The organism is Peribacillus sp. FSL R5-0717 (assembly GCF_038002945.1).
GTDB lineage: Bacteria > Bacillota > Bacilli > Bacillales > DSM-1321 > Peribacillus > Peribacillus frigoritolerans.
This window is the reverse complement of sequence record NZ_JBBOOF010000001.1, coordinates 2,306,858-2,422,200: the sequence shown is the minus strand read 5'-3', so window position 1 is coordinate 2,422,200 and position 115,343 is coordinate 2,306,858. Positions and strand designations below refer to the sequence as shown.

Sequence of the window (115,343 nt, the reverse complement as noted above, 5' to 3'; positions counted from 1 at the left end):
CGATTTCCGGTTTCATCGGGAATCAATCCCCGTTGGATGCGTAAATCAATATGTACGTCAGCCAACTCCAAAAGAGAATCTTCTTCGGAAGGGACGGATGTAGAAACCGCAACAAATGGGATATCTTTTTCCTTGAGTTGTTTTGCCAGCATCAATGCTTCTGAATCGTCCGAATGGCGGCTGAATATAAGAAATCGATCTTCCTTGGAAATTGTTTCACTTAAATCATAGCTTTTTGCCTTAGGAAAGGGTTCTTCCCCATGCAATGCCTCGGCAGTGACGCCCTGCATTTCACCAAAACCGTGAATGAACACAGAACCGTCCCCAACCACAGCCTGAGCCAGCAGGCGTCCGGCATCCTCCATTTCAAAGGCTTCATTTTCAATCATTTTTTTAAATAAACCGCTTATCTGTGTCGAGAAAATTTTTAACATGATCAGGGACTCCTTTAAAAAATAATATACTTATTATAAAGGACTTTCCTTTGCATTGACAGGTTTCAGGGTTTTTGGTCCAAAGGGCAGAATTAACTAAATCGGTCGAAAAAACAAAAAAATTAAAATTCCTTTTAGCCATACAGCAGGAATTTTGTTACAATTATCGAATATGAACATAGATGTCATGAATGAATAAATGCGTTGCTCAAGTAATTTGACGCAATCTATGTAACTACCCTTTTTCGGGTAATAGGCCGAATAGGCTAATATATTTAATGGATGAATCGGGAAGGGGAGAGGTGATAAAATGCCAGGGAAAATATTGATTGTTGATGATCAATTCGGGATTCGTATTTTATTGAACGAGGTGTTACATAAAGAAGGGTATGAAACATTTCAAGCAGCTAATGGCATTCAAGCCTTGGAAGTGCTAAATAACCATTCACCCGATCTTGTATTGCTGGATATGAAGATTCCGGGAATGGATGGCATTGAGATCTTGAAAAGGATGAAAGTCGTCGATCCGGACATCCGGGTCATAATCATGACGGCATATGGTGAACTTGATATGATTCAAGAAGCAAAGGATTTAGGTGCAATGACACACTTTGCAAAGCCGTTTGATATTGATGATATTAGAAAAGCCGTTCGTGAATACTTACCGATTCAATCGAGTTAACGGTCTTGAAAGTTTAATATTATTGACGGGGAAATTACCGCGGCTATCTTTTTTTAGATGGGCCGTGTTTTTTTGGAATAAAATTTGAGACATGGTGCAGTTGTAATTGTTGCTGTTTTTTTGATGTATTGATATGCTAAAAGAGGAGAGATATTCTGATTTATAAAGCGTATGCTACTTTAGTTTTAGGGAATATCTAGAAAGAATTAACTTTAAAAATAAACATCCACTAGTAGGAGGAAATCAAATGCCTTTAGTTTCTATGAAAGATATGCTGAATAAAGCCCTTGATGAAAAATATGCAGTAGGTCAATTCAATATCAATAACCTTGAATGGACTCAAGCTATCCTAGCTGCTGCTGAACAAGAAAAATCTCCAGTCATCCTTGGTGTTTCCGAAGGCGCTGCCCGTCATATGGGTGGTTTTAAAACGACTGTCATGATGGTTCAAGGTTTGTTGGAAGACATGAAAATCACTGTTCCTGTGGCCATTCACCTTGACCATGGTTCAAGTTATGATAAATGTAAGGAAGCCATCGAAGCGGGATTCACTTCAGTAATGATCGATGCTTCACATCATCCAATTGAAGAAAATATCGAAACAACCAAGAAGGTTGTCGAATTCGCTCACGCACGGAATGTTTCGGTTGAAGCGGAAGTGGGCACGGTTGGCGGACAAGAAGATGATATAATCGCTGATGGAGTCGTATATGCAGACCCTCAAGAATGTGAACAGTTGGTTAAAGAAACGAATGTCGACTGTTTTGCTCCAGCTTTGGGATCCGTTCACGGACCATACAAAGGTGAACCTAACCTAGGCTATAAAGAAATGGAAGAAGTACGGGATTTAACGAACAAACCTCTTGTTCTTCATGGCGGTACAGGCATCCCTACGAAAGATATCCAAAAAGCGATTTCTCTTGGAACATCAAAAATCAATGTGAATACGGAAAATCAAATTGTGTTCACTAAAGCGGTTCGTGAAATCCTGAATAACGATTCTGAAGTGTACGATCCTCGTAAATACATGGTTCCTGGCCGTGAAGCTATTAAAGAAACGGTCATCGGCAAAATTCGTGAATTCGGTTCAAACGGCAAAGCATAATTTCAAAAGGGTTCCATCCCTTTAAACGTAAGGCAATATTCCCATTGGGGGACTCCCCCCTAATGGTTTCTTTTAGATGCAGGCTTAATCCGATCTCTATTTTTTGAACAATTAGAATTCAATAGAGAAATAAAAAATCGATTACATACGGAGGATATTTTATGAAATTCTTTATAGATACAGCAAATATGGAAGAAATCAAACAAGCGCACGAACTTGGCGTACTAGCAGGTGTTACGACTAACCCATCACTTGTTGCAAGGGAAAAGGGAGTTTCTTTCCATGATCGGCTAAAAGAAATCACAAGCCTTGTTAAGGAATCCGTTTCTGCTGAAGTCATTGCGCTTGATTTTGAAGGAATGATGGCAGAAGCCAAGGAGCTTGTTGCGATTGCACCTAATATCACGATCAAAGTGCCAATGACTCCAGACGGCTTGAAGGCTGTTTCAGCACTTACAAAACAAGGTGTCAAAACAAATGTCACGCTTATTTTCAGTGCTAACCAAGCATTATTGGCAGCTAGGGCGGGAGCAACTTATGTATCGCCATTTTTAGGACGCTTGGACGATATCGGCCAAAATGGTTTGGATTTAATTTCGGATATTGCTGACATATTTGCAATTCATGATATCAATGCTGAGATCATTGCAGCTTCCATCCGCCATCCGATGCATATTACAGAAGCGGCTCTTAAAGGAGCACATATTGCAACGATCCCTTATAAAGTTTTAATGCAATTATTCCACCACCCATTAACGGATAAAGGGATTGAAGCTTTCTTGAATGATTGGAATTCACGTACAGAAGCATAATGCCTTGCCGCTAAGTCGCTATAGATTGCACTGTTTTAATAAAATTAACATAAATTAGAAATTTTTATCTTTTTTTTACATGAATTTTCTACTTTTGTGTAAACTAAAGAACTAGATAGTAAATGTTGTCGGATTATGCAATTTTCTTGTGGTAAAATATTACTTTTTGGAAGTAGCTTCTAAGTGCTTAGCGTGGAAGGGAGTATATTATGGAAAAACTTAAAATTGCCGGTGGCTATCCTCTAAAGGGAAGCATTCGTGTCAGCGGAGCAAAAAATAGCGCGGTTGCCCTTATTCCGGCAACAATTTTAGCGGATTCTCCCGTAACGATTGAAGGCCTGCCGGATATCTCGGATGTACAGATGCTGAAAGAGTTAATGGAGGAAATCGGCGGTGAGGTGTCCTTTGATGAAGGACAGATGACAGTCAACCCCAGCAGGATGATTTCAATGCCTCTACCGAATGGCAGGGTCAAGAAGTTACGTGCTTCGTATTATTTAATGGGGGCAATGCTTGGTAAATTTAAAAAGGCAGTGATCGGCTTGCCAGGAGGCTGCCATTTGGGACCCCGTCCGATAGATCAGCATATTAAGGGGTTCGAAGCACTTGGCGCACAAGTGACGAATGAACAAGGAGCCATTTACCTTAGGGCGGACGAGCTCCGGGGAGCACGCATATATTTGGATGTCGTTAGTGTAGGGGCAACGATCAACATCATGCTTGCCGCCGTTTTGGCCAAAGGCCGCACTGTGATTGAAAACGCTGCGAAAGAACCTGAAATCATCGATGTCGCCACATTGTTGACCAATATGGGAGCAAAAATTAAGGGTGCTGGAACGGATATCATCCGTATTGATGGTGTGGAAAGTTTGCATGGTTGCAAGCATACAATCATACCGGATCGGATTGAAGCCGGTACTTTCATGATTTTAGCCGCTGCTGTCGGTGAAGGGATTCTGATCGATAATGTCATTCCCCAGCATTTGGAGTCATTGACTTCCAAATTGAGGGAAATGGGGATCAATATTGAAGCGGGAGATGACCAGATATTTGTCTCACCGGGGGAAAATTATAAATCCGTTGATATCAAGACGTTGGTTTACCCTGGATTCCCAACAGATCTTCAGCAACCTTTCACTTCCCTTTTAACAAAAGCAAGCGGTTCTAGCATGGTGACCGATACGATATACGGGGCACGATTTAAGCATATTGATGAACTGCGACGCATGAATGCGAAGATCAAAGTCGAGGGCAGAGCGGGCATCGTTGATGGTCCTGTCCAACTTCATGGGGCAAAAGTGAAGGCAAGCGATTTACGTGCCGGAGCAGCTCTGGTAATTGCCGGTTTAATGGCAGAAGGAATTACAGAAGTGACAGGGCTTGAACATATAGATCGCGGATATAGCCATCTTGTTGAAAAACTTTCAGGTTTGGGAGCGACGATTTGGCGTGAAGAAATGACGCAAGAAGAAGTGGAGCAGCTTAAAAGCTGATCCCTTTTCTTGTTACCTCATTGTGTTACTATATATGATATAATGTGTTATACTAATATATAAATAAATCATGCTAGTGTACATGAGGGGGAACCGGAAATGGAAAGAAGTTTATCGATGGAGCTAGTCCGCGTAACAGAGGCGGCGGCACTAAATTCAGCTCGTTGGATGGGAAGAGGAAAGAAAGACGAAGCGGATGATGCAGCAACAACTGCGATGCGGGACGTTTTCAATACTATTCCCATGCAAGGAACGGTTGTAATCGGTGAAGGGGAAATGGATGAGGCGCCAATGCTTTATATTGGCGAAAAACTTGGCACTGGTCTTGGGCCACTAGTGGATGTTGCGGTTGATCCATTAGAAGGAACGAACATCGTTGCATCTGGCGGCTGGAATGCATTGGCTGTATTGGCGATAGCCGATAAGGGGAACTTGCTTCATGCCCCGGATATGTATATGGATAAAATAGCAGTCGGACCCGAGGCGGTTGGTCAGATTGATATCAATGCTTCCGTGTTGGACAACCTGAAAGCGGTAGCCAAGGCAAAAAATAAAGATATCCAAGACGTGGTTGCAACAGTATTGAACCGCGATCGTCATTCGAAGATCATTCATGAACTTCGTGAGGCAGGGGCACGTATCAAGCTGATCAATGATGGAGATGTCGCAGGAGCGATAAATACGGCCTTCGATCTTACCGGTGTTGACATCTTATTCGGATCTGGCGGAGCTCCAGAGGGAGTCATTGCAGCCGTTGCCTTGAAATGCCTTGGAGGGGAAATTCAAGGTAAGCTCGTTCCACATACTGATGAAGAAGTGGAACGCTGTGGGAAAATGGGCCTTGAATTAGGAAAAGTCCTCAGAATGGAAGATCTTGTTCGCGGAGATGACGCAATTTTTGCTGCAACAGGTGTGACTGACGGAGAACTTTTACGCGGTGTACAATTTAAAGGGCATTACGGCGAAACGCAATCCGTAGTCATGCGTGCTAAATCTGGTACCGTTCGATTCATTGATGGGCGTCACAGTCTTAAGATTAAACCGAATGGTTTGATTGACTGATAGCGTTTTTTAGAAAAATCACTTTTAAAAAGCGAGCGGTTTCATCGCTCGCTTTCTCTTTAAAAAAATTTAAGTTGAATAATTAAAATAAAAAAAGTAAAATAAAGCTTGGTCTACTATTAATAATTTAAAATCTGCCCTTTCACTCCAAACTTCAAGAAGCCTTCAAATAATTTTCTTCTTTACATGTAAAAATGTATCATCCTTTCTAAGAAAACTCTGGTCGGGTACATGGATTGTGGTTTTTCTTCCATCTAACAAACCAATTCTTTTTCAGTATGGGTGAAAACGTTTAATTAATAAAAGTGTGGTGTCATAATGAATTTAACTATTTCTAATTTAGAAAACATGAAACTTAAGGATCTCTATGAGCACGCTCGTGAATATAAAGTTTCCTATTACAGCAAACTTTCCAAAAAGGAACTTATTTTCGCTATCCTGAAAGCGCAAGCTGAGCAGGACGGTCTCCTATTCATGGAGGGCGTTTTAGAGATCATCCCTTCAGAGGGCTTCGGTTTCCTGCGTCCAATTAATTATTCTCCAAGCTCGGAGGATATTTATATTTCGGCTTCACAGATCCGCAGATTCGATTTGCGAAATGGAGATAAAGTGTCCGGTAAGGTAAGGCCTCCAAAAGAAAACGAGCGCTATTATGGATTGCTGCATGTTGAAGCGGTCAATGGCGATAATCCGGAATCAGCTAAAGAGCGTGTCCACTTTCCAGGTTTAACACCGCTGTATCCTAACAGGCAAATTAAACTGGAAACGACACCGAAGAACTTATCGACCAGGATTATGGATGTCCTGGCACCGGTCGGTTTTGGACAGCGTGGTCTGATTGTTGCACCGCCAAAAGCCGGTAAAACGATGCTCATCAAGGAAATTGCCAATGCGATAACCACAAACCATCCCGAATCGGAATTGATTGTGCTGTTGATCGATGAACGCCCGGAAGAAGTGACAGACATTGAACGTTCCGTCGCAGGAGACGTGGTAAGTTCAACTTTCGATGAAGTGCCGGAAAACCATATCAAGGTGGCTGAGCTGGTGTTGGAACGAGCCATGCGCCTTGTGGAGCATAAACGGGATGTCATCATTTTAATGGACAGCATCACTCGCCTAGCCCGTGCTTACAACCTTGTCATTCCGCCGAGCGGACGTACACTGTCAGGGGGTATTGACCCTGCTGCATTCCATCGTCCGAAACGCTTTTTCGGTGCGGCGAGGAATATCGAGGAAGGCGGCAGCCTGACGATCCTTGCTACAGCATTGGTAGATACGGGTTCAAGAATGGATGATGTCATTTATGAAGAATTTAAAGGTACGGGCAATATGGAGCTGCATCTAGATCGTGCCCTTGCCGAAAGGCGGATCTTCCCGGCAATCGATATTCGTCGCTCAGGCACGCGTAAAGAAGAATTGCTAATTCCGAAAGATCGCCTGGATAAACTATGGGCCATTAGGAAAACGATGTCAGATTCGCCTGATTTCTCGGAGAAATTCCTTCGCCGTCTAAAACAGACAAAAGGCAATGAAGAATTTTTCAGTAAGCTGGATGAAGAGATGTCAGAAATGAAAAAGGGTCCAGCGAGCGTAAAACGTTCTTAAACCCTGCAAGAAACAAACAGTTGCACAACTAGTCTTAAGTTGTTATAATGAGTTCATGTGTTTTTACAATAAATGTGAGGGTGCTTTTCCCTCAACTTGAAGTATATAACTCTGTTTCGAATGATTCAGGGCATAAGGAGATGAAAAGAATGAAAACTGGAATTCATCCAAATTATAAGCTTTCAAAAGTAATTTGCTCTTGCGGAAACACTTTTGAAACTGGTTCAGTTAAAGAAGAGATCAAAGTTGAGACTTGTTCAGAGTGCCATCCATTCTATACTGGTCGTCAAAAATTCGCTGAAGCTGGCGGACGTGTTGATCGTTTCAACAAAAAATACGGTATTAAATAAGCCGGACTTTTTAAAAAACAGGCAAGTATTTTTCTTGCCTGTTTTTTCTTTTCCATAAACAAGTAAGAATTTATACAAAGCCAGGTCGACTTCAATTATGGCCAAGGATCGACAGGTGGAAGGGAGTAGCTGTTTCCATGTATGTAATGAAACAAACAGGCTGGATCGAGCTTATTTGCGGAAGCATGTTTTCAGGTAAATCTGAAGAATTGATTAAACGAGTCAGCCGTGCTCAATTTGCTAAAGAGCAGATAGCTGTATTTAAACCAGCTATTGATAATCGCTATGCGGAAGAGGCTGTCGTATCACACAATGGCTCTTCTGTGATGGCAAAACCGATTGCCCATTCAACGGATATTTTTAAGTATTTGGACAAGCCCTTGGATATCATTGCAATAGATGAAGTGCAATTTTTTGATCATGAAATTATCGGGGTTGCCCAGCATCTTGCGGACAGCGGTTATCGAGTGATTATGGCTGGACTCGATCAAGATTTCAGAGGTGAACCATTCGGCCCTATGCCTGTTCTATTATCGCTTGCAGAATCGGTGACTAAGCTGCAGGCAGTGTGTGAAGTATGCGGATCACCTGCGAGCAGGACACAGCGCCTGATAGATGGGGAGCCGGCCTCCTATGATGAGCCGATCATCCTTGTGGGTGCATCGGAATCGTACGAGCCCCGCTGCCGCCATCATCACGAAGTTCCGGGTAAGCAGGCTGTTGGGATTAAAGAACATATTTGAATGATGGTGCCCTATGATCCAATGAGATCACAGGGTGCTTTTTTTTATGCGGAAAAATGGAAAAACTGTCGAGTTATTCAGGTGGCCTGACCAATACATGGAAGGGAAATAAAAGATAAATATTGCCCCATTTTGGGTAGGCTAACGAGGAAATGTTCTTCTTAACCAGTCAAAATGGAGGGAAAAAATATGAAATCAAAACTGCTTATCATGACGGCCTTTCTGCTTGCTGCACTAACGGCATGCGGTCAAAATGACAATGCAATAAATAATGATTCGGAATATGGAGATCAATCCCGGGATGGCAGGGTTGGCAATGGTTTAAATCAAGTATCCAATAAAGATTGGGATAATGAAGCGGAACGACCATCAGATCAGGTCCTCAACACACCGCATCATACATCCAATAATTCTCCATCCATGGGTCAGCAAATTGATGAAATCCGCGGGGTGATCGAATCGGAAACTAATTATGAGGCCGGTTCCGTTTGGTTTAATGGAAATACCATACACGTTACGGTCCATGATAAAGGCAAAATCAAGACCGAAAAAGAAAGAAAAAAGGAAATGCAGCGAATACAAGGCATGATAAACAGAGTTGTGCCTCAATATAATGTAGATGTCAAATTAAATAAGTAACGGCACGACATTTTTGAATCTCTTTGACGTTGATTATTCACCTATACTATAATTAACCTAGAAGTGAACTGCGCTGGGGCACTGAGCTACTTATTTATAGTAATAAGAGATGGATTACTTCCAAATCGTTTAAGATGTTTTGGAAAATTTATGAGGTGAATAATTTGTTTGATCGTTTGCAAGCAGTAGAAGATAGATATGAAAGATTGAATGAACTATTAAGTGACCCGGAGATCATTAATGACTCCAAGAAGCTAAGGGAATATTCCAAGGAGCAATCCAGCATTCAAGAGACCGCGTCGACTTATAAAGAATATAAAGCGGTTCGTGAGCAACTTCAGGAAGCGAAGGCGATGCTGGAGGAGAAACTTGATGCGGAAATGCGTGAAATGGTAAAAGAAGAGATCAATGAACTTGATGAGACCATACAAGGCCTTGAGGATAAGCTGAAAATATTGCTTATTCCGAAAGACCCCAACGATGATAAAAACGTAATCATGGAGATCCGCGGTGCGGCTGGCGGAGATGAGGCGGCCTTATTTGCAGGCAGTCTATACCGGATGTATAGCCGTTTTGCCGAGGTGCAGGGCTGGCGGACTGAAGTCATTGAAGCAAATCCTACTGGGCTTGGCGGCTACAAGGAAATCATATTCATGATTAATGGCAATGGTGCTTATTCAAAGTTGAAATTCGAAAATGGAGCCCATCGCGTTCAGCGAGTACCTGAAACGGAATCAGGCGGTCGGATTCATACATCTACAGCCACGGTTGCCGTTTTACCTGAAGCTGAGGAAGTGGAAGTTGAAATCCATGATAAGGATATTCGTGTCGATACCTTTGCATCAAGCGGTCCTGGGGGGCAAAGTGTCAATACGACAATGTCAGCGGTGCGCTTGACTCATATTCCGACTAATACGGTTGTATCCTGTCAAGATGAAAAATCACAAATCAAGAACAAAGAAAAGGCAATGAAGGTTTTGCGTGCCAGGGTGTTCGATAAAATCAATCGCGAAATACAGGCGGAATATGATCAAAACAGGAAGCTGGCCGTTGGAACGGGCGATCGATCTGAAAGGATACGGACTTATAACTTCCCGCAAAACCGTGTTACCGACCACCGCATTGGTTTAACGATTCAAAAACTGGATCAAATCATGGAAGGTAAACTGGATGAAGTCGTTGATGCATTAATCATGGAAGACCAATCTTCAAGGCTGGAAAATGCAGATGAGTAATTCTGCCGTGAAAGTTTTTGAAGCCCTTAAATGGGCTTCTTCTTTTTTAAAGGAAAATGATCGTGATGCCAATGCTGGGGAAATCCTGTTACAGCACTTTTTAAAACAAACTCGCTCCCAAATGCTGGCCAACCTTCATGATGAGCTTAGTGAAGCGGATTTTGGGCAATTTAAGGACGCTATTGCGCTGCATGCCGAGGGGACGCCCATCCAATATATAATCGGCAGTGAAGAGTTTTATGGACGGACCTTTTTTGTGAATGAAGAAGTGCTCATACCGAGACCGGAAACAGAAGAATTGATTTATTATACATTACGTAAACTCCCGGCCATTTTTATTGAGGGACAGAAGCTCCGTTTAGCTGATATTGGGACTGGCAGCGGCGCAATTGCCATAACGATGAAACTTGAAAAATCAAACCTGATGGTGACGGCCACGGACATAGCGGAACCATCGCTTGAGGTGGCGAGGAAAAATGCCGAATCACTTGGTGCCGAAGTGGAGTTCATGCTAGGTGATTTGCTTTCGCCTTTCATGAATATGAACGAGAAGGTGGACATTCTTTTATCGAATCCGCCATATATACCAGAAGATGATCATAAATCCATGTCAGTGGTCGTGACTGGTCATGAACCACATCGTGCGTTGTTTGCCGGTATCGATGGGCTGGATTTTTACCGCCGCTTTATGGAACAGTTACCTTTGGTCATGAAGGTGCCTGGACTGATCGGTTTTGAAGTGGGTGCAGGACAGGGGGCTGCGGTTGCCGATTTATTGAAGCGAACCTTTCCTGCCGCGGAAGTATCCATCATAAATGACATTAATGAAAAAGATCGAATGGTCTTTGCTGAATTAAAATGATCCGTCTCCCTTATGTGAGACGGTTTTTTTAGGGACAGCACCCTCATTATCCTTTGGAATCTATATTTTCTCAGCTATCAAATTTTTTTGTTTTTACTAGTTTAAGATAGCTGGAAAATGGTGAGACTAATTCATGTGAGGGGGCGAAGGCGATGAAAACTAAACATTTAGCCATTATTTATCTATTAATCTTAACTATAGGAACGATCGTAAGTATATATATGCCTAAAGCGGAGATGGTCGGTGCAGAAGATACGAAGGTAATCCCGGATGAGGCGATTCGGTTGCGGATACTCGCCAATAGTGATGCAGAAGAGGATCAAGCGGTTAAACGGCTAATTAGGGATAAGGTAAATGAAGATATCACAAAGTGGGTCGCGGAGCTTACTTCTTTGGATGAAGCGAGGGATGTGATCACCTCGCATCTGCCGGATATCCAGGCGACGGCTGAGGCTGTTATAAAGGAACAAGGTTTGGAGCAGTCGGTGAAAGTGGATTTTGGACAAGCTGAATTTCCGACAAAACTGTACGGACAGTATTTATATCCGGCAGGGGAATATGAAGCAGTGATTATCACGCTTGGTGAAGGGGACGGCGCTAATTGGTGGTGTGTGTTATTTCCCCCATTGTGTTTCTTGGATTTTTCAAATGGGACGGCTGTAAGTCAAAGTCCGATTGTCGAGGATGAAGAGGAAGGTTCCTTGACTTCGGAGGGAACGGCGTATGCTGCAACGAATGAAGAAAGTGAACCTGTTGCGGAGGAAGTGGTTGAAGAAGAAGTGCTGGCTGAAAAGGAAAAAAGGCCGGAGGAAGTAGTTGAAGAAGAGGTAATCGAGGAGAGTGTAAAAGAGGAAGCACCGAAAGTAACGGTAAAAGAAGAGGTTGTAGAGCCAGAGGTAAAAGAAGAAGTGGCAGTAGTGAAAGATAAGGAACAGGTGACAGAGGAAGTCATTGAAGGGAAAGTTGAAGAAAACAAGGTTGAACTTGCGGCATCCAATGAAAAAGGTCAACAATTATATGAAGGGGAAAAGGAGCCCGAGGTGGAAGTGAGATCCTTGTTTGCAGAAATCTTCAATGATCTATTTTAAGAAAGGGGCAGAGTCCCTCTTCTTTAAATTCAGATAATTTTAAAAACATATCCACAGGGTTATTAACAAAAAATCAAAAAAGTCTGTCATTAATCATTAATATCCACAAACTTATCCACGGATTCGATGTAGTTATCCCCAATTTGTGGATAACACTTGAATTATGTGTATACTTCTTTTATACTTTCAAAGTATCTTTTAAGCGGAATTCGTACGTTAAGTTGAAAATACCGTTCATATTAAAGCGATTATATAAAATAAGAAATGTTAAAAGGCGATGGTGTTCAAGATGAAAACGAAAATTTGGTCAGTGGATAAAAATGTGGATAATTTACAAAGTTATCCCCAGATTACACAATCAGCTGAATTATTAAAGGCTAATCAAGTGGTTGCTTTTCCTACAGAGACCGTTTATGGACTCGGCGCGAATGCCAAAAATGACGAAGCGGTCAAAAAAGTGTTCGAAGCAAAGGGGCGTCCGAGTGATAATCCTTTAATCGTTCATATAGCCTCCGATGACCAGTTGTCAGGTATTGTAGAAGAGATTCCTGAACAGGCCCGGAGGCTAATGGCAGAATTTTGGCCAGGTCCTTTGACTTTGATCATGAAACGGAAACCGGGCCAGCTCTCGAATCTTGTGACAGCTGGATTGGACACGGTGGCTGTCAGGATGCCAGATCATCAGGTTGCCCTTGGCCTTATTCGTGCGAGTGATTTGCCCATTGCGGCTCCAAGTGCAAATACTTCCGGTAAACCGAGCCCCACTTCAGCAAAACATGTTGAAGATGACTTGATGGGCCGGATTGCAGGTATAGTCGATGGCGGGAATACAGGTGTGGGCGTAGAATCCACAGTACTGGATTGCACTGTGGAAGTCCCTGTTATTTTAAGACCTGGCGGGGTGACCCTGGAACAGCTGGAAGCGGTAATAGGAGAAGTCAGGCAAGATGTCGCTTTGAAGAATCAGGAAGCGGCGCCAAAGGCCCCGGGCATGAAATATACCCACTATGCACCGAAGGCCCCTCTATTTTTAGTCAAGGGTAATCAAGCTTTCCTTCAGAAGCTTGTGGATGAAAAAAGAAGTGACGGGTTAAAGGTGGGCATCATTACGGCCTATGAACATCAACAGGATTATAAGGCGGATTATGTGGTTGTCCCAGGTTCATTAGCCGATTTACATACAGTTGCGACAGGCTTATATGATGCCTTAAGACAGTTTGACGAGCTGGAGGTCGATGTCATTTTTAGTGAAATGTTTCCTGACCATGGAATAGGGGCTGCGGTCATGAACCGGCTTGAGAAGGCTGCAGGTCATCAAATCATCAAGGAACATGTGTAATAAGGACTGATTTATCCTTCTATTTCTTTTCGGACATGCATAACATGTAGTAGGCACGTCCGAGGGGGATTGGAATGAATACATTTGCTGGAGAAATCATCACCTTATTGCTAATGGCCTTCGCTTTGGGAATGGATGCCTTTTCAGTGGGCCTTGGAATGGGAATGTTTAAGCTAAGGTTGAGGCAGATTCTGTTTATAGGTTTGACAGTCGGCATTTTTCATATTTGGATGCCCTTGCTTGGAATGGGGGCAGGCCGTTTCATTTCAGAAAAATTCGGGACCTTCGCTACATACGCCGGCGGTCTATTGTTGATCATTCTTGGTATACAGATGTTTATTCCTGGTAAAAAGGATGGAGCTGGTGCCATGCAAAATAAGATGCTGGCTCCTGTCGGGAAAGGTTTAATCATTTTTGCTTTAGGGGTAAGCCTGGATAGCTTCTCTGTAGGGTTGACTCTGGGGATTTACGGTGCCAAAACGATTTTAACGGTTCTTTGTTTTGGGTTTGCCGCCACTCTATTAACGTGGGCGGGGCTTTTACTGGGTAGAAAAATGCAGGGTTTGCTTGGCGTGTATAGTGAGATTCTTGGCGGAAGCATTCTGTGTGCGTTTGGATTGAAATTATTGTTCTCTTTTTAATCAGCCTGAATTCATATCATTCCTACCTCAACTGTTCCGATTAACGGAGCGGTTTTTATTTTTCTTCGGACACAATGACAGTGATTTTTTGACTATAATAAACGGGCGATAGCTTATAATGAATAAAAAAGGAGGCGTTAAAATGATCCGAGTATTATTTGTATGTACAGGTAACACATGCCGAAGCCCGATGGCAGAAGCGATATTGAAAAACAAGAATATTGCGGGTGTTGAAGTGAAGTCCGCAGGCGTGTATGCTTCGACAGGTCAGGATGCTTCAATGCATGCTAAAAATGTATTGGTTGAAAATGACATAGTGCATAATCATCATTCAACGCCTTTATCCGCGAAGGAAATGGAGTGGGCGACTCATATCTTCACCATGACGGAAGGGCATAAATCGGCCATTACCCGTTCATACCCCCAAATGATCGATAAGACCTTTACTTTAAAAGAATTCATTCTCGGAGATAAATATGATAGAGATATAATGGATCCGTTCGGCGGTTCTGAAGGCATTTATCGGGAAACGTTCAGAGAGCTGCAGGAATTGATAGATGAATTAGTCAAAAGGCTTAAAAATTGAACTGGCGTACATAATGTGGCCGCTGGGGTAAAAGATACTACTAAGCTTGGTATAGGATCAAGGCAGCATTGGTTGCCATTGCAGAATAAGCATCTGCTGGAGCGGAAGAAGTGACGGCTGTCACAAGCGAACAAGGGGCAGTCATGGAAAATGTCGAAAAATCGGCAATGGAACTTAAAGCGAAAGCGGAAAAGTTGAACAGGAACATTACCCGCTAGCAGGAAACCGGAGTTGGTTTCCTGCTTCTTTGTGGGGAAAAGGATGGACATCCTTTATCTTTTCATAATTTTGTGACACAATAAAATCAAATGAAAAAGCTAGAGGAGGATTATGATGAAAGTTGCGATTGCTTCGGATCATGGTGGTATACATATCCGTGAAGAAATAAAGAATTTATTGAATGAGTTACAGATTCCATTTGAGGACTTTGGCTGTGAATGCAGTACGTCGGTGGATTATCCTGATTATGCCTTGCCGGTTGCTGAAAAAGTGGCACGGGGTGAGTTCGATCGGGGCATTTTAATCTGTGGAACTGGAATCGGAATGAGCATTGCTGCCAATAAGGTCAAAGGAATACGATGTGCATTGGTTCATGATGTCTATAGTGCGAAATTGACCCGTCAGCATAATGATACCAATATGTTAGCGATGGGGGAACGTGTCATTGGCCCGGGTCTAGCCAGGGAAATTGCCCAAACGTGGCTGACTTCGGAATTTGAGGGCGGGCGCCATCAAAACAGGATTGGTAAGATTGCGGAGTACGAAGGTAAGCACAGCTAATTCTTTTGGTTTTTGGAGAGTTTCGATAGCAAGTTTTCTTATTGAAAGGATGCGTTTTCATGACAAGTGATGCTACATTTTCAAATGAGCTTGAGATATGGGAAAATCAGTTTCGGGAACTTTTATACGAGTTCCAAGAACAGACGGCTTTAAAAGAGAAACAGCTACTGATTATCGGCTGCAGTACAAGTGAAGTGATCGGGAAAAGGATCGGTACTGAAGGGACACTCGATGTTGCTGGGATGATTTTTTCCGTAGTGAGGGATTTTCAAGGAAAAACGGGTGTTCAGGTTGCATATCAATGTTGTGAGCATCTAAACAGGGCCTTGGTTTTACAAAGTGAAACCGCGGTTCGGTATGGTTATGAAGAAGTTTCGGTCGTACCTGTAAGAACAGCTGGGGGATCGATGGCGACGTACGCCTATCAGCAATGGAAAGATGCAGTCGTCGTTGAACATATCAAAGCGGATGCGGGGATAGATATTGGAGACACATTCATTGGTATGCATCTGAAGCATGTTGCAGTTCCGATTCGCTCTGCCATTAAAGAAATAGGACATGCACATGTGACCATGGCAAAAACCCGCCCGAAACTGATTGGCGGGGAGCGTGCAGTTTATCGGGACCTCTCTGAAAACAAAAGTTGTACTTAATGGGTAAGTAAGACAGCATTTCTCGGATAGGGAATGCTGTTTTTTAATTGAGGCGGGCAAAATCGTAACGCTCAAGGTAAAGGATCAAAAGAAAAAACTTTCCTTTATAGTGCTAATAGAATGGTGATTTCGCTCTTGTAATATAAGGTGAAAGAGCTATTTACCATAATTCTGATGTTAAATACGAACATTTTTAAATAAAAAAACATTTAATGTTCGATAAAATTAGACTATCACTTCTAAATTAGACATGTTAAAATGGAGTAGAATTTTCTAATAACTATTGATATGGCTTTTTCATGCTTTTTGAAGGCATGTTGCACATAAATACTAAAAAGCGAATCACGCACAATTTAAGGAGGAATTACGGAATGAATCGTTTAGCAAAGCAAGATGAGCAAGTGTTTAACGCAATTCAACTGGAATTAGGGCGTCAAAGAAGTAAAATTGAGCTTATTGCTTCTGAAAACTTCGTGAGTGAAGCTGTCATGGAAGCGCAAGGATCGGTCTTGACTAATAAGTATGCAGAAGGATACCCTGGAAAACGTTACTATGGCGGATGTGAGTATGTAGACATCGTTGAAGATCTAGCACGTGAGCGTGCGAAAGAAATTTTCGGAGGAGAGTATGTGAACGTACAGCCTCACTCTGGAGCTCAAGCCAATATGGCCGTTTACTTTACAGTGCTTCAAACTGGCGACACAGTGCTTGGAATGAACCTTTCGCATGGTGGTCACTTAACACATGGAAGTCCAGTAAACTTCAGTGGTGTTAACTACAATTTTGTTGAATATGGTGTAGACGAAAAAGATCACCGTATCGATTACAATGATGTATTGGAAAAAGCGCGTCAACACAAACCTAAATTGATCGTAGCGGGTGCAAGTGCATATCCACGGGAAATCGACTTCAAGCGATTCCGTGAAATTGCGGATGAAGTCGGGGCATATTTAATGGTCGACATGGCGCATATTGCAGGTTTAGTTGCGGCTGGATTACATCAAAGTCCAATTCCTTATGCTGACTTTGTAACGACAACTACTCATAAAACACTTCGCGGACCACGCGGCGGGATGATCATCTGTAAAGAAGAATTCGGTAAGAAGATCGATAAATCCATCTTCCCTGGAATTCAAGGCGGTCCTTTGATGCATGTTATATCAGCTAAGGCTGTTGCATTCGGCGAAGCGCTTCAAGATGATTTTAAAGTATATGCTCAACAAATCATCGACAATGCTAAACGTTTGGGTGAAGGTTTGAAGAAAGAAGGGTTCACTCTTGTTTCTGATGGAACGGACAATCACTTGATTCTTCTTGATGTGCGCTCTACAGGGTTAACGGGAAAAATCGCAGAGCATGTTTTGGATGAAATCGGTATTACCGTGAACAAAAATGCGATTCCTTATGACCCGGAAAAACCATTCGTTACCAGCGGTATACGTATTGGGACTGCGGCAGTGACATCACGTGGCTTCGGATTGGAAGACATGGATGAAATAGCTGCTATCATCGGACTTGTATTGAAAAATAATGAAGACGCAGCTAAGCTTGAAGAAGCAAAACAGCGTGTTGAATCATTAGCGAACAAATTTGAATTATATCCTTCATTGTAATATCGGGCCGCTCTCTTTAAAGGGAGCGGTTTTTTCATTTATGGAAGTCGGTGTGTTAGAAGAATCCGAATAGTGAAAATAGGTCTGACAACTAAACCTTTATTGAAGATTGAAACATTTTTCTGTAAAATAGGTTGAAGTGAAATTTAAAAGACACGAAAATTTTTCTATTCGATTAGGGAAATCATAAAAAAGCGCAAAACTAAGCAATGGAATTGGAGAGATGCCAAATGGGAAAAGTTTATGTTTTCGATCACCCGTTAATTCAACACAAATTAGCCTATATACGTGATATAAATACAGGAACAAAAGAATTCCGTGAACTAGTGGATGAAGTTGCATCATTGATGGCATTTGAAATCACGAGGGATATGCCGCTGGAAGAAGTGGAAATCCAAACGCCTGTAAGCACAGCGAAAGTGAAAATGCTTTCTGGTAAAAAAGTGGGGATCGTCCCGATTTTACGTGCGGGCATAGGGATGGTGGACGGAATCATTAAGCTGATTCCTGCTGCAAAGGTCGGACATGTTGGACTTTACCGTGATCCTGAAACATTGAAACCGGTTGAATATTATGCGAAGATGCCAAGTGACTTGGCAGAAAGGGAATGCATTGTCGTTGACCCGATGCTAGCCACTGGCGGATCAGCCATCGAAGCGATCCATTCCATTAAAAAACGCGGTGCAGTCAATATTAAATTCATGTGTTTGATTGCAGCTCCAGAGGGTGTGGAAGCTTTAAAAGAAGCTCATCCTGATGTTGATATTTATATTGCGGGTCTTGACGAAAAACTGAATGAACATGGTTATATCGTTCCGGGTCTTGGAGACGCAGGAGATCGTTTATTCGGCACAAAATAAGGAAAGAAACTGAGGTGTCACGAATGAACAAACCGATTAAAGTCATGACCATTTTCGGGACGAGACCAGAAGCTGTCAAAATGGCTCCCTTAGTACTCGAATTTCAAAAACACCCAGAATATTTCAAGCCGATCGTTGCTGTTACGGCTCAGCATCGCCAAATGTTAGATCAAGTTCTCGAACTATTTTCCATACAGCCGGACTATGACTTGGACATAATGAAGGAAAGGCAAACGCTTGCTGACATTACAACAAGAGCATTGAATGGTCTTGATTCCGTAATGAAGGAAGCTAAACCAGATATTGTTCTCGTTCATGGTGATACAACCACAACGTTTGTTGCCAGTCTGGCAGCTTTTTATAATCAAATTGTCATTGGGCATGTAGAAGCGGGGCTGCGCACATGGAATAAGTATTCCCCCTATCCGGAAGAGATGAATCGACAGCTTACGGGTACGATGGCGGATTTGCATTTTGCGCCGACTTCGAAAGCCGAGGAGAATCTGCTGAACGAGAACAAGAAGGATAATATCTTCGTGACGGGAAATACGGCAACGGATGCTTTAAAAACGACTGTAAGGTCGACATATTCCCATCCGGTTTTAAATGGACTTGGAGAAGACAGGCTCATTTTGCTTACCGCCCATCGCAGGGAAAATCTAGGGGAACCCATGAGGAATATCTTCAGGGCCGTTAAGAGAATCATTGTTGAGCATGATGATGTTCAAGTGGTATATCCTGTCCATTTAAATCCGCTTGTTCAAGAATTGGCAAACGAAGTTCTCGGGGACGATCCGCGGGTTCACTTGATCGAACCGCTGGATGTATTGGATTTCCATAACTTCGCTTCTAGAGCCTTTCTGATTTTGACTGATTCTGGAGGAATCCAGGAAGAGGCACCGTCACTTGGTGTACCCGTCCTGGTTTTAAGGGATACGACCGAACGTCCTGAGGGGATTACGGCTGGAACCTTAAGGTTGGCTGGTACTGATGAACAAACCATATATGATTTGGCACATGAATTGCTCACTGATCAAGAGGTGCACGAAAAAATGTCCAAAGCTTCAAATCCATATGGGGACGGAAATGCTTCGGTCCGCATAGCTGAAGCCATCCGTTACTATTTTAAGCAAGTGAATATGCCGCCAACTAGATTTGAACCATAAAAGAGGAAAAGCCATGCGCTTTTCCTTTTTTTATTTGCATACTCCAAGGTTGTTGAGAAAAGATAACTGCTAAGGGGATGATTATGTTGGGAAAGAAAACGTTCATAGTGTTTGTTTTCCTTTTTATATTTATTTATCAATATGAAAAGGGCTTTGCAAAAGTCATTCTGCCGCCTTTACCAAAACTATCTGAATCTAAGGAAGTAACGGTTGTTGTCACGATGGATAAGGCGTTTAATCGAAAAAAGATCGAAAAACTGCTTGAAAAATATCCATCTCTTCAATTACGGAATGTTTATTCGGTTGCCCTGGATGGATTTTCCCTTCATGGGAAAATGAATGAAATAGAACAACTTAAAAAGGAGGGTGGAATTCAGGCAGTAACGGAAGTATCCGTTTATCAAGCCGTGTTGGATAAAAGTGTCCCATACATAGGAGGAGACAGGGTCAGGGGTTTCTTTGATAAGGAGAATCATCGGATCACCGGGAAAGGGATAAAGGTAGGGATAATCGATACTGGCATCGATTATACACATCCAGATTTGCAACGAGCTTATAAAGGAGGTAAGGATCTGGTTGATGGTGATGCAGATCCGATGGAAACCAAAAATCAAGGCGATCTGGATACATTGCATGGCACTCATGTGGCGGGCATCATTGCAGCCAATGGAAAAATGAAAGGCGTCGCACCTGAAGCGGAGATTTACGCATATCGAGCATTGGGGCCAGGCGGTTCTGGAGATACAGATCAAGTGTTGACGGCCATTGAGTCAGCCATGAAGGATAAGGTGGATGTATTGAACCTCTCTCTAGGTAATAACGTCAATGGTCCTGATTTACCTATCTCCCTTGCGTTGAATAAAGCTGTGGAAAGCGGCATTGTTGCCGTGACATCAAACGGGAATTCCGGTCCGGCTGTATGGACCGTCGGTTCACCCGGTACAGCGGAAAAAGCGATTTCCGTTGGGGCTTCGACTCCGCCCTTAAGGGTGCCGTATATGATTTACGGACTTGGATCAAAAAAGCATCAATCGCATTTAACCTTGTTTCAAGGCTCTAAAAAATGGAACCTGACGTTTTCCGAGGATGTCATATATGGGGGACTGGGTAATGAAAAGGACCTGAAAAATGTTCGGGATAAGATTGTGTTGTTGGAACGTGGCACACTTACCTTCCAGCAGAAAGTATCCAATGCAGAAAAGGCGGGTGCGAAGGGGGTAATTGTTTTTAATAATACGAGCGGGACCTTTACTGGAAGCTTGGAAAAAGAAATGAACATCCCGGCTTCTTCTATTAATAGAAGAGATGGATTGCAGCTCAAGCAAATCATGGAGCAAGGGCAGAGCAAAACCGTTCAATTTGTTTATAAGAACGAGCAGGATAGGCTCGCGGATTTCAGCTCCAGGGGACCGGTAACCGTATCATGGGGAATAAAGCCTGACGTATTGGCACCGGGAGTGGAAATTGAAAGCACCATTCCTAAAGGATATATGTCCCTGGATGGAACAAGTATGTCCGCACCGCATGTTGCAGGAGCATGCGCCTTAATCCTGCAAAAACACCCGGAGTGGACTCCTGATCAAGTCAAATCTGCATTGATGAGCACTTCCAAGCCATTGAGGAAAACAGCAAATCAATTGTATCACACATATGAACAGGGAGCTGGGCGCATCCAGGTCGACGAAGCGTTAAAAGCGGACACGCTCTTGAACCCAAGCTCATTGTCATTTGGGATGTATACAAAAAAAGAAGGAATTGAAGAGCATCATGAAACCATAGTCATAGAAAATACCGGTACGGAAATGAGGAAGTACTCATTCATGGTCCCATTAAAAGAGACGGGACTCACTTGGGAATTGCCGAAATCCCTTACTTTGAAACCGAAGGAAAAGAAACGGATAAAAGTCGGATTGCAGGTCAACCCAGCCAAGCTTAAAAAGGGAGTCTTTGATGGATACCTCATTATAATGGAAGGAACCAAAAGAATATCCCTTCCTTATTTATATGTAAAAGAAGAGCCTGATTATCCAAGGATAATGGGGTTTGATTTTGGTCAAGGGGACCAGGAAGGTACATATCGATACGAAATGTATCTTCCGCGCGGGGCTGAAGAATTCGGTATTGCCCTTTATGAGGAAGATAGCTTGAAATTCGCTGGATATTTGGATTGGTCCAGATCGGCTCCTTCCGGTTTGATCAAAAAAGATGTATTGAAAAAGGACTTGCCTCCTAAAGGAGTGTATAAAGCGATTATCTTTGCAAGAAGAGGCGGAAGGGAGGATCGGATAGAAAAGACGTTACTTATTGAGTGAACAGAGGTTAATAAGTAAAATAAAACGGATGTCAATAGAAGAAAAAAGATAATTTGTGAACAATTCGTTAATAATTACAAACCTGTGACAAATTTCACTAACCACTCATTGACAATGATTCTAGCCTATTGTATGCTAACTAAGGATGTAAAATGAGAGGGGTTTCATACGTTAATAACGTGTCAAATAGAAGTAAGTTTTTGACCTTCTATTTGGACTTGTTACGGGCAAATTCTCCTAAGCTAAACAAGATACTACAATATTTCTAGGGAGATTACATGACAAAATGCTAGAATTGGAAAAGATGTTCAATAGGCAGCTAAAATACATGTTGTATTTAATGGGTATTTATCTACTTGGAGTGGTTTTCACTTCCCATGATTCAGTCTTCCAAGGATTATTGCTTGGAACTGCCTTCAGCCTATTTATATTCTGGTCAATGGTCAAAAAGAACAAGAAGTTCGCCCAAGAGGTTGCCGAAGGAAAGAAAACGCGCTCCCTTGGTAGTTTAACTAGAATGTCTGTAGCGGGTTTAGCTGCAATTATTGCATTGAGATATCCTGGTGAATTTCAGGTTGTCTGCGTGGTTGTGGGATTAATGACAGTTTACTTTGTCATTATGATAGATTATTTTATGCAAAACATACGTAGGTAGTAAAGAAGAGAGGTGAATACTGTTGAATCATGAAGCTCCTATGTGGGAATTTATGAATACCGGAATACATTTCAACTTGGCTAATGTTCTTATGATGACCATCGCAAGTCTCATTGTCTTCATTATTGCTGTAGCAGCAACTCGAAAACTTGCGATGAAGCCAACAGGTATCCAAAACTTTATCGAATGGGTTATGGATTTTGTGAAAAATATCATCAACAGCAATATGGATTGGCGTACGGGTGGTCAGTTCCTAATGTTGGGAATGACGTTAATATTGTACGTATTTGTTTCAAACATGTTAGGGTTGCCGTTCTCGATTGTAATAGGACATGAACTTTGGTGGAAATCACCTACATCTGATCCGGCAATAACTTTAACTTTGGCAGTTATGGTAATGGGTTTAACTCATTATTATGGTATCAAGATGAGAGGCATGAAAAATTATGCCAAAACTTATGTTCAGCCAATGGGTTTCTTGTTTCCGTTAAAGATTATTGAGGAGTTCGCTAATACGTTAACTCTAGGATTGCGGCTTTACGGGAATATTTATGCGGGTGAGTTATTATTAACTTTACTTGCTGGACTAGGAACAAGTGGTGTTGTGGGTGCAGCCACTGCTGCATTACCGATGTTAGCTTGGGAAGGGTTTAGTATCTTTGTCGGCTCCATTCAAGCTTTTATCTTTACTATGTTAACGATGGTTTATCTTTCCCATAAAGTAAGTGACGACCATTAATTATAAATATTGTTCATTTAGAACATTATATTGATGAAAAAATAAAACAACATTTCAAGGAGGAAATTTATCATGACAGGTTCTTTAGGTCTTATAGCTGCTGCTATCGCAGTTGGATTAGGTGCACTAGGTGCGGGTATTGGTAACGGTCTTATCGTTGGGCGTACAATTGAAGGAATGGCTCGTCAGCCAGAAGCTCGTGGTATGCTTCAAACTACAATGTTCGTTGGTATTGCATTAGTTGAGGCACTTCCAATCATCGCTGTAGTTATCGCGTTTATTGTAATGGGTAAATAAGATAACTTGAAAAAGTTCAATAATGGCGAAGATGATCCAAGGAGACCCTTCGCCATTACTCTGTGTTAAAGTGAACATTTATGGCAGTGATACTGTCAATCGAAAATACAGAACTTCAATAGTGAATCTCATGAAGGGAGTGAACCGAGCGTGTTAACAAGCAATTTTGTTCTTGGTCAAGCAGTCCACTTTAATGGTGGGGATATCATATACCAGCTTGTAATCTTTATTATTTTGTTAGCGTTGCTTAAGAAGTTTGCATGGGGTCCGCTAATGGGCATCATGAAAGAACGTGAAGAGCATGTTGCGAATGAAATTGAAGCAGCTGAAGTTAGCCGAAAAGAAGCACTGAAATATTTAGAAGAACAGCGTGAAATCGTAAAACAATCTCGCACTGAAGCGGGACAACTTATAGAGAATGCTAAGCAGCAAGGCGAAGCACAACGCGAAGATATTATTAATCAAGCGCGTGCAGAGGCTGAACGTGTTAAAGAATCAGCAAAACGTGAAATCGTTCAAGAGAGAGAAAAAGCAGTTGCCGCCTTACGCGAGCAAGTAGCTTCATTATCTGTCATGATCGCCTCTAAGGTGATTGAGAAAGAACTTTCATCAGCTGATCAAGAAAAACTAATCAATGAATATATTCAAGAGGCAGGAGAAGGTAAATGAGCGATATAACTGTAGCAGGACGTTATGCTGTAGCTCTTTTCCAAATTGCGAAAGAGCAAAATCTCATTAACCAACTTGAAGAAGAGCTTCGCATAGTGAATGAAGTTTTCACAAATGATAAAGATCTATTAAGCTTCTTGGCTCATCCTAAAATGACTAGAGATGCAAAAAATACAATGCTTGCAAATGCATTTGCAAGTCTTTCGTCTTCCGTTCGAAACACTGTAATGTTAATGGTGGAGCGTCATCGTACAGATGAAGTGATTCCTATGGCACAAGAGTTCATTGAACTTGCGAATGAAGAAAATTCAGTTGCGGATGCGACTGTTTATACAGTAAATCCATTAACTGAAGCTGAAGCGGAGGCTGTGTCTTCAGCTTTTGCTGCAAAGATCGGCAAACGTAATTTGCGTATCACTAATGTTACGGATAGCAATATTCTTGGCGGTATCAAACTTCAAATCGGTAACCGTATTTATGACGGAACGATACGTGGGAAGCTTGATCGCCTTAGCAAACAACTATTAGGTTAATATTCACAGATAGGGGTGAAATTCATGAGCATCAAAGCTGAAGAAATCAGTGCGCTGATTAAAAAGCAGATTGAAAACTATCAGTCGGAAATTAAAGTAAGCGATGTAGGTACAGTAATCACTGTTGGTGATGGTATCGCTCGCGTTCATGGTTTAGACAATGCAATGGCTGGGGAGCTCTTAGAATTTTCTAATGGTTCAATGGGATTGGCACAAAACCTTGAGCAAAATAACGTAGGTGTTGTTATTCTTGGACCATTCAGAGACATTCAAGAAGGCAGTGAAGTACGCCGTACTGGCCGTATCATGGAAGTACCAGTTGGAGAAGAATTAATCGGGCGTGTCGTGAATCCGTTAGGACAACCATTAGATGGTCTTGGTCCAATCGCTACAACAAAAACTCGTCCAATCGAAAGCCCTGCTACAGGTGTTATGGACCGTAAATCTGTTCATGAACCATTACAAACAGGAATTAAAGCAATCGATGCGCTAGTACCTATCGGACGTGGACAACGTGAGTTAATCATCGGTGACCGTCAAACTGGTAAAACATCAGTTGCGATCGATACAATCCTTAACCAAGCTGACCAAGATATGATCTGTATCTATGTGGCTATCGGTCAAAAAGAATCAACTGTTCGTGGAACTGTTGAAACACTGCGTAAAAATGGTGCATTGGATTACACAATCGTTGTATCTGCATCAGCTTCTCAACCAGCACCACTTTTATACCTAGCGCCATATGCTGGTGTGACTATGGGTGAAGAGTTCATGTTCGCTGGTAAGCACGTTCTTGTGGTTTATGATGATCTTTCTAAACAAGCATCTGCATACCGTGAACTTTCCTTGCTACTTCGCCGTCCTCCAGGTCGTGAAGCATTCCCAGGGGATGTATTCTACTTGCACTCCCGTTTACTTGAGCGTGCAGCTAAATTGAATGACACTTTAGGTGCCGGTTCAATCACTGCGCTTCCATTTGTTGAAACACAAGCAGGCGACATCTCTGCTTACATTCCAACAAACGTAATTTCCATCACTGATGGACAAATCTTCTTGCAATCCGATTTGTTCTTCTCGGGTGTACGTCCTGCGATTAACGCTGGTCTATCCGTATCCCGTGTTGGTGGATCTGCACAAATTAAAGCGATGAAGAAAGTTGCTGGTACTTTACGTCTAGACTTGGCTTCTTATCGTGAATTGGAAGCATTCTCTCAATTCGGTTCTGATCTTGATGCTGCAACTCAAGCAAAACTTAACCGTGGTGCTCGTACAGTTGAAGTTCTAAAACAAGATCTAAACAAACCGATCAAAGTTGAAAAACAAGTCATGATTTTCTATGCATTGACTAAAGGTCATTTAGATGATATTCCAGTATCGGATATCCTTCGTTTTGAAGAAGAATACTATGTATTCCTAGATCGTTCTCATCCGGAATTATTAGATCACATTCGCACAACGAAAGGTCTTCCTGAAGATGCTGCTATCGTTGCTGCAATTAACGAGTTCAAAAAGAACTTCGTTATTTCTGAATAATAAGGTCTAACTAATTTATAAAGGGTGGTGAGAATGAATGGCCTCTTTACGCGATATTAAGTCTCGGATTACTTCAACGAAAAAGACGAGTCAAATTACAAAAGCGATGCAGATGGTATCTGCTTCTAAAATGAACCGTGCTGAAGCTAATGCTAAAGCATATGTTCCATATATGGATAAAATTCAAGAAGTAGTATCAAGTATTGCGAACGGAAGTACGGGTGCATCTCATCCAATGCTTGTCTCGCGTCCAGTTAAGAAAACCGGTTACCTGGTAATCACATCGGACCGCGGATTGGCAGGAGCATACAATAGTAGTATCCTTCGCCACGTTCATAAAACCATTCTTGAACGCCATAAATCCAATGATGAGTTCGTCATTATCGCAATCGGAAGGGTTGGCCGTGATTTCTTTGTCAGCCGTAACATGCACGTAGAGCTTGAAGTAACTGGAGTTCCTGATCAGCCTTCTTTCGCTGACATTAGCTCCCTTGCAAAATCAACAGTGAATTTGTATCTAAATGAACTGTGTGATGAGCTTTACATGTACTATAACCATTATGTCAGCCCAATCCAGCAGGATATAACGGAAACGCAAGTCCTTCCGTTAGCTGACTTTAATACTTCCAATGCAGCAATGACTTCTTATGAATTTGAACCGAATGCAGAAGAAATCCTTGAGGTATTACTGCCTCAGTACGCAGAAAGTTTAATTTATGGTGCTTTGCTAGATGGTAAAGCAAGTGAGCACTCTGCACGTATGACTGCAATGAAAAATGCGACCGATAATGCTAAAGAATTGATTGATTCACTTTCATTGCAATATAACCGTGCACGTCAGGCCGCGATTACTCAAGAAATAACGGAAATTGTCGGCGGTGCAGCAGCTTTAGAATAAAAATTATTAAAGGGACGGTCGGACCGGACGATGCTTGGCCGTTCCATAAACTAGATTGTCGTTATAAGCAACGTTAGGAGGGAAAACGATGAATATAGGACGCGTTACTCAAGTTATGGGTCCGGTTGTTGACGTGAAATTCGAAGACGGACAACTTCCTAAGATCTATAACGCGTTAAGAATCGAAAATACAGCGTCTGGTACAGGACTAACTCTTGAAGTAGCCCTTCAACTAGGTGATAATACAGTTCGTACTGTAGCAATGTCTTCCACTGATGGTTTAACCCGTGGTGCAGAGACTGTTGATACAGGAGCTCCAATTTCCGTTCCTGTAGGTGAAGTAACACTAGGCCGCGTTTTCAACGTATTAGGGGAAAACATTGACCTATTCGAACCACTTACAGCAGAGGTGCGCCGTGATCCAATTCACAGACAAGCACCAACTTTTGAGGACTTATCAACAACAGTTGAAATTCTTGAAACTGGTATTAAAGTAGTAGATTTACTTGCTCCTTACATCAAAGGTGGTAAAATCGGTCTCTTCGGTGGAGCCGGTGTTGGTAAAACTGTACTTATCCAAGAACTTATCAATAACATCGCACAAGAGCACGGCGGTATCTCGGTATTCGCTGGTGTAGGTGAGCGTACTCGTGAAGGTAATGACCTTTTCTACGAGATGACTGATTCCGGTGTTATCAAGAAAACGGCAATGGTATTCGGACAAATGAACGAGCCGCCAGGTGCACGTATGCGTGTAGCTCTTAGCGGTTTGACAATGGCTGAATATTTCCGTGACGAACAAGGACAAGACGTTCTATTCTTCATCGATAACATTTTCCGTTTCACACAAGCAGGTTCTGAGGTTTCCGCCCTACTAGGACGTATGCCTTCAGCGGTTGGTTACCAACCAACTCTTGCTACTGAAATGGGCCAATTGCAAGAACGTATCACTTCAACAAATAAAGGTTCAGTTACATCCATTCAAGCGATCTATGTACCTGCCGATGACTATACGGATCCGGCTCCAGCTACAACTTTCGCTCACTTGGATGCAACAACTAACCTTGAGCGTAAACTTTCTGAAATGGGTATCTACCCTGCAGTTGATCCATTGGCGTCTTCTTCTCGTGCCCTTAGCCCAGAAATCGTTGGGGCTGAGCACTATAAAGTGGCTCGTCAAGTGCAATCGACTTTACAGAAATATAAAGAACTTCAAGATATTATTGCCATCTTAGGTATGGACGAATTAAGCGAAGACGAAAAAGTAATCGTTCAACGTGCTCGTAGAATTCAAAACTTCTTGTCACAAAACTTCCACGTGGCTGAACAATTCACTGGTCAAAAGGGATCTTATGTACCAGTTAAAGAAACAGTCCAAGGATTCAAAGATATCCTAGCTGGAAAATATGACGAACTTCCAGAAGATGCTTTCCGTCTAGTTGGCCGCATCGAAGAAGTTGTTGCTAAAGCAAAAGAAATGGCTTAATTAAAGGGACCTAGGAGGGAATGAAATGAAGACCATTAAAGTCAATGTTGTTACTCCCGATGGCCCAGTATATGATGCAGAAGTTGAAATGGTAAGCACTAAAGCTAAAAGCGGTGAGCTGGGAATCATGGCTGGACACGTTCCAACTGTAGCCCCGCTTACCATTGGTGCTGTCCGTCTTAAAAATGGAAGCAACACAGACTATGTAGCTGTAAATGGTGGCTTCTTAGAAGTTCGCCCTGATGTGGTAACCATTTTAGCTCAATCTGCTGAAAGAGCTGAAACTATCGATCTTGCACGTGCTCAAGCAGCAAAAGCCCGTGCTGAACAAAGATTGCAGAACAATGATGGATCAAATGATGCCAAAAGAGCTGATTTAGCGCTTAAACGTGCAATCAACCGAATCCAAATTGCAGAAATGCGATAACTTTAATTGATGAAAACACCTGATCAAACCATTCGTGGTAAGATCAGGTGTTTTTTTATCCAGATGGTTTTTGAAGATTATTGACATGGAATATCAGAATTAGTAGTAAAATGTCGAATTATAGAGTAAAGTATTTTCCATTTTAAACCTTAACTCGTCGACATGCTTTTATCCTAATGTTATAATGTATACGCTTACATTTATTGCTTCAATACCCCTCCTTTCACGTTGCTTCTAAAAGAATGTTACCCTGCATAATATTTATAACGTATCCAAAATGAAGACAAGCAAACTTAAATTGTAGCCATTTAACATGATATATCCATAAAGGGAGATGAACATGGGACAGCTGCATATTTACCAAAATAATTATTTAATTGTATTTGTTTTCCTTTGTCTCGGAATTTTATTACCTGTGATCGCTTTATTTCTTGGTAGACTGCTAAGGCCTTATAAACCGACAGATATGAAGTATACGACTTATGAAAGCGGAATCGAACCTTTTCAGGATTCAAGGGTTCAATTCAATGTCAGGTATTATCTATTTGGATTGATGTTCGTCATATTTGATGTAGAAACGGTTTTTCTTTACCCATGGGCGGTTGCCTATGATGAACTCGGACTGTTTGCATTGATTGAAATGCTGTTTTTTGTCGTGATCCTTATGCTAGGGCTAATCTATGCTTGGAAAAAGAAGGTGTTAAAGTGGAATTGAAGTTGGATGAACTTACCCCTAAAGAAATGGAAGAAATGCGCCACAGTATTTTCTTATCCACACTTGAACAAATAAAAGGCTGGGCTAGAAGTAACTCACTCTGGCCAATGACTTTCGGTTTGGCATGTTGTGCAATTGAAATGATGGGTGTCGGCTCCTCTCATTATGATTTGGACCGATTTGGTTCTTTTTTTCGGACATCCCCCAGACAATCGGATGTCATGATTGTTTCAGGAACAGTAACGAAAAAAATGGCTCCAATAATAAGTAGATTATACGAACAAATGCCAGAACCGAAATGGGTTATTGCAATGGGCTCCTGTGCAACTGCTGGCGGGCCTTATGTTCACTCTTACTCAGTGGTCAAAGGGGTAGATCAAATTGTACCTGTCGATGTATATATACCGGGTTGTCCCCCAAACCCAGCTGCACTTATTTACGGGATCAATAAATTAAAAGAAAAAATCCGTTATGAGGCGAAAACCGGAAAGCGGGTGATATAGATGAGTGAAAAGGAAGACTTAGCGAAACAAAAGGCAGAGGCCGCGGCCAGGGCGAAGGCTGTAGCATTGGCCCGAAAAGAGGCGAAAGCAGCGGCAGAAAAGCCGGAAGTCGAAATGGATATAGCGAAGCAAAAGGCGGCGGCAGCGGCCAAGGCGAAAGCAGCCGCGCTGGCCAAAAAACAGGCGAAAGAAGAAGCGGCAGAAAAGCCGGAAGTCGACATGGATATAGCGAAGCAAAAGGCGGCGGCAGCGGCCAAGGCAAAGGCAGCAGCACTGGCCAAAAAACAGGCTAAAGAAGAAGCGGGAGAAAAGCCGGAAGTCGAAATGGATATAGCGAAGCAAAAGGCGGCGGCAGCGGCCAAGGCAAAGGCAGCAGCACTGGCCAAAAAACAGGCTAAAGAAGAAGCGGGAGAAAAGCCGGAAGTCGAAATGGATATAGCGAAGCAAAAGGCGGCGGCAGCGGCCAAGGCAAAGGCAGCAGCACTGGCCAAAAAACAGGCTAAAGAAGAAGCGGGAGAAAAGCCGGAAGTCGAAATGGATATAGCGAAGCAAAAGGCGGCGGCAGCGGCTAAGGCAAAGGCAGCGGCACTGGCCAAAAAAAAGGCGAAAGAAGCGACAGAAAAGCCGGAAGTCGAAATGGATATAGCGAAGCAAAAGGCGGCGGCAGCGGCTAAGGCAAAGGCAGCCGCGCTGGCCAAAAAACAGGCGAAAGAAGAAGCGGCAGAAAAGCCGGAAGTCGAAATGGATATAGCGAAGCAAAAGGCGGCGGCAGCGGCCAAGGCGAAGGCAGCAGCCGCTTCCAAAGCGAAAGCGGCTGCTGCTGCGAAGAACAGGACTGCTGCACAGGAAAGCGAGGAAGCTGACACCCCTAGCGAAATTTCCCCAAATCAGTCGAAACTCGATCAAATTGTTTCTGCTATTGAAAGCCATGTAGGACATGGGGCATTATTAGAGAACTATATTAATAGACTATCAAAAGATGTACCCACTTTAGTGGCTAATCCGGATACATATTTCTCAATAGCCAAATTTCTGCGGTATGATGAACAGCTTGACTTTTCGTATTTATCGGAACTTCATGGTACGGATTTTGAATCCCATATGGAAATCTATGTACATTTACACTCATTCAAAATGAACCAATCAGTTGCCTTGAAGGTGAAGCTTGATAGGGATACTCCCGTTATCCCATCATTGGTCCCATTATGGTCAGGTGCAAATTGGCCAGAATGTGAGGCGTATGATTTATTGGGCATTAACTTTTATGAACACCCTGATTTAAAGCGGATTTTACTTGGGGAAGATTGGAAAGGGTATCCCCTTAGAAAAGATTATGAGCCTTATGATGTGGAGGTGTAAGCCCTATGTTAAGGACGGAAGAAATGCTTCTCAATGTCGGGCCGCAGCATCCGAGTACACATGGTGTTTTTCGGCTTGTCATCAAGATTGACGGTGAGATTATCAAAGAGGCTACACCTGTCATCGGGTATCTGCATCGCGGTACGGAAAAACTAGCGGAAAATCTGCAATATACACAAATAATCCCATATACTGACCGGCTCGATTATCTGGCGGCAATGACAAATAATTATGTACTTTGCCATGCTGTTGAGACAATGATGGGGGTTGAGATCCCTGAAAGGGCAGAATATTTGCGGGTCATCGCAATGGAATTGGGCAGAGTTGCAAGCCACCTCGTCTGGTGGGGCACATACTTGCTGGATATAGGTGCGACGAGTCCTTTCCTTTACGCATTCCGAGAACGTGAAATGATCGTTAATTTATTGACTGAATTGTCAGGGGCACGCCTAACATTCAATTATATGCGTGTCGGAGGTGTGAAATGGGATGCTCCTGAAGACTGGATTGCGAAGGTTGCCGAGTTTGTCCCTTATATGAGGGAGCAGCTTGTCGGTTACCATGAGCTTGTGACAGGGAATGAAATCTTTGTTAATCGGGTTAAAGGGGTGGGCATCTATTCGAAGGAAGAAGCCTTGCAGTATTCGCTTAGCGGTGCCAACTTAAGGTGTACAGGTGTGAAGTGGGATTTACGAAAAAATGAACCATATTCCATTTATGACAGGTTCACATTCGATGTTCCTACAAGGGAAGAGGGTGATGCCTTTTCACGCTATCATTGTAGAATGGAAGAAATCGAAGAGTCACTGAAAATCATCGAGCAGGCGGTTGAGCAATTTCCAGAAGGGCCGGTCCTTGCTAAGGTCCCTAAAATAATAAAGGTTCCTAAGGGTGAGGCATTTGTCCGAATTGAATCACCAAGAGGGGAAATAGGCTGTTATATCGCGAGTGAAGGGAAAAAGGAGCCATACCGCTTGAAATTCCGCAGACCTTCGTTTTATAATCTGCAAATTCTTCCGAAATTATTGGAGGGGGAAAATATGGCGAACTTGATAACGATTTTAGGTGCAATCGATATCGTGTTAGGGGAGGTGGATGGATAAATGATCAAGGATCTTCTCCACTCCGCTCCAAGCCTGCTGAATTTTGGCATTTTTTTCGGTTTGGCAGTCCTGCTCCTGTTTGTCGTATTAGGGTTTGTAACCTATGGAATCCTTTCAGAGCGTAAAATCATGGGATTCATGCAGATGCGTGTCGGCCCAAACCAAGTTGGAGGGAAATGGGGTCTTTTACAGACCGTTGCTGATGTTTTGAAACTTTTGATCAAGGAAGATACGATACCCAAGAAAGCTGATAAGCCGTTATATATTTTAGCTCCGGTAATTGCTTTTGCTCCCGCTTTCATGGTCCTTGCCACCTTGCCGTTCACCGATGCCTTCCAATTTGCTGATATAGGTGTCGGACTGCTTTATTATATGGCGATTTCCGGCATATCGACCATCGGCATCGTCACTGCAGGTTGGGCATCCAATAATAAGTATTCTTTGATTGGCGGAATGAGGGCAGCCGCGCAAATGATATCTTATGAGATCCCTTTGGTGATGTCGCTAGTGGGCATCGTCCTCATAACAGGCAGTTTAAACTTGAATGATATAGTTGCAGCCCAGGAAAAGGTTTGGTTCATTTTTCTTCAGCCGGTTGCATTCATCGTGTTTTTCATTGCATCGGTTGCCGAGTTGAACAGGGTTCCTTTTGATCTTCCGGAAGCGGAATCCGAACTTGTAGCAGGCTATCATGTTGAATACTCTGGATTTCGCTGGGCCTTCTTTATGTTATCCGAATATGTGTATATGTTTGCAATGGCAACGCTAACCACTGTATTATTTTTAGGGGGATGGAATTCTATTCCGTTTTTGGATTTTATTCCGGCGGCCATCTGGTTCGGTCTGAAGTTCAGTGCCGTATTCTATATATTGGTCTGGATCCGTGTAACCTTTCCTCGGATAAGGGCTGATCAATTGATGGAATTCGGATGGAAAGTGCTGCTTCCGGTTGCATTGGCAAATATATTTTTGACGGCAGTAATAAAAGAATTGCTTAACCTTTTTTAGAAACTTAAGCTGGTCGGAAAGCGAGGGATTTATATGCTTGGTTTAGCAAAAGGTTTAACCTATACATTAAAGAACTTGACGAGGAAAAAAGTGACTTATGGCTACCCGAATGAGCCGCTTCCGCTCCCTGACCGATTTCGCGGAATCCAAAAATTCTATCCTGAAAAGTGTATCGTATGCAATCAATGCGTGACGATTTGTCCAACGGATTGTATTCAATTAACTGGTAAGAAACATCCGGACCCGTCGAAAAAAGGGAAAATCATCGAGACGTATGACATCAATTTCGAGATTTGCATTTTATGTGATTTATGTACGGAGGTCTGCCCTACAGAAGCGATCGTGATGACGAATCAATTCGAGCTTGCCGAGTATAGCCGTGATCATCTATTTAAAAACCTGGAGTGGCTGGATGAAAATGATGAAAATATCCGGAAGGTGAATAAAGTATGAGTTTGTCGGGTGAATTAATTGCCTTTATTGGTTTGGCACTTGTCGCGATAGTAGGCGGGGTGTTGCTGATTACCTTAACAAAAGTGGTGCACATGGTTATCGCACTTGTTTTTACTTTCTTGGGCATTGCAGGCATTTATATGTTGCTCTCGGCAGAGTTTGTCGCCATTGTCCAAATCCTTATTTATTCAGGGGCAATTACGATCGTGATGCTATTCGGGATTATGCTGACAAAACACCAGGAAAATGATGCACCGGCTAAAGGGGGCTGGGGGAATTTCTCCTTGCTGGCAGCGATTGCCGGATTTGCCGTAGCGGTGTATCTGGGGATTTATAATCTAAATATACCTGTACAGCCAACGGCGTTGCATGAGGAAAATACAAAGCAAATAGGAATCGAAATTTTTTCAAAATATGTAATTCCATTTGAAGTGATGTCGGTACTCCTGCTTGTTGCTTTAGTCGGTGCCATCGTATTGGCTAAAAAAGATGATGAGGAGGGAGATCGATCATGACGGGAGTTCCTTTGTCGGCTTATCTTGTATTGGCTCTCGTTTTATTTTGTATAGGGCTGTATGGTGCCTTGACGAAAAGAAATGCGGTCATTGTTTTGATTTCAATCGAGCTGATGCTGAACGCTGCAAATATCAATTTAGTGGCCTTCAGTAAATTCGGGGTAACGCCATCCATTACGGGTCAAGTTTTTTCCTTATTCACGATTACGATTGCTGCAGCTGAGGCAGCTGTAGGGCTGGCCATACTAATGTCCCTTTATCGCAATCGTAAGACGGTCAATGTCGATGAAATGGAAATGATGAAGAATTGAAGGTTTATATAATTGAAGAAGGGGATTTGATACGATGATGGAGCACGCATGGCTCATACCGATCTTTCCACTCGTCACGTTTCTGGTTCTGCTTCTATCAGGCGGGCGGTTGCGGGAACGAGGCGCTTTTATAGGAATAATATGTACAGTGGCTTCGTTCGTTTTATCGTTGCTTGTCCTGATCGAGCGATTTAAAGAACCTACTTATAATATATCGATAGATTGGCTTTCCTTCGGAGGGACGCAACTTTCAGCTGGATTCGAAATCAATCAGCTCAATGCCTTGATGCTTGTGGTCGTTTCCCTTGTCAGCCTGCTTGTCCAGATATATTCGAAGGGGTATATGAAGGGTGAAGTGCGATTCTCCATTTTTTATGCTTATCTGGGCTTCTTCACCTTTGCCATGCTTGGACTAGTCATGGCACCCAATTTATTACAACTTTATATCTTCTGGGAATTGGTCGGGGTGGGGTCTTTCCTGCTCATTGGTTTTTACTTTTATAAACTGGAAGCTAAGGCTGCGGCGAAGAAGGCATTCATCATGACCAGGATTGGGGATGTAGGGCTATTAATCGGCATCATTCTACTATTCTGGGAAACAGGCAGCTTTGAATATGGAGAGATCTTTCAAGCCGTTCAGTCGGGCATGATATCAAGTGAAAAACTGACATTAATTGCTATTTTGATTTTTATCGGTGCGGTTGGGAAGTCTGGACAATTTCCACTTCATACATGGCTTCCGGACGCAATGGAAGGCCCGACTCCGGTTTCCGCATTGATACACGCAGCAACCATGGTTGCTGCAGGGGTATACCTGGTGGCGGCCATGTTTCCGTTATTCATGGCTAGTTCTGCTGCGATGCAGGTAGTGGCCATAACAGGTGGGATTACAGCCATACTTGCCGCAAGTATTGCCATAGTGCAAAAGGATGTTAAGCGTGTATTGGCCTATTCGACCATCTCTCAGCTTGGTTTTATGATGCTTGCTTTGGGTACTTCGGGATATGTGGCCGGGGTGTTTCATTTAATGACCCATGCCTTTTTTAAAGCTTTGCTGTTTTTGGCAGCAGGCAGTGTTATTCATGCTATACATACACAGGATATGGAAAAAATGGGCGGCTTATGGCGTAAGTTGAATTGGACCGGTCCGCTGTTCTTGACTGGCACGTTGGCGATATCGGGGTTTCCGTTGCTCTCGGGCTTTTTCAGTAAAGATGAAATTCTAATGGCAGCTTGGGAGAATGGTAGTTATATATTGTTTGGTCTAGCGGTGGTTACCTCCTTTTTAACTGCGTTTTATATGTTCCGGCTGTTTTTCATGATGTTTGCAGGCGATTCACGCAGTCAGGCAGAACAGGTCAAGGAATCACCTTTCATCATGCTAATTCCCATGCTCGCATTGGCTTTGCTTGCTGTAATCGGTGGGTATATCCAAACACCGTGGTTTGGAGCTTTTCTTGGGGAATGGCTTGTGGAGGGAAATGAAGCTCTTTTAGGCGCCAGCCATAGTGAGGGGCCCGTTTGGATAATGTTGATGGCCGTGCTTGTGTCGCTGGCCGGGATTTACCTTGCTTATATGATATACGTTAAAAAGAAGTTATCTCGGGAATGGCTTGTCAAAGAAAACTCCGAGGTATATAGGATTTTGGAAAATAAGTATTACATTGATGAGATTTATCATTTTACTGCAGGCTATGCAATCAAAGGCTTTAGTATATTCCTATCTTATATTGAAAAATTCATTGTCGGTGGCCTTGTTTCCACTGTAACAAGTTCAATAGAAGGATTGGGGAAAATAGGGTCTAAACTGCAAACGGGACAGGTACAGCAATATGGCATGATAGCCTTTCTGGGACTTGCGGTACTGTTGGTGATTTTTGCAGTAACTGGGGGGTATCTAAGATGAATGTCTATTTGCTCTCGCTTTTAGTGTTTTCACCGCTGCTGGGCATCGTGATGGTTGCCCTCATGCCGAAAAAAGAGGAAAGGACGATTAAACAATTTGGTTTTTTCGGAACACTGCCTCCCCTTTTCCTATCATTCTTTCTTTGCAGCCAATATTATACGGGTGTGGCCCTATCCATATTTGACATTAAGTTGAATTGGATCAGGTTTGGAAATTTGGAGATGTATGATCCCAAGCTCTTCACGGTTGATTTTGAGTTGGGGCTGGATGGCTTAAGTCTCATCTTCATATTACTGACAACAATCATTTCATCACTGGCCGCAATCGCATCCATTTATATAAAAAAAGAATGGAAAGGGTATTATTTATTATTTTTGATCCTGGAGATTGGAATGCTCGGTGTCTTCACGGCAGAAAATTTGATCCTTTTTTTCATCTTTTTCGAAATGACTTTGATTCCTGCTTTCTTTTTGATTGGCAGATGGGGCTTTCTGGAGAGGGAGAAAGCTTCTTATAGTTTTCTGATCTATAATGGCATTGGTTCGGCTGTTTTATTGGTGGCCATTTTGATTTTGTTTGCCAGGACAGGTACGACCAACATTACAGCATTGACACAGATGATGACAATGGGCGGCGTTTCGCTTTTTGCACCCATATCCGGTTCGATGAAATATGGTTTATGTCTTGCATTTCTCGTGGCATTTGCGATAAAGCTGCCGGTCTTTCCCTTTCATAGCTGGATGGTGCGGGTCCATGCAGAAGCACCTCCATCCATAGTCATGATACATGCCGGTGTCTTATTGAAAATTGGGGCGTACGGAATCATCCGGTTTGGAATGGGGATATTTCCTGAACAATATAAAAGCTTGGCCTTTACCATAGTCCTATTTGGGGTCCTCAGTTTTTTATATGGTGCTTTTCTGGCATTGGTACAAACGGATTTCAAGCTCGTTTTAGCCTACTCATCAATCTCGCATATGGGTATCGTCATGATGGGGCTGGGAGCCTTGAATGAAGCGGGCATTCAGGGAGCTATTTTTCAAGTCATCTCACACGGGCTAATTGCTGCTTTGTTGTTTTTCTTGGTGGGTGCGTTGTATGAGCGTACAGGGACCACGATGCTTCCTAAGCTTGGAGGGCTGGCCAAGTCGATGCCGATTTTTTCAGGGTTTATGTTAGCTGGCGGGATGGCTTCACTCGGATTGCCTGGCATGTCCGGTTTCATCAGTGAATTCATGGTATTTCTTGGCTTATTCAAGAGTCAGCCGTTGCTTGCGGCAGTAGGGGTGATCGGGCTGGTATTAACCGCTGTTTATGTACTGAGGGCGGTCATGCTTATGACTTTCGGGAAAAATGATAGCTTGATAGAAAAAGAGAATTGGGACCTAAGGGGCTGGGAGTTTTTTCCGGCGTTGGTTCTTCTCGGTTTGATAATATCTGTTGGGGTATACCCAAATTTGTTAGGCGGGCCTCTTCAAGGAACGATTGAAGCCATGATGCTTGCTCTAGGGGGGCGATGAAGGATGGATTGGAACACGATGCTTTCTTATGATTGGGGAGCGATGATGCCGGAATTCATCATTCTTGGAACGACCATGATTCTTTCGATACTGGATTTATTCTGGCCGAAGCACTTTAATCGGAGAAAACTGGCATGGCTCGCGCTAACTGGAATCATTTTGGCATGTTTGTCACTGATTAGCCTGCTGTCCTTTGAGACAGTCAGTATCTTATCCGATACGTTTCGTTTAGATTCATTTGCAAAAGCTTTTAAGCTGCTACTATTATTCGGAGCTGCCCTGATCATCCTTCTGGCTGAAGGATATGAACCGCAAGAGGGGCTGCGGGAGCACCGGGGGGAATTTTATTATCTGTTCCTGACCGCTTTGCTTGGAGCGATGGTCATGTCCTCAAGCGGTGATTTGATCACGCTGTTCGTTGGACTGGAACTTCTTTCACTTTCATCTTATATATTAGTCGGAATGCGCAAGCATGATCGGAAGTCCAACGAAGCGTCCATGAAGTATGTGATAAACGGAGGCATTTCCACAGCAATCACTTTATTCGGGATGAGCTATTTATATGGAGTGACCGGTTCCGTCAATCTAGGCGAAATGAGCAGGACGATGGCTGCGATGACGGACGGGCAGCTGCAATACATCATGGGGCTCGCTTTCTTCATGGTATTTGTCGGTGTATCCTTCAAGATAGCTGCCGCACCGTTTCATATGTGGGCGCCGGATGTCTATGAAGGGGCACCGACACCGGTCGCAGCCTTCTTGAGTGTAATTTCGAAAATGGCGGGTTTCGTCATCATCCTGCGCCTTTTTCTTTCGTTGTACCTAACGGCTTCCGGTGATACGTTCGGGGCGCTAGATTTTTTGGATAAAAATAATATTTATATAGCTTCATTGGCGGGGCTGACGATCATCATTGGAAATGTGGTTGCGTTAAGGCAGCAAAATTTAAAACGAATGTTTGCCTATTCAAGCATCGCTCATGCGGGTTACCTGCTTGTGGCGGTGGCAACATTGGGCGGGGGATATTTCCTGCTTGATACTGTCTGGTTTTACCTAATGGCTTATGTATTAATGAATATCGGTGTATTTGCAGTCATTCAGCTGCTCTCCAGTCAAAGTGGGTCCGAAGATATCAGCATTCTTGCAGGAATGGGGAGGAAATCCCCGTATCTTGCCATGGCATTCACCGTATTCATCCTGTCGCTTGCTGGAATTCCCGGGACGACAGGTTTCATAGGCAAACTCAATATTTTTCTTGGGACATTCATAACGGAGCCTGGACATTTCGTCCTTGCGGGAATCATGATTGCAGGTACCATTGTGTCCTATGTGTATTATTTCGGATTATTGGTGCAGGTCTTTTTCCGACCGATTCATTCAGAGAAGGTCATTAAAATTCGTCCGGGTCTTCACATTGTATTGATCATATGCGTAATAGGCACCATACTTTTCGGGGTGGCGCCAAATATTGCCTTTGATTTTATTCATGATCAATTTGGTGATTTTACAGACTTTATTTCGAGTAAATGATATAATGCCTGTATCAGAGGCTTGTTCCATTGGATCAAGCCTCTATTTACAGTTTTAAAAAGATATTTTGCAATTCTTCCTTTTTAATTCCAAATATGAAGGGGTTTTGTGTTAGAATAGAACTCGGGTGTCTTTTAGGAGGTATGTACATGTTTTCAGCAATGGGACAGCAGGCTTTGACAGGAATAATTGCACACTTGTTTTTCATTGCAGTTACCTGGTGGGCTTTACAGGCATTACATTTTGATAAAATGTTAAGATCCAATTCGGTAATCAAGGCCAGGGTATTATATATTTTATTAACGGTTGCCATCGGTTCAGTTGTAAGTAATTTCTTCCTCGACTACCTGGGATTTGCAAACCAACTTCCGTATATGTTTAGTAATGACTGATAAGCTGTAAGAATATTCTTATAGCAAAATATGATTCTACTCTTGTATTCGCTATTGCTTCCTGCAAGTTTAATGGGAAGGTGTCACCAATTGTCGGAAAACTCGAAGTATGATCTCTCTCCTTATGGAAAGAATGTGTAAAAGGGGAGGGATTTAACATGTATTTTTTAAATAAAAAAATGTTAACATACATAGTATTTCTCGGTTTGACGGTGATTTTAATTGGGAATAGTACGATTGTGGCAGAAAGTAAACCAGATATAGTTAAAATGGTGGGACTGTTACAGGAAGATAAAGATTTAGACATAGGGGATTGGTCTGTACTCACTAGAGAAATAAATAAAGAGATTACAACTAAACAAGAGTTTGAAAGCGAAGTTACAGCTTTAAAACGAAAATACCCTCAATTTCAATGGCATCGGAAAGATGATGCTTCCGGCTGGAAGGCTGAGGCGTTAACTTACAATGTCGATTCAGGTCTGACCGAGTCTATCAAAATAATGACAACGGAAGAGAAATTTGATAAAGTTACCTATGTTATTTACGAAGTGAAGGGGAAAAAGTGGAAGAAAGCCAATAATGCCTTTTTTTCCGCTACGTTCCAAAACAGGGTGAATGACCTATTTATAGGAACTCCTTCAATTTTTTCTTGTATTAAAGGGTCTATCAATGATAATATGGATTCGGTTTTAAACTCTAAAACTGAAGACCTGTTAGATATGTTCCAAGCAAGGGAAATTGAGAGTGTGCACGAAACAAACTTTACATCTATATCTGCACATTCAACTTTGTTTAAACAACCTTTGACAAAAGAAAAATTAAATTTGCAGTTTGGGCTACGGACAGAAGGATTGGGTGACCGAACGAACTTTGTAGTTGGCACACCAATCATAACGTTTGAATATTAATATAGAGAAAATGGACGCGGAGGGGAATACTTTTGGAAAAAATCATCGTCCGCGGCGGAAAAAGGCTTAGCGGGACAGTTAAAGTAGAAGGTGCTAAAAACGCCGTTTTGCCAGTTATCGCTGCAACATTATTAGCAAGTGATGGGAAAAGTATCATTAAAGATGTTCCTACGCTCTCCGATGTATATACAATCAATGAAGTATTGCGCAACTTAAATGCAGATGTTGCCTTTCATGACAATCAAGTAACTGTAGATGCATCAAGAGAGTTATTAGAAGAAGCACCATTTGAATATGTACGTAAAATGAGAGCTTCCGTTTTAGTGATGGGCTCATTACTGGCAAGGAATGGCCGGGCCCGCGTTGCTCTTCCTGGTGGCTGTGCCATCGGATCACGTCCTATCGACCAGCATTTAAAGGGCTTTGAAGCGATGGGAGCAAAAGTGAAGGTCGGCAATGGTTTCATTGATGCCGAGGTAGAAGGCAGACTTAAGGGTGCAAGAGTGTATCTTGACTTCCCAAGTGTTGGTGCCACCGAAAACATCATGATGGCTGCTACGCTTGCTGAAGGTATTACGATTCTTGAAAATGTGGCCAAAGAGCCTGAAATTGTAGATCTTGCGAATCTCCTTAATAAAATGGGTGCCAAAGTCAGAGGTGCCGGTACTGGTACGATGAGAATCGAAGGTGTCGATAAATTATATGGCACTGAACATACGATTATACCTGACCGTATCGAAGCTGGTACATTCATGACAGCGGCCGCTCTTACTGGCGGCAATGTTCTTGTTCAAGGAGCTGTACCTGAACACCTTACTTCCCTTATTGCTAAAATGGAGGAAATGGGCGTTAAAATTCTTGAAGAAGAAGATGGATTACGCGTTATCGGTCCAAAAACCTTGAAGGCCATTGACATCAAAACAATGCCGCATCCTGGTTTCCCGACTGATATGCAATCGCAAATGATGGCATTATTACTGCGTGCTGAAGGAACAAGTATGATTACGGAGACCGTTTTCGAAAACCGTTTCATGCATGTTGAAGAATTCCGTCGCATGAATGCCAATATTAAAATAGAAGGCCGTTCCGTTATCGTTAATGGTCCAACTAACATTCAAGGTGCTGAAGTAGCTGCAACAGATTTACGTGCCGCTGCAGCGCTCATCCTGACTGGATTGGTTGCAGATGGCATTACACGTGTTACAGAATTAAAGCATCTTGACAGAGGATACGTGAATTTCCATGGTAAATTGGCATCTCTAGGTGCTGATGTGGAACGTATTAACGAAGATGTGCCTGCTGAAACAAAAAAAATTGCAGATTTAAACGCATAAGTAGCTTATAAAACCATTCACGTTCGAGTCTCCGAACCGTGAATGGTTTTTTTATCATGTTTCGGATTCTTGACCGACAGTTAAATAGTTGTCGTTTTTCTATTCATAAATGCTTGTCCTTCGACATACATTTGTTATGTAAAGATACCTGCTGGATACGATAATACGGCAGAGAACAAGTGTAGGGAGGCTCAGGAATTTGAAAGCAATCAAACCGATGGTCGTACTATTCATAGCAGTAGCATTCGTAATTATCATGATTCCGGCAGTGCTTGTGCTTCCATTTTCAAATGATAAGACAAGTGGGCAGTTAACCGAGCAATTGGAAAAGAAAGGGAAGAGTGAGGGCAAAGAGGTAGCGGCAAATGAAATGAGTTCCGTAGAAGTTGCCGTTTACCGCACATCAGCAAAAAGGATTGAAAAACTGCCGATTGAATCGTACTTGAGTGGTGTGGTTGCGGCTGAAATGCCAGCAGATTTTGAAGAAGAAGCGCTGAAAGCACAAGCGTTGACGGCGAGAACCTATATTGTCAATCAGCTCATAAGCGAAAGTCGATTAGGCTTGCCCGATGGTGCCGATGTAAGCGATACGGTCATGCACCAAGTTTATAAGAATAATGATGAGCTGAAGAAACAGTGGGGCTCTGATTATAAATGGAAAATGCAAAAAATTAACAAGGCCATAAAAGAAACGGCGGGTCAAATCTTAACCTATGAAGGAAAACCGATTACTGCCACTTTTTTTTCGACAAGCAATGGCTATACGGAGAATTCAGAGGACTATTGGCAAGCTGAATTCCCCTATTTAAAAAGTGTATCCAGTCCATGGGATAAAGAAGAATCACCAAAGTTTTATAATAAAGTAGTAGTCGCTACTGCAGATTTTGAAAGAAAACTGGGTGTAAGTCTTTCTTCGGGAACATCCATAGGAACTGTCATTGAAAGAACATCGGGTAATCGCGTAGGTGTAGTGGATATCGGAGGAAAGAAAATGACAGGAAAACAGATTCGTGAGAAGCTCGGGCTGACATCTTCCGATTTTGACTGGGAGCGTCAAGGCAACCGGATTGTGATCACGACAAAAGGATCTGGACACGGAGTTGGAATGAGCCAATACGGTGCTAATGGCATGGCCAGGGAAGGGAAAACCTATGAAGACATCGTGAAATATTATTATAAAGGCGTCAAAGTTCAGTCTTCAAGTAAGTGGCTGAATACGATGACGGCAAAAAAATGAGAGATGGGAATTCCCATCTCTCATTTCTTTTCGTTTAATTTTTCTATAAAGGTCAAAAAGCCCCGTTTACGCTTGAAATAATGATATTGGACATGAAAATAAACTGCAGCTACCCCAATGATATCTTTAATGACATCTATTATGCTAGAGGAGCGGTACGGGACGAAAGATTGATGGTATTCATCGATCACTCCATAAAGGCAAGCTACAAGGGCAGCCAACAGGCTTAAACCAGGTCTCAGTTTTTGGTGTGCAGCAAGTGCCGAAACAAATAATATATACAAAAGGGCAAATTCGACCAAATGAAGTGCCTCTTTGATAAATCGGTCAAATGACGATGAGGGAAGATCAAGAATCATATCATCGGGGTTGCTCGACATTATCCAAATGGCAATCATATATAGAAAGGGCAATAACGTTAACACAAGTTTAAAAGCTTTTTTCATGATTTAAACATCCTTCAACAGTAAGATACCAAACATTTTACCATTCTACGAATAAAATCGGTTTCATTTCCACAAAATAAATCCAAAAAAATTTTTTTCCTGAATGTATATAATTTTAACAAAATGTTCAGAATGATTGCTGAGGTGATTAATATGAGAGAGGAAGAAAAGAAACCAACTTCCACAATCCGACGTATACTAAAACAACGTTGGGCATTATCAGCAATCTATATCGCAAGTGCAGCCATAATCTTAGCCGCGGCCTTCTTATTACAAAATAGTTTTAATGATTCAGCTAAAGATGGCAAAGAGGAATCGGCTGAAACAGGAAAAAACTATGGTGAGCCTTCTGTAGAGGTTAATAGCAATCTTGAGACAATCAAGATGCCTGTGGCCGATGCAGACAAATCGGTTATCAAGAAACAGTTTTATGATGTGAATGCGGATGAAAAGGCACAAGAAGAAGCATTGGTTTTCTACAACAATAGATATGAGCAAAACAAAGGTATAGACATTGCAATGGAAGATGGAAAGTCTTTCGATGTAAAAGCTTCTTTAAGTGGAAATGTAACGAAAGTTCAAGACGATGCGTTACTTGGAAATTTAGTTGAAGTAGAGCATGAAGATGGTGTTGTTACTCGTTATCAATCTGTTAAAGACATTAAGGTTGCAGTCGGTGACAAAGTGAAACAAGGACAAGCAATTGCTACAGCCGGAAAAAGCCAAATCAATGAAGAGGCTGGCGTACATGTCCACTTCGAAATCAGAAAAGATAACATTGCGTTAAACCCACTTGATTTTGTTGATAAACAAGCTTCTGCGATTCAATCTGCAACTGAAGCTGAAGCTGACAAAGAAGAAACGCCTGCAGTCGAAGGATCAGAAGCTGACAAAGAAACACCTGCAGTCGAAGGATCAGAAACTGACAAAGAAACACCTGCAGTGGAAGGGTCTGAAGCTGACAAAGAAGAAACACCTGCAGTCGAAGGATCTGAAGCTGACAAAGAAGAAACGCCTGCAGTTGACGAAACTGACGAGAGCACTGATTTAGAGAGTGGCACTGATGAGGAAGGCTCTGTCCCTGGTGAAGATACAACTGAAGAAAGCGATTCCTTAAAAGATTCGTTAAATCAATCTAATTAAGATTAAGATTTTTAATAAAATCAAAACAAAAACCTAGAGCGTTACGAATGACAACAACTGAAAATTTGGTAAAAGGAGGCCGTTCACTTTGAACGGCTTCTTTTTTTCTTTCGGGGAAATATTGGCCAATATGCTGAAACCTTTGAATTTCTGACAAATTTCTCGGGAAATAATTTACGTTTAATAAAATAAACAGATGAAATTCAGAAATAAATCCAAACCTCCTGTCCCATTAGGCATATATTCTTAACCAAGCTAATAAGATGTTATAAACCATGCAAAGAGAGTGTTTGAGGTGAGGAATCGTTTATTACAAATTATCTAATAGGTGAATAATTCTATCTTTCATTGTTTATAGGGCAGCGGTATTCGATTCGAAAAATACGAATCTCATTTCACACTTCTCACATCCAATTTGGGGAGGTCGAGTGGTGTGCACGATTACATCAAAGAAAGAACTATCAAGATAGGAAAGTATATCGTGGAAACTAGAAAAACAGTCCGCGTCATTGCAAAAGAGTTCGGAGTCTCTAAAAGCACAGTGCATAAAGACTTAACTGAGAGGCTGCCAGAAATTAATCCTGATTTGGCTAACGAAGTGAAGGATATATTGGATTATCATAAATCCATTCGTCACCTTAGAGGTGGAGAAGCGACAAAATTAAAATACAAACGTTCTGAAAGAGAAGAAGAAATCGTTAAATGATACTTGAATCATTCCGGCAATTGGAAGTGAATCGGGCTATCGGGGAATGAATAAGGGGACATGAAAGTGAGTGTCAGCTTTTTCTTAACCTTGATGCGGTTCCATGCCGGATTTTTTTAATGGTAAAATGCGGTAAGGTAGTACATAAGGCATTGATTTTTTTTACATATTGTCAAAATAGGAAATAATAGTCTGTATTAGTGTTTATTTATAATTCATACTTACTTGTGTCAATGCAATATGGTAAAATAAACAATTAGGACAGAAGTAGGTTATATGTGAGGATATTCAAGGAGGATTTAAGAAATGTTTGCTAGAGATATTGGGATAGATCTTGGAACAGCCAATGTTCTTATACATGTCAAAGGTAAAGGAATTGTGTTAAATGAGCCTTCGGTAGTCGCGATTGATAAGAATACGAACCGTGTTCTTGCCGTCGGGGAAGAAGCTCGAAAAATGGTAGGCCGTACTCCAGGAAACATCATCGCAATCCGTCCTTTAAAAGACGGTGTCATTGCAGATTTCGATGTAACAGAATCGATGCTTAAGCATTTTATCAATACATTGAATGTGAAAGGCTTTCTTTCAAAGCCTAGAATTTTAATTTGCTGCCCGACCAACATAACAAGTGTCGAACAAAAGGCGATTAAAGAAGCTGCCGAAAAAAGCGGCGGGAAGAAAGTATACCTTGAAGAAGAGCCGAAAGTGGCCGCAATCGGTGCCGGTATGGATATTTTTCAACCAAGCGGCAATATGGTCGTAGACATTGGCGGGGGTACAACGGATATTGCCGTTCTTTCAATGGGGGATATCGTTACATCTTCATCCATTAAAATGGCCGGTGACAAATTCGATAATGAAATATTACATTATATCAAGCGGAAGTATAAGCTCCTGATTGGTGAACGTACAGCGGAGAACATTAAAATCCAGGTTGCAACCGTCTTCCCTGGATCTCGTAATGAAGTCATCGATATCCGTGGGCGTGATATGGTATCGGGATTGCCTAGAACCATTTCGGTCAATTCTGAAGAAATTGAGGAGGCACTTCGCGAGCAGGTTTCCATCATTGTACAAGCTGCAAAAAGCGTACTTGAGCGGACGCCGCCAGAGCTTTCTGCTGATATCATCGACCGCGGCGTCATTTTAACAGGCGGGGGAGCCTTGCTTCACGGGATTGATTTACTTCTTGCTGAAGAACTTAAGGTCCCAGTACTCGTTGCCGAGCAGCCAATGGATTGTGTAGCAATCGGAACCGGTATCATGCTTGATAATATGGATAAATTGCCACGGCACAAATTCAACTAAAAAGCGGGTGGAAATCCGCATCATAAGATAGGGGTCTAAGGTTCAGACAAACGTGAGGCATAGTGAAAGTGCGTGCAGTTCCAGTACTGATGAGCAATAGGCCCTCTTCTTTTAGTCGAGAATTTAACACCATTCCTTTAAATTTGACCTAACCTACGATATGACAAATTCTTCTGCCTAATGCTTCTCCTTTTCCTTAAGATATTGATGTTCATGACCGATAAGATAGATATGAGATATTGAACGGATAAGTTATGTAGATTGGGGAGTGAAGAAAAGATGTTAAGAGGTTTTTATACGGCTGCTTCCGGGATGCTTGCACAGCAAAGGCGCACGGAATTACTCACAAACAATATGTCCAATTCGAATACAACAGGGTATAAAGCGGATCAATTGAGTGTAAGGTCTTTTCCGGAAATGCTCATAAGCAGCATGGGTGGTGAAACGGTTCCCACGGAGAGCAAATTGGGCGGTCCAGCTTTTCCCAGGTTAAGGGGCTAAGTACGGGTGTTTACGTACAGGAGGCGAATCCTTTATTTACCCAGGGAACATTGGAGGAAACCCAGCTTGATACGGATATTTCCCTTGTTGATGAAAACCTACCGATCAATGAGGAAACGGGTCGGAAAGGCTCGGTGTTTTTTACTGTCCAGGATGGCGATAGTACTATCCGTTATACGCGTAACGGCAGTTTCACCCTGGATGGGCAAGGTTATCTGACTACGCCGTCCGGTCATTATGTATTGAACGAAAATAATGAAAAGATCCAGCTTGATAGCGATCGATTCACAGTAGCGGAAAACGGTGTTATTTTAGAAGGAAATGTTCAAATCGCACGTTTGGAGATCTGTTATTCGGATGATCCGTCATTACAGCTCATGAAAGATGGCGAAGGTCTATATAAGGCTGTGAATGATGGGGATTTACCTAGCGCATACGCGGCTGCGGATGTCGGTTTTTCTACTAAGCAGGGCTTTCTTGAAGGCTCCAATGTTGACCAATCGAGAACGATGACAGAAATGATGTCGGCATACCGCTCTTTTGAAGCAAGTCAAAAGGTGCTTCAAGCCTATGATAAAAGTTTGGATAAAGCGGTCAATGAAGTTGGCAGGCTTTAATTGAGCAGTAGGTTAAATTCGGAAATTTGAACTGTAAGGGGAAAAACCATGAACCGGACGATGATGACGGCGACGAATACGCTGAACCAACTTCAAAGTAAAATCGATCAAATAAGTAATAATATCGCGAATGTGGACACGACAGCCTTCAAAAAGACCCAAATGAGTTTCAAGGACTTATTGACACAGAGTTTCAATAATCAACCGAGTAAGACCAAGGAAAAAGGAAGGTTGACCGCTCCTGGCATCCGGCAGGGAACAGGTGCTATGTTAAGCCAATCTCAATTGGTGCTTTCACAGGGTGCCTTAAAGACGACGGACCGCAACCTTGATGCAGCATTCACCCGGGATGACCAATTCTACACCGTAAGCGTTCAGGACGATAATGGGGTCAATACAAGGCTTACAAGGGATGGTGCCTTTTATTTATCCCCTAATGCTAACGACCAAATGATGCTTGTTACCCCTGCTGGACATAAAGTACTTGATGAAAATGGTGAACCGATCCTCATAGAGGGAAATATTAAAGACATTAAGATTTCAGAAAATGGCTTATTGATAGTGGATACGGAAGAATATGGCAAAAAGAGTTTTAGGCTCGGAATAGTCTCGGTCAAGAAACCGCAATTTCTTGACCGGCTAGGCGGGAATTTACTTGGCCTGCCCAAAAAATTCAATGCCTTGGGTGTTACGGAAGACGATATCATGACTGCATTAACAAGGGGATTCCCGCAACCAGGCAGCAGTCCGTCAAGGTACTCTGGAGTCCTCGAATGTCGATCTTTCCAAAGAAATGACGGATCTAATCAATGTTCAGCGGTCTTACCAATTTCAATCCCGGGCGGTAACGATGGCAGATCAAATGAGCGGATTAGTCAATGGAATCCGTTAAGGTACCTGGTAAATAAAATGTCTCCCTGCGGAATTAGAGCAAATCGGTTATAATGAATTCATAACAAGAGAAATCATTCGTGCCGACCATTTTGCATAGCTGCTGAATTTCTGGCGTATCGGGGAAATCAGTCGGCGAGTTTTCTTAAAAGGAGCTTTCACATTCTATATGGAACAAAATCGTGTAATGAGACAACAAATTGAAGAAGAGATAAAGGAAGTTGAGGCGAAACCGAATCGTAGGATCAAGGTCCGTCTTTTGCCAATTTGGCTTCGTTTACTCATTGTTATCGGATTGATTTTCATTGCTGTATTATCCGGGGCACTATTAGGATATAGTGTGATTGGCGGAGGACATGCAATGGATGTTTTCCAAAAATCCACATGGACCCATATTTTTGATATAGTGAACAAGGGCGCGTAGTTCCATGTTTTTTTGAAGTAGTTGCTGTCGTTAACGGATTTATATTTCATGGCAACTACGCCTCTGTCTAGATGACAGGGGCGAGTTTACGTTATGTTTGAAATATTTAAGTCATAGGAGGAACAAGTATGCTAGATATCACACAAATAAAGGAAATTATTCCGCATCGTTACCCATTCTTATTAGTCGACCGGATCATAGAAATTGATGAAGGGAAAAGAGCGGTTGGATTGAAGAATGTCTCGGCAAATGAAGAATTCTTTAATGGCCATTTCCCCGATTATCCAGTTATGCCTGGAGTTTTAATTGTAGAGGCCTTAGCGCAGGTTGGCGCTGTAGCCGTCTTGAAACAAGAAGAATATAAAGGCCGGCTTGCATTTTTCGCTGGGATTGATAATTGCCGCTTTAAAAAGCAAGTTAAACCAGGTGATCAGCTGCGTCTGGAAGTGGAAATAGTGCGTATGAGAGGGTCAATGGGTAAAGGGAAAGCAGTTGCAACGGTTGATGGGGAAACAGCATGTGAAGCCGATATCATGTTTGCTTTTGGTGACAAATAAGATTCTTTTTCCTTAACTATATATTTCAAAAAGAGGTTTAAGGAATCGTGAAGCGGTGTATATAAAAAGCACTGCATTGCTTTTTTAAAGCAAGAGCGGTTTTTAGATCTTTCTATTCTCCCTTTGAATGCCGGACATTTTTATGTCCGGCATTTTTTAATGTTTAATTCCAAATAGCAGATTTTCTTTTTAAATTTAAAATAGGACGCAAGTTATTTTCATATTCGGGCAAAATACCTAATGATAAAGAAAGAAGGGAGGTTGCCAAAAATGATGAAGAAAATTTTTGCACTACTTGGGGGATCTTTATTATCTATTATGTTCCTTGCTGGATGTGGAAATAATGATGATAATGATAACAATCCCGCACCAGAAGATGATAACAACATCATAGAAGATGATAACAATGACAATGGTGTAAATGATAACAACGGTACAGATGATAACAACGATAACGATGATGGCGTGCTTGATAACGACAACGACAACGATGATGACATCCTTGATAACGACGATAATAACGTCGATGATGATGCAGATGACTTGATTAAAGACGATGATAAAAATGACGACAAAAAGTAATTAGCACAGAATGAGAAAGACTGCTTAGGCAAAAAAGGATTAATATCCTTATCCGTCTAAGTCAGTCTTTTTTATGTGCATTCGATTTGGGGATGGAAATTAAGGGAAGGGTTTTATTTATTAGTTGCTAATTTAGGCTTTGAGCGGATTTTTTGCTTGAACTCTTTTATAAGTTCATCGCCGACGAGACCTTTTTGGACCAAATCTTCAAGAAGGAGTTCTGCATATTTGCTCCGTGTTTTTTGGATGTGACCAACAAATAAAAGGCTATAATGATTGCCCACTTTTCTTATTGTACGTAAAACAGTTTGAAACAAAGCCGGTTCATTGTCCTTTTTGGTAATGACTGCCTGGATATACACCTCTCCGTCTATATCGGGAAGTGAGGGTTCAAGTTCTTTGAAATGTTTTTCTTCTACAAAGGCTTCCAGTAACCATGATCTAGCATCGTTTTCTTTATTTATGATCAATCCATCTGTCAATGCAATATCAATCAAGTTTAAATTTTCAGTAACAATTTGCAACGAGATCAATTTGAATGATTTCATCTAATTCCTCCGTTTCTTGCAAGAAAGAGCGGCGATTACCTCTCTTAACGTAATTTTGAAAGGGTACATATCGATTAATCCTTTTAAAGGTAATTATATCATACTAAAAAAAAGTCTCTTAATGAAATGAAAACCCAACATTTGTCTAAATTATGAAGGATGGAATAAAAATTTGCAAAATATTTAATTTTGTTAACTATTCGTTTTTTACCTGATTTTAATCACTAAAAAATGTTTTTGCACCAATCCAAACGACTTTTTATGAAGAAAAATGATGTAATAAAATCATTTCCTCCATTTTTTAATCGATGGAAGAAAGCGTATGATTAAAATAATTAAAGAGGAAGGAGTGAAACAATGATTAACCAAGTTACCCTCGTCGGCAGGCTTACGAAGGATCCAGAATTAAGATACACACCTGATGGCAAGGCTGTTTCCAATATCACATTAGCAGTCAACCGGAACTTCCGTAATACTGTCGGTAACTATGAGGCAGACTTTGTACAGTGTATCATATGGAAAAAGTCGGCTGAAAATACTGCTCAATATTGTAAAAAAGGAGCCATAATCGGCATAACTGGCAGAATACAAACAAGGAGATACGAAAATCAGGAGGGTAAATATGTATATGTAACTGAAGTGGTCTCCGAGAGGGTTCAATTCATTGGAACTAAACAAAATGATGGAAAGCCCAAGGATTTTGAACATATTGGTTTATAGTGTTACCTGAAGGTTGGGCATGCTAGCTTGCTTAACAAAGAATTGTGTTACTAAGAAAATGTAAGATTTAAATTCGATACACAAAAAAGTATTTATATGACCATAATGAATAACCGATGCATGGAATTACAGGGATTTTTTATAAAACTCGGCAGTAGCATATAGAATTTTTTTTCATCCATTCATTCCCCAAAGCTAATATAGCTTTTTCTCCGCAGTAAACCCCGATTTACCCTCAAAAAAATTGAGTTATATGATTTCCCTCTTGTAATGACTGCAAATAAGCAGTCTTTTTTTTGTGCCAAAATGTGTGTAAATAGAAAAAATAAAAAAATAATTCTGTTAAATTAGAATTTTTAGAAAATATATTGTAATATTTTAATTTTGATGCAATAATAAACCCAATAATATAATGGAAAATAAGTTATATATAGGAAGTGATTTGATGGACGAACCAATTATTAAGGTTAATGGGCTTCGAACCAGTTTTCGTACGGACGATGGGGTGATCCCTGTCGTGAATTCAATCGATTTTCATGTCAATCCTGGTGAGGTTTTAGGGATTGTAGGAGAATCGGGATGCGGAAAAAGCGTAACTTCTCTGTCCATCATGGGTCTTGTTTCTTCACCGGCTGGTAAGGTGGAGGGGGAAATCCTTTTTAAAGGAGAAAACATCGCAAATGCCTCTGAAGCGAAAATGAGAAAAATTCGCGGAAATGATATAGCGATGATATTTCAGGAACCGATGACAAGCTTGAATCCCGTGTTCACTATTGGCGAGCAGCTGATCGAGACGCTTCGGATACATAAAAAATGGAATAAAAAGCAGGCACGAAATAGAGCGGTGGAAATGTTGAAGCTGGTTGGGCTTGGCCGTGCCGAGGAATTACTCAAAGAGTATCCGCATCAGCTTTCTGGCGGAATGAGACAAAGGGTCATGATAGCAATGGCCATGATTTGTGAGCCTAAACTCCTTATAGCCGATGAACCGACAACGGCTTTGGATGTGACGATCCAGGCACAAATCCTGGAATTAATGAAGAATTTAAATAAAGAAACAGACACGGCAATCATGATGATTACCCATGATCTTGGGGTAGTGGCGCAAATGTGTGAACGTGTCATCGTCATGTATGCCGGCAAGGTGATAGAGGAAGGAAATGTGCAAACGATTTTCCAAAACCCTAAGCATCCTTATACGGTCGGTTTACTTCAGTCGATTCCCGATATGCGAATAAAGAAAGAGCGCCTTTACTCGATACCGGGTAATGTGCCAAAACCTGGGACAAGCAAACTCGGGTGCCAGTTTGCCCCTCGCTGCTCCCATGCCATGGAGCAATGTATAAATGAGACCCCGTCTCTACTGGAATTCGATGAGGGTCAGCATGTTCGCTGCTGGCTTTATGAAGATGGGAAAGGAGCTTCCTTGCATGAATCGAACATTGGTTAAGGTAGAAAACCTAAAGAAGCATTTTCCGATAAAAGGAGGGGTTCTGGGAAAGACCATTGGAGAGGTCAAGGCAGTTGATGGTTTGTCTTTTTCCATTTATAAAGGGGAAACCTTGGGGCTTGTCGGTGAAAGCGGTTGCGGAAAATCTACGACGGGAAGGTTATTGCTTCGATTGCTTGAGCCGAGCGAGGGCAATGTTTATTTCGAAGGAAAGGACCTGACAGCTTTATCTTCCAGTGAAATGAGAAAGATGCGCCGTGAAATGCAGATGGTCTTCCAGGACCCATTCGCCTCCCTCAATCCCAGGCATACTATTGAAAAAATTTTGGAAGAACCGCTCATCGTTCACGGGGTTAAAGATAAAAAGGCGCGAAAGGCCCGTGTACAGGAACTTCTTAAGGTCGTTGGCCTAAGCAGTTACCATGCTAAAAGGTATCCGCATCAATTCAGTGGGGGCCAGAGGCAGCGTATTGGCATCGCGAGGGCACTTGCAGTCAATCCCAAACTGATCATTGCAGATGAGCCGGTATCTGCACTGGATGTGTCGATTCAGGCCCAAGTCTTGAATCTGTTGCAGGATTTGCAGGAAGATTTTGATTTGACCTACTTGTTCATTGCTCATGATCTTGGAGTGGTAAGGCATATCTCCGACCGTGTCGGTGTCATGTATCTCGGACATATTGTTGAATTGACGGAAAGTGAAGGGCTTTATGAAAATCCGCTTCACCCATATACACAGGCTTTATTATCGGCCGTGCCCATTCCGGATGTGGAATATAAGGGGGATAGGGTAATCCTGCAGGGAGATGTTCCAAGCCCATCAAACCCGCCCAGCGGCTGTCCATTCCATACGAGATGTCCGAAGGCGATGGCAGAATGCAATACGGACAAGCCAATCCTTACTGAACATAAACCTGGTCACTACGTTGCTTGTCATCTATACAATTGACACGACGTATACATAAATTCGCAAATAATAAGGGGGAAGAATATGAAGAAAACATTGGCATTGTTGCTGACTGGTATCCTGGCTCTTTCGCTGGCGCTTGCGGGATGCTCCTCGTCTACATCAAAAGAGAAAGATGATGGTAAAGGGGGATCGAGTGAAGCGAAGGGCGGCGTATTGATATACGGTAAAGGCGGAGATGCTGTCGGTCTTGACCCAGCTATCGTAACCGATGGGGAATCATTCATCGTCACTCAGCAGATTTTTGAAACGCTTGTGAAATATGGGGAAGATGATACGGAAATCAAACCGGGTCTTGCAAAGTCATGGGAAGTGTCCGATGACGCGAAAACATACACATTCAAATTGGAAACCGGAATCAAGTTCCATGATGGTACGGATTTCAATGCAGATGCGGTCGTAAAAAACTTCCAACGATGGGCAAAAAGTAAGGATGAAGGGAAATTTGCGTACTATGCCTCCATGTTCGGAGGATTTGAAGGCGATGAAGGTCATGTTATCAAAGAAGTAAAAGCGATCGATGCCAGCACAGTGGAATTCACTTTGAACCGTCCGCAGGCGCCGTTCCTGAAAAACCTTGCCATGCCTACATTTGCTATAGCCAGTCCTGATGGAATTGAAAAAGAGGGTGACGACTTCACTAAAAACCCATCTGGTACAGGTCCTTTCAAGTTCAAATCATGGAAACCTGGCGATACGATTGAAGTGGTGAAAAACGATGACTATTGGCAAGATGGGCTGCCTAAACTTGATGGAGTCACGTTTAAGGTCATTAAAGATAACTCTGCACGTTTAAATGCTGCAATCAAGGGTGAAATAGACCTGATGGACGGGTTGAACCCAAGTGATATCAGTAAGGTTACAGGAGATGAAAAACTGCAAATATTCGAACGTGCATCCATGAACGTCGGGTACTTTGCTTTCAATGTTGAGAAAGCGCCATTCGACAAGAAAGAAGTGCGTCAAGCCATCTCGCATTTGATCAACAAAAAGGAAATCATTGATAATTTTTATGAAGGCACAGCAGAGCCTGCCAAGAATCCTATGCCTCCATCCGTTTCTGGCTACAATGACAAAATCGAAGACTATGATTACGATGTAGAAAAAGCGAAAGAACTGCTGAAAAAGGCTGGACTTGAAGACGGATTTAAAATGGATCTATGGGCAATGCCGGTACCGCGCCCATATATGCCGGATGGTCAAAAAGTGGCTGAAGCCATTCAAGCAAGCCTAAAACAAGTCGGCATCGAAGCGAATATCGTTTCGTACGAATGGGCTGCATATTTAGAGAAAGTGCAGGCTGGTGAGGCCCAATCCTTCATGATGGGCTGGACAGGCGATAATGGAGATGCGGATAACTTCCTTTATACATTATTGGATAAAGATAATATCGGCTCCAACAACTATGCCCGTTACGCAAACGATGAAGTCCATGAACTGCTGATCGAAGCCCAGTCCACGGCAGATGAAGCCAAGCGTAATGAGTTGTATGGAAAAGCCCAGGAAATCATCCATGATGAAGCTCCATGGGTTCCGCTTGTACACTCTTTACCTCAGTTAGCCGGATCTAAGACGGTCAAAGGGTTTGTTCCACATCCAACTGGTTCACAATCCCTTGTTAATGTTTCTCTAGAAAATTAACCGTACGAACCGGGTAGTATGGAGTCTTGCATGCTTCCCGGTTTTGTTATGGAATGCATTTCAAAATGATCCAGGGCGCTTCGAAGGACCCTAATTTAAAAGGCGGGTGATTGTTTTGTTTTCCTATACCGTACGACGTTTAGGATCTCTCATTCCGGTGTTACTCGGAATGGCGTTTATTGTGTTCATGATGATACGAGCAATTCCTGGAAATCCAGCACAGGTGATTTTAGGGCAGCAAGCAACGGAAGAGGCAGTCGCTGCGATGACAAAGGAACTTGGCCTGGATAAACCTTGGTTCATTCAATTTTGGGATTACTTATCAGGGCTGTTAAAGGGGGACCTGGGTGTTTCGTTAAAAACGAATAGTCCGGTTTCTGAAGAAATTGGACCATACTTGATGGCCACGATAGAACTGGCCTTGATCGCGATGATCATCGCCGTGGTCATAGGCGTGAATGCAGGGATAGTATCAGCTTGGTTTCAAAACTCATGGTTTGATTATGTTGCCATGGTGATTGCGTTGATTGGTTTGTCCATGCCTATTTTCTGGCTGGGATTAATGGAGCAATACATCATTTCAATTCAATGGGATTTACTTCCGACGACAGGGCGGGACAATATCAGGGATCCTGTTGAGGCCATAACCGGCCTGTATTTGATAGATACACTCATGGCTGGCAGGGTTGATCAGTTTTTCGAGGTGATCAAGCATCTCATTTTGCCGGGGATAGCGCTTGCTACCATTCCGATGGCGATTATTGCAAGGATGACACGTTCGTCCATGTTGGAAGTTATGAGATCGGATTTCATTCGTACGGCTCGTGCTAAAGGAATGAAAATGTTTTGGGTTGTTTACAAGCATTCCTTTAAGAATGCCTTGATTCCAGTGGTGACGGTTATCGGTCTGCAGACAGGATTACTTTTAGGCGGCGCCATTTTAACGGAAAACATTTTTGGATGGCCAGGTATCGGTACATATATTTATGATGCAATCCTATCTCGGGATTATCCGGTGATACAGTCCGGAATTCTCGTCATCGCCTTTTTGTTTGTCATGATTAATCTAGTTGTGGACTTGTTGTACGCAGCGATCGATCCTAGGATTAAGTATAAATAGGGAGGGAAACTCATGCCTGAAATAGCAACGAATACTCCGCCAATCCTTCCTCCAAAAGAGGCAGAGGAAAAAGTCATCTCTCCCTGGAAGGAAGGCTGGAAAAGCTTTAGGAAAAACAAGGTAGCCATCGTGGGTCTGGGGATTGTTTCATTTTTCATCTTAATCGCCATCTTCGCGCCCGTTATAGCACCTTATTCATTTGATGGGCAAAAGCTAAGTGATAAACATTTGGCCCCGTCTGCGGAGCATTGGTTCGGGACGGATGAATTTGGCCGGGATATTTTGAGCAGGGTCATTTATGGCTCGCGCATTTCAATAGGGGTCGGCTTCTTATCTGTTGCCGGATCTGTTGTGGTTGGGTCTTTTTTGGGGATCATTGCCGGTTATTACGGCAAGTGGATAGATACGATCATATCGAGGATCTTTGATATTATTCTGGCCTTTCCTAGTATCTTGCTTGCCATTGCTGTCGTTGCCGTTTTGGGGCCCTCCCTTCGCAACGCACTTATTGCCATCGCCATCGTCAATGTCCCGATATTCGGCCGGCTTTTACGGTCACGGGTCTTAACGGTGAAAGAAGAGGAATATGTAACGGCTGCAAAGGCAATTGGAATGGGGGACGGCCGCATTCTCCTTCACCACGTCCTTCCGAATAGCCTTGCACCGATTATTGTTCAAGGTACCTTGGCGATTGCAACAGCCATCATTGAGTGCGCAGCACTCGGCTTTCTCGGTCTCGGTGCACAGCCGCCAGCACCAGAGTGGGGGAAAATGCTCGCCGATTCCAGGGCGTTCATCATTCAAGCTCCATGGACGGTTCTCTTCCCTGGACTTGCGATCATGCTTACGGTACTCGGCTTTAACCTAATGGGGGATGGGCTGCGCGATGCCTTGGATCCAAGAATGAAAAACTAGAAGTAAAAGGGTGATGTTAGTTTAACATCACCATCTTTTTGCCGTTTATCTTGTAAATCTAACAAAATATGAAAAATAATAAAAAAATCCTAGTTCTAAATAGGAAAATAGTGACTATTACCCCTTAAAATCACCCCAAAAGTTGTGATACTTTTATACTCAGTAAGAATATTCCAAAAATTGCTTATTTTAGAGGAGGAAGGTTCATTGATCAAACGTAGCTTGTCCATTCTAGCAATCTTTCTATTAGTATTTACTGCAAGCGTTTCCGCAGCCAAGCTCCCAGATCCCCCGACAGGCTCGGGCGGTGCAGGTAAGAAGAATCAGGAAAGCATTATAAAGCTGAAGAAAAATGACTTGGGGAAGAAATACAAAAGCAATGAGAAGGTCAGGGTCATCGTAGAGATGAAGGAAGCCCCGGCAATAGAAACGGCTTCGAAAGAAGGGAAGCTTTTTAAACAGTTATCGAAAAGTAAAAAACAACAATTAAAGTCTGAAAAGCTAGCTACTCAGAAGAAATTGAAAAAGAAGGTGAAAGAGAAAAAAATAGCTTTCAAGGAACTTGAGAGTTTTACGACAGTCGTCAATGGATTCAGCGGTGAACTTCAGTATGGTGAGATCAAAAAGGTGGAAGCCATGCCTGAAGTTGCTGAAGTACATATAGCGAATGAATATGAACGTCCTGCAGAAAAACCCGAAATGCTATATAGCAAAGAGCTTGTCCAAGCCCAGGAAGCATGGCGGGAATATGGATATAAAGGGGAAGGGATGGTCGTCGGGATTATAGATACTGGAATCGACCCATCTCACCGTGATATGGTCCTGAACGACGAGAATAAGGCTGAACTGACTGAAAGTGAAATCAGCGCGATGAAGGAATCCAGCCATCTATTAGGCAATTACTATACGGCCAAGGTTCCTTATGGATACAATTACATGGATGAAAATGAAGAAATCCTTGACCTTGGTGAAGAGGCTTCCATGCATGGGATGCATGTGGCAGGTACGGCCGGAGCCAATGGAGATGAAGAGAATGGCGGCATTAAAGGAGTTGCTCCTGAAGCCCAGCTGCTTGCATTAAAGGTCTTCGGAAATGATCCCGACATGCAGACAACATGGGGCGATATATATATTAAGGCGATTGACGATGCCATCATTCTTGGGGCGGATGTGCTGAATATGAGCCTTGGTTCCACTGCAGGCTTTGTATCGGCAGACGATCCGGAGCAGCAGGCGGTATCCAGAGCTGTTGATAATGGGATCCTCATGTCGATTTCAGCAGGAAACTCGGCACACTTTGGAAATGGATTTGCCAACCCATCAGCCTCGAACCCGGACATTGGCGTTTCAGGTTCACCTGGACTTGCTTACGATTCTGTACAAGTGGCATCGGTAGAGAATAATTATATGGATTTGGATGCAGCGACTTATGAAATAAACGGTCAAGCAGGAAAAGCTCCATTCATGTCGGCTTCAAGCGTGCATCCCAATGCCTTGAAGGATAAATCACATGAATTGGTGGCTGCTGGTCTTGGGACGCCAGAGGAGATTTCCAAAGTGGATGTTAAAGACAAGTTCGCCCTCATCGAGCGCGGCACGCTTTCTTTTATAGAAAAGGCGCAAAATGCCCAGGCAGCAGGAGCGACAGGAGTCATAATTTACAATAATGCTGACGGATATATTTCCATGGCTACAGATCCAAGCATCACCATTCCCCAGCTGTTCATGTTGAAATCGGATGGTGCAAAGCTGAAAGCGGCCTTAGCGGATGGCGAAAAGGTGATGATTACCTTTAATGGTGATAAAACAAAAGCTGTAAATCCAGAAGCAGGGAAAATGAGCTCATTCAGTTCATGGGGAGTCGCACCGAACTTGGATTTCAAACCGGAAATCACCGCTCCGGGCGGACAAATTTATTCAACGCTGAACAATGATGAATATGGAATGATGAGTGGTACTTCGATGGCGGCGCCGCATGTTTCCGGCGGCTCGGCACTGGTTCTGGAAAGAGTGGATAAAGACTTTAAATTAGAAGGCTCGGCACGGGCTAATTTAGCGAAGAACCTGATGATGAATACATCAAAACCATTAACGGACCAAGGGGTCGTCAATAAGTCACTTGACTGGAAAAATCCTTACTCGCCTCGCAGGCAGGGAGCCGGGGTCATGCAGCTGCAATCCGCATTGTCAACACCTGCTGTCGTGACCGAGGCATTCACGAAAGAAGCGAAGGTTGCCATGAAGGAGGTCGGCAATAAGTTCGCCTTTACTTTAAAGGTTGAAAACTTCAGCAACAAAGCAGTCAAGTATGATGTAAAAGGAAATATCCAAACAGACTATGCAATCCAGGGACAACTGGGCTATTCCGCTAACGTGCTGGAAGCACAGGAAATTAAGAACGCTACGATTAAAATCAATGATAAAAATACAAATAAGATTACCGTTCCTGCAAAAAAATCGATTACATTCGAAGTGAAAGTGGACATATCCGACGCAAAGGTACTTGGTGATGACCTTCAAACTCTTGTAGATATTGACAAGGTGTTTCCAAACGGCTATTTTGTTGAAGGGTTCATCTCATTGAAGGATCCAGCCGATACGAATCCGGAACTGAATGTACCGTATGTAGGATTTAAAGGGGAATGGGACAAAGCCCCAATCCTGGATGGCACCAAATATGACAAAGAATCTTTCTATGGCATGGCAGGGGGAGTATCAACAGCAGGTGAAGATTTCACGTATCTTGGCTATGACCCTGCGGGGAAAACATTCAATGGCAAAAAAATCGCGATTTCCCCAAATGGCGATGGTGCACAGGATGACTTCGTGCCTGTCCTATCATTCTTAAGGAATGCGAAAAAGGTAGAATACAATATATTGAATGGTGAAAATAAATCAGTCCGGAAACTTCGCACAGAGAATAATGTACGCAAGGACTATTATGATGGCGGACTAGGGACCGCATACACGCTGGATCCGGCCCGTAAATGGGACGGTAAAATCAATAATGCACTCGCTAAGGATGGGGTCTATTATTTTGAAATCAAAGCGATGATAGATTACGAGGGTGCAAAATGGCAGACGGTTAAAATGCCAATCAAAATCGATACGGTAAAGCCGACGGTCAAGATTTCGAAAAAAGGCAATGTATTAACCATCCAAGGTAAGGATAATTTGAATGGTTCAGGGCTTGCTTATTACGATATACAAGTCGATGGAGCATCCATCATGGAAGAGCCGCTCCCGGCTAATGCTAAACAATTCACCCTACCTAATGTAAAAGGGGAAAAGGTTCAGGTTGTGGCAATCGACTATGCAGGTAATGAGAAAACGGCTGAAACCGAATTGGCCGGTGATTCGGCTCCAATCGATAATCATGCACCAGCTGTAAAGATCAAGAGTCCTGAAGCCTTGAGCGTGAACAATAAAAAGAAAATCAAAATAACAGGAGAAATTGAAGAAGCGTCTGAAATAAAGGAATTTAAAATCGACAATAAAACGGTACCTGCAACGTATAACAAAACGAATAAAAAATATGAATTCTCATATGAAAAGAAATTCGAAGATGGTGTCCAAAGCTTCACGGTTAAAGCAACCGATAAATGGGATAACACGGTTTCCTTTAAAAGGACGATAATGGTCGATGCAACAAAGCCGGGTTTAAAAGTTAAAGGCGTACCGGAAACTGTGGGATTCAAAGGCAAAAATCCAAAAGTGGACGTGACGGTAGAAGATAATTTCGATGAAATCCGCCTTTACCTGAACGGAAGTGAAATATTCTATCATGAATTCAAGGAACCATACAAAATGCGTTCCTATAAGAAAAAGATAGAGGATTTGGAACTGCCGCTTAAGACTGGCAACAACAAGATTGAATTTAAGGTAACCGATCTTGCAGGAAATGAATCGAAAAAATCCTTTAACATTAATAAAGCAAAAAAATAAACGAAAGGCAGCCCTCTTATTCAAGAGGGCTGTTTTTTGTGGACAAATTAGAAGAAAGCGAGTTTGCCTACAGTTTTTTCTTAATAAGTTCCAGTTGATTTCTGAAATCCGCTCCCTTTCCGCCGACTGTCTGCCAAGCCTCCTGCCGCAAGCATCTAGCGGGGTCTCGGCTAGCCAGTTATTCGGCAGGAGTGTCGCAGATTTCTTCAATTTCATTTCATATGAAAAGGTAAAAATTCATGGAGGATAAATAACTCTTCCTTTATTCATGGTTCGGGTTAATCCATTCCGAAGCTCCTTTTGTACGAAGCCTACAGTATGCTTTAAAAAACCATACCAGTTGATTGAAACGAAAGGTACGAGACTCCTGCGGGAAAAGCGTGTCTAGGGGAGACCCCCACAGGCGCAAGCCGAGGAGGCTCCCCGACCGCCCGCGGAAAGCGAGTGCCTGGAGTGGAAATCAACGTTTCAATTGTACAAACCCTCAAAAAAACTGTAGGCAAAATCAATTATTATCGAGTTGTTCTATAGTCTAAGCTCTCTTACCCAAGAGGGCCGTTTTTGTGTAATAAGATTTCCGGATTTTGAATTTTTCGTGAAGATGGAGTAGTTTACTGTAATTTCACCGTGCTAATATGGAAATCTCTTGGTGAGGAAGTTTTTTCATTATCCGGCAGGTATATCGAATAGGATAAAAGAATTAGGTATAAAGGGTTTATTAAAAGGAGGGTATCTATGAATTATAAGAAGAAATCTAGCAATAAAGTAAATAGCATTGCAATTACAGTGAAATTCGAAAGGAGAGGAAGCGACAGGTCATATCTTACAAAAACGAGTTTCTTTGATGCACTTCAGCACGTCCATTCTCCCTTTGAAAAGGATCCCCGCTCAGATTCACCCTATCAGGATTTTCCTCTATGTCAGGAGGTAACCCTTTCTTTTTTTGAGAGAGGTGCTAAAACATCTATTAATTATGACCCCCACCAAGGAAAAATCATCATTGAGGAAAGTTCAGAGACTTATCAGCTGAATAAGGGGGAGGCGCTTACTGCAATCCTCGATCATATCATGATCAATCATGGCTATCACCATTCTTTTTTCATCATCCAGCAAAAAGAGCGGAACGTAAAAATGAAAGCTGTCAATAAGTGATATGGATGGAGCTGCCACGGCAGCTCCATTAATGTTTCGCCATGATGAGCGTTTCCTATCCTTGGAGATGTCAAACCAACCGCCGAATGATCTTTGAAAGGGTTTGGATGCCATAAGCTAATTGTTCCTCCGAGGCGTATGAATATGAAAGCCGTATATGTGTATGGTTATTTGGTTCGTATATGTATCCCGGATTAAGAAGTATGTTTTCCTTTATCGCTTGCTTGAAAAGGTTTGGATTCACGATGGGTTTACACAATTTAAGCCATATATAAAATCCGCCTTGAGGTATTTGCCATTCGGCCAGCCCTTTAAAATATTGATTGAGAAGAGTTAATGTAAAATCCCTGCGTTCCTTCAACTTTTGCCTTAGCCACTCTATATGCTTAGAATATTGACCATTTGCTAACCATTCTGCCACAAGGTGTTGGGAAAGTGCACTGGAACCGTAATCCATTTGCATTTTGATGTCCGCTAAACGTTCAATCACAGTTATGGGGCCAGCAATCCAGCCGATGCGCAATCCAGGGCTTAATGTTTTGGACATGCTGCCAATGTGTAATACAAGGCCATCTACATCAAGGGATTTTAATGGCGGCGGCGGTTCCTCATCAAACCACAAATCACTATATACGTCATCTTCAATAATCGGGATCTGTTCTTCTTTGCATAGTGATAGGAGGTTAAGTCTTTCTTCTTTTGACCATGTAGTATTCGTTGGATTGTTAAACGTTGGGATAGTATAAAACAGTGACGCTTTCTTCCGTCCATTGATGCGCTTCATTTGTGTCGGGATACTTTCACGTCCTTGTTTTGATAAACCTACTAAATGCATGCCCGCAGATTGAAAAGGGTGGACGGAATTTAAATAGGAAGGGGATTCATGTAAAATCATCGATCCCTTTTGAAGTAAACCAACTGAAATCAACTGGAGTGCCTGAAGCCCGCCAGAAACGACCATGAGGGAGCTGGGACTTGCGTTGATCCCTTTTGTTTCTAAATAAACACTTATACATTGGCGAAGTCTCTTGTCACCCTTGGGTTCGGAATATCCTAATGAGTGCGCATCAAAGGAAGTGGATCGCAACGTCTTTTCGATTTGCTTTGTAGGCAACAGAGCTGGAGATAATTCCCCAGTGCCTAGTCTGATGATGGCAGTGTCCGTTTCATACTGATTAATATCCTGAATCGTTTTTAAATTAGGTTCATGAAGGCCATTCCGGACATAGTTTTTCCAGTCGGGCTGTTTGCTGGAGACGAGCACATTCCATGTATTATTGGAAACGAATGTGCCAGAGCCAAGCTTAGTTTCCAATAATCCGTCTGCAATCAACTCATCTATGGCTGTGATGATGGTACTTCGGTTTACGCCAAATGAGTCGGCCAATGAGCGTTGTGATGGAAGCTTAGTGCCAACTGGCCATTCCCCCCGTGTAATTTGTTGTTTGATCCAATCTACTATTTGTCGGTGAAGTGATTGCGCGGAAGACCGGTTTGGTCCCCATTCGATAAACATACGAAAACCACTCCTTTCATGTTCTATATTCATTATAAATTGGTTGGTTTGAAGACCAACCAATTGGATGGTCAATTCCTTTGTTTAATTCATTATACTGAATATGAAGGAAGGGGGTATTCATATGGGTCCATTTTTTCATGGATTATTATTGGCATTAGGGCTGATACTTCCATTGGGAGTGCAAAATGTTTTCATTTTTAATCAAGGAGCAATCCAACCTACAATAAAAAAAGCATTGCCAGCAACGATCACGGCTGCAATTTGTGATACGGTGCTCATTCTGTTAGCTATTTTAGGTGTATCGTTGATTGTCATGCAATACGATTGGTTGCGCCTTACATTAATCATAATCGGCGTTATATTTTTATTGTATATGGGCTTTCAGATTTGGTTTGCCAAATCAAACTCACAGTCAGGTGTCCAATCCATGCAGATGTCGACAAAAAAACAAATTGTATTTGCTCTATCCGTATCATTACTGAATCCGCATGCAATCCTGGATACGATAGGTGTAATCGGTTCGAGCTCACTTGTTTATTCAGGAAAAGATAAAATGATTTTCACCATGACGTGCATCTTTGTGTCATGGTGCTGGTTCCACGGATTATGTCTTGCGGGAAGATTACTGAAAAAGGTTGATACATCTGGAAAATTCCTTGGAGTATTAAATAAAATTTCTGCAATTATCATTTGGATCACAGCCCTCTATATGGTGAAGTCGCTTTTTTGAATCAGATAAACGTTTTCGAACCAAACGATGCCATGTATAACAGGACGTCTATGTATAAAAAAAGGGGAATGCATATCATATATGCATTCTCCCTTTTTTTGCCCTCAATCATCTCATAATCGTGAAATCTGGTTATTGAAGAGCGACCAAGTCCTTGATTTCCTCTGTGGAAAGTTCAGTGATCCAGTTGTCACTGCTGATGATTTCGTCGTTCAAGGCTTGCTTTTTATCAAGCATCTGGTCGATTTTTTCTTCCAGGGTCCCTGTGCAGATTAGCTTATGAACGTGAACGAAACGCTGTTGACCAATTCGGTAAGCACGGTCGGTGGCTTGATTTTCAACAGCTGGGTTCCACCAGCGATCATAGTGAATCACGTGGTTTGCTTCTGTAAGATTAAGACCCGTGCCGCCTGCTTTCAATGAGAGTATAAAAATAGGGAATTCCCCATCTTGGAATCGGGTGATCATTTCATCACGCTGCTTCTTGTTCGCACTCCCGTTCAGGAATGGCACTTCAAAGCCATATCGTTTTTCCAGCAATTCTTTAATCATATTGCCCATCCCGATATATTGTGTGAAAATGAGACAGCTTTCATCCTGTTCGCGGACCGCATCGATAAGCTCGGTCAGCTTCTCGAGTTTGCCTGATCGGTTAGGTGCCTTCATGATGTTTTCCTTTTCCGTCTCTTTTAAGTAAAGAGCTGGATGGTTGCATAGTTGCTTTAGCTTATTCAGCATCTGGAGGATGATGCCTTTTCTCTCAAAGGCAGACAGTTGTTCGATATCAGTGAATGTATCTTTAATCAGTTGTTCATACAACGATGCTTGCTCGGTGGTAAGCGGTACGAATTCCTTTTGTTCTTGCTTATCCGGAAGATTAAGAGCCACTTCCTTATCGCGTTTTGTACGGCGAAGCAAAAATGGCTGTATCAAACGCTGCAATTCCTTGATTTTATCCTTTTGTTCATCACGCTCAATGGTCGCCACATATTTTTCCTGAAACTGACCTAGCGTTCCGAGATAACCTTTGTTGATGAAGTCGAAAATCGCCCATAGCTCACTTAAACGGTTTTCCATCGGCGTACCCGATAAGGCGATATGATGTCTGCCATTTAGCTTTCGGACCGCCTTGGATTGCTTCGTTTGGGCATTCTTGATGTTTTGTGCTTCATCAAGGATAACGCTGCTCCAGTGGATTGAGGTCAGTTCAGCCACATCTTGGTGGGTCAGTCCATATGATGTTAAGACAATATCATGTTCGGCTGCCAGTTTAGTAAATGCTTCACCTTTAGCACGATTCGATCCATAGTGAAGGTGAACTTTAAGTGAAGGTGCGAATTTTTCCAATTCCTTTTGCCAGTTGCCAAGGACCGATGTCGGGCAGACGATGAGCGCCGATTGAACAGAGACGGATTCAGGGGCAGTGGCAATGACCTCAGCCTCATCACTGCTCTCTGTGCCGCGATCCTCTTCGACGATGATCGGTTCACTCTTTTGTTCGTCCCTGTGCGCAGCGGGCAGCTCTTCACCAGCTCCTCCTTTGCCTTTCACATGAAGCAGGTAGGCAATCATCTGGACTGTTTTTCCAAGTCCCATATCGTCGGCTAGACAAGCACCAAAACCATGCTCCCTTAAAAAAAGGAGCCAGCTCATGCCCAGTTTTTGATAGGGGCGTAAATCTCCTTGAAGTGCATGAGGGACGGGCAGGACGGATATGTTCTTGGTTTCCCTGAGCCTTCCCACCATTTTACGGAGCTCCTGGTTCAATTCAAATTGAATCCGAAGCATTTCATCGTTTTCAGAATCATCATCGCCATCTTCATTTACGCCATTCAACAGTTCCTGCTGCAGCAAGTCAGTCAGTTGGATGCCTTTTTCATTGGCTGTTTCCATCAGCTCCTGAATTTGTTTAATGAAAGCTGGGTCAAGCTTGACCCATTGGCCGCGGATGAAGACAAGCCGCCTTTTTTCATTGACGAGCTCCTCGAACTCCGCCTCAGTGAGCTCTTTGCCATTTAATGAGAATCGCCAATCAAAGTCCATCAAAGCTTTTAACCCTACATAAGACGGGCCGCGATTCGATTGGCTCTTTACTTTCGCCTTGACCTTCAATGAGGATTCCTTCAAGGCAAGCCACCACGATGGAAGGAGAATTTCGACGCCAAGAAACAGGAGCTTTTCGCTTGCATCGGTCAAGAACTCCCATGCGTCCGTTTCCGAAATCTCCCTTTTCAGACGGCCATTTTCCCCAAGCCATGGCACGACGAGTTGCCAGCGTTTCGTGGCACGAACCACATCACTTGCATACTTGTTCCAGCCCCGCGGCAGTTTTTTTCCTGTATATGTTTCAATGATATTCTCATCCCTTTTGGAACGAAGGGTAACATCGAGTATCCAAGGCCCATTACCCTCAGGAGGCTCAGTTAAACGGAGACCTATGGTGAATGGTTTTGGGTCGGGCAGGGTACCGAGCCATTCCTGCCAGCTGTCTTTGTCAAAAAAGGCCTGTAATTCTTCGGGGGAAAGTCGTGTATCCTTTAACGCCCCGACGGCTTCACTCCATTTATGCTGCATGGGTGAATAGTTTTTTAAATACATGTTAGCGGCACCGTTATACCACTTTTCGATAAAAGTACGGTTGGTTTCCGGTTCAGGTGAAGGAAGATCCAAAGATATTTCTTCTTCCCAAAAGGACGGGACGAATTCCTCTTCCACTTCTTCTGGCAGTTTCCAGCCGATGGAGTCCAATTGAAGATTAGTGAAATCCGGTACGGGGATTCCAGCTTCTATGGATTCATGAAGAACGGGCGCTGCTGACAGGCAAAGGGAGGATATTTCGGACCATTCCCATTCTATGAAGGAGTTAAAGCTTTCCCTCGCAAAAAAGTTGAGAAGTCCCCAAGCGTCAAGAATGAATACTTGATTTCCATCCACTATATCCGTAGTCATTTTAGTTCCATAAAAGCTTGCGTCATCCCAGTTGAATAACAGCCTGCGTATATGATTCGTGGTGAGGAAGGTATTCTCTTCATTGACGACACCAAGGGCGTAAGTTCCGTTTTCGAGAGCGGCTATTTTGATTTTTAATTTCCCTGGACTAAACATCGATAAGCTTACCCCTTTTTAATTCTTCTTGGAAAGCGCGAAGCCGTTTGGTCGAATCTGCTACATAAAGTATATACCGTTCGAATACGTCTTCCTTTTTGCTCTTTTTATAGATGGTGCGCATCCTTTTCAAATAACGGACAGCTTGCTTATAAGCAGGCCTGTTTTTCAAAGAAACTTTTTCCTGGACCGCATGATAATAAAGGGGAAGGATTAGTTCCGGTTCTTTTGAGACCACTTCTTTGATGGATTCACTGCTGATTAAGTCAATGCTGATTTCCGAGTAAATATGCATCTCCACCCATTTTTTGTATTGTCCTTGTTCAAAAAGGAAATTTGCATAGTTCCAATAGCTGTGCGGAAGGGTGGCCCTGTAAAATTTCTCAAGCAAATCAGACCGTTTTAATTTATAACAGCAACTGTTAATTAAAGTCGTAAAGGTCCGGACGAAATCTACCCGTTTATAATAATCGGATAGGCCGGCAAGGAATTCCTGGACATTATTATTGATGAATTCAATGAAAGGGATGGTCCGTGCCCGGTTTTCAGATTCAGCCAGGAGATTCAGCCAATAAAAAATGTATGGACAGGCATCCTTCTTCAATTCATGAAGAAGCTCAATCGCTTGTTTATCATGGTTTTCCAAAAGGGATAGGTGAATGGCTGCGAGGGTATAGGACGTCCTCTCAGTGGTGCCCATATACTTCTCGGGAAGTTCTTTATTGATTCGTTCCAGTTCCTCTTTACGCCATGAGGAGTTGGTGAATAAGTAGCTCCATATCTCCCGGTAGAGGTCGATCTTTTCATATTCGAGGCCTTCCCCTCCATCCAGCAGTTTAGCTACATCTTCCTTGATGCTGAAAACGAAGGGGTCAAAGGCGAAGGGCCGCGCTTGCCTGCTTAGCGGCTGTACCGTTTCATGCAGCTCTTCTGCCAGGTCGACGGCAAGTGCATAAAAGACCCTGATCGTTTGCGTCTCACTTTTATGCAGCTGAATCATTCTCAGTGTCTGCTGCATTGTGCAAAATTGCGTAACGAAATGATAAAGTAACTTCCATTCCCTTTCCATTGGAGCTTTTGAGCTAAGGCGTTTAAAGTAAGTTTGTATATGATTTTCAATCATGTAAGTAGCCTCGCCTATATGGGGCTCGACATGTTCCGCAAAGGCATCATTCACGAATTGCTTCCATGATGGATAGCTTTTATCTAAGGTGATGGATCTCCCCGCCGCCTGTTTAAGTAATTCACTTGCCGGTTTCACCTGCTGCAGTGCTTGGGAGGCTGATGCGTTTTTAGGTGCTTTCCAATCGCCCAGCCATTCGGAAACACTAGCGTGTTCGGAATATGCAGAAAAGAAAACGGCCATTTGATGCCGGCAAATGAACCTTGAATCACATGTACAGCTTCCATCCTGTGGGGAGAGCAGATTCAGCCTGGCCTTAAATCGTGTCTCTTCCTGTACCTCAGCCGCAATCGTATCCACCGCTTCTTCTTTAATATCAACGAGCCCCTGACGGTATAACTGGAGCCCTTGATTCACCACATCCGAATCTTCCGGATCCCCGGCCTCCAAAAATTCCGCCAGCCGCTCCCCAACTAACAACAACTCCCGCTCCATACTCTCCTCCTTCAGGGACCAGCCCTAGTTATATATTTTTGTATGATCATGAACCATCAGTTCTTAACTTTTCGTAATTCCCATCCCGGCTTTGTGTATATATGATCAAATGCCGGAACCGTTCTTTACGTTCTATTCAATTTAATCACTGCTTCTTGCCGTTATATTAATAAATACCCTGTAAAAGTCAATATCGTCAAAAATCCGCTTGAATATAAGCAGTTCGGATATAAACAGGAATATCCGGCATTCACGATGAACATGCCTGGAATCCTTCATCCTCATTAGCTTCACAAAACTAAGTGATGAGGGGCCGGAACCCTTTTTTAATGTGCTTTTTTTGAAGCATCTCTTTATTATACTTCATTTTGGCTTGGAATTTAAAATGTAGAATAGAGGTTTTGAAAATGATGAGTGTAAGATTATGCATATTCTTGGTTAATGGGAAGAGCCATTCCAGCGGGAATGGCTCTAAAATATAAAATTAGTTAACTTTCATTTCATTCTTCCAACTGTCCAACTTTTTGTTGATGAAAGTAACAAAGGTATGATTTTTTTGTAAATTGAATAGAAAAGCTGACTTTTCCAAGTACTCTTTTGCCTCTTCAAAGTTACCTACGAGTTCAAAATTATACCCTAAATGGTAATGTAAATCCGCTAAAGCATATAATTGGTCATGTTCGAGGCACCACTTTATGGCATCTTGGCAGCAGGCAATGGACTCTTCGTATCGGACCAGGCGTGTTAACACTCTGCCGAAATTATAGGATAGACGTGTCTTAAGCGTTTTATCCGTCAAAAAGGGCAGGGCTTTCAAGTGATCTAAAGCTTTCCGTAACAAGGCGAATGCATTTTCGTACTGTTCTTCGGCAACATACATTACACCAAGGCTGCTTAAGATTTCAAGCTCCCGTTCCGAATAAATTTTGTCTGTCGTATGAGTAATGGCTATGGCCTGATTAATGAAATCGATGGCTTTATCTAAATCTTTATTTTTTTCATATTCGTATATTCCCTTGTGCCAAAGAATCAATTGATGATTCTTTTTATTCTGAAGAAAGAGGGGACTGTTTTCCTCAGCCTTTACAATTTGCTGCATTTCCTCATAATTTCGGGTTCTTCTGGCTATTTTTAATTGATAAATCACTTCTTCCACGTAATCCAGCCTAGGGGTCATTCCAATATCGAAAAAATAGTTTACATCAACGCCTAAACGTTGGGAAATTAAATAGAGAGTGGATGCATATGGATAGACATCGCCCTTTTCAATCTTACTGATCTGTGCTTGTGTACAAATACCGGTTGCCAACTCTTCCTGGGAAAGCCCGATTTGTTTACGTAGTTCTTTGATCTTTTGTCCAACTGCAAAAAAATCCATTTTGATTCTCCTTAAAATATGCCTAGAGTTATATTTTGTTATGAAAAATCGGTGAAAGCGGTATGTACAGGTCCTGAACGGTTTAAATAGATTCTTTAGTCGAAATATATGTTTTTAAGAAGTGTGGTTAAATATAACTATAGAATTTATTTCTATTTTAACCAATATTTTTTTAAAAGAAAAGGAGGAATGACCTATGAAAAAAAGTACTAAAGCATTAGTCGTATCTTTTCTTATCATCGCTGCTTTTGTTATTGTCCCAAGCGAATTACCAGGCCTTTACGCAGAACTTCCAGGTTTATATAAATAAGTAAATGAAGCTTACTATTACTGATTCAAGCATCTTCAATTGAAGATGTTTTTTTATTATGATTTTTGATTGATTATTCTTTTGCGCATATTCCTGTAGTTATAATTATCTATGAATGGGGAGTGTAAGGTCCATTTGGTAGGCGTGGAAGAAACGTGAGGGTAGTTTGTAACGCCTATTTCCTTTTAGTGATTTTGTTATAGTGTAAATAACAAAACGGAGAGAGGTGTAAGGTTAATGATTGATATTAATATGAAAGTTCAACCCTCTTTTTACGATGATGAATGTGCCATTGTGTTTTCTTTTTATTTTGATAAGGCAACAAGGAATATTGGTGAAGCTGTGGTGTACACATGCCAAAAATCAGATGAAAAAGAATACAGCCAAGATCATATAGATACAGATGTACAAGAAAAAATCGCCTATATTAAAGAGTTTTCCATTGCGGATGAATATCAGGCAACCTCAATGAAGAAAATTAAACATTTTTTGAATGTAATCGGTATCAAAAAATGTGTGAAGTACAACCTTCAGGGAAATGAAATCGCATTTTAAACGATAAAAACTCATGACATCCCATATGTCATGAGTTTTTATCATTTAAATGAGTGTTTTGAGCATTCATTTTCTTTTTGATGAAATCGCTCATTTGTTTCCTTTCACTTGGTTTAGCGTTATTTGTTCTTTCAAAAAATTTAAAGTGTTGTTTATTTCTATCGGATTTCATGATGTCTCTCCTTTGTATTTTTTATTTACCCACTTTTTTAAAATTAAAACGTATTTCCTCATAAAGGGACAAGAATAATGAGCCAATAGATCATAAATTATTCCTATAGTTATATTTTCATCTGTCAATCCCTGCATATAAGGATTAATTAGATGATAATAAGTGATAAAGCCTAAATATGGAAGAATTTCGAGTTTTATCATACTTTAAAAAAATGCTAAAATGGTCCGAATATCGGATTTTTCATTAGAAACATCAGTTTCTAGTACCCTAAAGTGAAGAGGGTTGAAGAACTCTTTTCGATGGCCCCCGAGCACTTGCTTGGGGGATCTTTTTGTTTTTTGGATAATTTGTCCACTTTATTTCTATATTATGTTTCGTTTTGTTTGTATATACATGGGTAAATATAAGAAACAAGATGAATTAAACCTGTGTTTATAGCAGTTTAATCGGAGGAATATATTTTATGGATGTGAAAGTGAAGAATGATCCCACGAAGCGAACTTTCCAGCAGTTCATTTTTCCATTTACGCTTGAAGGAAAAATGATTGAAAAGTTTGTGGGAAAATTGCTTGAGGACAATTTCGTTTTTTTGAACTTGAAAGATATGGAACAACAAAATCAATTTTACGGCGGCCATAAAGTTTCGCACCGTAAATTGGAAAAGTATTTCATGCCATACATCGAGCCGATTTTATTTCCGGGTCATGCAAAACAGAAGGAAGGCTTGCGGCGTTTCACGAAAAAAATGGATATTGATTGTACCTTCGAATCACCCTATCTAAATACCCCATTTATTATTAACTCTATAGATATTTTCATATGCCCATTTCATATTGGCATGATGAATCTACGTGTTACTTTACCTGAAGGGCTTTCACATAATGATGTGCTCTATTTTGGCGATACATTTAGAATCCTCGAACCGATTGCTGATGATGAAGAAAAAACGAAAGTTGGCTGCCGGGAAAATCAGTATGAACAAGTGAAGGATTTCATCTTCAATGAACTGTTGCCGCCTATTGAGGAATATATAGATGAAGAACAAGCGGATCCGACCTATTTTGGGAGTTTGCCCTTTTTCATCGATGAAAGAATGTATGTGATCAGTTATACGGCATTCCCCGAGAATCGTGATATTTCTAAAAATGATTTATTCCGGATCAGTGAGCTGAACGGGTATGACAATGATGGTGAGCCATATATAGGCGCATTAAACCCTGATTATATAGAAAAGTATTATCAAGAAAGGGTATATGACAGGTGGGGCAAGGAAACCTATTATGTAACTAGCATGTATCATTTCGCGTGTGTCACGAAAGCGACAGGTAAACTGGAACAAGAACTGGCAAGCGAAATGTACGGCCAGCATTTTTATACATTGTTGCTTTTCTTCTATTATAAGATCGTACTGCTTAAATTGGCTCATGAACATTCCCAGATTGATGTGGAAAAAGATCAATCGGATACAGAACAGCTGATTTTCATGATCACTCAGTTTTCTGCAAAGTACTTATTCACTGAAGTGAACAGTACGGCAATCGGTAAAGAGCTTTTCAAAAAAACGGATGAAACCTTCAGGATTTCCCCTCTCTACAGAGAAGTGAAGGAAACACTTTCCTACCTTTATCAAAATCAGGATAAACTGTCTGGGAAAAGCAGTAATTATCTTTTGCAAATACTAACGATTTATACGGTGGTCTCCGGTATATTCGGAATGAATTTATACATTGAAGATTGGAAAGGGAAATTACCATGGAAAGCGTATATGGATTACACCTTATACGAATGGGTAGCTGTCATTGTAACGACAAGCGGACTCATCATTTCAGCCATCCTGGGCTTTTTCTTCCTGAAAAAATGGCTGCAAGAGAAAAAAAGCCGAAAAAAAAGAATGCTTTAAAGTCCTGTACACGATGTACGGGACTTTTGTTTTAGAAAAAACATGGTTAAATTAGAAAAATGAAGAAATTCGGCATACGAAATCCCCCATTCCCCTAATATTTTGCTAAACTATAGGTATATCACTCTAACTATTCATTAGGAGGAAATCATGAAGAAACTAGCTTTAGTTTCCAGCTTATTGTTGATGAGCGTATTGTTCCTGGCCGGTTGCTCGGATGAGCCAAGTCCGGAAGAGCGCTTTACGGCATACACGAAGCTTTGGAATAAACAAGATTTTACGAAGATGTACGAGTATCTGTCACCTGAGACAAGGAAAGAAATCAGTGCGGATGAATTTGAGAAGCGTTATGAAAAAATCTATACGGGCATTGAAGCTGACCAATTAAAGGTGGATTATAAACAGCCAAAAGATGAAAAAGATCATAAAGATGGAGAAAAGGTAAGCCTTGCATATACCGTTGATATGTCCACTATGGCGGGCGCAGTCAGCTCTGACCATAAAGCGACACTTGTCAAGGAAGGGGAAGGCGAGGAAGAAAATTGGTACATCGAGTGGGATGAGAGCTACATATTCCCTCAATTGGAAGCTGGTGAGAAGGTATCAGTTGAATCGTATCCAGCCATTCGCGGGGAAATTGTCGATCGAAATGAACGCGGCCTCGCCATGAATGGAACGGTGGCAGAAGTGGGAATCGTGCCAGAGAAAATGGCCAACGAATCCGAAACAGTTAAAAAGGTCGCTGGAATCCTCAACATGTCCACTGACGAAGTGAATCAGAAATTAAAACAAACATGGGTAAAGCCAAGCTATTTCGTGCCCATCAAGAAATTGTCAAATGATAATAGCGCAACTTTGGAAAAGCTATTGAGCATTCCCGGGGTATCTGTCAATAATACGGAAGAGCGCATATATCCGTATAAAGAGGCCACTGCCCACCTAATCGGATATGTCGGTGAGGCATCGGCCGAGGACCTGGAGAAATTGAAAGGAAAAGGATATACCGCAAGTGATGTTATTGGCAAGCGGGGTCTTGAGGAAGTGTTGGAAGCGCGGCTTAAAGGCAAATCTGGCGGTAAAATCTTCATTAAAACGGAAGATGGCGAAGAAAAGGTGATTGCTGAAAAGCCTGCTGAAGAGGGAGAAACAATTACATTGACCATCGACGCTGAGCTTCAAAAGGATATCTTCAAGCAATATAAGAACGAAACTGGATCGGCATCGGCAATTGATCCGAAGACAGGCGAAACGCTTGCACTTGTTTCAAGTCCGTCATTCGATCCTAATAAATATATTTTCGGAATAACGAAAGCAGAACAAAAAGCGCTTGAAGAGGACCCGAAAAAACCACTTCTGAACCGCTTCAGTTCGACGTTTGCACCTGGTTCAACCATTAAGGCCCTCACTGCGGCGATCGCCTTGGAAAATGGTGTGGATCCGAAAGAGTCGATCAATATCCAAGGGAAAACGTGGGCCAAATCGACATGGAAAGATCATTCCATTACAAGGGTTTCGGACCCTGGAGTTCCAATCGATATGGAAAAGGCATTAATTTATTCAGACAACATTTACTTTGCCCAAAAAGCTCTCGGGCTTGGAAAGGAAAAATTCACGAATGGACTCAAAGCTTTCGGATTTGATGAGTCTTTGAATTATGATTATCCGATCAAAGCATCGAGCATTGGCAAGATCGACAGTGAGGGAAGATTGGCAGATGCCGGATATGGTCAAGCGCAAGTTCAAATGAGCACGCTCCACCTCGCCATGACCTATTCAGCCTTCTTGAATGAAGGAAACATTCCTGCACCTTTCTTAATAACTGGAGATAAAATAGAAAAGAAAATATGGAAAGAAAATGCGATATCAGCAGACCAAGCGAATCAGGTCACCAAGATGTTGACACAAGTAGTGGAGCATCCTAAGGGAAGCGGACATGGAATAGCTGATCTTGGCATCAAAATCGCTGCCAAAACGGGAACTGCTGAAATCAAGGCATCCAAAAACGCGGACGGAACAGAAAACGGCTGGTTTGTTGCCATGGACACAGAAGACCCGGAACTTCTCATGGCATGGATGATGGAAGATGTAAAAGGACGAGGCGGCAGCCATGTCGTTGTCGACCAAATGAAACCGGTGTTGAAGAAGTATTTAAAGTAAAGAAAAAAGTCACCCATCAGAACTGGGCAAGCATTTAACATTAAAAAGCAGGACATTGGCTTCTTCCATGTCCTGCTTAATTTTAGTTGTGGATTCTAATTTGTGGCGGCAATGAAGCTGGATTTGAAGGAGAATGGGTCGTGCATACAGAATGTAAAAAAGGAGTTCAATAACTTGCTAGTATACTGGGACGTCCTGAAACCATGATGTTTACAGAGTGACATCATCCAGGCCGTTATGTTACCACATGCCGATGGATTGAATGGGATTAATTCAAAAATCCTTGAAAGATGAATTGAATGGGAATGAGGATGAAAAGGAATGAAAAGATTAAAGTATTTGTTTATCGCTTTCTTTATCACTTTTTTTGCATTTCCTTTTCATGAAGCGACGGCAGCAGAAGAAAATTCAACGATGGAAGTGAAACTGAAGAATTATTTGGGCAATAGAACCAGTGCCGAAATAACGGCAACCGGGGACTACCGTACATCAAGGGGAGAGATATTCATAAAGGCGGGGGGAAATCTGACTTTAAAAGTGGAGTCGGCTAAACTTGCCGTATACAAAGGATCTAAGAAAAAGGGATCTTATGCTTCTTTTAAGGTAATACCAGTTAAACCTGATTCTTCATTATCCATAAACGGCCGTCCGTATCAAGGCTCATTTTCATTTACAGCGGAGGACGGTTACATCCGTCCGATCAATACTGTTTATATGGAAGATTACCTAAAGGGCGTCGTCCCGCTGGAGATGCCTGCACTATGGCACTCCGAAGCCTTAAAAGCACAGGCGATTGCCGCCCGGACCTATGCACTTCGCCATCAATCCACAATAATTGATGATACGGTTTCTTACCAAGTATATGGCGGGGCTGCTGGTCACCATCGAACTAATTCAGCCATTGAGCAGACGAAGGGCATGATAATCAAGCATGATGGCGAAATAATCGAAGCGTTCTTTTCCTCAAGCAATGGAGGAATGACCGAATCGAATTCAAATGTTTGGTCAAGTGGCAATCCCCTTGCATATTTATCTATAAAAGAAGATTTCTATGATCCGAAAACCAGTTGGGAGATAACGCTGGACAAGCAGCAAATCGACCTTTCAAAAATGGACTTAGCTAAACCGGAAGAATGGTGGACAAGTGTAGAGGAAAAAGATAAAACGGTTGTGCCGAAGCTTAAGGCTTGGCTGAAGAATAATGGATATGCGCAGAAAGATATTAAAATAACGGAGATTCCCTTGTTAACATTTTCGGATGAGAAAACGGGAGGACGTGTAACGAAAGGCTCCATCCAATTGAATTTCTATGTAAGGGACCTCGTTGATGACCGGGGAAAGCTTTTGCCGCAAACGGTTAGGCTTACTAATGTAGAAGCTTCCAAAATCAGGGGCATGGTGGGGCGAGAGGTGATGAAAAGCTATCTGGTTGACCATTCATCCTCCGATCACTCCAAAATTTCTATTAAAGGGTCAGGATATGGGCATGGTGTCGGGCTAAGTCAGTTTGGGGCGAAAAACAGAGCGGAAGCAGGACAATCTTATCTAGATATTTTGGGATTTTATTATCCTGACACAACTATAGAAAGGGAATATGGACCAGGCGCTGGATCTAAAACGGATCTTGTCGCTAAGGCAGAACCGAATTCAGTAAGCATGAAAGCGAAAACGGATCATGTCAATGATGAGGTTGGAATCACATACTCCCTAAAAGAAGATACTGTGGTAACACTTACGATTAAAGATGGTAAAGGGAAATCTATAGCTACCCCAGTCCGTGACCAAACAATGAAAAAGGGTACCCATTCAGCAATCTGGAACACAAAAGCGGTGAGTAACGGTACATACGAAGCAGAAATATCAGCAATGGACCGCAACGGGAATGAAGGTTTGGCAACAATGCCGATCATGATCAGTAAAGATACGGCGGCACCGAAAATCACCGAAGTCAAAACATCGGGTGACTATAGTACCGAGAAAGCGAACATAACATATATAATTAATGAAAACGCTAATGTAACAGTGGAAATTAAGAACAGTAAAGGTAAGGTTGTCGGTATCCTTTTTGAAAGGCCGTTCAATAAAGGCAGGCAATCCGCAACATGGGATTTCAAAAATATGTCCGGCGGCATATTTACGGTGACAATCTCAGCTAAGGATAAGAGTGACAATCAGAAAACCATTTCAACGAAAATCTCGATCAGGAAGACGACGGGAATAGTGACAGCAAGCGAATTATATATTAAAGAAAATAGAAATGCATCTTCTGAAACGGTTGGGAATCTATACAGGGACCAATCTGTAACGATCCTGGCTCAACAAGATGAGTGGTACAAAGTGAAAAAGGGAAGCCAAATTGGGTATGTATTAAAAAAACATATAAAAAAATGAATGAGCAGGACGCCAATCATGGCGTCTTTTTTGGCATCATGACTCTTCATCAAATTCACGAGTATACGCACCAAATTCACGAGTAAAAGGCGGAAACTCACGAGTAAATGCACCAAACTCACGAGTAAATGCTGCAAAATCTCGAGTAAAGCACGGATTCACGAGTATACGCACCAAATTCACGAGTAACAGGCGGAAACTCACGAGTAAATGCATTAAACTCGTGAGTAATGCCAGCAAACTTCGCCATAACTTGAGTTAACGGACCTTAATCAAAATGAAAATGAGAATCTTAAAAGAGGAATGAATGCATTCATTCCTCTTTTGTTTTATGCTGACCGGGTGTGAACGGAACGCCAGCGGCTTTTGTGATGATTTTTGAAATATCGGTATTTTCAATGACTCCATCAAAGGCTTCACTGCCTGGACCCGAGGCGAAAACGGGAATCATGTTGGCTGTGTGTCCTCCTGTGGAACTGGCTGCCCGTATGCTTCGATCAGCTACGCCCGCCTTATGGTGCCTGGCGATGGTGCTACCGATTTCCCAATCGATTTGATGCTTTGGATAGACAAGCGTTTTATTCTTTCTTACGTTATCAATGAATTGATCGACTTCCTGATCCGTAAGAGATATATGTGCATACTTCTTGAATGTGGAAACGACACTTTCTGGATTGATTTCATTATTTTTATCGAATGTAAGCTGTTTGGACATATATTCGGATGAAACCCTGATTTTCTTCAATGCCGTGATATCCATTGTTTCAGAAGCAGAGGTCCCCATTGTTTCGTGGTCTGCAAGTACAACGATCAACGTATCATTTCGACTTTTTGCCCAATCTACAACCTCTTTCACGGTTTGGTCAAATTCAATCGTTTCTTTCCATATTCCAGTGATGTCGGCTGCATGCTCCATATGGTCAATACGCGCACCTTCGGCCATCAGAAAGAATCCCTTATCACCCCGGGATAAAATATCCAACGCTTTGGATGTCATTTCGGGGAGGGATGGCTCTTGGGAATGTAAAACTTCTTTATCCAGTTTGAAATTCATATAGGTAGGGTGAAATAATCCTAAAAGTTTTGCCGGATTATTAATGGAACTAAGTTCTTCTTTAGTCGTCGTAATCCCATAGCCAGCTTGTTTAAATTTGGCGATTAAATTCTCGCCATTCTGCTTATCCGCATCGAAATAGCTGGCACCACCGCCAAGAATGACATCGATCCGGTTATCAAAGAGCTGCCTCGCGATATTTGCGCCACCTGTCCAGCGGTTAGGCACACTTGCACCAAAGGCAGCGGGTGTGGCATCGACTACCATATTGGTTGAGATGATCCCGACTTTTTTGCCATTGTTCTGAAAGGCATCCAATACACTATCCACCTCGGAACCATTGGCATCGACACCGATTGATTCATTGTTGGTTTTTATACCAGTGGCAATCGCCGACCCTCCTGCTGCCGAGTCAGTGACGTAATTATTGGCGGAATAGGTGCGCATCAGGGCGACATGCTCCATTTTTTCCAAATGTAGTACACCTGTCTTTCCATATTCCAATTGCCGGGCAATTTCTATTGCCCCTAGCCCCATGCCGTCGCCAATCAGCAATATGACATTCTTGGGGGTGTTTCTTGTTTCTGCTTGAATAGGGGAGCTCATACTAATATTGAAAATTATAAGAACGAATAATCCAAAGCGATGCGGCTGTACGAGTTTATATCTGGATGTCTTATTCATCTGAAATCCTCCATTGGGTGAAAGTCTTCCTATTATTTGTTTAAAACGATAAAAAAACCCCTCCCTGATATTCAGAATGGAGCTAATCTTTTTAGCATGGTTAGCTGCATCAAGTCGGTTTTTGTATAATTTGTCTTTCAAAAAAATAAAGAATTTCTATATAATTACAATATGAAGGCGGAAATTTATAAACAGTAAATACATAACTGATATAATTTCACTAAAGGTCATTTGAATTAATAGGAGAGAAAACCCTATGCTATCCAGTATGAAAAGGTTCTTCAAAGAAGGTTCTAAAGATTTGAAGAGAATTTATAAGTTGGTAGAAGAAGTGAATCGGCTAGAGGGTAAATATGAAAAATATTCAGATCTTGAATTAAATGAAATGAAGGATAGATTTAAAAGCATTTTGGATGCTGGTGATAATATTTTGGATATACAAGCCGAAGCTTTTGCGGTCGTGAGGGAGGCTTCCAAGCGAGTATTGAATCTTAGGCACCATGATGTTCAGCTTGCAGGCGGTTTTGTCCTTAGTGAAGGGGGCATTGCCCAAATGAATACGGGCGAGGGAAAGACGCTTGTCTCTACATTGCCTAGCTATTTACATGCACTGTTCGGTAATGGTGTGCATATTATTACGGCCAATGAATATTTGGCCAAACGTGATAAAGAGTTAATGGGACAAATTCTTGAATTTCTAGGATTGACGGTCGGTTTGAACATTTCCCAAATGGGACCTTCCGCGAAACGTGAAGCATATGCGGCAGATATCACGTATGGGACGGCAACAGAGTTCGGTTTTGATTATTTGCGTGATAATCTGGTTTATCGAAGGGAAGACAAGGTTCAAAGAGGACACCGATTTGCCATTGTCGATGAGGTTGACAGCATCTTGATAGATGAAGCGAGGACACCATTAATCATTGCGGGCAGGGCAAACGACGGAACCGAGCTTCACCAGATCACGGCGCAAATCATGAAGACATTTATAGAAAAGGAGGATTATGAGATTTCCATCGAGTCAAGGTCCGCCTTCTTCACGGATCAAGGTGCTTCCAAGATTGAAGAGGCCTTTGGCATCGACAATCTGTATGGAATGGAGCATCAAGAGTTATTACATAATGTTACACAGGCGCTGAAAGCGCGGGCAATCATGAAATTGGATGTGGACTACATTATCATCGATGGAAAGATTGCAATCATCGATAAATTCACAGGCAGGGTGATGGAAGGGCGAACCTTCAGTGACGGGCTGCATCAAGCCATTGAAGCAAAAGAGGGATTGGAGATTTCCGAAGAGAATGAAACACAGGCTATGGTTTCCGTCCAAAATTATTTTCGATTATATCATTCAATGTCTGGGATGACAGGGAGTGCCATACCATCAAAGTCTGAATTCCAGGAAATATATCAGCTCCCCGTCATTGAAATTCCAACTAATGAGCCTATTATTCGAGTGGATGAGGTTGATTTGCTTTATAAAGATGAAACAAGCAAAATCAACAAAATCGTCACGGAAGTAAAACGGATCCATGATGAAGGCAGACCTATCCTGATCGGGACGACCTCCATTGAGCAATCTGAAAAAATTTCGGTTCAACTGGATAATCGGAAAATTAAACATCAAATCCTTAATGCGAAGACGGAAGAGGATGAAGCGGAGATCATTGCGAATGCCGGGCAAAAAAAACAGGTGATGCTGGCTACGAACATGGCTGGGAGAGGAACGGATATATTACTTGGGAATGATGTCAAGGAATTGGGCGGCCTTCATATTATCGGGACGGAGCGACACGAAAGCCGTCGGATCGATATGCAGTTAAGAGGACGTTCCGGGCGGCAGGGTGATCCTGGTTCAACACAATTCATCATTTCTTTGGAAGATGATTTGTTTCATTACTATGATGAAGAAGAAATGGGACGTTATATCAAGAAAATCAAAACGGATGAAAATGGGTTGGTGCTGGGTCCTGCACCCGATAAATTCGTTAAAATGGTTCAGGAAACGGTAGAGCAGATGCATCAATCAAGCCGATATCACTTATTGAAGTTGGAACATGCATTAAATGAGCAGAGTAAAATCATCTATGCAATGAGAGATCGGATTCTTGATATGGAGCCTGAACGGATGTCGGCCATTTTACTAGACTACATCGTAAAATACATTACTCGGCTCACAGTGAAATATGACCGTGAACATATAGCGGAGCCTGACTCCTTTACCTTAAATGAAGAGCTATCCCTTGTTTTGCTGTCGTTAGGTTGGCAGGAAAGTGATTTGAAGGATATAGAAGGCCAAATTGAAGGAAGGGTGTTGGAGGCTTTAGGTGAATGGGAATCGAGACTGGTGATCTTTCAAGACGATGCAGAATGGGGAAACCAGTTGCGCGCTTTCATGCTGCAGCAAATCGATACAAATTGGATGAACCATTTAGATGAAATGAACAGTTTGAAGGAAGGCATTGGTTTAAGCGAATATGGTCAGCAGGACCCATATGCGTTGTTTGAAAAAGCAGCTCTCAGTCAATTCAACCTTCTATTAAGTAAAATTGAGGCGGAGATAAGCATCCGTTTTATGGAATATATGAAAAGCAATCAGCAAGATGCAGCTTCTTTCGAGGGGGAGGAACGATGAGTTTATTTGGAAAAAGGGATAATGCAGCTTCAGATGTACCTAAGTTAGCAAATCATGATGACACCCTTCATACTGTCCTGATGTTTCACAAGAGGTGGGATATTTCCAAGCAAGAGGAATATGTATATAAATTCCACCATCAAAGGCTGCCTGCATTAAAACCGAACCAAATTTCTATATCCGACATCAAGCTGACTAGGGTGGAAGATGATGTCATCATAGAGGCTTTTCTGCGAAGTTCAATAGAGAAAGCTGTCAGTTTTGATATCGTGGATTTACTGTTAGTTGATGGAGATGGAAAATTCCTCGCGAAAAAGACATTCGATCTCACAGAGCTTGGTGAGCTTCCAGCACTTTCATGCATGCCATGGCGTTTCTTGTTCGAGGAAGGGGATATGTTGGCGGAATCGATTCCTGATGAAGGTTGGAAGATTGCTTTTGAATGGAAGAGAAAGTAGAAAAACAACCGCAAGAGTCTAGCGGCAATCGGCAGCTTTTTTACAGGAGCACCAAAGCAAAGCCCTCATCCTTTTAGTGATGAAGGTTTTTTGTTTATTAGGGAGGTAAGTAGCACCAAATATTTATGCCATTTTCTGTGTGCAATTTCTCATAAATGGTAACGCTAAGTAATATTTATAAGTAATCTTCCGCAATCTAGCCTAACCAAGGCTTGGAAATAATGAAGAGGAAAGTGGCAGGAGCATGAAGAATAACTGTAATCAACGCTTGAAGGAGAGGCTATTTGAGTTATTGTCATTCTCAATCGTGGCCATACTTTTCATTTATACGAATGATAGGATGGGTAACGATCTTTCAATTGGAATAATTACGATAATCATCGGCGCTACCGGTTTTGTTGTTTACCTGAAGGAATGGATATCAAATGGAATCGTAAAGGGCATCATTTTTTCAGTTTTCCTTCTTTCGATCATGGTCTTTTTCCTTGGGGACATCTGGTTTTATCGTTATTATTCGACACCTATAACGTCCTATATGTGGATGCAAAAAAGCAATCTGAATGGGCTAGGTGAAAGTATATTCAGTATGATGGAAATCAAGGATGCAATCTTTCTTCTGGCAGGCATTCCAATTGCTGAATCTTTTGTGAAGAAAAAATACCCCCTCAAGCATATGGCACTTGTGCCGGCCGTAATATTCCTGATGATAGCAGGATTAAAACCGGTCAAGAATATCTTTATCGACAAAGTCGATATAACCCGGCGTTATGAGGCAAATACCTTCTTAAGAACCTGGGGCCCTATCGGTCATCACGCATTGGATGCGTATGCCTATTTTACTGACTCGGGAAGGGATGAAATGTCTTCGGAAGAAAAGAAGGCCGTTTCTGATTACTTCAATAAAAAGAAAAAAAAGGAAAATGCCCATTCAGGATCCTTGGAAGGGAAGAATCTCATTATCATCCAGGTGGAATCTTTACAGGCGTTTCCGCTCTTTCAAACCAGTGCCGGGCAGGAGGTCACGCCATTCATGAATGAACTGGCGAAAGGGGGATTGTATTTCCCGCATGTATATCCGCAGACGGTATTTGGAAATTCATCTGATGGAGAGCTTATTGTGAATACCGGACTATTTCCTTTAAAGCAAGGTGCGACCTTTTTTCGGTTCCCTTATAATGATTTTCCTAGTCTTGCCAAGGAATTAAAGAAGTCGGATTATCAAAGTTTTGCTTTCCACGGAGATGAAGAAGACTTTTGGAATAGGCAGCATGCATATCCCTCGCTAGGTTTTGATGACTATCTTTCCATAGAGGATATGAAGCAGGACGAGATGATTTCGATGGGCTTGGGAGACCGCAGTTTCTTTAATCAAAGCTATGATTTCTTAAAAGATAAACAAAACCCCTATTACGCTTTTTTCGTTACTTTGACCAGCCATGTACCTTTTTCACTGCCGAAGGAACAGATAACAATGAAGCCTGAAGTTGGAAAAGAAAATAGTTACCTGACTAAATATTTCGAAGCCATTCATTATACAGATTCAGCTATCGGGGATTTCGTGAAGAAGTTGAAGGATGACGGGAAGTTGAAAGACAGCGTAATTGTCATTTACGGAGATCATGATGGGCTATTCTTAAAAGATAAACACGAGGTTGAAGCGTATTATGGTAGTAAAATTAACAATGAAGAGTGGATTGAAAAATATATGCCCATTCCCGTGATCATTTATCAGGAGGAAATGGAAGGGACAACGATTGATAAGGTGGCGGGCCAAATCGATATTCTGCCCACTCTATATGATTTGTTCAATATAAAGAGTTCTTCATACTTTGGAGAGAGCATGCTGGATGGCGAAGAGGGTGATGCCTTGATATTAAAAGGGGATTATGGTTCTCAAATGAAAATAAATGGGGAAGGCAAGGTCGAAGGATTTTCATCAGAAGATCAAAATGAGATTGATCTGAGTGATCAGGTGATACGCTCCGATTACTTTAAAAAAATTGAGAAAGAGGTAAAAAAAGAGGATGACTGATAAAAGTCATCCTCCTTCCATTATAATCCCAAATGTGTTTTAACGCGATTTTGGGCTTCAAGCTTTGTATCTTCTGGAACGATGTTGTACCAAACGCCATCTACCCGTTGATTGTCACCTTCAAGTGTATATTGTTTAATATTTTTGAGGGATGATTTGTAGTTATTTTGAATGCTCAACATTTCATTGAAACTTAAATTGGTTTCCACGTTTTTACCTAAAGCTTCGAATATATCGTCATAATTGGTAAGTGTTGATAGGCTTGCCCCTTTTTTCATGACAGCTTGGATAACTTGGCGTTGCCGCATTTGCCGTCCATAATCCCCGCGGGGATCTTCTTTACGGATTCGGGAATAAATCAAGGCCTCTTTACCATTTAAGTCGATTGTACCTTTGTTGAAGGTATATCCTTTATAGGCAAGGTCCATATCATTATCGACCGTGACACCACCAACGGCATTCACGATATCCTGAAAGCCTTCCATATTCATTTTGACGTAATAGTCAATCGGAATATCCAAATAGGATTCCACTGTATTTATCGACATGGCGACTCCGCCATATGCATAGGCATGGTTCATTTTATCATTTATACCTTTACCGACGATCTCTGTACGGGTATCTCTCGGTAAACTCAATAACTCAATCGATTCCTTTTTAGGATTAACGGTCATGACAATCATCGTATCTGATCGACCTGAGTCATTTTTTCTTTCATCCACACCAAGAATTAGTAATGAAAATGGATCTTGGCTTTTGAACTTAATGTCCTCTACACGTTTATCCGTTTTATGGGCTGTGCCCTGCATAGTGCTGATCGCACCGGCTAATGATTGATATACTGAAGCGCCATAAACACCTGCGCCAATGATAAGGATAAGAAGGGTGAAGCCGATTATTTTAAACGTTTTGCGTTTCTTTTTCTTTTTTTTATGTTCGGATCTCATTTAATATTCCTCCCTTAACCATCCCACAAAATGGAAGGTGTGAAAAAGTACCTAGTCGGTATTTTTAACTATACCTTTTTTTTGTCAAAAATAGAATAGTTTCTTTTTGTAGTTAGAGTGCATATTTACCTTTTTTCATTCAAAAAAACGAAGGATTCTGAATTCCTTCGTTTACACAGCGTTCATTTTTTCCAAAAATTATAGAAGTTATGAATCTTTTTATAAATTGGCCAGACTTTAAGAGAAAGTCTGGCAAGTAAATCTTATAAACTTCTATAACCGATGATTTTACTTTTGAAATAAGAGTTTGAAGTAGTACTGATCGTTACTCCCTTACTTGATGAGGCATGAATGAATTCCCCGCCGCCCAAGTAAATTCCCATATGGCTTATGACTGATTTATTGGAACCCGTTGCAAAGAAGATAAGATCGCCGCTTTTCGGTGAAGTAACTTTTTTGCCCATATCATAATAGGTGGATGATGAAAGCCTTGGAACATCATACCCAGCCTTCTTGAACGTATAGTAGATGAATCCGCTGCAATCGAATCCTGATGGGGAGGAACCCGCCCACGAATAAGGTGTGCCAATCAATTTCTTTGCTTCGGAAACGAGCTTGGACACTTTGTTTCCTGAACTTGGGGCATCCACTTTTCCACCATCGTTTTTATCTGCAGGGGCAGTGCTTGCCGATTTACTTAATTTCAGTTTTTGACCCACTCTGATTAAATCGGACTTTAACGAGTTGATTGATTTAAGCTGGGCTACAGTCAAGTTTGTTTTTCTGGAAATCTTGGAAAGAGTATCACCTTTTACCACGATGTATGTAGACGAATTGGCTGGGGTCTGTGTACCACTGGATGGTTTGGAGCTGCCGGGTAAATCAATGGTAGTGGTGGTGGTTGATTTGGATACGATAAGTTTGGCGCCTGCATAAATTCTATCGGATTTTAAGTTATTCATTTTCATCAATTCAGCAAGTGTAAGGTTATGCTTGTTTGCTATCCTGGTTAAGGTATCACCTGAAACAATGGTATATGTGGTTTTCTTTGTTGTTTTCACGGAAACTGAAGAAGCATTTGATGTTGTTTTGGAGTTGGGTGTAATTAATTTTTGATTGATTCTCAAGAAGTCTGATTTTAAGTTATTAAGCTGTTTTAAGTCTTTTACCGTCGTATTATGCTTCTGGGCGATTTTACTTAGGTTATCACCGCTTTTGACTGTATATGTACCGGCAAGGGCAGGAGAAACAAAAGTCGAAGATAAAATGGCTAATGTCGAAAATGCGACAACACTTTTTTTCACGGTTTTCCACCTCGAATATGTCTTTTTCCCTATTCTAACAAAATGAATGGGTTTAAACATATTACATTTTTGTTACGAGGGGAAAATAGTAGTATTTTACTGGTTTATATTGGTGGCGTTTGAGTATTGTAATCTACAATATTTTCTATATTATGAGTCTTTTTTCATATTTCGGAGTGTGGCGTTTCCCTTTGTCACTTTCTGTAAAAATGCACCTTTTTTTAGGACGTGAATGCCCGCTCTGTGGTTATGGGAAAAAAGAAAACCCACTGCGTTTTACGAAGTGGGTGGTTTTATTTATAAAGGAAATCAACTAAGTCCCTGCTTGAATTTCCTGTGGAGTATTCATTCCATTTTTGGTTAAAGGAAGCGATCTTCATTAATGAATGATCGGCGGTACGGATTTTCCTCAAGAGCTCTTCTGTGGTGGATACCACGGGTCCGGGCATGGAAGAAGAGTAATCCTCCCAGAATCCCCGTTCCTGCACATACTTTTCTAAGTCATATGCAAAGAATATCATGGGTCTTCCCAAAAAAGAGAATTCAAATGGAATTGATGAGTAATCGGTTATTAAAAGATCCGTACTGATCAGCAGTTGATTAACGTGAAAGTCACTATTGACAGGGTAAATGAATCCCGGGAATTTATCTTGTAAATCATGCTCTGCTTTTACAGCTGGATGCAGCTTTAGTAATAACGCATAATTTTCGCCCTTAAGTTCCTTGTAGAGCAATTCCAAATCAAGAGCAATCTCTCCGTTGTTCAAGCCGTCATTACGAAATGTAGGGGCATATAACATGATTTTCTTATGCTCAAGTTCTGGATACTTGGCCAGCAAAGCATTACGGGCAGTCCTTTTTGATTCATCATTAAAAAAGAAATCGGTCCGAGGGATCCCGGTCCTTAGGATATGGGATGCCGGCAGTTGGAAACTTTCTTGATAAATCTCGGCCATTCTCTCTGAACCTGCCGTAACATAATCGAATTTACCATATACCTCAAAAAATCTTTTCCTTGCACCGGCTGAACGGTTTTTAATGGAAGGGTCTTTTGCTCCGAATTGCTTTACGGCACCGGCCGCATGCCACACTTGCACGCATGTCACTTGCTTTTTGAATGAAATGGCTGAAAGAAAGCCAAAATAATTATCGATGATAATCCATTTTGATGTAGCCAGATGATAAATCGATCGGATCATGGCACTGATATTTTTTGATTCAAACGGAAGGACGATGGTTTCCCCATCGTCCTTAACTTGTATAGAACTGCTTGATTTCATTAAAAATACCTTTTGAACGGAAATGTCCTGCTTGTCCATTTCATCTGCGATATATTGGCAATTGTCCCCGAATGATGTGACAAAGGTCGTTTTGTCATATAAAGGGAAAAGTTTAAAGATAGAGAATAAAACTTTGAAACAAAAAAGATAAATCCCTATCGCGAATTCTTTAGCCATTAGTAACTTGTAGAAGGTCATCTTTAATTTGGGAAGTCGAAATACCGATTGTCCTTGGAAGGTAGACCACTTCACAAACTTCGGATAATTCATCGAATTGGCCTTTCCAGTCATCACCCATTACAAAGATATCCACACCTTCGCGAACGATGTCTTCCTTCTTTTGTTCCCAATTGTCTTCAGGTATGACTTCATCCACATAACGAATTGATTCTAGGATCATTTTTCTGTTTTCAAAGCTGTGATAAGCTTTTTTATCTTTTAAAGCATTGAATTCATCCGTAGAAATGGCAACGATCAGATAATCCCCTAAATCTTTAGCACGTTTTAATAGATTGATATGACCCCAATGAAGCAAATCAAAGGTTCCGTAAGTGATTACTTTTTTCATTTTTATTCCTCCTTTAAGACTCTTGAACTGTTATTCAATAAAATTAATATATATTTGGTCTATTAGAATATGAAATGGAACAATAAAACAGGCAACCAGCTCTTTAATTCTGCTTGTTGTTTTCCTATATTTTTTAGGCAATGACATTCTCTAACTAATTATAACTTAATAGCTTTACAAATAAACCACAATTTTTTTACAAATAAACCACAATTTTTTACATTGATGATTCTTGTAAATATTATTTTTTAAGTTAAAATTAAATGTTGACTAATTTGTATGACTCTGAAGGGCATAATAAAGTGTCCATAATTAATGTAAGGATTTATACTTAATGGTATTTAAAAATAATTCCCCTCACATTAATGAATGAAAAAAGATTTCATCATTCTTGCTGCAATCAGAAAAGCCACTCACAATTTTACCACGTTTAGGAGAGAACAACTAGAGGAGCTTCATAAATCCTGTTTTCTAAAAGTGGAAGGTGAAGGACAGAGGATGGGTATCTATCGGCCATAAATCTATCGCTTAACTTTTATGGAACCATTTAATGAGGGGAGAATATAAACGGTTGACCTGTTCTGAAAGCGTTCCCTTTGATAGTAAGAAGACTTCTTTGTAATTGAAAGACATGTTTTTGCTATTCCCTTTCCATTCTGGCAACATTGAAGGACATGCATTTGATTTTTGCGATTTTTTGTTTTGGTACGACAATGAATCACCTGGATATTTTCTTTTTTGTTCATAGATGGAATTTAAGGGGGATTAAGGGAAATATACCTGTCAGTTTAATGATATTGAGGAAAAACCAAAAAAAGTTTATGATTTTAAAGTACAATGAATGATTCATTTTTATTTAAATAAATAATTTGTTATAGGTGGTCTAAAATGATTAAAAAGCTTCTTGGAAAAGGGAAAGCAAAAAAAGCGCCTAAAATTAAGCTAAAACAAGTTCTGACCATTGCGCAAGAGGAAAATATGCTATTGATTAAAGGAGAATTTTCAATAGAACATTATTGCGCAAAAGAACTATGGCTATATTCTAGGGAAAACGAAGATCAGAAAATAAAAATAGCTGAATCGGTGAGCTCGTCTAAATTTGATTTTAAAGTAGATATGAAAGATTTAATGCGGAAATTAGCAGATGATGAACCGACTGTTTATGACTGTTATATAAAGGTAGCCGTTCCGATTGAAAAGCTGAGCAAGAAAACAATACTTAATATCGAACATAAAGCTGAATATGTAGAAGAGAACGAACAGGTTCATATTGAATTTCCAATTCGTCTAGGGCGTTTTCAGGAGACGTACACGAACAATTTAAGTATTTACACCTTTGAAGATAAGCAAAGTATATTCTCGATAACGAATAAAGGAAATATATCTCTTTACATCAATAAAACTCCTAAAATTCAGATTAAGTCTCAAATTGAAAAAATGAAAAACAATTCGAAGACCATGCATGTTAATGGTCAAATCTTCACCAAGCATTCCGCGATCATAAAAGGTGAGGGCCTAGTTAGAGGAAGACAAAGTGGCAAAGAATATCAGGCCAATCTATCTTTTATTCATAATAAGGAAATGAATATTAAGAAATTTGGACTGAATCGTTATATATATGATTTGAAATTGGATTTAGAACAATTAGTCAGTGTGGATTTGGAAGATGATGTCTATGATATTTACATGAAATTACATTTACATGATCAGGAAGAGCCGAAAATGGTACGCGTCGGAAGACCGACCACGAGAACTAAATTATTTACAAAAAAGACCGATGTGAGCTCGAATAATGGAGTGGCCATCATCAATCCATATTATACCTTTAAAGCATCCAATTTATCTTTGGAAGTGTTTAACTTCTCTACGGAAAGTTATCGATATTTAAAAAAGATGATGGGATGGAGGCGTTTTTTGGCCCTATTTAAAAAGAAAAAGGATGTTTGGCTAATTGGCGAAAGAACTTATAAAGCCCAAGATACCGGATATCACTTTTTTAAATATATGAGGGAAAACCACCCTGAAAAAGAAGTCTATTATGTAATAGAAGAAAATTCCGTGGAAGCCAAGAACGTCGAGCCCTTTGGGAATATCCTTTATTTCAAGTCAAAGGATCATATTAAAAAGACAATGGAATCGACACGTATCATTTCATCACATCATCCGGATTATTTATATCCTTTAAGAACATCTGAATTTAAAAATCGTGTTAAGGGAGTTAAGGTATTTCTTCAACATGGTGTTATGGGCACTAAGAACATGGTTGCAAACTACGGGAAAAATGCATCCTCCGGTTTTAGTACGGATGTTTTTCTAGTTAGTTCAGACTTCGAAAAGGATATGATCGTAACGGATTTTGGGTACAACGAAAAGGAAGTATTCACGACCGGGCTTTCTAGGTTCGACTCACTGTTTAAGGATGATGTTTTAACAAAGCGGCAATTACTCATCATTCCGACATGGCGAGATTGGATTACATCCGATGAAATATTTTTGGAAAGCGAGTATTTCGAAAGGTATCAGAACTTGGTGAATCACCCGGTTTTACATGAGTTATCTAAAAATAATGGGTTTGAAATCATATTTTGCCTTCACCCTAATATGCAGAAATTCACGTCTTATTTTAAAGATGCCCCTGTTCGGGTGATTAGTCAGGGTGAAGTGGATGTCCAAAGGTTAATTAAGGAAAGCGCGATCATGATCACAGACTATTCAAGTGTTGCTTTCGACTTTAGTTTCCTGCATAAACCGGTTATTTACTATCAATTTGATAGAGATCGTTTCATAGGGAAAAGACCGTCACATTTGGATTTGGATAACGATCTTCCGGGTGAAATCGTTGATGAATTGGATGGATTGTTGGGTGTATTAGCCGAATACGCCAACACTGATTTTGTCATGAAGAAAAAGTATATCGATAAGGCCAACCGTTTTATTAAATATCGCGATGTCCATTCTAATTCAAGGATATTCGAAGTGATTAAACATGCAGAAAAAGATCAGAATTCACTTATTAAATTATATAACCACCCGATATCAAAACTCATTATGAATCGATTTAGGAAAAGTGAACAGTATTTCCCTGTCATGAAAAAAGTTTATAAAATCATGTCCAGGATCATACCGGTTGACCGGAACCTTATTCTTTTTGAAAGTGGGATAGGGAAGCAATTCTCCGATAGCCCCAAATATATTTATGAAGAACTGGTCAAAAGGGATAATAAATATAAAAAAGTTTGGGTGTATAATGGTAATTTACCGATAAAAGGAAAGAACACGAAGCTGATCAAACGCCTAAGCCCGGAATATTATTATTATTTGGCCAAAGCAGGTTATTGGATAAATAATCAAAACTTCCCTACTTATTTAAGTAAAAGGAAGGAAACGACATATATTCAGACTTGGCATGGAACCCCTTTGAAAAAAATGCTGTTTGATATCGATAATATTCAAGGAAGAGACGAGGGATACTTGAATCGGGTGCATGGTGCAACGAGAACGTGGGATTATTTAATATCACCAAGTCCATACGCATCCAAAGCCTTCAGAAGTGCTTTCAAATATGAGGGGGAAATATTGGAAACAGGATATCCGAGAAATGATTTGTTTTACAAGGAAGATGCTCCAATGGTTGCCGACTCAGTGATGGAAAAACTGAAGATACCAAAAGGAAAAAAAGTCATCTTATATGCTCCTACATTCCGGGATAATCAAACTTCGAAAAACAATAAATTCATTTTCGAGCTGAAATTTGATTTGGAAAGAATGAAGGAAGAACTAGGGGATGAATATATCCTGTTGTTAAGGATGCATGTTGTTATAAGTAATAATCTCAGCATTCCGAGCGAATTCGAGGATTTCGTGATAAATGTATCCAATTATTCAGATATCCAGGAACTTTACCTGATTTCTGATATATTGATTACGGATTATTCTTCCGTAATGTTCGATTTTGCTAATACTGCCCGGCCGATTTTGTACTACACGTATGACTTGGAAGATTACAGAGATAACATCCGCGGATTCTATATGGACTTTGAAAAGGAAGCACCAGGTCCATTTTTAAAAACGACTGAGGAGATTATCGATACTATTACCAATATTGATGAAATAAACATGCAATACAAAGAGAGATATGGTTTATTTAGAGAGAAGTATTGTGGAATAGAGGATGGTAAAGCTACACAGAGAATCGTGGATAAATTTTTTAATGATTGATTCCTGAAATAAAGGGTATTGTTGCTTTTAAGTAACTGGTAACTGGCTGCCTGATAGAAACATCTATGTTACCTCTACATAAAAGGAGGGAATCGTATGAATTTCTTGGGACGTCAAAAGGCGAGGGAACTTTTAAAGAGCGGTAAAATTTCAATAAAAAATAACCCTGTAGGCTTAAGGAATAAATTTTTAGGAAAAGAAAAAAAGGTCACTGTAGTCACGGCTGCTTATAATGCTGAAAAATTCATCAGAAAAACGATTGAATCAGTAATAAATCAGACAATGGGTATAGATCAGATTGAATATATCATTATTGATGATTGTTCGACTGATGCTACCAATAAAATCATTCAGGAGTATACAGCTAAATATAAAAATATCTGTTTAGTTACTCTTCAAGAAAATAATGGTTCACCTGGAACCCCTAGAAACATTGGAATTGAATTGGGAACATCCAAATATATAACTTTTTTAGACGCGGATGACTGGCTTGCCCATGATGGGCTGGAAAGCCTCTATAATATCCTGGAGGAAACCGGTGATGATTATGTAGTGGGCAAAACGGTAAAAGTCGAATCTGAGGCAGAGAGTGTCATCGGTGAGTTTGCTTCCATTAAAGAAAGAAGAAGCATCACCCCAATGGATGTTCCGCACTTTTTTTATCATATGGGTCCAACGGCCAGGATGATGAATCTGCCTATGGTTAAAGAACATGAAATTGGTTTTCCGAATATGAAATTCGGTGAAGATAAATGGTTTTTTAATGATGTTTTCTTTAAAGTCAGAGCAGTATCAACTACTAAAAAACCTATTTATTATGTCAATAGGACTTCAGAAAATCCCTCTTCTTTAACACGTGTTACGAATGTGCTGGAAAAAAGAAAAGCGGATATCGACATAATAAAGTATATTCAATCCAAAGACATTGCCATTGAATTGAAAAAGGTGGCCCTTAACCGGATTTATGAGTACGATATTTTAAAAACGTTCGACAGCCAAACTTTTGTGAAATCCAAGAATAAAGAAGATTTTATAGAAATATTAAGGGAAGCTGTCGAAACTGCGAAAAACTTGTCATATGATTTTAAGAATGAATTTAAGGTGCCTATTTATAAATTGGCTCTTGAATTATTCATGGGGGATCGCATTGAGGATTTCGTAAAGTTATTTGAATGGTTAAAGCGAGATTCCAATAAAAAGTATCACATTAAAGACGGTTTACCATATTATGAACTGCCATTTCTGGAGGACGAATATCGCTTTGTCAGGATACCGATGCTTGCCCGTGCAATGGATTCCTTTATCATGGATAATGTCTACCACCAAAGTTTTGAGATTTATGGTGATGATATAGACAACATAGATTCAGTATTGATACGTGATCGAAAAAGAATGGACAATGAAATCAATTGCGGAGTTCAAATAGAAGGTAATAGAGGTCAGTTTACTGTTTCTTTAGAAGAAATTGATAAAATGGAAATGTCATTATTTACAGTGTTCATTCGCTACAATGATTATCAATTGGTGAATATTAAAAGGATCTTGAAAAATAAGATGACGTATAATAAGAAAAATGTGGAGTTTTATACAACAGTGGCAAATAATTTGGGACTGGCAATTAAGTCTTTGGAGTAGCTGTTAGAAGTACGCCAAAAATAAGCTCTCCCTTTTATTGGGTGAGCTTATTTTTAGTTTGAAATGATCATTAATCAATAAAAAGGGAGATCGGATATGTCAAATGAAAATGTACAAACCTCAAAGAGACCTTCCTTTCTATCGTTAGTTAAAAATAAGGCTAAAGCAATTATTTTAAGAGGATATAAAATGGCTTTTGCATTGGCGGGCACAGTGTTGCCAGTGGACCAGAAGCTTGTCATTTTTGAGAGCTTTTTGGGCAAGCAGTATAGCTGTAATCCCCGGGCGATTTATGAATACTTGCAGAGTAACCATCCTGAATATAAAATGTATTGGAGCGTGGATAAAAGATATGCAGCTTTTTTCGAAGAGGCAGGCATTCCATATCTCGATCGTTTTTCATTCAGTTGGCTGCTCAAAATGACAAGGGCCCGTTATTGGGTGACGAACAGCAGGCTTCCGCTTTGGATTCCGAAGCCGAAGCACACGATCTATTTGCAAACGTGGCATGGTACTCCACTAAAGAAGCTTGCGGCGGATATGAATGAAGTTCATATGCCTGGAACGACGACGGATAAATATAAAGAAAATTTCCATGCCGAATCAAGTAAATGGGATTATTTAATCTCACCGAATGCTTATTCAAGTGAAATCTTTGCCCGGGCCTTCAATGTCGATGCCTCTAAAATTCTGGAAACCGGTTATCCACGTAATGATATCCTTTACAACGGGAATAATCGTGATACAATCGACTCATTGAAACAGAAGTTGGGTATACCAATAGAGAAAAAGATCGTTTTATATGCCCCGACTTGGAGGGATGATGAGTTTTATAGCAAGGGAAAATATAAGTTCGAAATAAAACTGGATCTGGATCGAATGAAACGGGAATTGGGGGAGGAGTATGTCATTTTGCTCCGTCTTCATTATTTGGTTTCTGAGAACTTGGATTTATCGGCGTATGAAGGATTCGCCTATGATTTATCCAGTTACGAAGATATTAGTCATTTGTATCTTATTTCGGATTTATTAATTACCGATTATTCATCCGTATTCTTTGATTACGCAAATTTACAGCGTCCGATGCTTTTCTATGTATATGATATTGAAAATTACAGGGATAAGCTTCGCGGATTTTACTTTGATTTCGAAAAGAATGCACCAGGTTTGTTAGTCAAAACATCTGATGCGGTCATTGATAGTATCAAGACGATGAAATATGAAAATACCAATGATATCAATCCTTTTCACGAGCGGTTTTGTGCACTCGAGGATGGCCAGGCTTCACGCCGTGTCGTAGAAAAAGTGTTTTTAGGAAGGTCTGTGTAATTTATGAGTTCAGCTTTGACCGTTTTAAAAGAACAAATCAAACATTTTTATTTGGTAAGGCGTTTATCTGTTTATGAGGTGAAAAGTGCCAACAGCAGTAACTACCTGGGAGTCCTATGGGAAATCATCAATCCGATGATACAGATTGCGATTTATTGGTTTGTATTTGGATTTATCATCTTGAATCGCGGGGATGATTTCCTTCCATGGCTGATGGCAGGGATCGTTGTCTGGTTCTTTGTGAACCCGGCCATAACCCAAACGTCGAAATCCGTCTATTCCCGGATGAATATGGTGTCCAAGATGAGCTTTCCGATGAGTGTGATTCCATCGTATGTCATCTTTGCTAAGTTGTATCAGCATCTCATGCTGCTGGGAGTCATCATCATCCTATTAGGGTTTACAGGTTACCTCCCTACACTCTACATCTTGCAACTGCCGTATTATGTTGCAGCGACGGTCTTGCTGTTATTTTCATTGGGTTTAATCACTTCAACATTATCAACCATCATTCGTGACGTTCATAATATCATCGTGTCCTTAATGAAAGTCATGTTTTATTTAACACCAATCCTTTGGGTAATGGATGCTAAGGAACATCCTACCATAGTCAACATCATGAAGCTGAATCCACTATATTATATTGTGGAAGGGTATCGAGCTTCGTTGTTGGGGGAATCATGGTATCTGATAGCGCATTGGGAGTATACGCTTTATTTCTGGGCAGTCGTTATCATCTTGTTTATGATAGGTTCCTCGCTGCATGTCAGGTTCAGAGATCGCTTTGTTGACTTTAAGTAAACTGGAAGTGAGAAAATTTGGAAAAATCGGTGGTAGTCAAAGATATAACGAAAAAGTATAAATTATATAATAAAAACTCGGAAAAATTATTGGATCTCCTTTTGCCTAAAAGCTATGGGGAAGAGTACTTCGCTCTGAGGAATGTTAGTTTTGAAGCAGAAAAGGGCGATGTAATAGGATTTGTCGGGGTCAACGGATCAGGTAAATCCACATTGTCCAATATTATTGCAGGCATTGTCCCGCCTACGGACGGAAATGTCCAAACTAATGGGAAAACGGCCTTGATTGCCGTTTCATCGGGCCTGAATAATCAGTTGACGGGCAGGGAAAACATCGAACTGAAAATGCTGATGCTCGGATTCGATAAAAATCGCATCAAAGAACTTGAGCCTGAGATCATTGAGTTTTCAGAGCTTGGTAAGTTCATTGACCAACCGGTGAAATCCTACTCAAGCGGCATGAAGTCCAGGCTTGGTTTTTCCATTTCCGTGCATATCGATCCAGATATCCTGATTATTGATGAGGCCTTATCTGTCGGGGATAAAAACTTTGCTGAGAAGTGTTTAGAGAAAATGAACGAATTTAAAGCAAAGGGCAAAACGATGTTCTTTGTCAGCCATTCAATCGGTCAGATGAAGAAATTTTGCCAAAAGGCATTATGGCTTGAATATGGAGAGTTAAAGGCATATGGTGACATGAAGGAAGTAATGCCGCAATATGAGGCATTCTTAAAAGAATATAACGCCATGTCTAAACAAGAACAGAAAAAATACCGTGAAGATCAAATGAAAAGGCGTAGTTCCGCACTGGTATGAATGTGAAAAGCAGACCCGGGCTTCGGGTCTGCTTTTTTTTAGTTAAGCACTTTAACATAAGCTTTCTCAAACCGCTCAGCTGCTGAAAGGTGGGAGTATTCTCTTTCCATTTTATACCTTGCTTTCGAAGCTAACTTTGCTGCATATTCAGGGTCTTTAAGCAGAAGGGAGATGGCTTGTGCAAGTGCTTCTTTATTTTTTTCCTCTACTAAAAGGCCATCTTCGCCATCAATGAGAATCTCCTTTAAACCTCCGATTGCGCTTGCAATGACGGGTGAGCGGCAACTCATCGCTTCTAAAGCGGAAATGGAAGTCGCTTCTTCCACCCCATGGGAATGAACGCTAGGGATGAGTACGATGTCCGATGCTTCATAAAGGTTATGCATTTTCTCGAACGGCACAGAACCCAGGAAAAGTATGGAAGCGGATATATTGAGACTGGCTGCGGTTTCCTCAAGACGGCTTCGCTGTTCCCCTGTACCTGCATAGACCAAAACCGTTTCAGGATGGTTTTCCAGCACCTCCGGCAAAGCAAGGAGCGGGTAGATGACACCGTTCTTTTCCGTCATTCTTCTCGGAACGAAAAGCATCTTTTTATGTAGCGGTATTTGAAAGTCCCGGCGAGTTTGCTCCCGCTTTGCCATCTCCGGTTTAAAAGCAGACACGTCAATGAAGTTCTTGATCGTATCCGCCTCTATATGTGCCAAATGATTTATATAGTCTTTGATCCTTTGATCGACCGTCACAACTTTTGCAGCGGACTGATAAGCTTTTCTTTCTAGCTCGCGAATGATCAAATCTTCTTCACTGTCCGGAAGAAGGGCGCCCCTGCTGACTGCCTCGAATGAATAATATCCATGGACAGTTTGCACCGTTGGTATCCCGGATTCGATGGAAGCGAGGGTTGCGAAAATGTCTTGGGCATTAATGACATCATAGTTCTTTTTCAAGGCGTTAATAGATGAAGCCAATAATTTTTGGCGTTGCCGATCATTGAAAAGCTGGCCGCTCCCCTGTTTTACTTTATTTAATAAAAATCCGGGAGCCTGGGCGAGCATCTTCCTCTTGAAAGCTGGTAATTGAGAGAAAGATAATATGTCCACATTATGGCCCCGTGACATTAACCCTTTTTTTAACGTAGTGATATGGCTCGATAGCCCTCCTTCATGAGGGTAGTTGAAAATCGTTGTGATTAAAATGTTCATATTGGCACTCCTTCTTCTAATGGATTACTTTGATGATTTGATCCTTTTCAGCCCTTGCAGGCTGCCTACTTTAAAAAGCATGGATAGTGCGAGATATAATCCGAATACCAGCAGCGTGATGATCACCAATTCCATGATGATGGGCAACGATAGGGTAAGCGGATGGATCCAGAGAGCGATTCCGTAAAGGATGGCTCCGATGATGGTAAGCTTGCCACTTTCCTGAAAAACATCCCTGAAAGCGGCCTTGTCCGTTCTCCCTGTCTTCAGCCACAGGTAGCCGAAAAGGTAGAGAGATTGCAGGAGCATGGAAATCCCCGATGCTAAAGCAATGCCACCGACGCTGAGGTAACGTGATAGAACCCAGCTGAGCAGCACATTAAGCAAAACGGCAATCAAGCAGGAATACATGGCCACTTTCGTTTTCTTCAAGGCGTAGAAGGCGTTCATCAAATAATCCCTCAGTGCAAAGAATGGGAGGCAAGCTGAATAAAAGAGGAATGCCCTATAAGTCATATCAGTTGCTGAAGCATCGAAAGCCCCGCGTTGGAAAGCCAGAGTGATTAGGCTGTTTCCGCTGATTAACATGACGACCATGAACGGAATCGCTAGAAATAACAGCGATTTCAACCCTTTTAAGGTCAAATTAAGGAAAGATTGATAGCTTATAAGCGCGCGCTCGACGATTGAAGGGTACAATACGGTAATCAGCGGCGTAAGCACAATGCTCAATGGCAGCCACAGCAGGCGATTCGCATAATTAAGGGCCGATACGCTCCCAGTTTCGAGCGAAGTCGCAATGATCCGATCGACGACACTATTCAACTGAATCGCCAAGGCGGCGATAATGATTGGGTAAAAGGTGAACAGTGTTTGTGCGATCTGCCTTTTATGAGGCAGGAAAGAGACGATGGGCCGGATTCCGTATTTCTTCAATGATGGGTATTGAATAAGGAACTGGCTTGCTGCACCGAACACAAACCCCCAAGCCAGTCCTTCAATCCCATAGGGAGCAGCGAACAATACGGTGGCTGCTATAATGACCGTGTTTTGTGCAGTTGAAGTGAGTGCCGGCAGAATAAAGCGCTTATTCGCATTCAGGACCCCCGTCGCCATGTATGAAAGCGTGAAAAATAGTAAACTTGGCAGCATGATCCGGGTCAGTGATTCTGTCAGGGCAAGCTCTGAATCGGAGAAACCCGGGGCTGTCAACATGACGAGCGGCTTTATGAAAATCATGCAGGCAATGGTCAGCACTCCGGCAACCAGCATGAAGAAAGAACCTAAAACACTGATGAATTCGTCCGCCTTCTTTGGGTTATCCGCTTTCTTTTCCAAGTAAATAGGAATAACGCCGGCCTGAAGACCGCTGCCGAGAGCCGTAAAAAGAATGGTTGGTATGAGGCTTGCCACGAAAAAAACATCCGCCATGGATGATGCCCCGAAATAGGCGGCTATGATCGATTCCCGCCCGAATCCGAGGACTTTTCCAATGGCTGCAATAATGGTGACGAGCCCGACCGATTTAATGACATTTGAAAGAGTAGGCATATTTTCAATCCTTTAAAATGATGTCCTTCTGTAAACAGAATCCCAAACAACTATAAAATATCAGCGTAAACGTTTTATCTTCGAGAATATTGTAGAAAAGTCCTGCTAGTAATGCGGCCAACATCAGGCAGATGTTGAACGCCGCGAATGTGCCTTTTCCCGATTTCAGGATTTTCCGGCAGGTGAAAAAGATGAATGCAAGAACTGCAAGGAAGCCTAGCACACCAGTTTGGACCAGAATCTGAATATATTGATTATCGGTATACATCCTTTCACCAATTTGGTACTCCTGATAGATTGGTGAGGAGAAGGAAAGTGTGGCAGAATCTCCGAAGGTTGCTAGCCCGGTGCCGATTATCGGGTGATCTTTGAAAATTTCAATTCCCTTGATTAGGACATATAACCGGCCCCATTCCGTACTTTGGTGCAGGGTCTTATCAGAGAACATTTCTGAAAAACGATTGGAGAGGGCATGTTCGTGTTCGGAAGAGGGGGTGCTGCCGATCACCACGTTTTCCATGGGAATCGATGCGGATACCTCCACTTTGCTTGATGCAAATAAAACTGGGTAATAAATAAGAAGCAGGCCGAGACAAAACGCTCCTACAGCATATTTGAGAAATGGTTTATTTCTAGTCCAAATTATAAAGACAAGCGCAGCGAACCCGAATGCAATCATCGTGCCCCGCGAATAGGTAAGCAGTAACGTTCCGGAAATCAGGATGGCTGCCAGGAAGACGATCCATTTATATTTTTTCAGCGACTGAAATAGAAAGAAACCAAGGAATAACTGGATGCTTAAGAATAAGGCAAATACATTAGGATTGGCTGGTGCTCCATATATCCTCATCCGATTTGTTGGAGAAAGGTTCCATATTTCCCATGCGCGGGGAAGCAGGATCGTACGTGAAAAAATTTTCTCCACTATACCATGAAGGCAAAGTAAGATAGTAAATATTAGGATTACCTTCAAAAAGCGAAAGATATCCTTTCTTTCTAGGTTTAATTCACCGATAATGTAAAGAAGCAAGAATGTAATAAGTAATGCACGGAGTTCAAACAAGATGGGGAGGATTCCCACCCCGTTTATGAGTGCAGCACCGGCACCAATTAAACAAAACAACCAAAATGGCGCAGTGAAATGATATTTCGAAAATGCCCATTCGTTCTTTTTGAATTTTTCAATAAGCAAAGAAATGAATAAGGTGAGGATGATCAGGTCACCTGTATAAGTTAAGCCGCTATTCAGTTCCATCAATAGGGGACGGGCAGGGAAATAAATGAATAGAATTAATAACAGGTTTTTTTTATTTATACCGATAAAAACGAGCATCAACGCCGTTGCCATGTAACCGGCGATAGGGTGAGGCACTGCCGAAGGGATGAGCAGGCACAGAAATAGAATGGGTAACGATTGTTTTTCTATAAACTTCAATTGATTAACCACCTTTGAATCAAAAATCATGTTCTATGATGTGTATGAAAAAATTTCTTGAATAATACCCCACCCTTTAGATGTATAGTACATATGAAAGGCTGAAGTGAAATGACAGAGAAGTTTGTTGAGATACTAACCATACCATTCATTGATAGCAATATGGATGAGTTCATGAATGGAATGATTTATCCGAGATTGATGAATCAGGAAAAAACGTTTGTCGTTACGGCAAATCCCGAAATTGTCGAGTATGCAAATGAACATAAGGACTATAAAGACATCATTATATCGGCTGATTACATCACTCCGGATGGCGTTGGTATTATTATGGCCTCTAAATGGCTAAATCAACCTTTACAAGAGCGGATTACAGGATTCGACTTGATGAATGAATTATTTCGGGTCGCTGATGAAAAAGCGTTGAAGGTATATCTGCTTGGAGCGGAGGAAAACGTGATTGAAGCAGCAGCCCTGAAAGTGAAAGAATTATACCCGGGTCTCGAGTTGGTGGGATACAACCATGGTTACATTGATATCAAGGATGATGCCCTGCCGAAGTCGATAGCGGAACTTGAACCTGACATCATATTGACTGCATTAGGGTTCCCCAGGCAGGAGAAATGGGTATCCAGACACTATGCGTTATTCAATAAAGGGTTATTCATGGGAGTAGGGGGAAGCTTTGATGTACTTGCGGGAAAGGTGAACCGCGCCCCGGTTTTCTGGCAAAAAATGCGTCTTGAATGGTTGTACCGACTGATCCAGCAACCTTCACGGTGGAAACGGATGCTTGCGCTGCCAAGATTCGTATTAAAGGTTAGGCGGTTAAGGAAAACGGTGCAGCGTTCCTGAACATAAGGAGTGGACTGGATGAGAATCTTGCACTTAAACGCTGGGAATGAAACCGGCGGCGGTATGTTTCATATTATGTCCTTACTGAACCAATTGAATAAAGAGGAGTGTTTGCTTGGTGTATTTGAAAAGGGTGAACTATACCGGCGGGCCATGTCCTCTGGGATACAAACTGAACTTTTCAAGCAACATTCCAAATATGACCTTTCAATTTTGAAACCTTTAAGGGACTTTATCCGTCTAAATAATATAGACATCATCCATACACATGGTCCGAGGGCTAATATATATGGTGCTTTTATAAAGCGCCTTATTAAATGCCCATGGCTCCTTACTGTTCACAGTTCGCCTCATCATGATTTTTTAGGGCAGGGTGTAAAAGGGAAAATGTTTACGGGCCTTCATGTAAGGTCATTTCAATATGCCGATCATATACTGGCGGTTTCCGACCGCTTTAAGCAGGACTTGATTGACCAAGGAATCCATTCGACCAAAATAACAAAGATCCTGAACGGAATTGACTTTGAAAAGGAACTGCCTTTCCCGTTTCAAAGAGAAGATTTCGGGTTCGAGAAAGATGACTTCATCATCATCATGCCTGCAAGGCTTGAACCGGTGAAAGGTCATGAATTTGCTTTAGCGGCATTAAGTGAAGTGGTATCGGAATTCCCCTATGTGAAGCTGATACTTGCAGGGGACGGAAGCAGGAAATCCGCTCTGGAGGAGATGGTCTCGGAAAAGGGATTATCCGATCACGTGCACTTTTTAGGGTATCGTGAAGATTTAGATCGAATCTACCCGTTGGGGGACATCACATTATTGACTTCCTTAAGCGAAAGTTTTCCACTGGTTTTACTTGAAGGAGCAAGATCGGGTCTTCCGGTAATCACAAGTAATGTCGGCGGTGTAAAGGAATTGATTCCCGATCGGGGCAAGGGCTGGATAACGGATATCGGCAATGTCGAACAGCTGAAACTGGCCATCTGCAATGCTTTGGAATTAAAAAAATCAGGGGACTTGACAAAGATAGGGTCGGATTTACAAAAATTTGCAAAAAACAACTTTTCTATAGAGATTTTAGCCAATAACGTATATAATGTTTATTTGAGGATGAAAAATTAAAATAAGCATTTATATATAGGTTTTCTTATAGATCGTTACGGGTATTAGATTTTTAGTTGAATTGAGGTGGTTTTTGATGTCGTTCCTGATGTTAATAGGGGCCTTGTTGGTATCCTTTTTATTATCCATTTTTTTGACTCCTTTTGTCGGAAAGCTGGCCTTTAAATTAGGAGCTACCGATAAACCGAATGAGCGAAAAGTGCATAGTAAAGTTATGCCGCGCATGGGCGGTTTAGCTATATTTTTGAGTTTTTTCATTACTTTCTTGCTTTTCATGAATGATTTTTGGGAGCAGTTGCCCCTCATGAATGATTTTTGGGAGCAGTTGCCCCTCATGAATGATTTTTGGGAGCAGTTGCCCCTTCTGGTGGGAGCCCTTGTCATCATTTTGATCGGGATGGCAGATGATATTTTTGAATTAAGAGCTGCACCCAAATTCCTGGGCCAGGTTTTGGCTGCCCTCATTATCGTATTATGGGGCGGTCTTGAAGTGGAATTCATCAATTTGCCGTTCTTTATAGATACACTTGAATTTGGTGTTTTAAGTATACCGATAACCATTTTGTGGATTGTCAGCATCATTAATGCAATTAACCTAATAGATGGACTGGATGGTCTTGCAGGCGGTGTCTCGACGATCGCATTAGTGACAATTGCAACAATGGCCCTTATTAAAGGGGACCTATTTGTTGCTATGGTAGCATTGATCGTGATTGGAAGCACTCTTGGCTTTTTGAAATATAACTTTCATCCGGCAAAGATTTTCATGGGGGATACAGGCGCATTATTCTTAGGTTACATCATTGCCGTTCTGTCCCTGCAAGGGTTTAAAAACGTTACGATGATTTCATTGATCGTACCGATCATCATTTTGGGTGTGCCCATTTCGGATACATTTTTCGCGATTATCCGCAGGGTCATCAATAAACAGCCAATTTCGGCTGCTGATAAATCCCATTTACATCACTGTTTGATAAACTTGGGATTCACTCATAAGCAGACTGTCTTGCTCATTTACGCTTTAGCTGCTTGCTTTGGCTTAGCGGCAATAATCTTTCAATTTGCAACAGTGTGGGGAGCTTTGATCCTTGTAACGGGACTTCTTCTGATCATAGAGATTTTCGTGGAGAAAATTGGCTTGGTCAATTCAAACTACCAGCCGTTGCTCAAGATGCTCAACTTTAAAAACAAGCCATGATGATTTAGGAATAGATTACTAGATTCGCTAGTATTATTGGAAAGCCACCAATCGTTTGAAGTAACGGTTGGTGGCTTTTTTTTGTAATGCGTGCTTGATCTTATTAGGGCCATTCTTGCGGCAGTATGTGGCTGCAAATAAGACATGGTACGGAATGCATTAAAAACCCCCCACTCAAGACGAGTGGGGGGGCCGCTTTATTCTTGTATTTGTGATTGAACTGCTTCAGTTTGATTGCCTTCAGCTGGTCCCGGGTTCAAGTGGGATTGAAGCAACAGCTTAGTGTTTGCTAATGATGTATCGTTCAGCTGATAATAATAGGTTCCGTTAATGGTAGAATCCTGACCTTCAAGTTTGATGGTTTCAAGATTGATGCCTTTATCGGTAGTCACATAATTTATGAAACCTCTCATTTGCGAGAATTTAAGGTTCGTTGTCATATTGTCGCCGACAGCTTCCATTACGTCTGTATATTTCGTCAGTGATCCAGCAGAGGTTGCTTTGGCAATGATGGCTTTCAGCACTTCCTGCTGACGCTCGCCGCGTTGGATATCACTGTCTTTTTTACGTGTCCGTGCAAATGCTAATGCTTCTTCCCCATCAACGGTCTGTAATCCTTCTTCGAGGTGGATGGCATTCTTTTTGTCATGTGAATCGATTTCATACATTTCATAAGGAACGTCGACTTCGATGCCATCCAATGAATCTACGACATCGATGAAAGCATTGAAGTTCATGCGAACATAATAATCGACAGGGACATCGAGTAACTCCTCTACGGTGTCCATGGTCGCTTTCGGACCGCCGGCTGCATGGGCCGCATTGATTTTCGTGGTTACGCCTTTAGCTGGCACGTAAACATATGAATCACGCGGAATGCTTAATAGCTTTATAGATTTTTGATCTTTATTGAATGTGGCCAGCATTAAAGCATCCGACCGGGAATTTCCTTTTAAGTCACGGTCCTTGCTATCATCGATTCCTATGAAAAGGATCGAGAAATTATCTTCGAGCGGGTCGATCGCTGCATCTCGCTTTGCTGAAGCTTCCACAGGGTCATAGGAATCATTGAATACATTCTGGGCTTTCATATACAGGGTTGCAGCATACGTAGAAGCCCCCAGACCAAGTACCAGAAGGGGAACAAGCAATAACCAAAGCCTCTTTCGCCTTTTTTTCTTTGTTTTTTTAATTTTATAAACACGCCTAGTAGTAGACATCTTTTTCTTCTCCTTTTAAATAACGAGCATCAGACATATATCGCTATTTTTCGAATCCTGCAGTTTATATTTCGTCATATATTACACCTAATTTTACAATGATTTAATAATTTCGTAAAATAAATATTTCTTTTCAATTATATTACAGCAAAAAAAAGGGAAAATATGCAGGAGTATATCAGGAGAATTCCTCTTCCAAATAAAGCATTTCTTCCTCGGTGATATGGCCCTGACCATTTGTCAGCTCTGTAATCCAAGCGATATATGTCTCTTTTTGTGTTTCCTCAACATATACAAGGATATTGACCTGATCAAGGTATTGAATTTCCTTTATTTGATAAATGGAAGAGCGCAATTCGTTTTCCAATTTTCCAAGCCAGGTATAGTCGACGGTTGTCGAAATGACTCGCATCAGTTTCCTAATGACGACACCAGTGGCATTTATCCCTTCTGAAGTCGCTTTGCTGTAAGCGCGAATGAGACCGCCAGCACCAAGTTTGATGCCGCCAAAATACCGAGTGACCACAACAGCTGTGTCTTTCAGTTCTTTCTTCTTAAGCACTTCTAGGATAGGGACGCCTGCCGTTCCGCTCGGTTCCCCATCGTCGAGGGCTTTTTGGATTTGATTTTGTTCCCCGATCATATAAGCTGAACAATTATGTGTAGCATCTTTGTGCTTTTTCTTGATTTCCTGGATAAAGGCCTGTGCGGCATCTTCGGTTTCGACCCGGGCGATGTGGGAAATAAAACGGGATTTTTCAATGACGATTTCATGTTCGCCGCGACCAGCCACCGTTAAATATTGAGTGAGCATATTATTCCACCTTCGTGCTTCCTATTAGTTGATTTATTATAAGGCTTTGCGGAAAAAGTGGCAATCATGATTCATTTACATACTGCATGTGTAAAGAAACTTTAATATAAGATAAAGCTGTACGTGTTATAATTAATTTCATTGCCTGTTATTGTTATTAGCTGGTCATATATGCTTAAAAGAATAACATTATAGGAAAAACATGAGTTCTGTGCCATTATCCTGGCTTTACCTTAACGTGTCCTCTCATTTCAAGGATTTTGCCATTTAATAAATGCATCTGTTTCATATGATAATCAATGGAGCGGAATATCCCATTTGATTGAAAAGGATATTTTGTATTAGGATAATTGATATGGCTTTCTGCCTTTAATAGGCAGACTTAATGGCCGGATTATAAGATGTATAGTAAGTATGTACATTTTATGGAAACCAAAAAGGAAATTAACGTATTTTTAAACTTTTTTTGGTACAATATGTTCATGAAGGTTACTTCATACAAATGTTTCCTGAAATTTAACCATTCATGAAAAAGGGAAAGAACTTTTTTTCCATATACATAGTCTTTAAGACAATAAATTGTTTAAGTCTTTTGATTTAAGTGGAGGGATCTTAATGTCCATAAAAAAGGTTGATGCTAAAGCATTGGACAAGATCTTAGAAACAATGGTGAGCACTGTTAGTGAAAGTAAGGATGAAGTCTTTGATATCGGCGAACAATGCCGAAAGGATTTCGAGACATTATCAAAAGAGCTTGATGATGTGAAAATCAGGGTTGCCATTGTGATAACCGACAGCGATGCACTGGATTCAAAAGCCAGGTTTGCTCGAAAAAGGCTTTCAGAAGTCAGTATGCACTTCAACCATTTTTCTGAAGAACAAGTGCGCGATGCTTATGAAAGGGCACATAAGCTGCAAGTCGATTTACAAATTAATCGGCAATTGGAGAAAGAGCTCCGTAATCGCCGGGATGAACTTGAGTTAAGGTTAAGGGGTTTGCAGCAGACGATCGATAAAGCGGTGCATCTCGTCTCGCAAATATCGGTGGTGCAGAATTATTTGACACAAGATCTTAAATTTGTAGGGGAAGCCCTTCAAGAAGCGAAACGCAAGCAGGACTTCGGACTGAAAATAATCGAAGCCCAGGAGCAGGAACGTAAAAAGCTCTCACGTGAAATCCATGATGGTCCGGCGCAAATGCTGGCAAACGTCATGATGCGCTCAGACCTGATAGAACGAGTGCAGCGGGAGAGAGGTCCTGATGAAGCGTTAGTGGAAATCCGCAGTTTAAAGGTCATGGTAAGGAATGCTTTATATGAAGTGCGAAGAATCATCTATGACCTTCGGCCTATGGCGCTTGATGATTTAGGACTTGTTCCAACCCTCAGAAAGTACCTGCAAACGACCGAAGACTATAATAATGGCGTGAATCTGAATTTCGTCAACCTTGGGCAGGTCAAAAGGCTCCCTTCCGATATGGAGGTCGCATTATTCAGGCTGGTTCAAGAGGCTGTACAAAATTCATTGAAGCACGCGGACCCAAAACAGATTCAAGTTAAACTGTCCATTTCCAAGGAGATGGTGACCGTCGTCGTCAAAGATGATGGAAAGGGGTTTGACTCTTCGATTCAAAAAGAAGGCTCATTTGGCTTGGTTGGAATGAGAGAAAGAGTCGAGCTGCTGGAAGGTGAAATGACTATCGATTCACAACCGGGGGCAGGCACTTTGGTATTTATCCAAATTCCCTACCATTTAAATAATAGAGAATAGACATATTAAATAGAAACTAGGAGGAAGAAGCCGTTGAAGACTAGTATCGTCATAATCGATGACCATCAGCTTTTCCGTGAAGGCGTAAAGCGCATATTAGATTTTGAATCATCCTTTGATGTTGTTGCCGAGGGTGATGACGGAAGCGAAGCTATGGATCTTGTTGAAACACATAAACCTGATGTTGTTATCATGGATATCAACATGCCGAACATGAATGGGGTCGAAGCTACAAAAATGCTCGTGAGCCGTTACCCTGAAACAAAAGTCATCATCCTTTCCATTCATGATGATGAAAACTACGTGCAGCACGCATTGAAAACAGGAGCACAAGGTTATCTGTTGAAAGAGATGGACGCAGACGCGTTGATCGATGCCGTGCGTGTGGTCGCTGAAGGCGGCTCATACCTTCATCCGAAGGTCACCCATAACTTGGTTAAGGAATATCGCCGATTGGCAGCTGAAGAGGGTGCTGATCGTGATTCCATACATACGATAGAAATCAGGAGGCCGCTTCACCTATTGACTCGACGTGAATGTGAAGTGCTTCAGCTTTTAGCTGACGGGAAAAGCAACCGGGCCATCGGCGAAACTCTATATATCAGTGAAAAAACAGTCAAGAACCATGTGAGTAACATTCTTCAGAAGATGAATGTGAATGACCGTACACAAGCGGTTGTCCTAGCTATTAAAAACGGCTGGGTAGAAGTGAAGTAATCAAAGCGTTCGATAAGTCCGGCTCTTCAGATTCCGCAATGCGTGCTGAAGGGCTGGATTTTTTTGTTTGATGTGATCATATTCAAATTTTTGGTAATCAAAAAAGCTATTTAATGCAAATAAAGGCATTTTCAGATAGAATGTTGAATATGATACGAAGTAAATTTTTATAAGGATGGTACTGATATGAAAACCGCAGTCGTAACAGATAGCACTGCATATATACCAAAGGAAATGCGTGATCGTTTACATATACATATGATGCCGCTTAATGTCATTTTTTCCAATGAAGCTTACCGTGAGGAAATTGACATTACGGCGGATGAGTTTTATGAGGAAGTAAAGAGGCAGGAGAAATTGCCGACCACTTCACAGCCTCCAATCGGGAAGTTTGTCGAGAAGTTCGAGGAACTGCAAAAAGAATATGATGATGTTATTTCCATTCATTTATCGAGCGGCATCAGCGGCACGTATCAAGGAGCGGTATCTGCAGGTGAAATGGTCGAGGGAATCAGGGTTCATGCGTTTGATTCGGAAATCAGCTGCATGGTACAGGGGTTTTACGTGATCGAGGCGGCAAAGATGGCACTTGATGGCAAAGGTGCAGAAGAAATCATGGCCAGGCTTGAAGAAATGAAACCATCGGTCAAGGCATACTTCATGGCAGATGACCTATCCCATCTCCAGCGCGGCGGCCGCTTAAGCAGTGCCCAAGCGTTGATCGGCAGTCTGCTTCAAGTGAAGCCGGTGCTCCATTTTGTTGATAAGGTCATCGTCCCATTCGAAAAAATCCGTACAAGGAAAAAAGCGATGAAACGGATTGCCGATTTACTTGGAGAAGAGGCGGCGAGCGGCGAGAAATATAAGGCCGTCATCATTCATGCAAAACGGGAAAGTGAAGCCAAAGACTGGAAAGCGGAACTTGAAGCCCGGTTCCCGAATGTCGAATTCGACATCAGCTACTTCGGCCCAGTAATCGGAACACATCTGGGCGAAGGCTCGATGGGGATGGGCTGGTATAAAATTTAAGCTGTGACGCCTTTACTAAGTGAAGGGCGTTTTTTTATGAACAAAAAGGAATCCGGGAGTTAAAAGCGAATGATAAGGGGGAGTGTAATTTATCAAGAAATGGAGGTTGCAGTTTGAAAAAAACGAGCATTTCCCCGCCATATTCCCCTGAACTTCAGAACCATCTCACCGGAAAACATCTTTTGGCCTTCGAAATCCCCTTCTCCCAAGAAATCCTCACGGAGCACCTCAAGAATGGGTATGTCTCGGAAACTTGCGGCGTGCAATCCGGGAACGGCAGTTATCACTGTGTACGCTGCGGTAACAAAGATCAAACCTTGTTTTATACTTTCCCTTGCAAGATTTGCAATCAAGATTGCACTTACTGCCGCTCATGCATCATGATGGGACGGGTCAGTGAATGTGCAAAGCTTTATAGGTGGACCGGTCCCGGCATTCAATATACGATTCCTGACAATGTGATGAGGTGGACGGGCACTTTATCGGCAGGTCAACAGAATGCGTCCGACTGTGTCGTTGAAGCCATAAACGGAAAAGATGAATTCCTAGTATGGGCCGTATGCGGGGCAGGGAAGACGGAGGTGTTATTTCCAGCGATTGAGGCAGCTTTGCTTGCCGGGAAACGGATTTGTTTGGCAACACCGCGCACCGATGTCGTTCTCGAACTCTCCCCAAGGTTAAAAAAAGCTTTTCCTGCCATTGAAGTCACTACCCTCCATGCCGGCAGTGAAGATCGACATGGTTTTTCGCCACTGACCGTTTCCACGACCCATCAGCTTTTCCGTTTTATTGAAGCTTTCGATGTCATCATTGTTGATGAAGTCGATGCGTTTCCCTACTCAATCGATGATTCGCTGCATTATGCGGTTAATAAGTCGAAAAAGGTATCCGCGGCAACCATCTACTTGACCGCCACACCTTCGAAACGGATGCGGCGGCTATACCGAAGCGGCAAATTGAGAGCCTTCATAATCCCGGCCCGTTATCATCGCCAGCCAATCCCCGTTCCTGAAATGAAGTGGAGCGGCAATTGGCAAAAACTATTCCTTCAACAAAAGATTCCATCGAAAATCAACGCATGGGTAAGTGAGCGCCTTAACCAGAATATCCCCTTCCTATTGTTTTTTCCAAGCATCAGAGTAATGGAGCAAGTCCTTCCGCTGTTTCAAAGGCTGTCTCCTGAATTATCGATTGTCCACTCCCGGCACCCTGATCGAAAGGAAAAAGTAATGGCCTTAAGGAATGGACTCGTTCCGGGATTACTGACCACGACCATCCTGGAACGGGGCGTGACAATCGAGCGGTTGGAAGTAGCCGTGATCGGTGCTGAACATGAAGTGTTTTCTGATAGTGCTCTCGTTCAGATTGCCGGCAGGGTAGGGAGAAGCTTTGCGAACCCTTCCGGGACGGTCACCTTTTTTCATTACGGTAAAAGTGAAGCGATGGCCGAGGCGGTCCGCCATATACAGATGATGAATAAAAATGCCATGAAAAGGGGGCTGCTGGATGAATAGATGTCTAGTTTGTGATGAAGGAATGAAGCAAGCTTTGACATGGGGGAGCCTGCTTAAGCAGGCCGAGGCAAGGGCAATCTGTGAAGGATGTGAGGGGAAACTTAATAGGATAACCGGAGATACATGTACAATGTGCTCAAGGGAGCTGGGAGGGGACCATATGACCGGTGACCTCTGTCTCGATTGTTCAAGATGGGAAAGGAATAGGGAATGGGGAGGCTATTTGTCGAAGAACATAGCGCTATTTCATTATAATGAATACTTAAAAGACCTGATTGCTAAATATAAGTACCGGGGTGATTATGCGTTAGCTGAGGTTTTCGTCCCTTTTTTGAAAGAAAGGTTAAAGGAGATGGAGTTTGACCTGGTAACCGCCATCCCGCTTAGCGATGAACGGCTTAAGGAGCGGGGGTTCAACCAGGGAAAGGCTTTGGCAGATCTAGTTGGACTTCATACGGTTGAGACCTTGACAAGAATCCATACTGAAAAACAATCAAAAAAATCTCGTCAAGAGAGAATGTCATTACCGCAGGTTTTTCAGGTCATGCAATCTGATATGCTGGAGCATAAATCCATTTTGATCATCGATGACATTTACACAACTGGCACAACTCTCAGGCATGCAGCAAAGGCATTGATAACGGCTGGGGCCAAAGAAGTATCATCGATCACCCTGGCTAGGTGAAAAAGCTCATTTTAATAAAACTTCCTAAAGTATCGCCGGGATTATTCGATATATACAGTACTGAAGAATAATCGCCGTGAAGGTGAAGGAGGGGCGTCGATGGATGTATTCAACTGTCCAAACTGTAATTCGTTATTCGTTATGACGAAATTCCGTGATGTGTGCGATGCCTGTTATAAAGAAGAAGAAGCCCTATATGATAAAGTGTATGCATATATTCGCAAGAAAACAAATAGAACGGCGTCCATGATGCAGGTGGTTATGGAAACCGGCGTTGAAGAAAGGTTAATTATTAAATTTGTGAGAACCGGAAAGCTGAGAATTTCACAGTTTCCCAATCTCGGAATTCCTTGTGAAAAGTGCGGCGCCAACATCAAGAGCGGAAGGTTATGCGGCAAATGCGGCAATTCGCTCGTTACGGATTTGCAGGCATTTGAAAATGAAGAAAAGCGCCTGACTGAAATTCAAGGAAATGATAAAAAAAATACGTACTACATGAAGGATGAGCAAAAAGGGTAATTCATTCATGGAAACATGCTGCCGTTTTTGTTAAAATATTCGATATTGAGAACAATATTCGACAATGGGTGCCGAAGGAAAGATTACAGCAAACAATTAAAGAAATCAGTTCCTTGTCGATAATAAAGATAGGGAGAATAACACAGTCCAGAGCCATTTTCATGTGTAAAGGAATCGAAACATAATGGGATTTATAAAATCGACCGAAGGAGAGGATCTGGAATATGAAAATCAATAACGTCGGTATGACAGGTGTTAACCCTTATAATCTTCAAGCCAATAAAACGGGGAATATCAAAGAATCCAAGGTCAAATCCTCGGATAAAGTTGAAATTTCTTCAGCGGCAAAAGAAATGCAGCAATCATCTCCGATTCTTGCTGCAA

The 115,343-nt window shown here is 41.6% G+C and carries 101 protein-coding genes and 2 pseudogenes (2 of these 103 running past the window's edge); 85 read left to right on the top strand and 18 right to left on the bottom strand.

The window, feature by feature from the left end:
- A protein-coding gene (locus NYE65_RS11800; RefSeq protein WP_145506368.1) for a DUF2529 domain-containing protein crosses the window boundary here: on the bottom strand, nucleotides 1-434 show its 5' portion. The gene continues 97 nt to the left of window position 1, outside the view; 434 of the gene's 531 nt are visible here — the first part of the coding sequence; it begins with the start codon at nucleotides 432-434; its stop codon lies beyond the left edge, outside the window.
- 310 nt (nucleotides 435-744) lie between these two features.
- Between NYE65_RS11800 and NYE65_RS11795 the strand changes: the two genes are divergently transcribed.
- From NYE65_RS11795 to spoIID, 45 genes are all read left to right on the top strand, one after another.
- Nucleotides 745-1,116 carry a response regulator gene (locus NYE65_RS11795; protein ID WP_034315860.1) on the top strand — a complete coding sequence of 124 codons (372 nt, stop codon included), beginning with the start codon at nucleotides 745-747 and terminating at the stop codon, nucleotides 1,114-1,116.
- A 247-nt stretch (nucleotides 1,117-1,363) separates the two neighbouring features.
- Complete coding sequence (locus NYE65_RS11790; RefSeq protein WP_048683519.1) at nucleotides 1,364-2,221, top strand: class II fructose-bisphosphate aldolase; 858 nt, start codon at nucleotides 1,364-1,366, stop codon at nucleotides 2,219-2,221.
- Between the two features lie 161 nt (nucleotides 2,222-2,382).
- A complete protein-coding gene (fsa, locus tag NYE65_RS11785) occupies nucleotides 2,383-3,033 on the top strand; it encodes a fructose-6-phosphate aldolase (RefSeq protein ID WP_034315855.1) in 651 nt (216 codons plus the stop codon).
- Nucleotides 3,034-3,242: 209 nt separating this feature from the next.
- Nucleotides 3,243-4,526 (top strand): UDP-N-acetylglucosamine 1-carboxyvinyltransferase, encoded by a 1,284-nt coding sequence (locus tag NYE65_RS11780; protein ID WP_048683515.1) that lies wholly within the window; start codon nucleotides 3,243-3,245, stop codon nucleotides 4,524-4,526.
- Nucleotides 4,527-4,625: 99 nt separating this feature from the next.
- The gene (gene glpX, locus NYE65_RS11775; RefSeq protein ID WP_034315852.1) at nucleotides 4,626-5,588 is read left to right on the top strand and encodes a class II fructose-bisphosphatase; all 963 of its coding nucleotides are present in this window, start codon (nucleotides 4,626-4,628) and stop codon (nucleotides 5,586-5,588) included.
- 318 nt (nucleotides 5,589-5,906) lie between these two features.
- Nucleotides 5,907-7,196, top strand: coding sequence for a transcription termination factor Rho (rho, locus tag NYE65_RS11770; protein ID WP_034315849.1), 1,290 nt, complete (start codon nucleotides 5,907-5,909; stop codon nucleotides 7,194-7,196).
- Between the two features lie 149 nt (nucleotides 7,197-7,345).
- Entirely contained in the window at nucleotides 7,346-7,546 is a 201-nt protein-coding gene (gene rpmE / locus NYE65_RS11765) for a 50S ribosomal protein L31 (RefSeq protein WP_034315847.1), read from the top strand.
- 137 nt (nucleotides 7,547-7,683) lie between these two features.
- Nucleotides 7,684-8,289, top strand: a complete 606-nt coding sequence (locus tag NYE65_RS11760; protein WP_034315845.1) for a thymidine kinase — start codon at nucleotides 7,684-7,686, stop codon at nucleotides 8,287-8,289.
- 189 nt (nucleotides 8,290-8,478) lie between these two features.
- On the top strand, nucleotides 8,479-8,928 hold the full coding sequence (locus NYE65_RS11755) for a hypothetical protein (RefSeq protein WP_057278192.1): 450 nt from the start codon (nucleotides 8,479-8,481) through the stop codon (nucleotides 8,926-8,928).
- Between the two features lie 164 nt (nucleotides 8,929-9,092).
- Nucleotides 9,093-10,163, top strand: coding sequence for a peptide chain release factor 1 (gene prfA / locus NYE65_RS11750; RefSeq protein ID WP_048683507.1), 1,071 nt, complete (start codon nucleotides 9,093-9,095; stop codon nucleotides 10,161-10,163).
- Between the two features lie 7 nt (nucleotides 10,164-10,170).
- A complete protein-coding gene (gene prmC, locus NYE65_RS11745) occupies nucleotides 10,171-11,025 on the top strand; it encodes a peptide chain release factor N(5)-glutamine methyltransferase (RefSeq protein ID WP_340860979.1) in 855 nt (284 codons plus the stop codon).
- A gap of 152 nt (nucleotides 11,026-11,177) precedes the next feature.
- On the top strand, nucleotides 11,178-12,113 hold the full coding sequence (spoIIR, locus tag NYE65_RS11740; RefSeq protein WP_340860978.1) for a stage II sporulation protein R: 936 nt from the start codon (nucleotides 11,178-11,180) through the stop codon (nucleotides 12,111-12,113).
- Between the two features lie 289 nt (nucleotides 12,114-12,402).
- On the top strand, nucleotides 12,403-13,452 hold the full coding sequence (locus NYE65_RS11735; RefSeq protein WP_283906349.1) for an L-threonylcarbamoyladenylate synthase: 1,050 nt from the start codon (nucleotides 12,403-12,405) through the stop codon (nucleotides 13,450-13,452).
- Nucleotides 13,453-13,526: 74 nt separating this feature from the next.
- Nucleotides 13,527-14,093 carry a manganese efflux pump MntP gene (locus NYE65_RS11730; protein ID WP_048685870.1) on the top strand — a complete coding sequence of 189 codons (567 nt, stop codon included), beginning with the start codon at nucleotides 13,527-13,529 and terminating at the stop codon, nucleotides 14,091-14,093.
- A gap of 142 nt (nucleotides 14,094-14,235) precedes the next feature.
- Nucleotides 14,236-14,679 (top strand): low molecular weight protein arginine phosphatase, encoded by a 444-nt coding sequence (locus NYE65_RS11725; RefSeq protein WP_048685867.1) that lies wholly within the window; start codon nucleotides 14,236-14,238, stop codon nucleotides 14,677-14,679.
- A gap of 333 nt (nucleotides 14,680-15,012) precedes the next feature.
- Nucleotides 15,013-15,459 (top strand): ribose 5-phosphate isomerase B, encoded by a 447-nt coding sequence (gene rpiB, locus NYE65_RS11720; protein ID WP_034315832.1) that lies wholly within the window; start codon nucleotides 15,013-15,015, stop codon nucleotides 15,457-15,459.
- Between the two features lie 59 nt (nucleotides 15,460-15,518).
- Nucleotides 15,519-16,112, top strand: a complete 594-nt coding sequence (locus NYE65_RS11715; protein WP_340860977.1) for a TIGR01440 family protein — start codon at nucleotides 15,519-15,521, stop codon at nucleotides 16,110-16,112.
- Nucleotides 16,113-16,483: 371 nt separating this feature from the next.
- Nucleotides 16,484-17,725 carry a serine hydroxymethyltransferase gene (glyA, locus tag NYE65_RS11710; protein ID WP_053536892.1) on the top strand — a complete coding sequence of 414 codons (1,242 nt, stop codon included), beginning with the start codon at nucleotides 16,484-16,486 and terminating at the stop codon, nucleotides 17,723-17,725.
- Nucleotides 17,726-17,955: 230 nt separating this feature from the next.
- Nucleotides 17,956-18,585 carry a uracil phosphoribosyltransferase gene (gene upp / locus NYE65_RS11705; protein WP_034315825.1) on the top strand — a complete coding sequence of 210 codons (630 nt, stop codon included), beginning with the start codon at nucleotides 17,956-17,958 and terminating at the stop codon, nucleotides 18,583-18,585.
- 23 nt (nucleotides 18,586-18,608) lie between these two features.
- Nucleotides 18,609-19,751, top strand: a complete 1,143-nt coding sequence (gene wecB, locus NYE65_RS11700; RefSeq protein ID WP_063574650.1) for a non-hydrolyzing UDP-N-acetylglucosamine 2-epimerase — start codon at nucleotides 18,609-18,611, stop codon at nucleotides 19,749-19,751.
- A gap of 86 nt (nucleotides 19,752-19,837) precedes the next feature.
- Complete coding sequence (locus NYE65_RS11695) at nucleotides 19,838-22,063, top strand: S8 family serine peptidase (RefSeq protein WP_340860976.1); 2,226 nt, start codon at nucleotides 19,838-19,840, stop codon at nucleotides 22,061-22,063.
- Nucleotides 22,064-22,349: 286 nt separating this feature from the next.
- On the top strand, nucleotides 22,350-22,718 hold the full coding sequence (locus NYE65_RS11690; RefSeq protein WP_034315821.1) for an ATP synthase subunit I: 369 nt from the start codon (nucleotides 22,350-22,352) through the stop codon (nucleotides 22,716-22,718).
- A gap of 22 nt (nucleotides 22,719-22,740) precedes the next feature.
- A complete protein-coding gene (atpB, locus tag NYE65_RS11685) occupies nucleotides 22,741-23,457 on the top strand; it encodes a F0F1 ATP synthase subunit A (RefSeq protein ID WP_034315819.1) in 717 nt (238 codons plus the stop codon).
- Between the two features lie 72 nt (nucleotides 23,458-23,529).
- A complete protein-coding gene (gene atpE, locus NYE65_RS11680; RefSeq protein ID WP_034315818.1) occupies nucleotides 23,530-23,754 on the top strand; it encodes a F0F1 ATP synthase subunit C in 225 nt (74 codons plus the stop codon).
- A gap of 150 nt (nucleotides 23,755-23,904) precedes the next feature.
- On the top strand, nucleotides 23,905-24,423 hold the full coding sequence (gene atpF / locus NYE65_RS11675) for a F0F1 ATP synthase subunit B (protein ID WP_057278186.1): 519 nt from the start codon (nucleotides 23,905-23,907) through the stop codon (nucleotides 24,421-24,423).
- The gene (locus NYE65_RS11670) at nucleotides 24,420-24,956 is read left to right on the top strand and encodes a F0F1 ATP synthase subunit delta (protein WP_034315814.1); all 537 of its coding nucleotides are present in this window, start codon (nucleotides 24,420-24,422) and stop codon (nucleotides 24,954-24,956) included. The genes atpF and NYE65_RS11670 overlap by 4 nt, the downstream gene beginning before the upstream one ends.
- A 24-nt stretch (nucleotides 24,957-24,980) precedes the next feature.
- Complete coding sequence (gene atpA, locus NYE65_RS11665) at nucleotides 24,981-26,489, top strand: F0F1 ATP synthase subunit alpha (RefSeq protein WP_034315812.1); 1,509 nt, start codon at nucleotides 24,981-24,983, stop codon at nucleotides 26,487-26,489.
- Between the two features lie 37 nt (nucleotides 26,490-26,526).
- Entirely contained in the window at nucleotides 26,527-27,387 is an 861-nt protein-coding gene (locus NYE65_RS11660; RefSeq protein WP_340860975.1) for a F0F1 ATP synthase subunit gamma, read from the top strand.
- 88 nt (nucleotides 27,388-27,475) lie between these two features.
- Nucleotides 27,476-28,873 carry a F0F1 ATP synthase subunit beta gene (gene atpD / locus NYE65_RS11655; RefSeq protein WP_034315806.1) on the top strand — a complete coding sequence of 466 codons (1,398 nt, stop codon included), beginning with the start codon at nucleotides 27,476-27,478 and terminating at the stop codon, nucleotides 28,871-28,873.
- A 25-nt stretch (nucleotides 28,874-28,898) separates the two neighbouring features.
- Nucleotides 28,899-29,300, top strand: a complete 402-nt coding sequence (locus tag NYE65_RS11650; RefSeq protein WP_034315803.1) for a F0F1 ATP synthase subunit epsilon — start codon at nucleotides 28,899-28,901, stop codon at nucleotides 29,298-29,300.
- 340 nt (nucleotides 29,301-29,640) lie between these two features.
- Entirely contained in the window at nucleotides 29,641-30,015 is a 375-nt protein-coding gene (locus NYE65_RS11645; protein ID WP_057278185.1) for an NADH-quinone oxidoreductase subunit A, read from the top strand.
- A gap of 26 nt (nucleotides 30,016-30,041) precedes the next feature.
- Entirely contained in the window at nucleotides 30,042-30,518 is a 477-nt protein-coding gene (locus NYE65_RS11640; protein WP_170946902.1) for a NuoB/complex I 20 kDa subunit family protein, read from the top strand.
- Nucleotides 30,519-31,877 (top strand): NADH-quinone oxidoreductase subunit C, encoded by a 1,359-nt coding sequence (locus NYE65_RS11635; RefSeq protein WP_340860974.1) that lies wholly within the window; start codon nucleotides 30,519-30,521, stop codon nucleotides 31,875-31,877.
- Between the two features lie 5 nt (nucleotides 31,878-31,882).
- Nucleotides 31,883-32,980, top strand: coding sequence for an NADH-quinone oxidoreductase subunit D (locus tag NYE65_RS11630; protein ID WP_268591329.1), 1,098 nt, complete (start codon nucleotides 31,883-31,885; stop codon nucleotides 32,978-32,980).
- A complete protein-coding gene (gene nuoH, locus NYE65_RS11625; RefSeq protein WP_328175752.1) occupies nucleotides 32,981-33,988 on the top strand; it encodes an NADH-quinone oxidoreductase subunit NuoH in 1,008 nt (335 codons plus the stop codon).
- Nucleotides 33,989-34,021: 33 nt separating this feature from the next.
- On the top strand, nucleotides 34,022-34,441 hold the full coding sequence (gene nuoI / locus NYE65_RS11620) for an NADH-quinone oxidoreductase subunit NuoI (protein ID WP_328175751.1): 420 nt from the start codon (nucleotides 34,022-34,024) through the stop codon (nucleotides 34,439-34,441).
- Nucleotides 34,438-34,956: an NADH-quinone oxidoreductase subunit J gene (locus NYE65_RS11615; protein ID WP_328175750.1), complete on the top strand. Its 519-nt coding sequence runs from the start codon at nucleotides 34,438-34,440 to the stop codon at nucleotides 34,954-34,956. The genes nuoI and NYE65_RS11615 overlap by 4 nt, the downstream gene beginning before the upstream one ends.
- Nucleotides 34,953-35,267, top strand: coding sequence for an NADH-quinone oxidoreductase subunit NuoK (nuoK, locus tag NYE65_RS11610; RefSeq protein ID WP_034315785.1), 315 nt, complete (start codon nucleotides 34,953-34,955; stop codon nucleotides 35,265-35,267). Before NYE65_RS11615 ends, nuoK begins: the two co-directional genes overlap by 4 nt.
- A gap of 34 nt (nucleotides 35,268-35,301) precedes the next feature.
- The gene (gene nuoL / locus NYE65_RS11605; protein ID WP_328175749.1) at nucleotides 35,302-37,173 is read left to right on the top strand and encodes an NADH-quinone oxidoreductase subunit L; all 1,872 of its coding nucleotides are present in this window, start codon (nucleotides 35,302-35,304) and stop codon (nucleotides 37,171-37,173) included.
- Entirely contained in the window at nucleotides 37,170-38,693 is a 1,524-nt protein-coding gene (locus tag NYE65_RS11600; protein ID WP_328175748.1) for a complex I subunit 4 family protein, read from the top strand. The genes nuoL and NYE65_RS11600 overlap by 4 nt, the downstream gene beginning before the upstream one ends.
- A 3-nt stretch (nucleotides 38,694-38,696) precedes the next feature.
- Complete coding sequence (nuoN, locus tag NYE65_RS11595; RefSeq protein WP_328109696.1) at nucleotides 38,697-40,223, top strand: NADH-quinone oxidoreductase subunit NuoN; 1,527 nt, start codon at nucleotides 38,697-38,699, stop codon at nucleotides 40,221-40,223.
- A 149-nt stretch (nucleotides 40,224-40,372) separates the two neighbouring features.
- Nucleotides 40,373-40,615 carry a DUF1146 family protein gene (locus tag NYE65_RS11590; RefSeq protein ID WP_034315776.1) on the top strand — a complete coding sequence of 81 codons (243 nt, stop codon included), beginning with the start codon at nucleotides 40,373-40,375 and terminating at the stop codon, nucleotides 40,613-40,615.
- A gap of 158 nt (nucleotides 40,616-40,773) precedes the next feature.
- Nucleotides 40,774-41,523: a YwmB family TATA-box binding protein gene (locus NYE65_RS11585; protein ID WP_328175747.1), complete on the top strand. Its 750-nt coding sequence runs from the start codon at nucleotides 40,774-40,776 to the stop codon at nucleotides 41,521-41,523.
- A 32-nt stretch (nucleotides 41,524-41,555) separates the two neighbouring features.
- A complete protein-coding gene (gene murA / locus NYE65_RS11580) occupies nucleotides 41,556-42,857 on the top strand; it encodes a UDP-N-acetylglucosamine 1-carboxyvinyltransferase (protein WP_034315774.1) in 1,302 nt (433 codons plus the stop codon).
- A 199-nt stretch (nucleotides 42,858-43,056) separates the two neighbouring features.
- A complete protein-coding gene (spoIID, locus tag NYE65_RS11575) occupies nucleotides 43,057-44,094 on the top strand; it encodes a stage II sporulation protein D (protein WP_223255874.1) in 1,038 nt (345 codons plus the stop codon).
- 20 nt (nucleotides 44,095-44,114) lie between these two features.
- On the opposite strand, the gene NYE65_RS11570 is transcribed toward spoIID, so the two are convergent.
- Nucleotides 44,115-44,540, bottom strand: a complete 426-nt coding sequence (locus NYE65_RS11570; protein WP_057278178.1) for a VanZ family protein — start codon at nucleotides 44,538-44,540, stop codon at nucleotides 44,115-44,117.
- A 153-nt stretch (nucleotides 44,541-44,693) separates the two neighbouring features.
- Here NYE65_RS11570 and NYE65_RS11565 point away from each other — a divergent pair, with 153 nt between their 5' ends.
- The 9 genes and pseudogenes from NYE65_RS11565 to NYE65_RS11520 all read left to right on the top strand — a co-directional run bounded on the left by NYE65_RS11565 (nucleotide 44,694) and on the right by NYE65_RS11520 (nucleotide 51,269).
- Nucleotides 44,694-45,683, top strand: coding sequence for a peptidoglycan DD-metalloendopeptidase family protein (locus NYE65_RS11565; protein WP_340860973.1), 990 nt, complete (start codon nucleotides 44,694-44,696; stop codon nucleotides 45,681-45,683).
- Nucleotides 45,684-46,116: 433 nt separating this feature from the next.
- Nucleotides 46,117-46,389: a sporulation transcriptional regulator SpoIIID gene (spoIIID, locus tag NYE65_RS11560; protein ID WP_034315767.1), complete on the top strand. Its 273-nt coding sequence runs from the start codon at nucleotides 46,117-46,119 to the stop codon at nucleotides 46,387-46,389.
- A 306-nt stretch (nucleotides 46,390-46,695) separates the two neighbouring features.
- Complete coding sequence (locus NYE65_RS11555) at nucleotides 46,696-47,697, top strand: rod shape-determining protein (RefSeq protein WP_048685812.1); 1,002 nt, start codon at nucleotides 46,696-46,698, stop codon at nucleotides 47,695-47,697.
- A gap of 279 nt (nucleotides 47,698-47,976) precedes the next feature.
- Nucleotides 47,977-48,198: a flagellar basal body protein gene (locus NYE65_RS11550; protein WP_340860972.1), complete on the top strand. Its 222-nt coding sequence runs from the start codon at nucleotides 47,977-47,979 to the stop codon at nucleotides 48,196-48,198.
- 50 nt (nucleotides 48,199-48,248) lie between these two features.
- Entirely contained in the window at nucleotides 48,249-48,815 is a 567-nt protein-coding gene (locus NYE65_RS11545) for a flagellar hook-basal body protein (RefSeq protein WP_340860971.1), read from the top strand.
- A gap of 48 nt (nucleotides 48,816-48,863) precedes the next feature.
- Nucleotides 48,864-49,707: pseudogene (locus tag NYE65_RS27230) on the top strand (flagellar hook-basal body protein).
- Between the two features lie 168 nt (nucleotides 49,708-49,875).
- Nucleotides 49,876-50,130, top strand: coding sequence for a DNA-directed RNA polymerase subunit beta (locus NYE65_RS11530; protein ID WP_053087418.1), 255 nt, complete (start codon nucleotides 49,876-49,878; stop codon nucleotides 50,128-50,130).
- 128 nt (nucleotides 50,131-50,258) lie between these two features.
- Nucleotides 50,259-50,687: a 3-hydroxyacyl-ACP dehydratase FabZ gene (gene fabZ, locus NYE65_RS11525; protein WP_034315755.1), complete on the top strand. Its 429-nt coding sequence runs from the start codon at nucleotides 50,259-50,261 to the stop codon at nucleotides 50,685-50,687.
- A 270-nt stretch (nucleotides 50,688-50,957) separates the two neighbouring features.
- On the top strand, nucleotides 50,958-51,269 hold the full coding sequence (locus NYE65_RS11520; RefSeq protein WP_328175743.1) for a hypothetical protein: 312 nt from the start codon (nucleotides 50,958-50,960) through the stop codon (nucleotides 51,267-51,269).
- 113 nt (nucleotides 51,270-51,382) lie between these two features.
- On the opposite strand, the gene NYE65_RS11515 is transcribed toward NYE65_RS11520, so the two are convergent.
- Entirely contained in the window at nucleotides 51,383-51,817 is a 435-nt protein-coding gene (locus tag NYE65_RS11515; protein ID WP_034315749.1) for a YwpF family protein, read from the bottom strand.
- A gap of 357 nt (nucleotides 51,818-52,174) precedes the next feature.
- On the opposite strand from NYE65_RS11515, the gene ssb reads away from it, so the two are divergent.
- The 8 genes from ssb (at nucleotide 52,175) to NYE65_RS11475 (ending at nucleotide 63,727) form a co-directional block, all read left to right on the top strand.
- Nucleotides 52,175-52,537, top strand: coding sequence for a single-stranded DNA-binding protein (gene ssb, locus NYE65_RS11510; protein ID WP_053536875.1), 363 nt, complete (start codon nucleotides 52,175-52,177; stop codon nucleotides 52,535-52,537).
- A gap of 445 nt (nucleotides 52,538-52,982) precedes the next feature.
- A complete protein-coding gene (locus NYE65_RS11505) occupies nucleotides 52,983-53,987 on the top strand; it encodes an ABC transporter ATP-binding protein (RefSeq protein WP_328175741.1) in 1,005 nt (334 codons plus the stop codon).
- Complete coding sequence (locus tag NYE65_RS11500; protein WP_328175740.1) at nucleotides 53,968-54,936, top strand: ABC transporter ATP-binding protein; 969 nt, start codon at nucleotides 53,968-53,970, stop codon at nucleotides 54,934-54,936. The genes NYE65_RS11505 and NYE65_RS11500 overlap by 20 nt, the downstream gene beginning before the upstream one ends.
- Nucleotides 54,937-54,978: 42 nt before the next feature.
- Nucleotides 54,979-56,595: an ABC transporter substrate-binding protein gene (locus NYE65_RS11495; RefSeq protein ID WP_057278170.1), complete on the top strand. Its 1,617-nt coding sequence runs from the start codon at nucleotides 54,979-54,981 to the stop codon at nucleotides 56,593-56,595.
- A gap of 115 nt (nucleotides 56,596-56,710) precedes the next feature.
- Complete coding sequence (locus tag NYE65_RS11490) at nucleotides 56,711-57,715, top strand: ABC transporter permease (protein ID WP_034316217.1); 1,005 nt, start codon at nucleotides 56,711-56,713, stop codon at nucleotides 57,713-57,715.
- 12 nt (nucleotides 57,716-57,727) lie between these two features.
- The gene (locus tag NYE65_RS11485; protein WP_309077004.1) at nucleotides 57,728-58,630 is read left to right on the top strand and encodes an ABC transporter permease; all 903 of its coding nucleotides are present in this window, start codon (nucleotides 57,728-57,730) and stop codon (nucleotides 58,628-58,630) included.
- 207 nt (nucleotides 58,631-58,837) lie between these two features.
- Nucleotides 58,838-62,575: a S8 family serine peptidase gene (locus NYE65_RS11480; protein WP_340860970.1), complete on the top strand. Its 3,738-nt coding sequence runs from the start codon at nucleotides 58,838-58,840 to the stop codon at nucleotides 62,573-62,575.
- Nucleotides 62,576-63,310: 735 nt separating this feature from the next.
- Entirely contained in the window at nucleotides 63,311-63,727 is a 417-nt protein-coding gene (locus tag NYE65_RS11475) for a hypothetical protein (RefSeq protein WP_340860969.1), read from the top strand.
- Nucleotides 63,728-63,797: 70 nt separating this feature from the next.
- Here the strand turns inward: NYE65_RS11475 and NYE65_RS11470 are convergent, their stop codons facing one another.
- Nucleotides 63,798-65,243, bottom strand: a complete 1,446-nt coding sequence (locus NYE65_RS11470; protein ID WP_340860968.1) for an aminotransferase-like domain-containing protein — start codon at nucleotides 65,241-65,243, stop codon at nucleotides 63,798-63,800.
- Nucleotides 65,244-65,367: 124 nt separating this feature from the next.
- Here NYE65_RS11470 and NYE65_RS11465 point away from each other — a divergent pair, with 124 nt between their 5' ends.
- Complete coding sequence (locus tag NYE65_RS11465) at nucleotides 65,368-65,976, top strand: LysE/ArgO family amino acid transporter (RefSeq protein WP_340860967.1); 609 nt, start codon at nucleotides 65,368-65,370, stop codon at nucleotides 65,974-65,976.
- Nucleotides 65,977-66,108: 132 nt separating this feature from the next.
- Here NYE65_RS11465 and NYE65_RS11460 read toward each other — a convergent pair whose 3' ends face one another.
- From NYE65_RS11460 to NYE65_RS11450, 3 genes are all read right to left on the bottom strand, one after another.
- Nucleotides 66,109-69,081, bottom strand: coding sequence for a DEAD/DEAH box helicase (locus NYE65_RS11460; protein ID WP_340860966.1), 2,973 nt, complete (start codon nucleotides 69,079-69,081; stop codon nucleotides 66,109-66,111).
- Nucleotides 69,074-70,699 (bottom strand): hypothetical protein, encoded by a 1,626-nt coding sequence (locus tag NYE65_RS11455; protein ID WP_340860965.1) that lies wholly within the window; start codon nucleotides 70,697-70,699, stop codon nucleotides 69,074-69,076. Before NYE65_RS11455 ends, NYE65_RS11460 begins: the two co-directional genes overlap by 8 nt.
- A gap of 484 nt (nucleotides 70,700-71,183) precedes the next feature.
- Complete coding sequence (locus tag NYE65_RS11450) at nucleotides 71,184-72,077, bottom strand: helix-turn-helix domain-containing protein (RefSeq protein WP_057278160.1); 894 nt, start codon at nucleotides 72,075-72,077, stop codon at nucleotides 71,184-71,186.
- 547 nt (nucleotides 72,078-72,624) lie between these two features.
- Here NYE65_RS11450 and NYE65_RS11445 point away from each other — a divergent pair.
- Nucleotides 72,625-72,942, top strand: a complete 318-nt coding sequence (locus NYE65_RS11445) for a hypothetical protein (RefSeq protein WP_264639881.1) — start codon at nucleotides 72,625-72,627, stop codon at nucleotides 72,940-72,942.
- 28 nt (nucleotides 72,943-72,970) lie between these two features.
- Here NYE65_RS11445 and NYE65_RS11440 read toward each other — a convergent pair whose 3' ends face one another.
- Nucleotides 72,971-73,114: a hypothetical protein gene (locus tag NYE65_RS11440; RefSeq protein WP_264639880.1), complete on the bottom strand. Its 144-nt coding sequence runs from the start codon at nucleotides 73,112-73,114 to the stop codon at nucleotides 72,971-72,973.
- Between the two features lie 466 nt (nucleotides 73,115-73,580).
- On the opposite strand from NYE65_RS11440, the gene NYE65_RS11435 reads away from it, so the two are divergent.
- The 3 genes from NYE65_RS11435 (at nucleotide 73,581) to NYE65_RS11425 (ending at nucleotide 79,565) form a co-directional block, all read left to right on the top strand.
- Nucleotides 73,581-75,017: a hypothetical protein gene (locus NYE65_RS11435; RefSeq protein WP_340860964.1), complete on the top strand. Its 1,437-nt coding sequence runs from the start codon at nucleotides 73,581-73,583 to the stop codon at nucleotides 75,015-75,017.
- 150 nt (nucleotides 75,018-75,167) lie between these two features.
- Nucleotides 75,168-77,174: a penicillin-binding transpeptidase domain-containing protein gene (locus NYE65_RS11430; RefSeq protein WP_340860963.1), complete on the top strand. Its 2,007-nt coding sequence runs from the start codon at nucleotides 75,168-75,170 to the stop codon at nucleotides 77,172-77,174.
- A gap of 321 nt (nucleotides 77,175-77,495) precedes the next feature.
- Nucleotides 77,496-79,565, top strand: coding sequence for a SpoIID/LytB domain-containing protein (locus NYE65_RS11425; protein WP_340860962.1), 2,070 nt, complete (start codon nucleotides 77,496-77,498; stop codon nucleotides 79,563-79,565).
- 313 nt (nucleotides 79,566-79,878) lie between these two features.
- Here NYE65_RS11425 and NYE65_RS11420 read toward each other — a convergent pair whose 3' ends face one another.
- Nucleotides 79,879-81,303: an alkaline phosphatase gene (locus NYE65_RS11420; protein WP_340860961.1), complete on the bottom strand. Its 1,425-nt coding sequence runs from the start codon at nucleotides 81,301-81,303 to the stop codon at nucleotides 79,879-79,881.
- 256 nt (nucleotides 81,304-81,559) lie between these two features.
- Between NYE65_RS11420 and secA the strand changes: the two genes are divergently transcribed.
- The 3 genes from secA (at nucleotide 81,560) to NYE65_RS11405 (ending at nucleotide 86,428) form a co-directional block, all read left to right on the top strand.
- Nucleotides 81,560-83,938, top strand: coding sequence for a preprotein translocase subunit SecA (secA, locus tag NYE65_RS11415; RefSeq protein WP_340860960.1), 2,379 nt, complete (start codon nucleotides 81,560-81,562; stop codon nucleotides 83,936-83,938).
- Nucleotides 83,935-84,396 (top strand): SLAP domain-containing protein, encoded by a 462-nt coding sequence (locus NYE65_RS11410; RefSeq protein ID WP_340860959.1) that lies wholly within the window; start codon nucleotides 83,935-83,937, stop codon nucleotides 84,394-84,396. The genes secA and NYE65_RS11410 overlap by 4 nt, the downstream gene beginning before the upstream one ends.
- 244 nt (nucleotides 84,397-84,640) lie before the next feature.
- Nucleotides 84,641-86,428 carry an LTA synthase family protein gene (locus NYE65_RS11405; protein ID WP_340860958.1) on the top strand — a complete coding sequence of 596 codons (1,788 nt, stop codon included), beginning with the start codon at nucleotides 84,641-84,643 and terminating at the stop codon, nucleotides 86,426-86,428.
- Nucleotides 86,429-86,448: 20 nt separating this feature from the next.
- Here the strand turns inward: NYE65_RS11405 and NYE65_RS11400 are convergent, their stop codons facing one another.
- The 4 genes from NYE65_RS11400 to tagD form a co-directional block, all read right to left on the bottom strand.
- Complete coding sequence (locus NYE65_RS11400; protein ID WP_340860957.1) at nucleotides 86,449-87,375, bottom strand: LCP family glycopolymer transferase; 927 nt, start codon at nucleotides 87,373-87,375, stop codon at nucleotides 86,449-86,451.
- A gap of 263 nt (nucleotides 87,376-87,638) precedes the next feature.
- Nucleotides 87,639-88,679, bottom strand: coding sequence for a C40 family peptidase (locus NYE65_RS11395; RefSeq protein ID WP_328175722.1), 1,041 nt, complete (start codon nucleotides 88,677-88,679; stop codon nucleotides 87,639-87,641).
- Between the two features lie 293 nt (nucleotides 88,680-88,972).
- Complete coding sequence (locus NYE65_RS11390; protein ID WP_340860956.1) at nucleotides 88,973-90,136, bottom strand: CDP-glycerol glycerophosphotransferase family protein; 1,164 nt, start codon at nucleotides 90,134-90,136, stop codon at nucleotides 88,973-88,975.
- Nucleotides 90,129-90,527 carry a glycerol-3-phosphate cytidylyltransferase gene (gene tagD, locus NYE65_RS11385; RefSeq protein WP_034315711.1) on the bottom strand — a complete coding sequence of 133 codons (399 nt, stop codon included), beginning with the start codon at nucleotides 90,525-90,527 and terminating at the stop codon, nucleotides 90,129-90,131. The genes NYE65_RS11390 and tagD overlap by 8 nt, the downstream gene beginning before the upstream one ends.
- 888 nt (nucleotides 90,528-91,415) lie before the next feature.
- Here tagD and NYE65_RS11380 point away from each other — a divergent pair.
- From NYE65_RS11380 to tagH, 5 genes and pseudogenes are all read left to right on the top strand, one after another.
- Nucleotides 91,416-94,745 carry a CDP-glycerol glycerophosphotransferase family protein gene (locus NYE65_RS11380; RefSeq protein ID WP_340860955.1) on the top strand — a complete coding sequence of 1,110 codons (3,330 nt, stop codon included), beginning with the start codon at nucleotides 91,416-91,418 and terminating at the stop codon, nucleotides 94,743-94,745.
- Nucleotides 94,746-94,841: 96 nt separating this feature from the next.
- Nucleotides 94,842-96,380, top strand: a complete 1,539-nt coding sequence (locus NYE65_RS11375; protein ID WP_340860954.1) for a glycosyltransferase family 2 protein — start codon at nucleotides 94,842-94,844, stop codon at nucleotides 96,378-96,380.
- 123 nt (nucleotides 96,381-96,503) lie between these two features.
- Nucleotides 96,504-97,709, top strand: a pseudogene (locus NYE65_RS11370) (CDP-glycerol glycerophosphotransferase family protein); the annotation flags it as partial.
- A gap of 3 nt (nucleotides 97,710-97,712) precedes the next feature.
- Nucleotides 97,713-98,510, top strand: coding sequence for an ABC transporter permease (locus tag NYE65_RS11365; protein ID WP_034315708.1), 798 nt, complete (start codon nucleotides 97,713-97,715; stop codon nucleotides 98,508-98,510).
- A 17-nt stretch (nucleotides 98,511-98,527) separates the two neighbouring features.
- Nucleotides 98,528-99,325, top strand: a complete 798-nt coding sequence (tagH, locus tag NYE65_RS11360; protein WP_340860953.1) for a teichoic acids export ABC transporter ATP-binding subunit TagH — start codon at nucleotides 98,528-98,530, stop codon at nucleotides 99,323-99,325.
- Nucleotides 99,326-99,363: 38 nt separating this feature from the next.
- Here tagH and NYE65_RS11355 read toward each other — a convergent pair whose 3' ends face one another.
- Genes NYE65_RS11355 through NYE65_RS11345 form a run of 3 tightly spaced genes read right to left on the bottom strand, consistent with a single transcriptional unit; the run spans nucleotide 99,364 to nucleotide 103,516 of the window.
- Nucleotides 99,364-100,530 carry a glycosyltransferase family 4 protein gene (locus tag NYE65_RS11355; RefSeq protein ID WP_340860952.1) on the bottom strand — a complete coding sequence of 389 codons (1,167 nt, stop codon included), beginning with the start codon at nucleotides 100,528-100,530 and terminating at the stop codon, nucleotides 99,364-99,366.
- Between the two features lie 24 nt (nucleotides 100,531-100,554).
- Nucleotides 100,555-102,081: a murein biosynthesis integral membrane protein MurJ gene (gene murJ / locus NYE65_RS11350; RefSeq protein ID WP_340860951.1), complete on the bottom strand. Its 1,527-nt coding sequence runs from the start codon at nucleotides 102,079-102,081 to the stop codon at nucleotides 100,555-100,557.
- A 4-nt stretch (nucleotides 102,082-102,085) separates the two neighbouring features.
- On the bottom strand, nucleotides 102,086-103,516 hold the full coding sequence (locus NYE65_RS11345) for an O-antigen ligase family protein (protein ID WP_340860950.1): 1,431 nt from the start codon (nucleotides 103,514-103,516) through the stop codon (nucleotides 102,086-102,088).
- 111 nt (nucleotides 103,517-103,627) lie between these two features.
- Here NYE65_RS11345 and NYE65_RS11340 point away from each other — a divergent pair, with 111 nt between their 5' ends.
- The 3 genes from NYE65_RS11340 (at nucleotide 103,628) to NYE65_RS11330 (ending at nucleotide 106,691) form a co-directional block, all read left to right on the top strand.
- The gene (locus tag NYE65_RS11340; protein ID WP_262870935.1) at nucleotides 103,628-104,371 is read left to right on the top strand and encodes a WecB/TagA/CpsF family glycosyltransferase; all 744 of its coding nucleotides are present in this window, start codon (nucleotides 103,628-103,630) and stop codon (nucleotides 104,369-104,371) included.
- Between the two features lie 18 nt (nucleotides 104,372-104,389).
- Nucleotides 104,390-105,493 (top strand): glycosyltransferase family 4 protein, encoded by a 1,104-nt coding sequence (locus NYE65_RS11335; RefSeq protein ID WP_340860949.1) that lies wholly within the window; start codon nucleotides 104,390-104,392, stop codon nucleotides 105,491-105,493.
- 88 nt (nucleotides 105,494-105,581) lie between these two features.
- Nucleotides 105,582-106,691, top strand: coding sequence for a glycosyltransferase family 4 protein (locus tag NYE65_RS11330; protein ID WP_340862124.1), 1,110 nt, complete (start codon nucleotides 105,582-105,584; stop codon nucleotides 106,689-106,691).
- Nucleotides 106,692-106,888: 197 nt separating this feature from the next.
- Here NYE65_RS11330 and NYE65_RS11325 read toward each other — a convergent pair whose 3' ends face one another.
- Together NYE65_RS11325 and NYE65_RS11320 are read right to left on the bottom strand one after the other, a co-directional pair.
- Nucleotides 106,889-107,911: an LCP family protein gene (locus NYE65_RS11325; protein ID WP_328175713.1), complete on the bottom strand. Its 1,023-nt coding sequence runs from the start codon at nucleotides 107,909-107,911 to the stop codon at nucleotides 106,889-106,891.
- Between the two features lie 178 nt (nucleotides 107,912-108,089).
- The gene (locus NYE65_RS11320; protein WP_057278137.1) at nucleotides 108,090-108,725 is read right to left on the bottom strand and encodes a YigZ family protein; all 636 of its coding nucleotides are present in this window, start codon (nucleotides 108,723-108,725) and stop codon (nucleotides 108,090-108,092) included.
- Nucleotides 108,726-109,340: 615 nt separating this feature from the next.
- On the opposite strand from NYE65_RS11320, the gene NYE65_RS11315 reads away from it, so the two are divergent.
- From NYE65_RS11315 to flgM, 7 genes are all read left to right on the top strand, one after another.
- Nucleotides 109,341-110,495 carry a sensor histidine kinase gene (locus NYE65_RS11315; RefSeq protein ID WP_034315684.1) on the top strand — a complete coding sequence of 385 codons (1,155 nt, stop codon included), beginning with the start codon at nucleotides 109,341-109,343 and terminating at the stop codon, nucleotides 110,493-110,495.
- Nucleotides 110,496-110,528: 33 nt separating this feature from the next.
- Entirely contained in the window at nucleotides 110,529-111,212 is a 684-nt protein-coding gene (locus tag NYE65_RS11310; protein WP_063589699.1) for a response regulator, read from the top strand.
- Between the two features lie 186 nt (nucleotides 111,213-111,398).
- Complete coding sequence (locus NYE65_RS11305) at nucleotides 111,399-112,241, top strand: DegV family protein (protein WP_063589700.1); 843 nt, start codon at nucleotides 111,399-111,401, stop codon at nucleotides 112,239-112,241.
- A gap of 113 nt (nucleotides 112,242-112,354) precedes the next feature.
- Nucleotides 112,355-113,755 (top strand): DEAD/DEAH box helicase, encoded by a 1,401-nt coding sequence (locus NYE65_RS11300; RefSeq protein WP_328175711.1) that lies wholly within the window; start codon nucleotides 112,355-112,357, stop codon nucleotides 113,753-113,755.
- Nucleotides 113,748-114,440, top strand: a complete 693-nt coding sequence (locus NYE65_RS11295) for a ComF family protein (protein WP_340860948.1) — start codon at nucleotides 113,748-113,750, stop codon at nucleotides 114,438-114,440. Before NYE65_RS11300 ends, NYE65_RS11295 begins: the two co-directional genes overlap by 8 nt.
- 99 nt (nucleotides 114,441-114,539) lie before the next feature.
- On the top strand, nucleotides 114,540-114,959 hold the full coding sequence (locus NYE65_RS11290; RefSeq protein ID WP_328175709.1) for a TIGR03826 family flagellar region protein: 420 nt from the start codon (nucleotides 114,540-114,542) through the stop codon (nucleotides 114,957-114,959).
- 224 nt (nucleotides 114,960-115,183) lie between these two features.
- Nucleotides 115,184-115,343: the 5' portion of a flagellar biosynthesis anti-sigma factor FlgM gene (gene flgM, locus NYE65_RS11285; RefSeq protein ID WP_063595755.1), read on the top strand. The gene runs 104 nt beyond the window's last position; only the first 160 of its 264 coding nucleotides appear in the window; it begins with the start codon at nucleotides 115,184-115,186; its stop codon lies beyond the right edge, outside the window.

Bases quoted from the DNA above. Each gene is read 5' to 3' on its own strand.
- NYE65_RS11795 (WP_034315860.1), top strand. From the start codon at position 745: ATGCCAGGGAAAATATTGATTGTTGATGATCAATTCGGGATTCGTATT.
- NYE65_RS11790 (WP_048683519.1), top strand. From the start codon at position 1,364: ATGCCTTTAGTTTCTATGAAAGATATGCTGAATAAAGCCCTTGATGAA.
- fsa (WP_034315855.1), top strand. From the start codon at position 2,383: ATGAAATTCTTTATAGATACAGCAAATATGGAAGAAATCAAACAAGCG.
- NYE65_RS11780 (WP_048683515.1), top strand. From the start codon at position 3,243: ATGGAAAAACTTAAAATTGCCGGTGGCTATCCTCTAAAGGGAAGCATT.
- glpX (WP_034315852.1), top strand. From the start codon at position 4,626: ATGGAAAGAAGTTTATCGATGGAGCTAGTCCGCGTAACAGAGGCGGCG.
- rho (WP_034315849.1), top strand. From the start codon at position 5,907: ATGAATTTAACTATTTCTAATTTAGAAAACATGAAACTTAAGGATCTC.
- rpmE (WP_034315847.1), top strand. From the start codon at position 7,346: ATGAAAACTGGAATTCATCCAAATTATAAGCTTTCAAAAGTAATTTGC.
- NYE65_RS11760 (WP_034315845.1), top strand. From the start codon at position 7,684: ATGTATGTAATGAAACAAACAGGCTGGATCGAGCTTATTTGCGGAAGC.
- NYE65_RS11755 (WP_057278192.1), top strand. From the start codon at position 8,479: ATGAAATCAAAACTGCTTATCATGACGGCCTTTCTGCTTGCTGCACTA.
- spoIIR (WP_340860978.1), top strand. From the start codon at position 11,178: ATGAAAACTAAACATTTAGCCATTATTTATCTATTAATCTTAACTATA.
- NYE65_RS11735 (WP_283906349.1), top strand. From the start codon at position 12,403: ATGAAAACGAAAATTTGGTCAGTGGATAAAAATGTGGATAATTTACAA.
- NYE65_RS11730 (WP_048685870.1), top strand. From the start codon at position 13,527: ATGAATACATTTGCTGGAGAAATCATCACCTTATTGCTAATGGCCTTC.
- NYE65_RS11725 (WP_048685867.1), top strand. From the start codon at position 14,236: ATGATCCGAGTATTATTTGTATGTACAGGTAACACATGCCGAAGCCCG.
- rpiB (WP_034315832.1), top strand. From the start codon at position 15,013: ATGAAAGTTGCGATTGCTTCGGATCATGGTGGTATACATATCCGTGAA.
- NYE65_RS11715 (WP_340860977.1), top strand. From the start codon at position 15,519: ATGACAAGTGATGCTACATTTTCAAATGAGCTTGAGATATGGGAAAAT.
- glyA (WP_053536892.1), top strand. From the start codon at position 16,484: ATGAATCGTTTAGCAAAGCAAGATGAGCAAGTGTTTAACGCAATTCAA.
- upp (WP_034315825.1), top strand. From the start codon at position 17,956: ATGGGAAAAGTTTATGTTTTCGATCACCCGTTAATTCAACACAAATTA.
- wecB (WP_063574650.1), top strand. From the start codon at position 18,609: ATGAACAAACCGATTAAAGTCATGACCATTTTCGGGACGAGACCAGAA.
- NYE65_RS11690 (WP_034315821.1), top strand. From the start codon at position 22,350: ATGCTAGAATTGGAAAAGATGTTCAATAGGCAGCTAAAATACATGTTG.
- atpE (WP_034315818.1), top strand. From the start codon at position 23,530: ATGACAGGTTCTTTAGGTCTTATAGCTGCTGCTATCGCAGTTGGATTA.
- NYE65_RS11670 (WP_034315814.1), top strand. From the start codon at position 24,420: ATGAGCGATATAACTGTAGCAGGACGTTATGCTGTAGCTCTTTTCCAA.
- atpA (WP_034315812.1), top strand. From the start codon at position 24,981: ATGAGCATCAAAGCTGAAGAAATCAGTGCGCTGATTAAAAAGCAGATT.
- NYE65_RS11660 (WP_340860975.1), top strand. From the start codon at position 26,527: ATGGCCTCTTTACGCGATATTAAGTCTCGGATTACTTCAACGAAAAAG.
- atpD (WP_034315806.1), top strand. From the start codon at position 27,476: ATGAATATAGGACGCGTTACTCAAGTTATGGGTCCGGTTGTTGACGTG.
- NYE65_RS11650 (WP_034315803.1), top strand. From the start codon at position 28,899: ATGAAGACCATTAAAGTCAATGTTGTTACTCCCGATGGCCCAGTATAT.
- NYE65_RS11645 (WP_057278185.1), top strand. From the start codon at position 29,641: ATGGGACAGCTGCATATTTACCAAAATAATTATTTAATTGTATTTGTT.
- NYE65_RS11640 (WP_170946902.1), top strand. From the start codon at position 30,042: ATGGAAGAAATGCGCCACAGTATTTTCTTATCCACACTTGAACAAATA.
- NYE65_RS11635 (WP_340860974.1), top strand. From the start codon at position 30,519: ATGAGTGAAAAGGAAGACTTAGCGAAACAAAAGGCAGAGGCCGCGGCC.
- NYE65_RS11630 (WP_268591329.1), top strand. From the start codon at position 31,883: ATGTTAAGGACGGAAGAAATGCTTCTCAATGTCGGGCCGCAGCATCCG.
- nuoH (WP_328175752.1), top strand. From the start codon at position 32,981: ATGATCAAGGATCTTCTCCACTCCGCTCCAAGCCTGCTGAATTTTGGC.
- nuoI (WP_328175751.1), top strand. From the start codon at position 34,022: ATGCTTGGTTTAGCAAAAGGTTTAACCTATACATTAAAGAACTTGACG.
- NYE65_RS11615 (WP_328175750.1), top strand. From the start codon at position 34,438: ATGAGTTTGTCGGGTGAATTAATTGCCTTTATTGGTTTGGCACTTGTC.
- nuoK (WP_034315785.1), top strand. From the start codon at position 34,953: ATGACGGGAGTTCCTTTGTCGGCTTATCTTGTATTGGCTCTCGTTTTA.
- nuoL (WP_328175749.1), top strand. From the start codon at position 35,302: ATGATGGAGCACGCATGGCTCATACCGATCTTTCCACTCGTCACGTTT.
- NYE65_RS11600 (WP_328175748.1), top strand. From the start codon at position 37,170: ATGAATGTCTATTTGCTCTCGCTTTTAGTGTTTTCACCGCTGCTGGGC.
- nuoN (WP_328109696.1), top strand. From the start codon at position 38,697: ATGGATTGGAACACGATGCTTTCTTATGATTGGGGAGCGATGATGCCG.
- NYE65_RS11590 (WP_034315776.1), top strand. From the start codon at position 40,373: ATGTTTTCAGCAATGGGACAGCAGGCTTTGACAGGAATAATTGCACAC.
- NYE65_RS11585 (WP_328175747.1), top strand. From the start codon at position 40,774: ATGTATTTTTTAAATAAAAAAATGTTAACATACATAGTATTTCTCGGT.
- NYE65_RS11570 (WP_057278178.1), bottom strand. From the start codon at position 44,540: ATGAAAAAAGCTTTTAAACTTGTGTTAACGTTATTGCCCTTTCTATAT.
- NYE65_RS11565 (WP_340860973.1), top strand. From the start codon at position 44,694: ATGAGAGAGGAAGAAAAGAAACCAACTTCCACAATCCGACGTATACTA.
- NYE65_RS11555 (WP_048685812.1), top strand. From the start codon at position 46,696: ATGTTTGCTAGAGATATTGGGATAGATCTTGGAACAGCCAATGTTCTT.
- NYE65_RS11550 (WP_340860972.1), top strand. From the start codon at position 47,977: ATGTTAAGAGGTTTTTATACGGCTGCTTCCGGGATGCTTGCACAGCAA.
- NYE65_RS11530 (WP_053087418.1), top strand. From the start codon at position 49,876: ATGGAACAAAATCGTGTAATGAGACAACAAATTGAAGAAGAGATAAAG.
- fabZ (WP_034315755.1), top strand. From the start codon at position 50,259: ATGCTAGATATCACACAAATAAAGGAAATTATTCCGCATCGTTACCCA.
- NYE65_RS11520 (WP_328175743.1), top strand. From the start codon at position 50,958: ATGATGAAGAAAATTTTTGCACTACTTGGGGGATCTTTATTATCTATT.
- NYE65_RS11515 (WP_034315749.1), bottom strand. From the start codon at position 51,817: ATGAAATCATTCAAATTGATCTCGTTGCAAATTGTTACTGAAAATTTA.
- ssb (WP_053536875.1), top strand. From the start codon at position 52,175: ATGATTAACCAAGTTACCCTCGTCGGCAGGCTTACGAAGGATCCAGAA.
- NYE65_RS11505 (WP_328175741.1), top strand. From the start codon at position 52,983: ATGGACGAACCAATTATTAAGGTTAATGGGCTTCGAACCAGTTTTCGT.
- NYE65_RS11500 (WP_328175740.1), top strand. From the start codon at position 53,968: ATGAATCGAACATTGGTTAAGGTAGAAAACCTAAAGAAGCATTTTCCG.
- NYE65_RS11495 (WP_057278170.1), top strand. From the start codon at position 54,979: ATGAAGAAAACATTGGCATTGTTGCTGACTGGTATCCTGGCTCTTTCG.
- NYE65_RS11485 (WP_309077004.1), top strand. From the start codon at position 57,728: ATGCCTGAAATAGCAACGAATACTCCGCCAATCCTTCCTCCAAAAGAG.
- NYE65_RS11475 (WP_340860969.1), top strand. From the start codon at position 63,311: ATGAATTATAAGAAGAAATCTAGCAATAAAGTAAATAGCATTGCAATT.
- NYE65_RS11470 (WP_340860968.1), bottom strand. From the start codon at position 65,243: ATGTTTATCGAATGGGGACCAAACCGGTCTTCCGCGCAATCACTTCAC.
- NYE65_RS11465 (WP_340860967.1), top strand. From the start codon at position 65,368: ATGGGTCCATTTTTTCATGGATTATTATTGGCATTAGGGCTGATACTT.
- NYE65_RS11460 (WP_340860966.1), bottom strand. From the start codon at position 69,081: ATGTTTAGTCCAGGGAAATTAAAAATCAAAATAGCCGCTCTCGAAAAC.
- NYE65_RS11455 (WP_340860965.1), bottom strand. From the start codon at position 70,699: ATGGAGCGGGAGTTGTTGTTAGTTGGGGAGCGGCTGGCGGAATTTTTG.
- NYE65_RS11450 (WP_057278160.1), bottom strand. From the start codon at position 72,077: ATGGATTTTTTTGCAGTTGGACAAAAGATCAAAGAACTACGTAAACAA.
- NYE65_RS11445 (WP_264639881.1), top strand. From the start codon at position 72,625: ATGATTGATATTAATATGAAAGTTCAACCCTCTTTTTACGATGATGAA.
- NYE65_RS11440 (WP_264639880.1), bottom strand. From the start codon at position 73,114: ATGAAATCCGATAGAAATAAACAACACTTTAAATTTTTTGAAAGAACA.
- NYE65_RS11435 (WP_340860964.1), top strand. From the start codon at position 73,581: ATGGATGTGAAAGTGAAGAATGATCCCACGAAGCGAACTTTCCAGCAG.
- NYE65_RS11430 (WP_340860963.1), top strand. From the start codon at position 75,168: ATGAAGAAACTAGCTTTAGTTTCCAGCTTATTGTTGATGAGCGTATTG.
- NYE65_RS11425 (WP_340860962.1), top strand. From the start codon at position 77,496: ATGAAAAGATTAAAGTATTTGTTTATCGCTTTCTTTATCACTTTTTTT.
- NYE65_RS11420 (WP_340860961.1), bottom strand. From the start codon at position 81,303: ATGAATAAGACATCCAGATATAAACTCGTACAGCCGCATCGCTTTGGA.
- secA (WP_340860960.1), top strand. From the start codon at position 81,560: ATGCTATCCAGTATGAAAAGGTTCTTCAAAGAAGGTTCTAAAGATTTG.
- NYE65_RS11410 (WP_340860959.1), top strand. From the start codon at position 83,935: ATGAGTTTATTTGGAAAAAGGGATAATGCAGCTTCAGATGTACCTAAG.
- NYE65_RS11405 (WP_340860958.1), top strand. From the start codon at position 84,641: ATGAAGAATAACTGTAATCAACGCTTGAAGGAGAGGCTATTTGAGTTA.
- NYE65_RS11400 (WP_340860957.1), bottom strand. From the start codon at position 87,375: ATGAGATCCGAACATAAAAAAAAGAAAAAGAAACGCAAAACGTTTAAA.
- NYE65_RS11390 (WP_340860956.1), bottom strand. From the start codon at position 90,136: ATGGCTAAAGAATTCGCGATAGGGATTTATCTTTTTTGTTTCAAAGTT.
- tagD (WP_034315711.1), bottom strand. From the start codon at position 90,527: ATGAAAAAAGTAATCACTTACGGAACCTTTGATTTGCTTCATTGGGGT.
- NYE65_RS11380 (WP_340860955.1), top strand. From the start codon at position 91,416: ATGATTAAAAAGCTTCTTGGAAAAGGGAAAGCAAAAAAAGCGCCTAAA.
- NYE65_RS11375 (WP_340860954.1), top strand. From the start codon at position 94,842: ATGAATTTCTTGGGACGTCAAAAGGCGAGGGAACTTTTAAAGAGCGGT.
- NYE65_RS11365 (WP_034315708.1), top strand. From the start codon at position 97,713: ATGAGTTCAGCTTTGACCGTTTTAAAAGAACAAATCAAACATTTTTAT.
- NYE65_RS11355 (WP_340860952.1), bottom strand. From the start codon at position 100,530: ATGAACATTTTAATCACAACGATTTTCAACTACCCTCATGAAGGAGGG.
- murJ (WP_340860951.1), bottom strand. From the start codon at position 102,081: ATGCCTACTCTTTCAAATGTCATTAAATCGGTCGGGCTCGTCACCATT.
- NYE65_RS11340 (WP_262870935.1), top strand. From the start codon at position 103,628: ATGACAGAGAAGTTTGTTGAGATACTAACCATACCATTCATTGATAGC.
- NYE65_RS11335 (WP_340860949.1), top strand. From the start codon at position 104,390: ATGAGAATCTTGCACTTAAACGCTGGGAATGAAACCGGCGGCGGTATG.
- NYE65_RS11330 (WP_340862124.1), top strand. From the start codon at position 105,582: ATGTTAATAGGGGCCTTGTTGGTATCCTTTTTATTATCCATTTTTTTG.
- NYE65_RS11325 (WP_328175713.1), bottom strand. From the start codon at position 107,911: ATGTCTACTACTAGGCGTGTTTATAAAATTAAAAAAACAAAGAAAAAA.
- NYE65_RS11320 (WP_057278137.1), bottom strand. From the start codon at position 108,725: ATGCTCACTCAATATTTAACGGTGGCTGGTCGCGGCGAACATGAAATC.
- NYE65_RS11315 (WP_034315684.1), top strand. From the start codon at position 109,341: ATGTCCATAAAAAAGGTTGATGCTAAAGCATTGGACAAGATCTTAGAA.
- NYE65_RS11305 (WP_063589700.1), top strand. From the start codon at position 111,399: ATGAAAACCGCAGTCGTAACAGATAGCACTGCATATATACCAAAGGAA.
- NYE65_RS11295 (WP_340860948.1), top strand. From the start codon at position 113,748: ATGAATAGATGTCTAGTTTGTGATGAAGGAATGAAGCAAGCTTTGACA.
- NYE65_RS11290 (WP_328175709.1), top strand. From the start codon at position 114,540: ATGGATGTATTCAACTGTCCAAACTGTAATTCGTTATTCGTTATGACG.